This is a genomic window from Mycobacterium sp. 050134, assembly GCF_036409085.1.
Taxonomy (GTDB): Bacteria; Actinomycetota; Actinomycetes; order Mycobacteriales; family Mycobacteriaceae; genus Mycobacterium.
This window is the reverse complement of the sequence record NZ_JAZGLV010000006.1, coordinates 173,014-263,624: the sequence shown is the minus strand read 5'-3', so window position 1 is coordinate 263,624 and position 90,611 is coordinate 173,014. Positions and strand designations below refer to the sequence as shown.

Here is a 90,611-nt window from a genome sequence, read left to right as displayed (position 1 = left end):
GCAGCCTCCGCCAACGACGAACGAATCCCCGACAAACTCTGCGCCGCACTCTCCACCAAATCCGGCGTAGCGATCAGAAACGACATATCCAACCCTTCCTCGCACCACAAACAGGCGATGACCGGCGGTCACCCCGCACTGCACACGAGCACCACAAGGGCCCCGCGCACACCACGCGCGAGGCCCCCCTCACACTGCCCAAAAGCTGGTTACCCGACGGGAACTTACCCCGGAGTAACAAAGATCGACACGAGCCTAATAAGAACTAACGTGTCAGCAAAATGTCACACGATGTTTTCACAGGAAACTTTACGATTTCGCATGAAGGGGCGGTGGCTGAGCCAGAAACCGCACGTCAAGAGCCGTGCGGCGCCCCGAAGGCGGGCCGCAACACGACTTGACAACCGACTAATCCCCGAAACGCTCAGACGATTTTCGCGGCGAGGCGGGCGAGCCGCCCGGACGGAACTAGGCGCGCAGCTCGGCGCCGACGGCTTCGGCCGCGCGTCGCACCGCGGCGTCCCGGGCGGCGCTCGCGTCGTCCTCAGTGAGCGTGCGGTCCGGCGCACGGAAGCGGAGCGCGAACGTCAGCGATTTGCGCTCCGCGCCGATCTGCGGGCCCGCGAAGACGTCGAACAACTGGATGTCCTCGAGCAATTCGCCGGCGCCCTCGCGAACGGCGTCCGCCACCGCCTGGGCCGGCACGTCCGCGGACACCACCAGGCTGACGTCCTGGAAGACGGCGGGGTACGGCGAGACCCGTGGCGCCGGGAGCAGATCGGTGAGTGGAATGGCATCGAGGTTGAGTTCCATCGCGCACGTGCCTCTGGGCAGGCCCGAGCGTTCGATCACCGCGGGATGCAATTGCCCGGCGTGACCGACGGTGGCCTCGCCGACCAGCACTTCGGCACACCGGCCGGGATGCCAGGGCAGGTACTGCGCCGCGCGGAGGCGGACCTCGACCCCGCTGGCACGGGCAACGATCCGCACCGCCTCGAACGCGTCGGCGGCTTCAAAACGGCGACCCGGTCCCCACGGACCACGTCGTTCGCACAACCCCGCCATCACCGCGCCGACGTGCTGGGGTTGCCGGGGCAAGGAGGCGTCCAGCAGGGCGACCTCGTCCTCGGTCGGCCGGCGGTGCACCGGGATGAGCTCGACCGCCCCGGTTTCCTCGGTCGGCTGCACCACCTGCGCCAGCGAATACAACGCGACGTCGACGAGGCCGCGGGATGCGTTGCGCGTCAGCGCCTCCAGCAGTGCCGGCAGCAGCGTGGTGGCCAGGTGCGGGCGGTCGGCTTCCAGCGGGTTGAGCACGTGCGTCGTGCTGCGTCGCGGGTCCTCGGCAGGCAGGCCCCACAGATCGAATATCCCGGCGGGGAGGAACGGGGTGGGCAGGACCTCAACGTACCCGGACTGGGCCAGCGACTTGCCGACGGCACGGCGGCGCTTCTGCACCGCGGTGAGCCCCCGGCCCGCGGGAGCCGACGGCAGCACCGACGGGATCGCCTCGAGCCCCTCCAACCGCAGCACCTCCTCGACGAGATCAGCGGGCTGCAACAAATCCGGTCGCCAGCTCGGCGGCGTCACGGTCAACGTGTCACCCTCGCCGGCCACCAGGGCCCCGACCTGCGCCAGCCGCTTGGCGGTGGTGCCCGGGGGGTACGCCACGCCCGCGAACCGGTCCGGCAGGTCGACGGCGATCCGGACCGGGGACCCAGCCCAGTCGTCACGCGGCGGATCACCCCGCCAGTCGGTGAGTTTGGCCGACACCTCTCCCCCGGCGATGTCGACGAGCAGTGTGGCGCAACGGTTCAGCGCGGCCACCGAGATAGCCGGGTCCACGCCACGCTCATACCGCCGGGCCGCCTCGCTGGGCAGGTGCAGCCTGCGCTGGGTGCGCGATACCGCCGCCGGGTCCCACACCGCGGCCTCCAGCAGCACGTCGGTCGAATCGGAGCGCACCTCGGTGCTCGCCGCGCCCATCACGCCGCCGATCGCGGCGGTCGCCGCGTCGTCGACGATGAGGACGTCGGCCGGATCGAGCTTGCGCTCGATGTCGTCGAGGGTGACGACGGTCTCGCCGGGCCGGGCGAACCGCACCGCCAGAGAGCCGGTGATTCGGCTGCAGTCGTGGGCGTGCATCGGGTGGCCCAGTTCCAGCATCACGTAGTTCGTGACGTCCACCGCGGGTGACGTGGCCCGAATCCCGCAGAGCAGCAACCGCCGTTGCAGCCACCACGGTGACACGGCGCCGGTGTCGATCCCGGTGACCGGCCGCAGGGAGAAACGGCGCACACCGGTGTCGGCGTGCACCGTCAGCGGCCAGGCTTCGCCGTCAGCCGGCAGGGGCTTCACGTCGGCCGGATCAACGAAATTCAGGTCGTAGGCGCAGGCGATCTCGCGCGCCAGGCCGCGCACCGACATGCAGTACCCGCGATCGGGGGTGATCGCCAGGTGGAAGACCACGTCGTCGAGTCCCAGCACCGCAGCCGCGTCCGCCCCGGGTTCGGCGGTCCCGGGCGGCAGCACCAGGATCCCCGAATGGTCCGCGCCCAACCCGAGTTCGGCCGCCGAGCAGATCATCCCGTCGGATTGACGGCCATAGGTCTTGCGTGCGGCGATGGCGAATCCGCCGGGCAGCGTGGTCCCGGGCAGCGCCGCCACGATCAGATCCCCAACAGCAAAATTCGTTGCACCACAGATGATTTCGCGCTGCTCATCCGTGCCGACATCGACGAGGCAGGCGCGGATCGGCTTCTTGAAGCCGGTGAGCTCTTCGATGTCGGTGACGCGTCCCACCGTCAGCGGGCCGTCCACCGGACCGAGGGTCTGGACCTCCTCGACTTCGTGGCCGATCCGCACGAGGGCTTGCTCGAGATCCTTCGGCGCGACATCCCAGCCCGGGGCCCCCGCCGCGAGGATCTCCCGCAGCCAGCTGTACGGGACGCGCATCAGGCACCCACCCCGAAAGGCAGCGAAAACCGGACGTCACCCTCGACCATGTCGCGCATGTCCGGGATCCCGTTGCGGAATTGCAGGGTTCGCTCGAGGCCCATGCCGAACGCGAAGCCCGAATACTCGTCCGGGTCGATTCCGGCCGCCCGCAACACGTTCGGGTGCACCATGCCGCAGCCGCCCCACTCCACCCAGTCGGCGCCGCCCTTCTTGTTGGCGAACCAGACGTCCACCTCGGCCGACGGCTCGGTGAACGGGAAGAAGTGCGGCCGGATCCGCGTGCGCGCGGAGGGCCCGAACTCGGCACGCGCGAACGCGTCGAGCGTTCCCCGTAGGTGCGCCATCGACAGGCCCCGGTCCACCGCCAAGCCCTCGACCTGGTGGAAGACCGGGGTGTGGGTGGCGTCGAGCTCGTCGGTACGGAACGTGCGGCCGATCGAGATGATGTAAACGGGCAACTCGTGGGCCAGCAGCGTGCGCACCTGCACCGGTGAAGTGTGCGTGCGCAGCAGTTGGCGCGAATTCTCCGGCGCGATGTAGAACGTGTCCTGTTCGCTGCGCGCGGGGTGGTCGGCGGGAAAGTTGAGGGCGTCGAAGTTGAACTGTTCGGTTTCGACTTCCGGGCCCTCCGCGAGCTCCCAACCCATCGCGACAAAAGTGTCGGCGATGTGCTCGGCCAGGATCGTGATGGGGTGCCGGGCCCCCGTCGGCTGCCGCGTCGACGGCAAGGTGACGTCTATGCCCTCGGCGACCAGGACCGCCGCGTCCCGCTCGGCGCGTAGTGCCGCCAACCGGTCGTCGTAGCTGCGTTGGGCCTCCGAACGGGCGACGTTGACCCGCTTGCCGGCATCGGCGCGCTCGTCTTTCGGCAGGACGCCCAGCGCCTGGCGCGCCAGGGCGAGCGGCGAGCGGTCGCCCAACTGCTCGGTCTTGACGCGCGCCAGGGCGTCAAGGTCCGCGGCTTGCGCGATGGCCTGCTGGGCGGCGCGGACGGCCCGGGCCAAGGCGTCCGGCGACAGGTCGACGGGTTGATCCCCCACGCGGCGGCATTCTCCTTGCTGATGAATCTGGACGGCTCGACCTGCCGATCATAGTGACCCCCGGCGCACCGCTGAGCGCGCACTTCGCGTGGGTGGGGCGACCCCGTCGAGCGGGATGGATCAGCCGACGGCGACGGCTTGCGGATCGGTCAGTGAGCCGTCTACCGCCGGCAACTCCGGCCGCGCTCTGCGAGCCGCGAGAAACTGGACGGTCGCATAGGCGACCAATGCGCCCAGCAGGCCGAACAGCGGCGCCGCGGCCATCGTGATCCAGTGGTGCGCCAGCACCAGGAACCCGAACCCGGAGGACGCCACGAGCATCAGGCGGCGCACCCACGTCCAGTGGATCGGTTGCTGGAATCGGGCGGACACCAGCACGCCCAGCACCACGGCGACCGTGTGACCGGCGTCGGTGAAGTCCCCACCAATGACGGCTGCCGCCAGCCCCGCCGACACCCACCAGCCGACCCAGGCCGGCCGCCAGCGCGGGGGAATCACCGCCGTCATGGCCCCGAGCACCGCAAGGGCGCCGTAGCTCATCCCGACGTCGCTGGCCCGGGTGATGGACAGCGGCATCCAACCGAATTCGACGGCCGCGGCGAGCGCCGCCGCGACCAGCAGCGTGGCACCGACGTGGCCGACGACAAAAGCGATCATCAGCCGGATCGTGCGCAGGTGCAGCTCCGCGAGCGCGAGCAGGCACGTCAGGAAGGGCAGCCAGAAGTAGAGCGGGCCGGCGTCGACGACCAGGGCGCTGCCCACCAGGGTGCCCAGGTGCCCGTGCGCCAGGTTGTGCAGGTTGGTGCTGGCATGCTCGACAATGGCGTCATGGGCGTGGGGGCCCAGCGCCAGGATGACGCAACTGATGGCCAGCAGAACCGCCGCGTATCCCAGCGTGAATTGAACCCGGGCAAGCCGGGAGAAGATGCCCCCGATCATTGCCGTCCATTATCGCTAGGACTGTGTTTCGTCTGTGTCATCGGAGGCTGTCAACTCCCTAAGAGTCTTGAGGCGGTAAATCGCCAGGTCCGCAGGGATGCCGGCACTCTTGTGCGCAAATACCGGCTTGCGTGCACGCTTGGCGACAATGCCCATCGCGTCCAGATCGCTCTGCGCTATTAGATCTAACGTCGAGCCCGACACCATGATTCCACCCTTGGTGGCCCGTTCCATAACTCGCGCGGCGACGTTGACGTCGACGCCGAGCCAGTCGGCGGCCAGTCGCTGCGGGCGCCCGGTGTGGATTCCGACCCGCATGCGCGGGGTGTAGCCGTCCACCTCGACCGATTTCAGCGCCGAGTTGGCGGCCAGCACCGCGCGCACGGCGACCGTCGGATCGCGGAACACCGCCATGATCCCGTCGCCCATCCGCTTGACGATGTGTCCACCGGCGTCGAGCAACGGCGGCTCGACCGCGCGCGCCACCTGCCGCAGCAGCGAGAGGGCCGCATCGTCACCCGCCTTCAGGGACCAGGTGGAGAACCCCACCAAGTCGGTGAAAACGATGGTGACCTCGGGATTCGCCGGCCTGCGGGACACGGATTCGGTGAGCGCCTGCCACACTTGCAGCACGCCCAAGCTGAATTCTCGTGACACCGCGTCGCGGTCGCCCAGCAGCCGGTCGGCGGCACGCGCCGCGGCCCGCGGCCCACCGTCACCCGCGGTGGACAGCGGGTCCCCGAACTCCGGATCTCCGGGCAGGAGCCGTCGCGCGCGGCGCAGGAAGGCCACCGCGCCGGGGTTGTGGTTCCCGCCCTTGAACCACTGCGTCGCGGTGTGGACCGACGCGGCCGGCAGGCGGCGCGGGGTGGGTTGGGCCTGCATTTGCACCGATTCGACGGGCTCGCCGGAATCCGGATCGCGACGCGCCACCTCCACGTTCGCCAGGTTAGGTGTTCTTCGCAGAGCCAGGCAATTACGTTCGCGCGCGATGTGTCACATCTCGCAGCAAAGGCGCTGATCACGGCGCCGGCACGCAAGGGTCGACGCGCGGTAACACCCTTGAGCGATGGCGGTCGAAATCATAGACAACATACGTTGTCAAAGTTATCGTGAGCTCAGTCACAGTAGGAGGCCGCCATGACTGCCACGGGGACTTTAGGGACGCCTTCTGAGGATCCGCTCGGGCCCGACTCGCTCACGTGGAAGTACTTCGGGGACCTGCGGACCGGAATGATGGGGATCTGGATCGGCGCCATCCAGAACATGTATCCCGGGCTGGGGGCCGGCGTCGAGGAGCACTCGATCCTGCTTCGCGAGCCGCTGCAGCGGGTGGCGCGGTCGGTGTACCCGATCATGGGCGTGGTCTACGACGGCGACCGGGCTGCCGAGACCGGCAAGCAGATCACGAGCTATCACCACACCATCAAGGGAACGGACGCGACCGGGCGCCGCTACCACGCGCTCAACCCGGACACCTTCTATTGGGCGCATGCCACGTTCTTCATGCTAATCATCAAGGTGGCCGAATACTTTTGCGGCGGGCTGACCGAGGCCGAGAAGCGGCAACTGTTCGACGAACACGTGCGGTGGTACCGCATGTACGGCATGAGCATGCGGCCGGTGCCCGACTCCTGGGAGGACTTCCAGGACTACTGGGACCGGGTCTGCCGCGAGGAATTGGAGATCAATCAAGCGACGCTCGACATCTTCCGGATCCGCATTCCCAAGCCCAGCTTCGTCGTGATGCCGACCCCGCTCTGGGATCAGTTGTTCAGGCCGCTGGTCGCCGGCCAACGCTGGATCGCCGCGGGCCTGTTCGAGCCAGTCGTGCGCGAAAAGGCGGGGATGCGGTGGACCCCGGGTGACGAGGTCCTGCTGCGGCTGTTCGGCAAGCTGGTCGAGTTCGCCTTCCTGGCCGTTCCCGACGAGATCCGGCTGCACCCGCGCGCCCTGGCCGCCTACCGCCGGGCCGAGGGGCGGGTTCCGGTCAACGCGCCGCTGGTCGAGGCGCCCGCGTTCGTGGCGCCGCCGCGCGATCGCCGCGGGTTGCCGATGCACTACTTTCCGCCGCGCCCTCGTTCCGCGCTGGACCCGGCCCTCCAACCCGCGCGGGCCATCATGGAGCGTGCCGGCTCGATCGTGCACACCACCCTCTCGCTGGCCGGACTGCGGCCGGCGAGGGGCCGCGCCAGAAGCGCCGCTTGACGCCTGCCCCGACGCATCCGGCACACGCCGGCAACCGAGGCTGAGCTCAGCGCGGGATTCGCCGCCGTTCGTGACCGCACACGCAGGGTCGGTCAGCGCAGACTCGAAGGCGCGGCGGGCCGCCCGGGCCCGCTCAACTCAAGACGCCCAGAGCATGCGCGCTCTGGTACAGGCAGATCGCCGCCGCGGCGGCCACGTTCAGGCTCTCGGCACCGCCGGACATCGGGATGCGCACCCGATGGTCGGCCTCCTCCGCGAGATCCGCGGCCAGGCCGTGCGCCTCGGGCCCGAACAACCAGGCCGTCGGCGCGGCCAGGTTGGCCGTGTCGAGGCGCGCCTCGCCGTCCACAGTGGTGGCCAGCACCTGCAGTCCCGCGGCGTGCAGCGCGGCGAGGACGGCCGGCGCGTCCGGCGCCGTCACCACCGGAATCGAGAAGATGCTTCCCGTCGAGGCGCGCAGACACTTGCCGTTGTACGGGTCGACGCTGTGACCGCCGAGGATGACGGCATCCGCACCCATGGCGTCGGCGATCCGGATCAGCGTGCCGGCGTTGCCCGGCTCGCCGATCTCGACGGCCACCACGATCAATCGGGGCGACCCCGCCAGGGCGTCCGCCAGGCGGGCGTCCGGCATGTCGCAGACCGCGACCAGCCCCGTCGGGGTGACGGTATCGGAGAGCGCTTTGGCGGCCCTGTCGGTGACCGGTTGGATCGGGCACCGCAGCGCTGCCAACAACGCCGCGTGCCGCTGGGCGGCAGCCTCGGAGACGAACACCTCCCGAACGAGCCCGCGCCCCGCGGCGGCCTCGACCAGGTTGGGCCCTTCGGCAAGGAATTGCCGCGCCCGCCGACGGCCGACGTGACGATGCAGCTTGACCGCCGCCGCCACCCGGGCCGAGCGCTCGGTGAGCACTGACCCGGCGGGCTAGGCGGCCTCTCCGGAATCCGAGGGGGCGTTGACGTCCTCGGGCAGCGCAGTGCGCGCGACCTCGACGAGCGCGGTGAACGCGGCCGGATCGGTGATCGCGATGTCGGCCAGGTTCTTCCGGTCGACGTCGACGCCCGCGGCCTTCAGGCCCTGGATCAGGCGGTTGTACGTGATGTCATTGGCGCGGGCGGCGGCGTTGATCCGCGAGATCCACAACTTCCGGAACTCCCCCTTGCGCGCACGCCGGTCACGGAAGGCGTAGTTGAGCGAATGCAGCTGCTGTTCTTTGGCTTTCCGGTAGAGCCGGGACCGCTGGCCGCGATAGCCCTTCGAGGCCTTGAGGACGGTGCGCCTCTTCTTCTGGGCGTTGACTGCCCGCTTCACGCGTGCCATGGATTGTTCCTACTCTCGTTCAGGCAGTGAATGGTTCTGCAAGTCTGGTGCCGGGACCGGCGGTCGTCCGGCGCGTTGGTCAGCCGTTGAGCAACGACTTGACGCGCTTGGTGTCGTTGGCCGCCACGAGCGTGCGGCCAGCAAGCCGTCGGGTCCGCTTGGTCGCCTTGTGTTCCAACAGGTGCCGGCGGTTGGCTTTCTCGCGCGCGATCTTCCCGGTCCCGGTGCGGCGGAACCGCTTCGACGCGCCACTGTGGGTCTTTGCCTTGGGCATGTTTCCTCTAGTCCTCAGGTCCTGCTGTCGTTAGTTCGATGAAGGTGTGCTGTCGTCGGCCGCATCGGCATCGGTTGTCGGTTCGGCTCCCAGTCCTTCGGGATGCCGCGCCCTGGCGCGAGTCTTCGCGCCCCGATGCGGTGCCAGAACCATCGTCATGTTGCGGCCGTCCTGCTTGGCCGACGTCTCGACGAAGCCGTATTCGGCGACGTCCGCGCCGAGCCGCTGCAGCAGTCGGTAGCCCAGCTCGGGCCGCGACTGCTCACGTCCGCGAAACATGATGGTGACCTTGACCTTCGACCCCGCCTCGAGGAAGCGGATGACGTGACCCTTCTTGGTCTCGTAATCGTGATCGTCAATCTTGGGGCGCAGCTTCTGTTCTTTGACGACGGTCTGCTGCTGGTTCCGGCGGGATTCGCGCGCCTTTTGCGCCGCCTCGTATTTAAACTTGCCGTAGTCCATGATCTTGCAGACCGGAGGTCTGGCGTTCGGGGCTACTTCGACAAGATCGAGATCGGCGTCCGCGGCAACGCGCAGCGCGTCTTCGATGCGCACGATGCCTACCTGCTCCCCTCCTGGACCGATCAGTCGGACTTCGGGTACGCGGATGCGCTCATTGACGCGGGTCTCAGTGCTGATGGGGCCTCCCTTGTTGGGCTTCTGGGTCGTACTGCGATCGCCACCAGTGCCCGGCCCGTCCTAGAGTCGGTGGAGATGCCGCCCCACCAGCAAGAAAGCCCTGCATCCGCAGGGCCCAATGCCGACCGATCGCGGCATGGAGGAAAACCTCAAGCCGCCCGCGTTAGCCGCGGAACGGGCGCGCAAGACGCCCGTGACCGGACCGTTTCGCCATCAGTCGATCGTGGCTCACGGTGGGAGTGGGACTCCACTTAACTACTCCTGGCCTTAGCCGGGATGGTCGCGGCCAACAGTTTAGCAGGCGCGCGAGGTCTTTCCGCACTTCGGCGACCCGCCCGGCACAGGCTGGCTCGGCGAACGGTTCGACCGCCCATCGCGACTCTCCCCCTATCGCCAGGAATTTCACGGCATGAAGGCATATCCTCGCGGTCTGTGACTCTCGCTTCAGCTCGCCCGGGCATCCGGTCCCGGTCCCGGTTCCGCTGGGTGCCGGCGGCGGCCGGCTGGACCGTCGGTGTCATCGCCACCCTGTCGCTCGTCGCCAGCGTGTCGCCCCTGGTCCGCTGGCTGATCAAGGTGCCGCGGGAGTTCATCAACGACTACCTCTTCAACTTCCCCGACACCAGCATCGCGTGGTCGTTCGTGCTGGCGTTGCTGGCCGCCGCCCTGACGGCCCGCAAGCGCATCGCCTGGCTGCTCTTGCTGGGCAACATGATCCTGGCCGCCGTCCTCAACGCCGCCGACATCGCCGCCGGCGACAACACCGCGGCGGAGACCTTCGGCGAAAACCTCGGATTCGCCGTCCACGTCGCCGCGATCGTGCTGCTGGTCCTGTCCTACCGCGAATTCTGGGCCAAGGTCCGCAGGGGCGCTCTGTTCAAAGCGGCGGCGGTGCTGGTCGTCGGCGACGTCATCGGGATCCTGGTGTCCTGGGCTCTCGTCGAGATGTCCCCCGGTACCCTGGCGCCGGACTCCCGCTTCTGGTACGTGGTCAACCGGGTCGTCGGCTTCTCGATCGTCGATCCTGACGCCTTCACCGGCAAACCGCACCTCATCCTCAACGCGTTCTTCGGCCTGTTCGGCGCCCTCGCGCTGATCGCGACGACGATCGTGCTGTTCCAGTCGCAACGCGCCGACAACGCCCTGACGGGTGAGGACGAGTCCGCCATCCGCGGACTGCTCGAGCTGTGGGGCAAGAACGACTCCCTCGGATACTTCGCCACCCGCCGCGACAAGTCGGTGGTGTTCGCCCACAGCGGGCGCGCAGCCATCACGTATCGGGTCGAAGTCGGCGTCTGCCTCGCCAGCGGGGACCCGGTGGGCGACCCGAGGGCGTGGCCGCAGGCCATCGACGCGTGGTTGGCGCTCTGCCAGACCTACGGTTGGGCGCCCGGCGTGATGGGCGCCAGTTCGCAAGGCGCCCAGGCCTATCGCGAGGGTGGCCTCAACGCCCTGGAGCTGGGCGACGAGGCCATCCTGCGGACCGCCGATTTCAAACTGTCCGGCCCCGACATGCGCGGGGTCCGCCAGGCCGTCACGCGGGCCCGCAGGGCCGGTCTCACGGTGCGCATTCGTCGGCACCGCGACATCTCCGAGAAGGAGATGACCGCCACCATCACGCGCGCCGACGCCTGGCGCGACACCCAGACCGAACGCGGTTTTTCCATGGCGCTCGGCCGGCTCGGCGATCCCGCCGACGGCGACTGCCTGCTCGTCGAGGCGCTGGATCGCGGCGGTGAAGTCGTCGCGATGCTGTCCCTGGTTCCGTGGGGGACCACCGGCGTGTCCCTGGACCTGATGCGTCGCTCGCCGCAGTCCCCCAACGGCACCATCGAGCTGATGGTCAGCGACCTCGCGCTCAACGCTGAAACCCTTGGCATCACCAGGATTTCGCTGAACTTCGCCATGTTCCGCTCGGCGTTCGAGCAGGGCGCCCAGCTCGGCGCCGGTCCGGTAGCCCGATTGTGGCGGGGATTCCTGCTGTTCTTCTCGCGGTGGTGGCAGCTCGAGACGCTGTACCGGTCCAACATGAAATACCAGCCCGACTGGGTGCCCCGGTACGCCTGCTACGAGGACGCCCGCCTGATCCCCCGGGTGGGCGTCGCCTCGGCCCTTGCCGAGGGATTCCTCGTGTTCCCGTTCAGCCGGCGCAAGACGCACACCGGGCACCACCCCGCTGTGCCGGCCAGGCTGGCCGAGTCGGGGTTGTTGCACCCCGACGGGTCGGCGCCCGACGTCAGCGAGTTGGAGCAACGGCGCGACACGGCCGAACGGGAAGAGGCGCGATCGCGCCTCCCCGAACAGGTGCGGGTGCGCCTGACCAAGCTGAAGGGACTGCAACGCAGGGGCATCGACGCGTATCCGGTCGGCTCGCCGCCCAGTCACACCGTCGCCGGGGCGCTCGACGCCGACGACCGGGAGACCGTTTCGGTGGCCGGCCGCGTCTTGCGGATCCGCGACTACGGCGGGGTGTTGTTCGCGCAGTTGCGGGACTGGTCCGGCGACATGCAGGTGCTGCTGGACAATTCTCGGCTGGAGAAGGGCTGCACCGCCGATTTCACGGCGGCGATCGATCTCGGCGACCTGGTCGAGCTGACCGGGCAAATGGGCTTCTCCAGGAACGGGACACGCTCGTTGATCGTGGCCGAGTGGCGAATGATCGGTAAATGCCTGCGGCCGTTGCCGAATAAGTGGAAAGGTCTGACCGACCCCGAAGCCCGGGTGCGGGCCCGCTACGTCGACCTCGCGGTGAACCCGGAATCGCGCGACCTGATCAGGGCCCGCAGCGGGGTGTTGCGGTCGGTCCGGGAGACGTTGTTCGCCAAGGGGTTCATCGAGGTCGAGACCCCGATGCTGCAGCAGATCCACGGCGGCGCCACGGCCCGGCCGTTCGTCACGCACATCAACGCCTACGACATGGACCTGTTCCTGCGGATCGCGCCCGAGTTGTACCTCAAGCGGTTGTGCGTGGGCGGCGTGGAGCGGGTGTTCGAGCTGGGCCGGGCGTTCCGCAACGAGGGCGTGGACTTCAGCCACAACCCGGAATTCACGCTGTTGGAGGCGTATCAGGCGCACGCCGACTACAAGGTGTGGATCGACGGCTGCCGTGAACTCATCCAGAACGCCGCGCAGGCCGCGCACGGCCAGCAGACCGTCCTGCGACCCCGCTCCGACGACGACTCGCGCCTCGAACCGGTCGACATCTCCGGTGACTGGCCGGTGAAGACCGTGCACGACGCCGTCTCGGAGGCGCTCGGGGAACGCATCGACCCCGACACTCCGCTGTCGGTGCTGCGCAAGCTGTCCGACGCGATCCACGTTCCCTACCGGGCGCACTGGGACGCCGGTGCGGTGGTCCTCGAACTGTACGAGCACCTCGTCGAGGACCGCACCGAGAAACCGACGTTCTACATCGACTTCCCGACGTCCGTGTCGCCGCTGACTCGCCCCCACCGCAGCGTGGTCGGGGTCGCCGAGCGGTGGGACCTGGTGGCCTGGGGAGTCGAGCTGGGCACCGCATACAGCGAGCTCACCGATCCGGTGGAGCAGCGGCGGCGGCTGCAGCAACAGTCGTTGCTGGCCGCCGGCGGTGATCCGGAGGCGATGGAACTGGACGAAGACTTCCTCCAGGCGATGGAATACGCGATGCCACCGACGGGCGGGCTGGGAATGGGCATAGATCGGCTCGTCATGCTCATAACCGGACGCAGCATCCGCGAGACGCTGCCATTCCCGCTGGCCAAGCCCCACTAGCCGGAGCACCGGCAGTCCGCGCGTCCCGGCAAACATTCGGTGAATATGTTCCGGGGCGGTTACCGATAGATCACAATTGATCGCGTGACCGACGTGCTGGCCGGTAGCCACACCTCGCTGATGCACGGCTGGGTGCCCACCGCCGTCCAAATCGTTGCCGCCGTCACGTTGCTCCTAGCGGTCGGCTGGCGGTCGCGGCGCTGGCGGACGGTGTGGCTGCCCGCGGCCGGGTTGATCGGCGGCTCCGCCGCCTATGCGACGCATTGGTACATCGTCGATCGGGGCCTCTCCGACGAACCGGCGCCGCCCACGCTGTGGTTGTGGATCGCGCTGACCGGTGCGGCGTCGGCGGTGCTCGTCCTGGGCTGGCGCAGCGCGCGCGCCTGGCGGCGCGGCGCCGCCGTGCTCGCCGTGCCGCTATGCCTGCTGAGTGCCGCGCTGGTGCTCAACCTCTGGGTCGGCTACTTCCCCACCGTGCAGGCCGCGTGGAACCAGCTCACCTCCGGTCCGCTGCCGGATCAGACCGACCGGGCGACCGTCACCGCGATGGCCGCCAAGGGCGCCCGGCCGCCGCACGGCAGCGTGGTGCCGGTAGTGATCCCGTCCGATGCCTCGCATTTCAAGCATCGCGGTGAGCTGGTGTACCTGCCGCCCGAGTGGTTCACGAGCAACCCGCCGCCACGGTTGCCGACCGTGATGATGATCGGCGGCCAATTCAACACGCCGGCGGACTGGACGCGCGCGGGCAATGCGGTCAAGACGATCGACGACTTCGCGGCCACCCACGACGGGAAGGCGCCGGTCTTGGTGTTCGTCGACTCCGGTGGCGCGTTCAACAACGACACCGAATGCGTCAACGGCGTGCGGGGCAATGCCGCCGATCACCTCACCAAAGACGTGGTCCCCTTCATGGTTTCGGCCTTCGGCGTCAGCCCGAACCGGGCCAACTGGGGCGTTGCGGGGTGGTCCATGGGCGGAACCTGCGCCGTCGACCTGTCGGTCATGCATCCGGAGGTGTTCAGCGCGTTCGTCGACGTGGCCGGGGACTTCTACCCCAATGCGGGGACCAAGGCCCAGACCATCGCCAGGCTGTTCGGCGGCAACGCCGCCGCGTGGGCCGCGTTCGACCCGTCAACGGTCATCGACCGACACGGCGCTTACCACGACGTGGCCGGCTGGTTCGCCATCTCGTCCGACGGCCCCCCGCCACCGCGCAGCGACTTCGCGATGGGCGACGCCGGCGCGGTGCGTCTGGCCGGGCGCGAGGCCGCGGCCAACCCCAGCAACCAGACCGCGGCTGCGTACTCGCTGTGCGCACTGGGCCGGGCCAACGGGATCGACTGCGCGGTCGTCGCCCAGCCCGGCAAGCACGACTGGCCGTTCGCCGACCGGGCCTTCGCCGCCTCGCTGCCGTGGCTGGCAGGCCGGCTCGGCACCCCCGGGGTGACGCGGATCCCGTTGCCGCCGCCGTCGACCACCGCCCCGGCCGGGGGGCCGGTCGTGGTGGCGGCCGAACATTCGAACCCCACCGGGAAGTAGTTCCCGGCAAGGCTTTCCCCTCACGGCGCGGTCGGCTCGATCCTCACGGGAACGGAACCCTCAGCCAGCAGCCGCCTCGTCGACTCGGCGTCGACCGGTTCGCAGAACAGGAACCCCTGCGCGCGGTGGCAGCCCTCATCGACGAGGACCTGTGCCGCACTTTCCGTCTCGACTCCCTCGGCGACCACGACGAGTCCCCGCGATGTCGCCGCGGCCGTCAGCGCGGTGAGGTGGCCGCCGCGGTGGCCGCGGTGGTGGCCGCGCGCCGGCACCAGCTTGCGGCGGCGCTGGTCGCAGTCGCGGTGCAGATGGCGCTGACGCTGGTTATTGGGAACAAATGGTGCGGTACTTCGAGCGCGGCGAGCAGTAGCGTGGCGGCTATGCCCGACGATCCCACCCAACCCGATCCCGGGTACGACAGCGCCGGCGTGCCGACCTTCGACTCGGTCCGCGACAAGATCGAGAACCGTTATGCGACGGCGCGGGGCGCGGCAGAACTCGACGCCGAGTCGCCGGAGGGCCGGTCCGTCGAGCAAGAATACGAAGACCGGCAACGGGCCGCCGCCGAACGGCTGGCCCAGATCCGCGAGGCCATGCGATCCGACGGGGGCTGACGGGTGGCCACCGGTGGGCACTGGCGGGAGGTGCCCTCATCGAGCCTGCGGCCACAGCGTCGGAATAGCGACATCATTGACGCGGCGCGCAGGCTCGACGCGCTGCGCGCAGGCCCGACGCGGTCAGGCGGTCACTTTGCGGCGACGGCTGGGCCGCGACGGCGCGCCCGACGAGGACGCGGAACGGGCGACCACCTCGGCGAGGAATTTCCCGGTATAGCTTTCGGGCACCGCCGCGATCTCTTCCGGGCTGCCCTGCGCGACAACGGTTCCGCCGCCGGCGCCGCCCTCCGGGCCCATGTCGACGATCCAGTCCGAGGTCTTGATCACATCCAGGTTGTGTTCGATGACGATCACCGTGTTGCCCTTGTCGACAAGCCCATTGATGACGTTCAACAGCTTGCGGATGTCGTCGAAGTGCAGGCCGGTGGTGGGCTCGTCGAGGATGTAGATGGTGCGCCCGGTCGACCGCTTCTGCAGCTCGGCGGCCAGCTTCACCCGCTGCGCCTCACCACCGGACAGCGTCGGCGCGGGCTGCCCGAGCCGGACGTAGCCCAGGCCGACGTCGACGAGGGTGCGCAGGTAGCGATGTATCCCGGAGATCGGCTCGAAGAACTCGGCCGCCTCCTCGATCGACAGGTCCAGCACTTCGGCGATGGTCTTGCCCTTGTAGTGCACCTCGAGGGTTTCCCGGTTGTACCGCGCCCCGTGGCACACCTCGCAGGGCACATACACGTCGGGCAGGAAGTTCATCTCGATCTTGATCGTGCCGTCGCCCGTGCAGGCCTCGCAGCGGCCGCCCTTGACGTTGAACGAGAACCGACCGGGTTGGTAGCCACGGACTTTCGCCTCGGTGGTGGCCGCGAACAGGGTCCGAATCTTGTCGAACACCCCGGTGTAGGTGGCCGGGTTCGAACGCGGTGTGCGGCCGATCGGCGACTGGTCGACCCGCACCAGCTTGTCGAGGTGGTCGAGCCCCGTGACCCGCGTGTGGCGCCCCGGGACCTGCCGGGCGCCATTGAGCCGGTTGGCTAGCACTGCCGCCAGGATGTCGTTGACCAGCGTGGATTTCCCGGAACCGGATACGCCCGTCACCGCGGTCAGGACCCCCAGCGGGAACGACACGTCGATGCCCCGCAGGTTGTGCTCGCGCGCGCCGACGACGGTTAGTTGACGCTTACGGTCGACGGGGCGCCGGTTCGCCGGGACGTCGATGCGCTCGCGGCCCGACAGGTAGGCGCCCGTGAGCGACTCCTTGTTCTGCAGCAGCTCCCGATACGTGCCGCTGTGCACGATGTGACCGCCGTGCTCGCCCGCTCGGGGGCCGATGTCGACGACCCAGTCGGCGTGCACGATGGTGTCCTCATCGTGTTCGACGACGATCAGCGTGTTGCCCAAATCCCTTAGCCGAGTGAGGGTTTCGATGAGGCGACGGTTGTCGCGCTGATGCAGGCCGATGGACGGCTCGTCCAGCACGTACAGCACGCCCACCAGGCCGGACCCGATCTGGGTGGCCAGCCGGATGCGTTGCGCCTCGCCACCGGACAGCGTGGCCGCGGCCCGCGACAGCGACAGGTATTCGAGACCGACGTCGAGGAGGAAACCCAGCCGCGACTGAATCTCCTTGAGCACCTGCCCGGCGATCACCTGCTCGCGCGGACCGAGGGTGAGCGCGTTCAGGAAGTCCGCGCAGTCGTTGATCGACAGCTCGCAGACCTCGGCGATCGACTTTTTGCCGTGCGTCCCTGCCGATAGGGACACCGCCAGGATCTCGGGCTTGAGCCGGGTGCCCTCACAGACGGGGCAGGGCACGTCCCGCATGAAGCCCTCGTAGCGCTCCTTCATCTGCTCGGACTCGGTCTGGGACATCTTGCGCTGCAGGAATGCCAGCACGCCCTCGAAATCGGCGTAATACGACCGGGTCCGGCCGTAGCGGTTGCGGTAGCGCACGTGCACCTGATGGTCCGAGCCCTCGAGGATCGCCTTGCGGGCCTTGGCCGGCAACTTGCGCCACGGCGTGTTGACGTCGAAGCCCAGCTCGTCGCCGAGCCCCGCCATCATCCGGGTGAAGTACTCCGCGGTGTGTCCCGTCGACCACGGCGCCACCGCGCCGTCGGCGAGCGTCCGGTCCGGGTCGGGCACGACGAGGTCGGGGTCGACCTCCTTGCGGATCCCCAGGCCGCTGCACTCGGGGCAGGCGCCGTAGGGCGAGTTGAAGGAGAACGACCGCGGCTCCAGGTCGTCGACGGCCAGCGCGTGTCCGTTGGGGCAGGCGAGCTTCTCGGAGAACCGCTGCTCACGGTTGTGCGCGTCGTGTTCGTGGTCGACGAACTCGAGCACCACGATGCCGTCGGCCAGTGCCAGCGCGGTCTCCACCGAGTCGGTGAGCCGCTGCTTCGCGGAGGCCTTGACCGTGAGGCGGTCCACCACGACCTCGATGTCGTGCTTCTCCTGCTTCTTCAGCTTCGGCGGCTCGGTCAGGGAATGCACCACGCCGTCGACCCGGACCCGGCTGTAGCCCTGCGCGTTGAGCTTTTCGAAGAGGTCGGCGAACTCCCCCTTGCGGGTGCGCACCACGGGGGCGAGCACCTGGAACCGGGTGCCCTCCGGCATGGCCAGCACCTGGTCGACGATTTGCTGGGGGGTCTGGCGCGCGATCCGCTCGCCGCAGACCGGGCAGTGCGGCGAGCCCGCGCGCGCGTACAGCAGCCTCAGGTAGTCGTAGACCTCGGTGATCGTCCCGACCGTCGACCGCGGGTTGCGGTTGGTCGACTTCTGGTCGATCGACACCGCCGGAGACAGGCCCTCGATGAAGTCGACGTCCGGCTTGTCCATCTGCCCGAGGAACTGGCGGGCGTAGGCCGACAAGGACTCCACATAGCGGCGCTGCCCCTCGGCAAAGATGGTGTCGAAGGCCAGTGACGACTTTCCCGACCCGGAGAGCCCGGTGAAGACGATCAGGGAGTCGCGCGGCAGGTCTAGGTTGACGCCCCGCAGATTGTGCTCACGGGCGCCCTTGACGATCAGGCGGTCGGCCACGCTGTCCCTCTCGAGTGAATGCTTCGCCGGTGCATAAAGCGGATACTGCGCTCGGCGCATTCCATGCTATGTGCCCATACCGACAAGTTTTTTCGGACCAGTAACGTGGCGCGCATGACTGCCCCGGACCCGTCCCCCGTCGAGCCAAGCGACGACTACACCGGACACGTCGACCCTGGTACCGCGGCCCGCCGGACCCTACCCGGCGCAACGATCCTAAAGGTTTCGGTGGGGCCGATGGACAATAACGCCTACCTGGTGACGTGCTCGGCCACCGGCGAAACCCTGCTGATCGACGCCGCGAACGACGCCGACCTCCTGATCGACCTGGTGCGCCGCTTCGCCCCGAAGCTGTCGCTCATCGTGACCACCCACCAGCACTTCGACCACTGGCAGGCGCTCGAGGCCGTCGCCGCTGCCACCGGGGCGCCGACCGCCGTCAGCGAGATCGACGCCCAGCCGCTACCCGTCAAACCCGACCGTTTGCTGGCCGGCGGCGACACCGTGCGGATCGGCGAGCTGAGCTTCAACGCCATCCACCTGCGCGGGCACACGCCGGGATCGATCGCGCTGGCGCTCGACGGCCCCGCAACCGGCGGGGTCACGCAGCTGTTCACCGGCGACTGCCTCTTTCCCGGGGGCGTCGGCAAGACCTGGCAGCCGGGAGATTTCGCCCAGCTCCTCGACGACGTCACCGCGCGCGTCTTCGACGTCTACAAGGACGACACCGTCATCTACCCCGGGCACGGCGACGACACGTTGCTGGGCCGGGAACGCCCGCATCTGGCCGAGTGGCGCGAACGAGGCTGGTGAACGCGCTAATTCGTGGTGTGCACGATCAGCACGTCGACTTTCGCGCGGCGTGAGACGTTGGCCGGGACCGAGCCCAGCAGCCTGCCGGCGATCGTGCTCAGCCCCACGTTGCCGACCACCAGGAGGTCGGCCTTCACCTCTTCGGCCAGGGTGACGAGCGCGTCGACCGGAGCGCCGACGATGGGCCGCTCTTCGACGTTCTTGGCGCCGGCCGCGTGGGCGCGGTCCTTGGCGTCCTGCAGGATCGCGTAGATGGGCGCGGTGCCCGAGACTTTGTAGCTTTCCGAACCCAGCGCGTCGGCGGCCCGGGTGTCCTCGTGCTGCGGCAGATACGCCGACGCGACGATCAGCTTGGCGTCCGCTCCGGCGATCTGAGCTGCCTTGTCCACCGCGCGCATCGACGAGTCCGAGCCATCGGTCCCTACCACCACCGTCCGATAGGCGCCCATTTACCCTCCCAGTTTCGGTTGGTCAGCCAACCCAAGACAGTATCGCGTTTGCCGGACACTGAGGAGTAGCTGGCTGATACAGCGTGGCGCGGGGCGTTCAGCGTTTGCGGGCCCGCCGTGTGGCGGCGGACAATTGTCGCGATGACGACATACCCGAATGGCCGCCCCGAACGCGGAAACTGTTGTTCAACGACTGATTTCGCGAATTGGGGCTGCACGGCCCAAAAGAATCGGACGGATATTGCCGGGGCACCACGGTAATGCCAGCGTGACCGTATTCGTTGGCGCGGCCCTACAGTGACAGGCATCATGTCCACCACCGTTGAGCCGCGCGCCGCCGACGAGGTCGGCGAGCCCGCGCGCGCTCGCCCGCCCGGCAGGCTGCTCGACCCGTGGGCGATCGGGATCTTCGCCGCCGCGGTGAGCGCGGCCTGGGCCTGCCGACCGTCGCTCTGGTTCGACGAGGGCGCGACGATCTCCGCCTCGGCCAGCCGCACCCTGCCCGAGCTGTGGCTCCTGCTCAGCCACATCGACGCCGTCCACGGCCTGTATTACCTGCTGATGCACGGCTGGTTCGCGGTCTTCCCGCCGACCGAATTCTGGTCCCGGCTGCCCAGCGCCGTGGCTGTCGGCGCCGCCGCGGCCGGCGTCACCGTCTTCACCAGGCGGTTCGCGACCCGCGCAACCGCCGTCTGCGCGGGCGTCGTGTTCGCCATCCTGCCGCGGACGACCTGGGCGGGTATGGAAGCGCGGTCGTACGCGTTCGCGGCCGCCGCGACCATCTGGCTGACGGTGTTGCTGCTCGCCGCCATCCGGGGCAACCGGGCTTGGCTGTGGGTGTGTTACGCGCTGGCGTTCGCGCTCACCATTCTGCTGAACATCAATTCGATCCTGCTGGTGCCGGTCTACGCGGTGATGGTTCCGCTTCTGGCGCGCAAGGGCATTCGCGGGTCTGCGGTCATCCGCTGGGTTGTCTCTTCGGCCGTCGCCCTCGGCATCATGACGCCGTTCATCGTGTTCGCGCATGGCCAGGTATGGCAGGTGAACTGGATCTACCCGGTCAGCTGGCATTACGCCTTCGACATCATCCAGCGCCAGTACTTCGACCACAGCATCCCGTTCGCCGTGCTCGCGGGCGTCATCGTCGCCGCCGCGGTCGCGGCGCGGGTGGCCGGCGCACGCCCGCCCGAGGGCGACATGCGCCGCCTGCTGATCGTGTGCGTCGCGTGGATCGTCGTCCCGACCGCCCTCGTCGTCGTCTACTCCGCGATCAGCGAACCGATCTACTACCCGCGCTATCTGATCTTCACCGCACCGGCCGCGGCCATCGTCCTGGCCGTGTCGATCGTGACGATCGCCCGCAAACCGTGGCCAATCGCCGGCGTCGTCCTGGTGTGCGCGTTGGCCGCGCTGCCGAACTACTTGTTCACCCAGCGCTGGCCGTACGCGAAGGAGGGCTGGGACTACAGCCAGGTCGCCGACCTGATCAGCTCGCACGCCGCCCCGGGCGACTGCCTGATGGTGGACAACACCGTGCCGTGGCGGCCGGGCCCGATCCGCGCCCTGCTGGCCACCCGGCCGGCCGCGTTCCACTCGTTGGTCGACGTGGAGCGCGGCGCCTACGGCCCCAAGGTCGGCACGCTGTGGGACGGCCACGTCGCCGTCTGGCTGACGACGGCCAAGATCAACAAGTGCCCGACCATCTGGACGATCACCGACAAGGACAAGTCATTGCCCGATCATCAGACCGGGCAATCGCTGAACCCCGGGACGTTCGGGCGATCACCCGCGTACCGATTTCCGGCCTATCTCGGATTCCACATCGTCGAACGGTGGCAATTCCACTACTCCCAAGTGGTCAAATCGACGCGGTAATGGCCGCGTGAAATGGCGCCGGCGGGGTAATTGACGGGCATGCACACCTGGCTGGCCGGTCCACTATTCGGCGGCGACGCGCAGGGCCTCCGCCACGTCGTCGAGCTGTTCACCGCGTTCGGGTTGACGACACTGATCGGCTTGGAGCGGACCATCCAGGGCAAGAGCGCGGGCCTGCGCACCCAGACCATCGTCGGCACTGCGGCGGCACTGATCATGCTGATCAGCAAGTATGGCTTCGACGACGTCCTGGCACCCGGCCGGATTATGCTCGACCCCTCCCGTGTCGCGGCCCAGATCGTCTCCGGCATCGGCTTCCTGGGCGCGGGCATCATCATCACCCGGCGCGGCGCGGTGCATGGCCTGACGACCGCAGCGGCGGTCTGGGAATCCGCCGCGATCGGCATGGCGGCCGGCGCCGGCCTGCTGCTCTTGGGCGTAGCCGTCGTGGCGCTGCACTTCGTCAGCGCACTCGCCTTCAACGGGCTCGAACGCCACCTGACGGCGCGGCTGCGCGGCACCATCGGGCTCCAAATCATCTACACCAACGGACGCGGGGTGCTGCGCGAACTGCTGCGGCTCTGCGGGCAACGCGACTGGCAGCTGACCGAGCTCGACGCCGACCCACACGATATCGACAACGGCGAGGTCGCGGTGACGATGACGCTCTCCGGCCCCAAGATCGCCAACGCCAAGAACATCTTCGCCGAGGTCGACGGGGTGGTGGCCGTGATTCGCGCCGAGGACGAGGCCGATTGATTCAGCGCGGCGCGCTGACGCGCCGCGCGCCGCGGGCCGCGCGGTGGCTGCCGACAGCGCCGGCCAGGGTCACGGCCGTGAACACCGTGAACAGCCACCGGGCCGCCGCCGCATCGCCGCCGTGGGATGCGTTGACCACCACGCCGGCCAGCCCGGCGCCGAACGCCGCCGAGATGAGCTGCACGGTGTTGATGGCCGCGGCCGCCGCGCCGCCCTCGCCCGGGTCGTCGACGGAGCCCATCGCCCGCGCTGAGAGGTGCGGCCACGCCATCCCGATGCCGATCCCATCGATCAGCAGGGCGAGGGCCCATAGGCCGACCGTCCCCGCCGAGGCGTTGTCGCGTTGCGTGAGCGCGGCCAGCGCGAGACCCGATGCCACCACCACCGGCGCCGCCGCGATGACCCGACCGACCGTCCGCGGGTTCTCCAGCGAGGCGCTGAGGATCTCGCTGACCGTCCAGCCGATCGCGACGGCCGCGCCGAGAAAACCGGCCGCCACGGGCGTCAGATGGGCCAGCTGCTGGCCGAACAGCGGCACGTAGATGTCGACCATCGCCCCGGCCATCAGCACCCCGAGAGTGAGGTAGATCCACTTCAACGGTCCCGGGCCGAACGCGCTCGGGGGCAACACCGCCGCGCGCGTCCGCCAGTCCACCACCACGAACAGCGCGACCAGCGTCACACCGACGGCCAGCAGCCCGACCGTCGCGGCGACGGCGTGCGGAACCTGGGCAGCGCTGACGGCCAGCGCGCCGGCGCCGACCAGCACCAACGACAGCACCGGCACCTTGCGCGCCGAGGCTGCGCCGGTCGCGTCGCCCCGGCCGGCGGGGAGTGCGACCGGAACCAGCACGGCCATCGGCGCCGCCAGCAGGGCCATCGACACGAAGGCCCAGCGCCACAGGCCGAACTCGGCGAACAGGCCACCCGTCGCGGGACCGACGACGGTGGCGACCCCCCACATCGCCGATACCACCGCCGAACCGCGGGTCCACAGCGAGCGCGGCAGCGCGGCGTTGATCACCGCGTACCCGAGGCCGGCCAGCAGCCCGCCCGCCAGGCCCTGCAGGGTGCGCCCCGCGATGAGGAGCTCCATGGTGGGCGCCGCTCCGCACGTCAGGCTCGACAGGCCGAACAGGCCCAGCCCAACCAGGTACGAGGACCGCGCCCCGACGCGCAGCAGGAGCGGATTGACCAGCGTCGCCGCCACCACGGAGCCGACGAGGTAGAGCGTGGTCACCCAGGCGTAGAGGCGGCTGCCGCCTATCTCGGCGACCGTGTTGGGCAGCAGGCTACTGGTTAGGAATTCGTTGGTGGCGTAGAGCGCCACACCACCGGCCAGCACGACCAGCGTGCCCAGATACCTGCCGTCGAGGAGCTCACGCCAACTGCCGGACGGATGCGTCACTTGAGGCCGGCCGCGTCCATCCCGCGCAGTTCTTTCTTCAGGTCGGCGATCTCGTCGCGGAACCGGGCGGCGAGCTCGAACTGCAGATCCCGCGCGGCGGCCATCATCTGCTCGGTGAGGTCCTTGATCAGGTCGGCGAGCTCCGCGCGCGGCATGCTCGACGTGTCACGGCCCTCGAACACCCCGGCGCTGACGGCCCGGCCGGGCTCGCCGGGGGCGCGGCGGCCTCGGGACGCGTTGCGGCCCGACCCGCCGATTCCCACGGTCTCGGTGTCGTCGGCCTCGCGGTAGACCTGGTCGAGGATGTCGGCGATCTTCTTGCGGAGCGGTTGCGGGTCGATACCGTGCGCCTCGTTGTAGGCGACCTGCTTGGCCCGGCGCCGCTCGGTCTCGTCGATGGCCTCCTTCATCGAGTCGGTCATCTTGTCGGCGTACATGTGCACCTCGCCGGAGACATTGCGCGCGGCGCGGCCGATGGTCTGGATGAGGCTGCGGGTCGACCGCAGGAAGCCCTCCTTGTCGGCGTCGAGGATCGCCACCAGCGACACCTCGGGCAGGTCGAGGCCCTCGCGCAGCAGGTTGATGCCGACGAGCACGTCGTACTCCCCCAGCCGCAGCTGGCGCAGCAGCTCCACCCGGCGCAGGGTGTCTACCTCGGAGTGCAGGTAGCGCACCCGAATGCCCATCTCCAGCAGATAGTCGGTGAGGTCCTCGGCCATCTTCTTGGTGAGGGTCGTCACCAGCACCCGCTCGTCGGCCTCGGTGCGCTTGCGAATCTCTCCGATCAGGTCGTCGATCTGCCCCTTCGTCGGCTTGACCACCACCTTGGGGTCGACCAGCCCGGTCGGGCGGATCACCTGCTCGACGAACTCGCCGGCGGACTGGCTGAGCTCGTAGGGGCCCGGGGTGGCCGACAGATACACCGTCTGACCGATCCGCTCGGCGAACTCCTCCCAGGTCAGCGGGCGGTTGTCGCACGCCGAGGGCAGCCTGAACCCGTACTCCACCAGGTTGCGCTTGCGGGACATGTCGCCCTCGTACATGCCCCCGATCTGAGGCACAGTGACGTGCGACTCGTCGATGACCAGCAGGAAGTCCTCCGGAAAGTAGTCCAGCAGCGTCGCCGGCGGCGAGCCCGGTCCGCGACCGTCGATGTGGCGGGAGTAGTTCTCGATGCCGGAGCAGAAGCCGACCTGGCGCATCATCTCGATGTCGTAGTTGGTCCGCATTCGCAACCGCTGGGCCTCCAGCAGCTTGCCCTGGCTCTCGAACTCGGCGAGCCGCTCCTCGAGCTCCCGCTCGATCGTCGAGATCGCGTGGGCCATCCGCTCCGGGCCGGCTACGTAGTGGGTGGCCGGGAAGATGCGCAGCGAGTCGACCTGGCGGATCACCTCGCCGGTCAGCGGGTGCAGGTAGTACAGCGCCTCGATCTCGTCGCCGAAGAACTCGATGCGGACCGCCAGCTCCTCGTACGACGGGATGATCTCCACGGTGTCGCCGCGCACCCGAAACGAGCCGCGGGTGAAGGACAGGTCGTTGCGGGTGTACTGGACGTCGACCAGCAGTCGCAGCAGCCCGTCGCGGGGAACTTCGGCGCCCACCTGCAATTCGACGGAGCGGTCGAGGTACGACTGCGGCGTGCCCAAGCCGTAGATGCACGACACCGACGCCACCACCACCACGTCGCGCCGAGACAGCAGGGCCGACGTCGCCGAGTGCCGCAGCCGCTCCACGTCGTCGTTGATCGAGCTGTCCTTCTCGATGTAGGTGTCGGTCTGCGCGATGTACGCCTCGGGCTGGTAGTAGTCGTAGTACGAGACGAAGTATTCGACGGCGTTGTGCGGCAACATCTCCCGCAGCTCGTTCGCCAGCTGGGCGGCCAGCGTCTTGTTTGGCGCCATCACCAGCGTGGGCCGCTGCACCCGTTCGATGAGCCACGCGGTGGTGGCCGATTTGCCGGTGCCCGTGGCGCCGAGCAGCACGACGTCTCGCTCCCCCGCCCTGATCCGGCGCTCGAGTTCGTCGATGGCGGCGGGCTGATCACCGGCGGGCGGATACGGGCTGACGACCTCGAAGCGGCCGCCCACGCGGACGACCTCGTCGACCGCGCGATATTCCGAGTGCGCGAGTACTGGATGTTCAGTGGCGAAAGCCATGCCACCAGGGTAGAGCGCCTCACCGACAAGTGCTCCGGTGCTGGTCGTTGGGGGTCTCCCCGCCTACCGCGAGCGTGCGCAGATGCACGCGTGCTACGGCGTGTCGGCGTACGTTTGCGCACGCTCGGCTACTGCCCCGCAACACTATCTACTCGTTGCAGACCATTGCACTCGAGCACTCGCAGCACTAAGCGCTTCTGAGCAACCTGCTCATGGTGGGTCGGCGTATAGACGCGGTTCATTGATGACCGGTCGGGCTCGCTCCGGGCGAGCCTCCAACGCGATGTCTGGCGGTGGCGTATACCGGTACTCGTCGGGAATCTCCGAGGCGCGCACAGGCAGACTTTTGTCGAGGGGAAAGCCGCACCAAAGGATGGCGCCCGGTTCGGGGGGTGCTCGGACGTCCCGCAACCTTCCTCCAAGTCGAGGACATAGTAAAAGGTCACCGCTTCACCCGCGTCCAACCAAGGGCCCTCGCCGATAAGCGACCGCCGAGTGTCACGTACGAGCCCCCAAGGTGATATCCGACGGCGAGGACTCGTAGACCAGGTACATCATTGGCCCGTGTGTCCACGCGTGGGACACCATAAAAGCTGGCCGCTGCCCCCCAGGTTTTCAGCTTCGATGCGGTGCAACAACTTTCGCAGCACCCCGACAGCGAATTCGCTTGCAGCCCGCGACGATTCAGATGATGGGCACATAGTTATCCACCCACGGTGGGGTCCACGTCCATTTCGGTCCTAATGTGATCACTCCACTGCCGCCCTCGAGAGGAAAAATTGTGATCACCCCTGGGCCAACCGCATTAGCGCCGCGTCGGCACGACAAGCTCGGCCCCGGCGAGGCGCTCCAGCGAGTTCCCACAAGCTGCCCAGCGGCGGGGGCGGCGCACAGGGGCTGCATGGGCCGCAGCTTATGCACCCGGTAACTCCCCTACCAGTCACCCCGCCAACCGCGAGCGTGCGCGAATGTACGCGTACGACGGCGTGTCGGCGTGCAAACGCGCACGCTCACCGGTGGGGACGCTCGCCGAAAGAGGCGGGGCCTAGCCCGCAGGGCGGGTCCAGGTCCGCGTGACGGGGTCACATTCGAGCAGGTGCCCGTCGTTCGAGGTGGACATGGCGAACACCGCAAGCCCGGGCCGGTCGCACGAGCTGCCGGAGGCGTGCACGCCGGTCGTGATGGGCGCGCGAGCCCAGCTGTCGCCCTCGCAGACGATCTGCTCGTTGTTGGTGGGGTCGTAGGACAGCTTGTCGATGTCGCTGCACGGCCCGCCCAGGACGGGTGGCGAACCCGGCGTCGTCGGCGGGTTCGTCGTGGCGGCCGCCTGGGCGGGGTCGGCTATCTTCAGGCCCGCGGGCACGTCGCCCGCCCGGGTGGCGACCACCGGAACCCGGACCACCGCGCCCTGGGCGCCGCACTCGTTGCTCAGCACGGTCTCGGTGACGGTGCCGCGCAGGGTGCCGTCGGCCTGCGGGGCCAGCGACCAGGCGATGGTCTCCTGCTGGGTCGCCTGCGCCTGCCCGTTCGGCTGGGTGCACCCCACCCGCTGCTGCTGCGGCGTGCCCTGCCAGTAGCCACCCACGAATCGCAGCGTGTCGGTGTGGCCACCGTCGGCGGTGCTGGCCGCCTGGTGGTTGCCGTCGTCGAGCTGAACAGCCGTCGCGGCGCAGCCGTTGGTGGTGGTGCACACCGAGCGGAAGGCCCACCAATCGCTCGTGATCCCGTCGTGCCGGATCGGGATGCCGTTGGCGGTCTGCTTGCTGCGGTTGTACGTCAACTGGTAGATGCCGTTGAGCGCGGGGCCGCCGGATCGCACGGCGGCGGCGCTGGGCGCCGGGACGGAAGGCTTCGACGCGAGCGCGGGGGTGCTCGGCGAGCCGTCGGGCTGGAACGAATACAGCAGCGACCACGTCGTGGCCACCGCGACGAGCACCGCGCACACCAGCGCCGTGGCCCACCGTGCCCGCGACGAGAAACGGCGGCTCAAGGCGGAGACGGCACCGCGCGGCCGCAGAGCCTCGACGACGTCGGAGTCGGCTTCCACGTCGACTTCCACGTCAACCATTGCCTCGACGCGCGCGCTGACCGCAGCGGCGAAGGCGCGGCACCGTTCGAACCTATCCTCGGGCTGCTTGGCGAGCGCTATACGGAACACCTCGTCCAGGTCCGACAGCTCCGGGCGGTATTGGCTGAGCGGCGGCGGATCCTCGTGCAAGTGCTGGCTGATCACCGCGATCGGGTTGGAGTGCCGGAACGGCGGAGCCCCGGTGAGCAGGTGGAAAGCCGTTGCCGCCAAGGCGTATTGGTCGGCACGGCCGTCGATCTTGCCGCCCGTCAACTGTTCCGGCGCGGCGTAGGCCACCGTCCCCACCGCGACGTTGGTCTCGGTGATGCCGCTGATATCCCCGAGGTGGCGCGCCACCCCGAAGTCGGCCAGGACGATGCGACGCTCGCCGTCTTCGGGGTGGGTGAGCAGAATGTTTGCGGGTTTGACGTCGCGGTGCAGCAGTCCGCGATCGTGGGCATAGTCGAGCGCGCCGGCGACGGCCTGCACGATGTCGCACACGTCCTCGATGGGCATCCCGTCCTGGTAACCCTCTTTCACCAGCCGAGCGGCGTCGGTGCCCTCGACGTAGTCCATGGATATCCAGAGCTGACCGTTGAACTCGCCGCGATCGTGGACGCCGACGATGTGCGGGTGCCACAGCGTCGCGGCGAGATCGGCCTCCCGGTTGAACCTTTCGCGGAATTCGGGGTCCGCCGTGACGGCCTCGGCGAGCACCTTGATGACGTCGCGGCGGGGCAGCCGGGGATGCAACGCCAGGTACACCTCGGCCATCCCGCCGGCGCCCAGCTGCCGCAGGATCGTGTAACCCGCGAACGGCGCGCCGTTGGACACCGCGAGCCGGGAACCGCTGACCTCACCCCGCCGTGGCGGCGCCTCCGGCTCCACCGCGGGGATCGAGCTCACAGGGGGAACGCGGCGGAACAGATGCGCGACCGTCGCCGAGGGCAACGACTGAAAACCCGCGCGCAACGCCTCGCGGGCCTGCCTAGGGTTGCTCAGCAGCCGCCGCCCGGCATCCAGGCGCCGCGTCGCCTTGTCATCCATCTCTCGTCGTCCCCTCCTTTCCGTGCTCTACCGGTCCGCGTACCCCGCGCACCCAACCCACGCCGGCAGCCCCCACGTTCGAATGATGCCGGATGGCCGTGGGCAATTGGTCTCCCCAAGCTATGAGGTGGCTATGAGTCACGAAATCGAAATAAAGCCAAAGCACGGGCGGGTCCCATGGGGGCACTCGACGCACGGACCGATACTTGAAGGGTGAATCGACCCGCCCCGCCTGTCCTGACAGTTCGGTACGACGGGTCCCAACGTTCTTTCGCGGCCGGACATGAGGTCGTCATCGGGCGCGACATCGACGCCGACGTGCGCGTCGCGGATCCGCGCATCTCGCGGGCGCACCTGCTCGTGCGCTTCGACCAGGGCCGGTGGCTGGCAATCGACAACGGCTCACTGAACGGGACCTACCTGAACGGGTACCGGATGCCCGTCATCGACATCCATGACGGCCAGAGCATCCACGTCGGAAACCCGCAGGGACCGCGCCTCACCTTCGCGATCGGACCGCAGCACGGCCCGACCAGCCGCCCGCGTCAGACCCGGCTGGCGCACGACTCCGGGCCGCCCACCCAGTCTTGGTCCGTGCCCCCCGAGCAAACGAATCCCACCCAGCCCCCGGTGCCGCCGCGGGCCCGGCCCGGCGGCCGGCCCCCCGGCCCCGGCCGCAGCGGTCCGCCGGCGCCGCGGACAGCTCCGCGCGGCCGGCCGGCCAACCCGCCGGGGCGGCCACCCAATTCGCCGCCGAGGCAGCCGGTTCCGCCGCCGCGTCAGGCACCCCAGCCGCGCCGGACCCCGACGTCGTCGACGCCGCGGCCGTCTGGGACACCCGAAACCCCGCCCGACCAGCTGACCGTGGTCAACGCGGACCAGGCGGCGAGGTCTTATCCGGCCCCGCCCGAGGCCGGCGACACCCCGGACCCGACTCCGGCCGCCGAGTTCACCGTCATCGACGCCAAGACCGCCGACGTGTCCAACCTCGCCACCAGAATGGTGAAATTCCTTACACCGCGGTCGACACCGGGCCATCAGGCCGGTGAGGTCACGATCGGTCGTGCCGCCGAGAACGACATCGTGGTCTCGGACGTGTTGGCCTCGCGCGAACACGCCACGTTGGTGCCGACGCGGCTCGGCACGGAGATCCGGGACAAGAGCGTCAACGGGACGTTCGTCAACGGCACCCGGGTGGGGTCGGCGATCCTGTCCGAGGACGACGTCGTCACCATCGGCAACGTCGACCTGGTGTTCCGCAACGGCTCCCTGATCCAGCGCAGCGAGGCCGCAACGCGCACAGGCGGTCTGGAGGTGCGCAACGTCAAATACGCCGTCGACAACGGCAAGCAGTTGCTCGACAACATCTCGCTGACCGCCAGGCCCGGCACACTGACCGCGGTGATAGGCGGCTCGGGCGCCGGGAAGAGCACCCTGGCCCGGTTGATCGCCGGCTACGCGCGCCCGACGTCTGGATCGGTCAGCTTCGAGGGCCACGACGTCCACGCCGAGTACGCGTCGCTGCGCAGCAGGATCGGCATGGTGCCCCAGGACGACGTGGTGCACCGCCAGCTGACCGTGAACCAGGCCCTGGGCTACGCCGCCGAACTGCGGTTGCCGCCGGACACCGGCAAGGCCGACCGCGCCAAGGTGGTCGCCCGGGTCCTCGAAGAACTCGACCTGACCAAGCACGCCGAGACCCGGGTGGACAAGTTGTCCGGCGGACAACGCAAACGCGCGTCCGTGGCGCTCGAATTGCTCACCGGGCCTTCGTTGTTGATCCTCGACGAACCCACGTCCGGCCTGGATCCCGCGCTCGACCTGCAAGTCATGACGATGCTGCGCCAGCTGGCCGACGCCGGCCGCGTCGTGCTGGTCGTCACCCACTCGCTGTCCTACCTCGATGTCTGCGACCAGGTCCTGCTGATGGCGCCCGGCGGCAAGATCGCCTACTGCGGATCGCCCGACCAGATCGGCGACGCGATGGGCACCACCAACTGGGCGAAGATCTTCACCAACGTCGGCGCCGATCCCGAAGAAGCGAACCGGCGGTTCCTGGCCCAGACCGAGGCGCAGGAGCGGTCGCAGAAACGGGTGCCGGCGAAGGCCGACGCCGCGGAGGACCTGGGCGAACCGGTGCACACGAGTGTGCGGCGGCAGATCTCGACCATTGCGCGCCGACAGGTCCGGCTGGTTATCGCCGACCGCGCCTACTTCATCTTTCTGGCGCTATTGCCGTTCATCCTCGGTTCGCTGTCGCTGACCGTTCCGGGCGGCAACGGATTCCACGCTGCCGGCCCGAACGCCGGCACCCCGGACGAAGCCGCCCAGATACTCGCGCTGTTGATGCCGGCGGCCGCCTTCATGGGGACGGCGCTGACCATCCGCGACCTGGTCGGCGAACGCGCCATCTTCCAGCGCGAGCAGGCGGTTGGGCTGTCCACGACGGCCTACCTGCTGGCGAAGACGGCGGTGTTCTGCGGCTTCGCCGTCGTGCAGTCGGCGATCGTCACGGCGATCGTGGTGGTCGGCAAGAGCGCACCGACGCGGGGCGCCGTCCTGCTGGGCCATTCGACTGCGGGCGCGACCGCCGAGCTGTTCGCCACGGTCGCGGCGACCTGCGTCGCATCGGCGATCCTCGGGCTGGCGATTTCGTCGCTGGTGCGCTCCAGCGAGCAGATCATGCCGCTGTTCGTGGTGACCGTCATGGCGCAACTCGTGCTGTGCGGCGGGATGGTGCCGGTGACCGGCCGCCTCGGGCTTGACCAGCTGTCCTTCGCGATGCCGGCGCGGTGGGGTTACGCGGCGGCGGCCTCGACCGTCGACGTGCGGAACCTGGTGCCGGGTTCGCTGGTGCCCCAGGACCGATTCTGGGTGCACACGACGAAGGTCTGGCTGCTGGACATGGGTATGCTCGCCGCCCTGTCGCTGTTCTACGCCGGATTCGTGCGATGGAAGATCCGGTTGCGCAGGTAAGAGGAGGCACCATACATCCGCCCAAGCGCGAGACGTTCGACCTCGCGGCCCGCACGAACACCGACCCGAAGGGCATCGTGCGGACCGTCGACGAGTACGTGCGACGACCGTGGGGTCTCTACCTGGCCCGGCCGACCCCGGGCCGGGTGCAGTTCCACTACCTCGAGTCGTGGCTGCTGCCCTCACTCGGCCTTCGCGCCACGGTGTTCCACTTCAACCCCGGGCACGAACGCGACCACGACTACTACCTGGATGTCGGCGAATTCACCCCTGGAACCGACGTGTGGCATTCCGAGGACCACTACCTCGACGTCGAGGTTCGCACCGGCCAGCGGGCGGTGCTGACCGACGTCGACGAGCTGCTCGAGGCCGTGCGTCACGGGCTGCTGACGCCGGACGTGGCGGAGCGGGCGGTGCGGCGCGCAGTCGACGCCGTCGACGGCCTGGCCCGCAACGGCTACGACCTGTCGCGGTGGCTGGCGGGCAACGGCATCGACGTCACGTGGCGGGCCTGACCACCAGCAATCGTGCCCACCGTTCGGGGCGGTCTGTTGTTCGAACCGGGGCCTAATGGCCCTAGGGCGGGCTGGACGCGGAGCCCTAGGTTCGACAGGGTCGGCCGACACCGCGGTCGTTAAGTCGACGACGCCGCGAACGCTGACGGACGCCAGCTTTGCGGAGTTTTGATGATTGGCGACAACAGGCTCGAGGTGGGCGGTGGCGTTTTTTCAGGTGGTCGCCATCGACCTCGACGGCACGCTGACATCGCGGGGCCGACTCTCGGCGCAGGCGCTCGACGCGATCTACGACGCCCGGCACCAAGGACTCGTGGTCGTGTTGGTCACCGGCCGCATCGAAGCCGAATTGCTGGCTGAGTTTCCGAACATCGCCGACTACTTCGACGCCCTGGTGCTCGAAAACGGCGCCGTGATGGTGATCAAGGGCCATGCCCAAACGCTGGCGGAGCCGGTGGACCGCGCGCTCGACGACGCACTCCTCAAGCGCCGCTTGCCATTTCGCCGCGGCCAGGCGCTGGTGGCGGTGGCCGGTGAACACGCCGCGACCGTCGTCGACCTGATCGGTGAACTCGGGCTAGACTGCCAGATCGTCCGGAACCGGGACGCGCTCATGGTGCTGCCGGCCGGCGTCACCAAAGGCACCGGCCTCAGCGCCACCCTGTCCGAACTCCACCTCTCCCCGCACAACGCCATCGCCGTCGGGGATGCGGAGAACGACCTGTCGATGTTCGCCGTCGCCGAGATCGGCATCGCCGTCGCCGACGCCGTTTCTTCGGTGCTGCGCCACGCCGACCTCGTCCTCGACGACGCGAACGGCGCCGGCCTCGCCGGCCTGCTGGCCGGGCCGCATCTGACCGGAGCCCGGCGATTCTGCCCGGCCCGGCGGTGGGTCGAGGTCGGGACCTTCGACAATCGATCGCCGGCCCGCGTCCCGGGGAGCCAGGGCCGCATCCTCGTCACCGGGCCGGCCGGGTCGGGGAAGAGCTATCTCGTCGGCCTGATGGCCGAGCGCTGGATCCAGGCCCACTACTGCGTGCTCGTGATCGATCCCGAAGGCGACCACGTGCAACTGCAGCAGCTCACCGGGGTGCGGGTGGTCGACGGGCGAGACCACCTTCCCGAACCGATCGAGCTGGTGACCGGCCTGGACCCGCGCACCAGCCTGGTGGTGGACATGTCCGGCGTGCCCGACCCGGTGAAGATGGAGTACCTGCATCGCCTCCGGTCGACCGCCGAGGCGCACCGCGAGCAGCACGGGCTGCCGCACTGGGTTGTCTACGACGAGGCGCACCTGCTGGGCACCGACGAGGAGGCGCACTGGGCGCGGCGCGGCGGCTACGTGTTGTGCTCGTTCGCCCCGGCCGCACTGCCCGCCGGCGAGATCGACAGCAGCGACGTGTCGTTGACGCTGCCGGACGACGGCGCCGGGAACGAAATGGCCGGCCTGCGGCGCGCCGTGCTGCGATTGGGCTCGGGACCACCGCGCGCGTTCACCATCGCCGACCGCCAAACCGAACACGTGCGGCACCGCCGGAAGTACGCCGACGTCCGGCTCCCCAACGAGCGCCGGTTCTACTTCCACGGCGCGGACGGGCAGTCCGTGCGTCCGGCCTCGACGATGGACGAGTTTCGCACCGCCGTAAGCCATCTCGATCAGCGAGCGCTGCAATACCATCTCGATCGCGGGGACTTCTCCCGCTGGCTGGAGGGCACCATCGCCGACCGGGACTTCGCCCAGCAGGTCGCGGCCTGGGAGGACGAGGTCGCGGCCCGGCACGCCGCCGATGTAGAACGCGTGCGCGACCAGCTCGTCCGCGCCGTGCACGACAGGTACCTTCTCCCCCAGAGCCCCGGCGAGACCCCGGCGGCGCCGCCGCACCCGTGAGTCCGCCGCCCCGTCGGGTACCGTGTCTCAATGGGCGGGACCGAGCCTGATCCGGACGGTTTGTCATGACCGACTTCGCGGGCCTGCCCGCCCCGGTGCGCGCGGCACTGCGGGACGAGCCCGTCCCGGACTGGTGCGCACCCACGCTGGCCACCCTCACCGACAAGCGATTCTCCGATCCGGACTGGATCTTCGAGCGCAAGTTCGACGGCATGCGCTGCCTGGCCTTCCGGGACGGCGAACGGGTGCGCCTCCTGTCCCGAAATCGCCTGTCCCTCAACGACACCTACCCCGAGCTGGTCGACGCGCTCGGCGCCCAGCGCACCACCCGATTCGTGGTCGACGGGGAGGTGGTGGCGTTCGACGGGCGCCGCACCAGCTTCGAGCGGCTGCAGGGCCGGCTGGGCATCACCGACCCGCAAGTGGCCCGGGCGTCGCCGGTGCGCGTCTACTACTACCTGTTCGACCTGCTGCACGTCGACGGAAAATGCACGCGGGACGTGCCGCTGCGATGGCGGAAACGATTGCTGCGCAACGTTATCGAATTCTGCGGGCCGCTGCGCTACACGCCGCACCGGATCGCGGATGGCATCGAGGCCTACCGGACCGCGTGCGAGCGCGGCGACGAGGGCGTCATCGCCAAGCGCGCCGACTCCGCCTACGACGGCCGCCGCTCCCCGAATTGGCTGAAGTTCAAGTGCGTCCGCGACCAGGAGCTGGTGGTGGGCGGCTATACCAGCCCGAAAGGGAGCCGCGTCGAGCTGGGGGCGCTGCTCCTCGGCTACTACGACGGTCCCGACCTGGTGTATGCGGGCAAGGTCGGCACCGGCTTCGACGAGGCGACGTTGCACAGCCTGCACGACCGGCTGTCGTCGATCCCCCGGGACACGCCGCCGTTCACCCGCGGCCTCGGGCGCGCAGCGGGCGCCAGCTGGGTGCGCCCCGAGCTGGTGGTCCAGATCGGGTTCACCGAGTGGACCCGCGACGGGAAGCTGCGCCACCCCCGGTATCTAGGCCTGCGGACCGACAAAGACGCCGCCGAGGTCGCGCGGGAGTCCCCCTGATGGGCGGCAGCTCGGTCGAGGTCACCCACCCGGACCGGGTGCTGTTCCCGGCCGACGGCATCACCAAGCGTGACCTCGTCGACTACTACGCCGCCGTGGCCGGCGCAATGCTGCCGCACCTGAAGGGGCGGCCGCTCAATGCGCAGCGGTTCCCGCGGGGCATCGGTGACCCCGGCTTCGTGCAGCAGGATTTCGCCGATTCGCTGCCCGAGTGGATGGGGCGCGTCGAGGTCGCCAAGGAAGACGGCACCGTCGTGCATCCGGTCGCCGAGAGCCCGGACGCGCTGCGCTGGCTGGCCAACCAGAACTGCGTCACCCTCCACGCCTGGCAGTCGCGGCTGAGCCGGCTGAACGAGCCCGATCGACTCGTGTTCGACCTGGACCCGTCCGAAGGCGACTTCGCGGTGGTGAGGGCGACGGCGCGCGCGGTGGCCGGGCTGCTGCGGGACCTCGGGCTCGTCACCTACGTCCAGGTGACCGGGTCGCGCGGGTTGCACGTCGTGGCGCCGGTACGCCCGGAGACCGATTTCGACACCGCCCGCCAGTTCGCCCGCGACGTCGCCGAACTGGTGGCGGCGGACGACCCCGCGCACCGCACCGTCGAAGCCCGCAAGCAGAAGCGGGGCGGCCGGGTGTACCTCGACGTCATGCGAAACGCCTACGCGCAGACCGCCGTTGCGCCCTATTCCGTGCGGCCCCGGGCCGGTGCCCCGGTGGCAACACCGGTCGAGTGGGAGGAATTGGACGCCGCGGGCCTGCGGGCGGACTGCTTTACCATCCGCGATGTCCCCAAACGGCTGACGCGCCAACCCGATCCGTGGGCCGGGATGCCCCGGCACGCCCGCTCGCTGGCCGGCCCCATGCGGCGGCTGGCCAAGCTGCGCGCCTAGGGCCGCCACCCGGTTGAGTCGGCCCACTCCCAGGCCCGCCGGTAGGCGTCGAGGAGCCATGGCTCCTTGGCGTCGGCGTAGGAGGAGATGTCACCGTCGGCACCCCGTTCAGCCATGCGCTTGACGGCCAGGTAGTCGGCACGCTCCTGAGGGTTCGCCGCCAACCAGTCGACGAACAGCAGAGCGAACTGCTGATTGGGCCAGCCGTCCACCCGGACATGCACGTTGGTCGGCCGGCCCGGATCCGCCGAGGCATGAAACCTCTTGTGCCATAACGCCGAATCGTCACTGTGATCATAGCGGCCCACGGTGCTGCGGGCATCGGTCTTAGCGACATCACCGGTGATGTGCTGCATGCGTGGGTACCCGGCGGCCAGCAAGGGCTCGGCAAGTTCATCGGCCACCGCGAGCGACTCGACGGTGATCTGAATGTCGATGACGTCCTTGGCCTCGAAGTCGGGCACGGCGGTCGAGCCGATGTGGTCGACGCGCAACGCCCGGTGGCCGCACGCGGTCTTCAGGCGGGCCAGGATTCGCCGCGCCTGATCGCGCCAATTCGGGTCGGGGGGCACCAGACGCGCGGGCGCCCTGGCGATCTGGCGCTCACTCAGATTATGCGCGAACGGCAGGATGCGGTTGTCCCACACCTCCCGGCCGCGCTTGACCAAATCCTCTTGACTGCCCGAATTGTCGACCCAGATGTCGGCGACGGCGCGGCGCTGCTCGTCGCTGGCCTGCGCGGCGATCCTCGCGCGGGCGTCCTCCTCCGGCATGCCGCGCTGGTCGACGAGCCGCCGCAGCCGGACCTCGACGTCGGCGTAGACGATCACCACCAGCGGGAAGAACGGGGCCATCCCCGACTCCACCAGCAGCGGAATGTCTTCCACCACAACCGAATCGTCGGGCACCGACGCGATGATCTCGGCTCGGCGCTTGCCGACCAACGGGTGCACGATGCCGTTGAGCTTCGCGCGGGCCTCGTCGTTCGGGAATGCCTTGGCGGCCAGCGCCGGCCGGTTCAGCGAGCCGTCGGGGAGCAGGATGTCCGCGCCGAACGCCTCGACGAGCGCCGCCAGGCCCTCGGTTCCCGGCTCGACCACCTCGCGCGCGATGACGTCCCCGTCGACGACGACGGCACCGCATTGCGCGAAGGTGGCCGAGAGTGCCGATTTACCGGCGCCGATGCCACCGGTCAACCCGATGCGCAGCATGGGAGAACGCTGCTACGCGTTGCCGGCGAGCTTCTCCCGCAGGGCCGCCAGTTGGGCGTCGCTGGCCAGGGATCCACCGGCCGCCTTCTCCTCGCGCGCACCACCGCTGCTCGACGACTGGTCGCCGGCGCCGTGCCCGGCGGCCTCGGCCGCGGCGAACTTCTCCATCTGCGCGGTGTGCATCTTGTGCCGGCGCTCGGCCTCCGCGTAGCGGGCCTCCCACTCGTTGCGCTGGGCGTCGAAGCCTTCCATCCACTCGTTGGTCTCGGCGTCGAAGCCCTCGGGGAAGATGTAGTTGCCCTGGTCGTCGTAGCTGTCGGCCATGCCGTACTTCGCCGGGTCGAACTCCTCGGTGTAGTCCTCGTTGGCCTGCTTGAGCGACAACGAGATCCGGCGGCGCTCCAGGTCGATGTCGATGACCTTGACCATGGCGTCGTCGCCGACGGCGACCACCTGGTCGGGAACCTCGACGTGCCGCTCGGCCAGCTCGGAGATGTGCACCAGGCCCTCGATGCCCTCTTCGACGCGGACGAACGCGCCGAACGGCACCAGCTTGGTGACCTTGCCGGGGACGATTTGGCCGATCGCGTGGGTGCGGGCGAAGTGCCGCCACGGGTCTTCCTGAGTCGCCTTGAGCGACAAGGACACCCGCTCGCGATCCATGTCGACGTCGAGCACCTCGACGGTGACCTCGTCGCCCACCTGGACGACCTCGGACGGGTGGTCGATGTGCTTCCAGGACAGCTCGGAGACGTGCACCAGGCCGTCGACGCCGCCGAGGTCGACGAACGCACCGAAGTTGACGATCGAGGAGACGACCCCCTTGCGGATGGCGCCCTTCTGCAGCTGGTTGAGGAACTCGCTGCGCACCTCGGACTGGGTCTGCTCCAGCCAGGCGCGGCGCGAGAGCACCACGTTGTTGCGGTTCTTGTCCAGCTCGATGATCTTGGCCTCGATCTCCTTGCCGATGTACGGCTGCAGATCGCGGACGCGGCGCATCTCGACCAACGAGGCGGGCAGGAAGCCGCGCAACCCGATGTCGAGGATCAGGCCACCCTTGACGACCTCGATGACCGTGCCCTTGACGGCCTCGTCCTTCTCCTTGAGCGCCTCGATGGTGCCCCAGGCGCGCTCGTACTGCGCGCGCTTCTTGGAGAGGATCAGGCGGCCTTCTTTGTCCTCCTTGGTGAGAACCAGGGCCTCGACCTCATCGCCGACGGAAACGACCTCACTGGGGTCGACATCGTGCTTGATGGAGAGCTCGCGGGCGGGGATGACGCCCTCGGTCTTGTAGCCGATGTCGAGGAGCACCTCGTCCCGGTCCACTTTGACGATCGTCCCCTCGACGATGTCGCCATCGTTGAAGTACTTGATCGTTTTGTCTATTGCGGCAAGAAAATCCTCGCTGGAGCCAATGTCGTTGACGGCTACTTGGGGCGAGGTGACGGTGGGACTCGGCATGTGGTGGGTTGCTCCGGACAGGTTGGGTCGTAGGGACAAATCTGGGATTTACCCATTGAGGCTACTCGACTGGGTACACGCAGGCCAAACCGGTCGCCAGCGCGAGCCGCGCCGCGTTAAGCCCGCGCAAATTCCGGGCCAAATTTTGGCGATCGCCTCAGAACTTCGCGATGAGCGCGACCCCGCCGACCATCAGCAACCCGCCGAGGCATCGCCCCAGGCTGATCGGGTGTGGATCGACGCGGAGCCAGCCGAAATGGTCGATGAGGAGGGACATGATGAGGGCCGCCGTCACGGTGAAGCCCATGAAGGTCGCCGCCCCCACCCTGTTGACCAGCGTCAGGCCGGCGTAGACCTGGACCGCTCCCACCAGGCCGCCGATCACAGCCCACCAGGGCATCGACGCGACGTCTTTCGCGGTGGGCAGGGGCCGCGGCACGAGGAGGAAAGCCGCGATGAAGAACACCGTGATGACGGCGAACGAGACCGCCGACGCCAGCCACGGATTGATCAGGTGTTTGTAGAGCTGCCCGTTCATTGCCGCACCGCATGTCTGCAACGCGCCGCCAAGAATGATGAAAGGGATCATCCACGCTGCGTTCACGGCGCTCCTCATGGTTTCGGGACGGTCACCGCCCCCGGTTGCCGCGCTAGTGTGCGGCCGCGTCCCAAGAGCGACCGTAGCCCACCGAAACCTCGAGCGGGACGTCGAGCGGATAAGCGCCGCCCATCTTTTCGCGCGCCAGCGCCTCGAGGAGTTCCCGCTCGCCGGGCGCGACCTCGAACAGCAACTCGTCGTGCACCTGCAGCAGCATCCGCGACGCCAGCCCGGCCCCTTTGATCGCCCTGTCCACCTCGATCATGGCGACCTTGATGATGTCGGCGGCGCTGCCCTGGATGGGTGCGTTGAGCGCCGCCCGCTCGGCGGCCTCCCGGACCTGGCGGTTGCTGCTGTCCAGCTCGGGGAGGTAGCGGCGGCGGCCCAGCACCGTGGACGTGTAGCCGTCCTTGCGGGCCTGGTCGACGACGGCCATGAGGTAGTCGCGCACCCCGCCGAATCGGGCGAAGTACTGGTCCATCTGGACCTTCGCCTCCTCGGTGGAGATCTTCAGCTGCGTGGACAGCCCGTAGGCGCTGAGCCCGTAGGCCAGCCCGTACGACATGGCCTTCACCCGGCGCCGCAACTCGGGGGTCACCTCGGCGATCGGCACGCCGAACGCACGGGAGGCCACGAAAGAGTGCAGGTCCTCCCCCGTGTTGAAGGCCTCGATCAGCCCCTCGTCCTTGGACAGGTGCGCCATGATCCGCATCTCGATCTGGCTGTAGTCGGCGGTCATCAGTTCGGAGTAGCCGTCACCGACCACGAACGCGTCGCGGATCTGGCGGCCCGCGTCGGTGCGGATCGGGATGTTCTGCAGGTTCGGTTCGGTGGACGACAGCCGGCCGGTCGCGGCGATCGTCTGGTTGAACGTGGTGTGGATGCGGCCGTCGTCGGCCACCGAGTTCAGCAGCCCGTCGACGGTGACCTTCAGCCGGGTCACGTCGCGGTGGACGAGCAGGTGCTGCAGGAACGGGTGCCCCGTCTTGTCGAACAGCGACTGCAGGGCGTCGGCGTCGGTGGTGTAGCCCGTCTTCGTCCGCTTCGTCTTCGGCATGCCGAGTTCGTCGAACAGCACCGCCTGCAACTGCTTGGGCGAGCCGAGGTTGATCTGCTTGCCGATCACGGCGTACGCCGCCTCGGCGGCGTCGCGGATCTCGTCGGCGAACTGGCTCTGCAGCTCGGTCAGCAGCGGCCGATCGACGGCGATGCCGGCGCTCTCCATGCTCGCCAGCACCCGCTGCACCGGCAGTTCCATCTCGCCGAGCAGCGCGGTGGAGGCGATGCGATCCAGCTCGGTATCCAGCGCGTCGGCGAGGTCCGCCACCGCGCGGGCCCGCAGCACGAGCGTCTGGACGGCCTGCTCGTCGACGCCCTCCATGTCGTCGAGAAGCGAGAGTTGTTGCTGCTCGGCCTTTTCCGCGCGCAGCTCGCGCCGCAGATACCGCAACGACAGGTCGTCGAGGGCGAAGCTGCGCTGGCCCGGCCGCACCAGGTAGGCGGCCAGCGCCGTGTCGGAGGTGACGCCGTCCAGCGTCCAGCCGCGCCCCGCGAGGTCGTGGATGGCCAGCTTCGCCTCGTGCAGCGCTTTGGGTTTCGCCGGATCGGCCAGCCAGGCCTGCAGTGCGGCGTCGTCCTCGGGTGTGAGCGTCGCGGTGTCGACGTAGGCGCCCTCCCCGTCGGCCGCGGCGACAGCCAGCGCCGTCGCGTCGCCGCCGTGGGGCAGGTGCGTGCCGACGACGGCCAGCCCGCAGCGGCGCCCGTCGCCGGCATGCTCGGCGAGCCAGCGCCCGACCGTTCCGGGTTCGAGCGCCCCGCCGCGCACGTCAAACCCCTCGTCGACCTCCGGCTCGACGGCGGCCAGCGTGTCGAACAGCCGGTCCCGCAACACCCGGAACTCCAGGTCGTCGAAAAGGCGGTGGATCTGATCGCGGTCCCAGGGCTGCATCCGCAGCGTATCCGGGGTTTGGGGCAGGGGAACGTCGCGGATCAGCTCGGTGAGGTCGCGGTTGCGGATCACGTTGGCCAGGTGCGCGCGCAGCGCGTCGCCGACCTTGCCGCGCACCGACTCGACGTTGTCGACCAGGGACTGCAGCGAGCCATACTCGATGATCCACTTGGACGCGGTCTTCTCCCCAACACCGGGGATGCCGGGCAGGTTGTCGCTGGGGTCGCCGCGCAGCGCGGCGAAATCGGGGTACTGCGTGGGCGTCAGCCCGTACTTCTCGACGACGGCTTCCGGGGTGAACCGGGTCAGTTCGCTGACGCCCTTGCGCGGGTACAGCACGGTTACGTCGTCGCTGACCAGCTGCAGGGAGTCGCGGTCGCCGGTGACCACCAGCACCCGGTAGCCCTCGTTCTCCGCCTGGGTGGCCAGCGTCGCGATCAGGTCGTCGGCCTCGAAGCCCGGCTCGGACAGCACCGTGATGCCCAGCGCGGCCAGCACTTCCTTGGTGATGTCGATCTGGCCGTGGAACTCGTCGGGCGTCGTCGACCGGTTGGCCTTGTACTCCGGGTAGCGCTCCGAGCGGAACGTCTGCCGCGACACGTCGAACGCCGCGGCGATGTGCGTCGGCGCCTCGTCGCGCAGCAGGTTGATCAGCATGGCGGTGAATCCGTAGACGGCGTTGGTGGTCAGGCCGCCACGGGTCTTGAAGTTCTCGGTGGGCAGCGCGTAGAACGCCCGGAACGCCAGCGAATTGCCGTCCAGCAACATCAGCGTGGGCTTGGCGGTGTCCGCTTCGGTCGACCCGGAAGCCTTACTGGCGGTTTTCGCGGCAGTCACGACTCTCACTCTAGGCATCGGGTACGACGCCTCACGCGCCGCCGCGAAACTGCAACACGTTTCAGTTTTGCCCCGCGGCTGGGTACGCTGGCCCGGTGCCAGAGGTCACCAGCCACGAACCCGCGATCGACGGGTGGTTCGCCACCGATGGGGGCGGCCGCCCCCATCTGATCGGCAGCAAATGCCCCGAGTGCGGCACGTACGTGTTCCCGCCGCGCGAGAACAACTGCCCCAACCCGGCCTGCGCCAGCGACACGCTCGACGCCGTCGCGCTGTCGACCCGGGGCACGCTGTGGAGCTACACCGAAAACCGGTATCCCCCGCCCGCGCCCTACCCGGCGGCGGATCCGTTCGAGCCGTTCGCCATCGCCGCGGTCGAGCTGGCCGACGAAGGCATCATCGTGCTGGGCAAGGTGGTCGAGGGCACCCTAGCCACCGACCTGAAGGTCGGGATGGAGATGGAACTGACCACGATGCCACTGTTCACCGACGACGACGGCGTGGAGCGCATCGTCCATGCCTGGAGGATCGCGTCATGAGCACTCCCGAACCGCTCTACATTCTCGGCGCGGGCATGCACCCGTGGGGCAAGTGGGGCCGCGACTTCACCGAATACGGCGTCGTCGCCGCGCGCGCCGCGCTGGCCGAGGCCGGGCTCGACTGGCGGCAGATCCAGCTGGTCGCCGGGGCGGACACCATCCGCAACGGCTACCCGGGCTTCATCGCCGGGTCGACGTTCGCCCAGAAGCTCGGCTGGAACGGCGTGCCGGTCAGCTCCAGCTACGCCGCCTGCGCCAGCGGGTCCCAGGCGCTGCAGAGCGCGCGGGCGCAGATTCTGGCCGGCTTCTGCGACGTCGCGCTGGTGATCGGCGCCGACACCACGCCGAAGGGGGCGTTCGCCCCGGTCGGCGGCGAGCGCAAGAACGACCCGGACTGGCAACGGTTCCACCTGATCGGCGCGATGAACCCGGTGTACTTCGCGCTGCTGGCGCGGCGCCGGATGGACCTCTACGGTGCGACGTCCGAGGACTTCGCCGCGGTCAAGGTCAAGAACTCGCGGCACGGCCTGCAGAACCCGAACGCCCGCTACCGCAAGGAGACCTCGGTCGAGGACGTGCTGGCTAGCCCGGTGGTCTCGGATCCGCTGCGGCAGCTCGACATCTGCGCGACCTCGGACGGTGCCGCGGCCCTGATCGTCGCCAGCGCCGACTTCGCCCGCAAGCACCTGGGCTCGCTCGACGGCGTGCCGTCCGTGCGGGCGGTCAGCACGGTCACCCCGCGCTACCCGCAGCACCTGCCCGAATTGCCGGACATCGCAACGGATTCCACCGCGGCCGTGCCCGCCCCCGACCGGGTTTTCAAGGACCAGATCCTGGATGCGGCCTACGCCGAAGCGGGCATCGGGCCCGAGGACGTCAGTATGGCCGAGGTGTACGACCTGTCCACCGCGCTGGAGCTCGACTGGTACGAGCACCTGGGGCTGTGCGCCAAGGGGGAAGCCGAGGGTCTGCTGCGCAGCGGCGCGACCGCCTTGGGCGGCAGGGTGCCCGTCAACCCGTCAGGCGGGCTGGCCTGCTTCGGCGAGGCCATCCCGGCCCAGGCCATCGCGCAGGTCTGCGAGCTGACGTGGCAGCTGCGGGGCCAGGCCACCGGTCGGCAGGTGGAGAACGCCACCGTCGGCGTCACCGCCAACCAGGGACTGTTCGGGCACGGCTCGTCGGTGATCGTGGCGCGCTGACGGGCTGTCGGCTGTCGGCTGTCGCTCGAAACTAAAGCCGGTGCGCCTAGACTGAACCCGGCGCGCCTCAACGCGCCGATTCGCGATGTGGGTGCAGGCTCGGCGCAACAGGCGCAGGCTCGGCGCGGCCGGCTACTCGTCCTGGGCGGTGTCGAGGGTTTCCAGGACGACTTCGGCGACCCGCTTCATCGTCGTGCGCCGGTCCATGGCCGCGCGCTGGATCCACTTGAACGCCTCGGGCTCCGTCATGCCCTGCTGGGTCTGCAGGAGGCCCTTGGCGCGCTCGACGAGCTTGCGGGTCTCCAGCCGGTCGGACAGGGTGGCCACCTCGCGCTCGAGCGCGCTGAGCTCGCCGAACCGGCTGACGGCCAGTTCGATCGCCGGGACCAGGTCGCTGACCGTGAACGGCTTCACCAGATAAGCCATCGCCCCGGCGTCCCGGGCCCGCTCGACCAGGTCGCGCTGGCTGAAGGCGGTCAGCACGACGATCGGCGCAATCCGCTTGCTGGCGATCTCCGAGGCCGCGTCAATCCCGTCTCGGCGGGGCATCTTCACGTCCATGATGACGAGATCGGGCTTGTGGAGCTCGGCGAGCTCGACGGCCTCCTGGCCATCGCTCGCCTCGCCGACGATGTCGTACCCCTCCTCCCGCAGCATCTCGGCTAGGTCCATTCGGATGAGCGCTTCGTCTTCGGCGATCAGGACCCGGCGCGGCACAGCGGCGTCGGTGTCGGTTGTGGGACCTGTCATGACGCACATTCTGTCCTGAATGGCTTCGACCAGCGACCTCGGGGGCGGTCAGCCGGGGTGGACCACCCCATCCTCTATGGTGGGATGCTGCCTCTAACCTAGGAGGCCGAGCGAAGGCCCTCGTATCCCAACTGGCAGAGGAAACGGATTCAAAACCCGTCCAGTGTGAGTTCGAATCTCACCGAGGGCACTCGAAACGGCCATGATCGAGACCATGGGGATGGTTCTCACCTCCCACGCCACCCATGGGTTGGCCGTCCAGCCGCAAACAGTCCGCGGCGTACGCGTATAACGCTTATTACGAATTTCAACGTTGGGGTTTATCGATTTAATTGATCATCGGGTTGCCTTTGCGGCCTTCCCCGACCAGATATCCCGGCGTACTATTCGGTGCACAATGGAGTCGCCTCGGCACGGGGGTGAAGTTATGGCGAGTTTTAGCAAGAAAGTCGGGCTCGTGTTAATTCTCGCCCTCACGGCGACAATGACGGAAGCGTGTGCCTCCGGCTGCGGCCCAGCCTCGTCGTTACTGCTTGTGAGCGGTGATTCCATCCAGGGCAGTGACCAGGCACGTTTCAATGCGATACCCGGGGACCAAGTGTGCGCGGAGCGCTCGGTCGGACTGGGGGCGCACCACGTAATAGTCCCGTGATCGGCAATTCGGCAATTCGTTAAAGCGATACTTCCGGCGCAGCAATTCAGCGGACCTATTCCATGCACCGGGGGTCGGAGAAACACTGCGCGACTCCGCAAGAACGTCACCATAAATTCTCGTCGCCATAACGCGGCCCGGGTGAGACCCGGATGCCCAAATCCCGCGAGCGGGCCGACAAACGCCAGGTCAGCGGTTACGCTGTGATGGTGGTGGCGAAGAAGTGTGGTGCCCCACCGAGAAGGCCAGACGACACGCGCCCGGACTGCGTAGCCGCGGCGCGGGCTCAAGGCCGCGACCGTAATCAGCACTACGCCGACGCCGCCGCCCGTCGGGTCCGGATCCTCACCATCACCGCCTGGCTGTCCGTGACGGTCAGCGTGAGCTTCGTGTTGGTGCAGATCTTCGGTGGATCGTGGCTCTGGCAGGTCGGCTCGATCAACGCCGTGGGCGCCGTCGTGTTCGCCATCGTCCCGTGGCTGCAGCGATTCGGGGAACTCGTCGCCCCGCTCACCTTCGTGGCGGCCGCCTACGCCTCGATCTTCGCCAGCTGTATCGACGTCGGCACGGGATCCGGGTCGCAATTCTTCTTCCTGGTGGGCGCCTGCATCGTCGTGCTGTTGTTGGGCATCGAACACATCGTTCTGGCGTCCGCGCTGGCGGCGGTGGCCGCGGGCCTGATCATCGCGGTCGAATTCCTGGTTCCCCGTGACACCGGGGTGCAGCCGGCCTGGGCCCAGTCGGCCGGCTTCGTCGTGACGACGATCTCCAGCGTGGTGATGGTGGTGGTGACGGTCTGGTTCGCCCTGCGCGACACCGCCCGCGCCGAGGCCGTCATGGAAGCTCAGTACGATCGGTCCGAAGCGCTGCTGGCCAACATGTTGCCCGCCAGCATCGCCGACCGGCTCAAGGCGCCCGATCGCAGCGTGATCGCCGACAAGTACGACGAGGCGTCCGTGCTGTTCGCCGACATCGTCGGCTTCACCGAACGCGCCAGCGCGACCGCTCCGGCCGAGCTCGTCCGGTTCCTCGACCGGCTCTACGGGGCGTTCGACGAGCTGGTGGACAAGCACGGACTCGAGAAGATCAAGGTCAGCGGCGACTCCTACATGGTGGTCAGCGGTGTGCCGCGGCCGCGGCCCGACCATGCCCATGCCCTTGCCGACTTCGCCCTCGACATGACGAGTGCCGTTCGCGGGCTTCAAGATCCCCACGGCAGCCCGGTGAAGCTGCGGGTCGGCATGGCCACCGGGCCGGTGGTCGCGGGCGTCGTGGGTTCGCGGCGCTTCTTCTATGACGTGTGGGGCGACGCCGTCAACGTCGCGTCCCGGATGGAATCCACCGATTCGGTCGGACGAATCCAGGTGCCCGAAACGATGTGCGAACCCCTGCGGGGCGACTTCGTGCTGCAGGAGCGCGGCCTCGTCGAGGTCAAGGGAAAAGGCTCGATGCGCACGTGGTACCTCCTCGGCCGCAAGCCGGCCGAGGAGCCACGATCCGAACTCGCCGACGAATCGCGCACCGCCCGGGTCTGAGCCGAAAGTCCCTACCCCGCGACCTCGGTTTTGTGTCAGACTTCGGCCATGACAACCACTCCTGGGACCACCCCCGTTCCAAGCTTGTTGCCGCATCTCTGGAAATCCACTCTGGTATCGGGACTTCTGTCGCTGGTGCTCGGCGTCCTGGTGCTGGCATGGCCGGGAATTTCGGTCGTGGTCGCCGCGATCGCCTTCGGCGTCTACCTGCTGATCACCGGGATCGCGCAGGTGGCGTTCGCCTTAGCCCTGCACGTCTCGGCGGGCAGCCGGATCCTGTTGTTCATCAGCGGTGCCGCGTCCCTGATCCTGGCATTGCTCGCCTTCCGGCATTTCGGTCAGGGATACGCAATTCTGTTGCTGGCCATCTGGATTGGGGTCGGCTTCATCTTCCGCGGCGTTGCCACAACGGTTTCGGCCATCAGCGACCCGATCCTGCCGGGCCGGGGCTGGTCGATCTTCGTCGGGCTCATCAGCCTGCTCGCCGGCATCGTCGTGCTCGCCTCGCCGTTCGAATCCATCGTCACACTGGCCCTCGTGGTGGGTGTGTGGTTCGTGGTCATCGGCGTCTTCGAAATCGTGTCGTCGTTCGGCATCCGCAAGGCGTCGAAGACCCTCGGCGCATAAGCCCCGGCCGCCAAGTGGCTACGACACAGCTGTCTACTACACTGTGTCGTAGCCACTTTGCAGCCTCCGCACCCTCGGGAGATGACAGATGAATGTCGTCGATATTTCGCGGTGGCAGTTCGGTATCACCACCGTCTACCACTTCATCTTCGTGCCACTCACAATCGGTTTGGCCCCCCTGCTGGCCATCATGCAGACCGTGTGGGTGGCCACCGGCAACACCGCGTGGTATCGCCTCACTAAGTTTTTCGGGAAGCTGTTCCTGATCAACTTCGCCATCGGCGTGGCCACCGGGATCGTGCAGGAATTCCAGTTCGGCATGAACTGGAGCGAGTACTCGCGGTTCGTCGGGGACATTTTCGGCGCCCCGCTGGCCATGGAGGGCCTGTTCGCCTTCTTCTTCGAGTCCACATTCATCGGGCTGTGGATCTTCGGCTGGGGACGGCTGCCCAAGCTCGTGCACCTGGCCTGCATCTGGATCGTCGCATTCGGCGTGAACGCGTCCGCCTTCTTCATCATCGTGGCGAACTCGTTCATGCAGCACCCCGTCGGCGCTCACTACAACCCGACCACGCACCGCGCGGAGCTCGACAGCATCGGCGCGTTGCTCTCCAATAACACTGCGCGGGCTGCGTTTACGCACACGGTGACGGGGGCTCTGCTGACGGCGGGAGCCTTCGTCGCCGCCGTCAGCGCATGGTGGCTGGTGCGTTCCCGGACGCCGGCCTCCGCCACGCCGTCGGCCGAGTCGGACGCCCGCACCATGTTCCGTCCGGCGACCATCCTCGGCTGCTGGGTGGTGCTGATCGCCGCGGTCGGCCTGTTCTTCACCGGCGACCACCAGGGCAAGCTGATGTTCGTCCAGCAACCCATGAAGATGGCATCGGCCGAAACGCTCTGCGACACCGAGAAGGATCCGGATTTCTCGATCCTCACCGTCGGCCGGCACAACAACTGTGACGGGGTCAAGGGCGTCATCGAGGTGCCCTATGTGCTGCCTTTCCTCGCCCAGGGACGCACCAGCGACGTCACCTTGCAGGGCGTGCGCAACCTCCAGCACGACTACGAACAACGTTTCGGCCCAAACGATTACCGGCCCAACATGTTCGTCACCTACTGGTCGTTCCGGGCGATGATCGGGCTCCTCGCGATTCCGGTCTTGTTCGCGCTGGCGGCGCTGTGGCTCACCCGCGGCGGACGAGTTCCCAATCAGCGGTGGTTCTCCTGGTTCGCGCTGGTGACGATTCCCGCCCCCTTCCTCGCCAACATCGCCGGGTGGGTGTTCACCGAGATGGGCCGTCAGCCATGGATCGTCGCGCCGAACCCGACGGGTGACCAGCAGGTCCGGTTCACGGTGCACGAAGCGGTCTCCGATCACGCGCCGGGGATGGTGATCACGTCGCTGGTGACGTTCACGGTCGTCTACGCGGTGCTCGCGGTCATCTGGTTCTGGCTGCAACGGCGCTACATCGTCGAGGGGCCGCAGGAACACGATGCCGAACCCGCCCCGCCCAAGGCACCCAGCGAGGACGAGGTCGCCCCACTCTCGTTCGCGTACTAGGCCCCACAAACCCGGAAAGGAGCTGACCGATGCAACTGCAGGAGTTGTGGTTTGGCATCATCGGGATGCTGTTCCTTGGCTTCTTCGTCTTGGAGGGCTTCGACTTCGGCGTGGGCATGTTGATGGAGCCGCTCGCCCGCATCGGCAGCGGTGACCCGGAGCCCGACCGTCGCACCGCCCTGAACACCATCGGGCCGGTCTGGGACGGCAACGAGGTCTGGCTCATCGTGGGCGGGGCCGCGATGTTCGCCGCCTATCCGGGTTGGTACGCCACGGTGTTCTCGACGCTGTACCTGCCGCTGCTGGCGATCCTGTTTGGGATGATCGTGCGCGCGGTCGCCATCGAGTGGCGCGGCAAGGTCGACGACACGAAATGGCGCGGCTGGGCCGATGTGGGCATCGCGACGGGATCGTGGCTGCCCGCGGTGCTCTGGGGTGTCGCGTTCGCCATCCTGGTGCGGGGCCTGCCCGTCGACGCCGCCGGCCACGTGCACCTGTCGATCACCGACGTGCTCAACGCCTACACGCTGCTGGGCGGCCTGGCCACCGCGGGGCTCTTCGGGTTCTACGGCGCCGTGTTCATCTCGCTGAAGACTTTCGGCGCGATCCGTGACGACGCCCACCGGGTCGCGGTGCGGCTGTCCCTCCCGGTGACGGGGGTGGTCGCGGCCTTCGGGCTGTGGACGCAGCTGGCCTACGGCAAGCCCTGGACCTGGCTGGTGCTGGCCGTGGCCGTGATCGCGCAGCTCGCGGCGGTGCTGTTGGTCTGGCGGCGGGGGTCCGACGGCTGGGCGTTCGCCTGCACGGCGGTGGTGGTGGCCGCCGTTGTGATCCTGCTGTTCGGTTGCCTCTACCCGAACTTGGTGCCCTCCACGCTGGACAAGCAGTGGAGCCTCACGATCTACAACGCGTCGTCGACCCCCTACACCCTCAAGGTCATGACATGGGTGACCGTGTTCATGGCACCGTTTACCGTGGTCTACCAGGCGTGGACGTATTACGTTTTCCGCCAGCGCATTTCGGCCGATCGGATACCGCCGTCCATCGGTCTGGCGAGGCGTCCGTCCTGACCGCGGCCGACTCCACCCGGCGGCCGCCCCTGGACCCGCGACTGTGGCGGGCATCGACCGCGTTGCGGCGTTATCTGCTCGCCGCGGTGGGCTGCGGGGTGCTGATCTCCGGTTGCGCGATCGGCTCGGCGATCCTGCTGGCGCACATCGTCGCGCGGGTGGTGGGTGACCCAGGGGCGCGCAGCCTGCGCGTCTTATCGGCGCCCCTGGCAATCCTGTTGGCGCTCTGGACGGTCCGGACGGCCGCGCACTTGCTTCAGGCGCGGCTGGGCCAGCGCGGCGCCGGCGCCGTCATCGCCGAGCTGTCCGGTCAGGTGCTGGCGTCGGTGACCGCCCGGCAACCCCGCGAGCTCGCGGCGCAGCGCGACGCCGCCGGCGTGGTGGTCACCCGCGGGCTCGACGGGCTGCGACCCTACTTCGCCGGGTATCTGCCGACGTTGCTGCTCGCGGCGATCCTGACCCCGGCAACGGTCGCGGTGATCGCGCTCTACGACCTGAAATCGACCGTCATCGTGCTAATCACCCTGCCACTCATTCCCGTCTTCATGGTGCTCATCGGACTGGCGACGGCCGAGCGCTCGGCCGCGGCGCTGGCCGCCATGACCACCCTGCAGGCACGACTATTGGACCTCATCGCCGGCATCCCCACGCTGCGGGCGCTGGGACGCGGGCGCGGCCCGGAGAAGCGGATCGCCGAACTTTCGGCCGCCCACCGCCGTTCGGCGATGGCGACGCTGCGGATCGCCTTCCTGTCGGCGCTGGTGCTCGAATTGCTCGCCACCCTGGGCGTGGCGCTGATCGCGGTCAGCATCGGCCTGCGCCTGGTGTTCGGCGAGATGACGCTCGCGACCGGTTTGACCGTCCTGCTGCTGGCGCCCGACGTCTACTGGCCGCTGCGCCGGATCGGCGTGGAATTCCACGCCGCGCAGGACGGTCGCACCGCTGCCGACCAAGCGTTCGCCCTCATCGGCGACCCGCCCTCCGCGACGGCCCGGCACCGGACCGTCGCGGCGCGCGGCGCGGAGATCCGCCTGGAAGGCCTCAGCGTCGCCGGGCGGGACGGCCGCGCGCCACACGCGCTGAGCGCGGTGGTCTCCCCCGGGTCCGTGACGGTGCTGACCGGGCCGAACGGCGCAGGAAAGAGCACGGCGCTGCAGGCGATCGCCGGGCTCACCGCGCCCTCGTCGGGCCGGGTCACCGTGGCCGGCGTGGACATCGCCGAGCTGGAGCCGACCGCCTGGTGGCGACAGTTGTCGTGGCTGTCGCAGCGACCCGCGCTGGTCCCCGGCAGCGTGGGCGACAACCTCGCGCTGTTCGGTGACCTAGGCGACCAGGACTCCGCCTGCCGCGCGTCGGGCTTCGACTCGGTGCTGGCCGAGCTGCCCGACGGGCCGGACACCGTGCTGGGCCGAGGCGGCGTCGGGCTCTCCCTGGGGCAGCGCCAACGCCTCGGCCTGGCCCGGGCGCTCGGATCCGCGGCACCGGTCCTGCTGCTCGACGAGCCCACCGCGCACCTGGACGCCCAGACCGAGCAACGGGTGTTGCGGGCCGTCGTCGAGCGCGCGCGGGCCGGCGCGACGGTGATCGTTATCGGACACCGCGAGCCCGTCGTCGCCATCGGCGACCGGGTGGTCGAGGTGTCCGCCGGCCATGCGGTGCGGTATGCGGCCACCTGAGCCTGCGCTCATGCGCGCGGCCGCCGGCCTGCTGCGCCCGCGGCTGTCCCGCATCCTGGCGGCCATCGCCCTGGGTGTGCTGTCACTGGGCAGTGCGCTGGCCCTGGCCGGCGTGTCCGCGTGGCTGATCACACGGGCCTGGCAGATGCCGCCCGTGCTGGACCTGTCGGTCGCGGCCGTCGCGGTGCGCGCCTTCGCGATTTCGCGCGGCGTGCTGCACTACTGCGAGCGGCTGGCCACCCACGACGCCGCGCTGCGCGCCGCGGGCACCGCCCGGGCGCAGATCTATGGCCGGCTCGCGCGGGGACCGGCGGCGGCCGCGATCCGGTTACCCAGCGGCGAGTTGGTGGCGCGGGTGGGCTCCGACGTCGACGAGCTGGCCAACGTGCTAGTGCGCGCCCTGGTCCCCATCGGGGTCGCCATGGTCCTGGGGGTGGCGGCGGTTGCCGTCGTGGCGCTGATCTCGATGCCGGCCGCGGCGGTGCTGGCGATCTGCCTGCTGCTCGCCGGCTTCGTCGCCCCCCGGCTGGCCGGAAATGCGGCCGCGGCGCAGGAAGAGGTTGCCAGGCAACATCATTCGCAGCGCGACGCCGCGGCGATGACAGCCCTGGAATACGCGCCCGAGCTTCGCGTCGCCGGCGTCCTACCCGAGGTCATCGCCGAATCCCAACGCCGCCAGCGCGCGTGGGCCGGCGCCCTTGACGCCGCCGTCCGGCCTGCCGCGATCGCCGAGGCGATCCCGACCGCCGCGATCGGCGCGAGCGTGATCGGCGCCGTGGTGGCCGCCTTCGCGCTGGCGCCGACGGTGGCGCCGACCACGCTGGCCGTGCTGATGTTGTTGCCCCTCTCGGCCTTCGAGGCGACGACCCCGCTGCCGGGCGCCGCCGTGCAGTTGACGCGCTCGCGGATCGCCGCACGTCGCCTGCTCGACCTGGCGCCGCCGCAACGCCCCGACCGGGCCCCGAAGCCGGCGGTTCGGCCGCCCGACGGCACCGGCCGGCTGGTGGCCGACGTCCGCTCCGGTCACGACGTTTCGGCGCGGTCCACCCGGGCGGCGCTCGACCTGCCCCCCGGCGCGCGGTTGGCCGTCACCGGCGCGAGCGGCTCCGGGAAGACGACACTGCTGATGACCCTTGCCGGGCTCATCGCGCCGCTGAACGGCCGGGTGACGCTGGACGGGACCGAACTGGGCGACTTCGACGAAGACGAATTGCGGCGCGCCGTCGCCTTTTTCGCCGAGGACGCACACGTCTTCGCGACCACCGTCCGCGACAACCTGCTGGTGGCCCGCGGCGACGGCCGCGACGACGAGCTGGCCGCGGCGCTGGACTCCGTCGGCCTGGGCGGCTGGGCCGCCTCGTTGCCCGACGGCTTGTCGACGGTGCTGACCGGCGGCGCGCAGGCCCTGTCGGCGGGGCAGCGCCGGCGGTTACTCCTGGCCCGGGCCGTCCTCTCACCGGCGCGGATCGTGCTCCTGGACGAACCCACGGAGCATCTCGACGCGGCCGACTCCGATCGCCTGCTGGCCGACCTGCTGGGCACCGGCGGCGGCCTCCTGGGGGCAGACCGGACCGTGGTGGTGGCGACGCATCACCTCCCCGCGCGCCTCGGCTGTGAGCGCTTGCACGTCGGCTCGGCGTCGGCTACCTGAGCCGTGCCGAGGTCTCAGACCGACGCGGCAAGCCGCCAAAGCGCCTCTCGGTCAACGGATTCCGAGCGGTCCACCGGGTTGATCACCACGTCGGTCGCGCCCGCATCGAGGTAGCTGCGCAGCTGTTTGCGCACGGCGTCCTCGGACCCGATCGCAGCCAGGTCGGTGATGCTGGTGACGGCCTCGCGGGCGATCACGTTCCGGTAGGACGGGATGGTTTCGTAGAAGCCCAGGTGCTCGGCGGCGAAAGCCCGCCCGGCGTCGACGTCGTCGGTCACCAACACGGGCACCGCCGCGATGATGCGCGGCGACGGGCGGCCCGCCGCGGCCGCCGCCGCGGTGATGGTCGGGACGATGAATTCACCGATCGTGCGCGGCCCCGCCAGATACGGCAGCGTGCCGTCGGCGAGTTCGCCGGTGACTTGCAACGCCTTCGGACCCATCGCGGCCACGTAGACCGGCACCGGGGACCCCCCGGCGACGCGCGCCGGCCAGAAGGGGCTGGCGGTCAGCTCGGCGCCATGGACGTCGACGTCTCCGGTGTCGAAGACGGAGTTCAGGATCGTCAGATGTTCGCGCAGCCGCTGAATCGTGTTGGTCCAGTCGACGCCGAACATCTGCCGTTCCAGCGCCCGCGCGCCCAATCCCAGCCCGAGGCTGAAGTTGCCGTGTGCGGCGGCCTGGGCCGTCTGGGCCAGAGCGGCGACGATCAACGGGTGGCGGGGGTTGATCGGCACGACCGAGGTGCCGACCCCGAGGCCCGGCACCGCCGCCCCGATCAGCCCGGACAGCGCGATCGCGTCGTAGGTGGCCTGCTGGGCGAGCCAGACCTGGCGCACCCCGAGTTCGTGGGCGCGCCTGGCCTGTTCGATCACGTCGTCGACAAGGTTGCGGGCGTCAGGGCGGGGCATCAGGAAGGTTCCGGTGGGCATGCCGCAACCAACGCACCCCGACCGGCGGCCATTCCTGTCGAATCGCCGTGATCGCAAGTCAACCGGCCGCCTAGAGGTGTCGCCGGCGCGGCATGAACTCGACCGACAACAACACGAACAGCAGCGGAATCAGCTGGGTCATCGAGATCAGGGCGTAGCGCCGGGAATCCAGAGCGTGGAACTTGCGAACGTACCGGTACAACGACTCCAGCGCGATCAATGGGTCCAGTGCGTGGATCAAGACATAGAAGACGTGCTGGATGCGGCTGCGGTTCCGCTCGTCGAAGATTTCCGGAAAGGCCGCGAAGGAAAGCGAGACACGCTGCGCGCCGGCTTCTTTCGCGGCCAGCGCCATGTCGACGCTGAGCCGTTCGTCGATGCCGTTGGGCGCCCCGCGGCGGCGCCACGGCACGTCGAGGCTGACGTCGCCGCCGCCGCCGGCGGTGGCGTAACGGTGGAAGCCCTGCGCCAGGCCCGAGGCATCCCTGGCGATGATGAGCTGAATCCCGGGGAACCGGCCCTCCAGCACACCGTCGAGGTTCATGAAGAAGCCCCGCTGCGTGCCCGACCCGCGGGACGCCGCCCGCACGACGTCGGCCAGTTCGGCGACCAGCCCCTCGTCGAGCGCCTGCTCGGAGACGATCTCGGTCGTGATGCCGCAGTTGTGCGTGCGCTTGACCGCCTGGCGCAGGTTGCGGAACTTTCGCCCCGCCATGTCGAAGCCCGACACGTCGATGACGACGTCGCGGCCGATCGGCACCGGCCGCAGCGATTGCCCGATCACCGCCGGGTCGGTCCACAGCCCGAGCCGGCGCTCACCGCAGCCCACCACCGCGATCCGCCAGCCGTGCGCGTGGCAGGTGGCCGCGAAGTCGGCGACCAGCTCGGGGAATTTCGCCTCGTCTCCGATCGGGTCGCCGCCGACCACGGCGAATCCCAGCCGGGTCCGGTAGGCCAGCGCCGCGGCGCCGTCGGCGGTGAAGTGGTAGCACTTGCCCGTCTGCATGGCGAACGGCGCCAGCGGATCGTTCCGGGTGGCGTCGATCAGCGCCCAGGCCCGGGGCAGGTCGCCGGGCCGCGGGCGCGCCGCCGTCGACCACATCAGCGCCGGCCCGGACCCGACGATCAGGACGGCGCCGAGCAGGTCGAACGACAGCACGTGGGCGCCGAGTCCGCCCAGCACGAAGATGGCGGCCGAAGCCGCGTGCGCGGCGGTCACCGGGCGCCCCAGGAAGATGCCCCGGGCGATGAACGCCACCGCCCCCAGGACCGTCAGCGACCACCCCAGCCGATCGGCGTAGTGCCAACCGGGGTTGTGATGGTGGCGGACGAGGATGACGACGAGCCAGCCCGCGGCGCAGAGCAGGGCCAGGGCGCCGATCCAGCGGGCGGCGAGCGTGTCGGCGTGAACGACCACCCGTTCGCGGGCGCGAGGCCTCGCCGCGCCGTCGACCGGTGATGGTTTCATCTCTCACCTCCCGATGCGCTGAAATCAGCTGGGCGGCCAGTTGCCACCTCTGCACCGCGTACCCGGCTAGCTGCAACTTACCCCCGGTGAGAGCCCCGACGAACGGGATTCTCGAGGCTCTCAGGGGCTCCAGGGGCGCCCTCTCACCCGAGTTATCGGCGCGGGGGCGGGAAGTATTTCAGCACGCCCTCCTGCACGACGGTGGCGAGGAGTTGCCCGGACGGATCGAAGAAATGGCCGGTGCCCAGGCCGCGGGAATCGGCGGCCACCGGGGACGACGTCGAGTACAGCACCCAGTCGTTGAAGTCGACCTGCCGGTGGAACCAGACCGAATGGTTGGCGGATGCGGCGAAGATGCGATCGAACCCCCACGACAACCCGTGCGTGGTGATCACCGAGTCCAGGACGGTGGTGTCGGAGGTGTACACCATGACCGCGGTGTGCAGCACCGGATCGTCGGGCAGGACCCCCAGCGCCTTGACCCAGACCCGGTTGTGCGGGAGCCGCTCACCCTTGTCCCGCATCACCCACGCCGGGTCATTGGTGTAGCGCCACTCGATGGGCTGCAGGGCGTTGACGAAGTGCGGGACGGTCTCCTCGTACCCCCGCAACAGCTCGGCGATCCGGGGCTGCGTGTGCGGCTCGGGCACCGCGGGCGGCTCGACGGCGTGCTCGAGTCCGGGACCACCGGACATGTGGGAGATCAGCGCCGACGACAGCAGCAGGCCGTCCTGCACGGCGTCCACCCGCCGGTTGGCGAAGCGCCGCTCGTCGCGCAGCCGCATCACGTGGAACTCGACGTCCTTGCCGGTGTCACCGCCGTTGACGAAGTGCACCGACAGCGCGCTTGGCGGCAGGTCGTCGCGCGTCAGCGTGCGGGAACTCGCGACGAACGACTGGGCCATGAGCTGACCGCCGAACGTCCGCATCGGGTTCTTGCTCGGGTGACTGCCGACGAACCGGTCGTCGCCGACGCGGTCAAGGTCGAGGATGGCCAGCAGTTCCTCGAAATCCGAGTAGGTGTCTTCGCGGACGTTCGGCTCGTCGCCAGCCGGCACGGGCTCTCCTCAAGGGCTCGATTGCGCGCCTCTGCCCCCGCCGCGCGGGGGCCGCAGACCAGGCCGGACGACCGGGCGCTAGACGTCGTCCTCCCCGATCCGGTGCACATGGATCAGGTTGGTCGACCCTACTGTGCCAGGCGGCGCGCCGGCGACGATCACCACCAGGTCACCACGCTTGTAGCGGCCGAGCTCCAGCAGCGACTTGTCGACCTGGCGGATCATGCCGTCGGTGGACGTCATCATCGGGACGATGAAGGTCTCGGTGCCCCACGTCATGGCGAGTTGGCTGCGCACCTCGGGCCAGGCGGTGAACGCGAGCAGCGGCAGCGGGGTGTGCAGGCGCGCCAGCCGCTTGACGGTGTCGCCGGACTGGGTGAACGCGACCAGCGCCTTGGCGTCGAGCCGCTCGCCGATGTCCCGGGCCGCGTAAGAGATCACCCCGCGCTTGGTGCGCGGCACATGGGTCAGCGGCGGCGCGGCCGTGGAGTTCTCCTCGACGGCGCAGATGATGCGCGACATCGTGCGCACGGCGGCCAGCGGATACTTCCCCACCGAGGTCTCGCCGGACAGCATCACGGCGTCGGCTCCGTCGAGCACGGCGTTGGCGACGTCGGAAGCCTCCGCCCGCGTTGGCCGCGAGTTCTCGATCATCGAGTCGAGCATCTGCGTCGCCACGATGACGGGCTTGGCGTTTTCCCGGGCGATCTGAATGGCCCTCTTCTGCACCAGCGGGACCTCTTCGAGCGGCAGCTCGACACCCAGGTCGCCGCGCGCCACCATGATGGCGTCGAACGCGAGCACGATGGCTTCCAGGTTGTCGACCGCCTCGGGCTTCTCCAGCTTGGCGATCACCGGCACCCGCCGCCCGATCCGGTCCATGATCTCGTGGACCAGCTCGACGTCGGACGGCGAGCGGACGAAGGACAGCGCGATCAGGTCCACGCCGAGGTCCAGCGCGAAGGTGAGATCCTCGATGTCCTTCTCCGACAGGGCGGGCGCGGAGACGTTCATGCCGGGCAGCGACATGCCCTTGTTGTTGCTGACGGGCCCGCCTTCGGTGACGGTGCAGACGACGTCGTCGCCCTCGATGGCATCGACCACCAAGCCCACCTTGCCGTCGTCGATCAGGACCCGGTCACCGACCACGGCGTCCTTGGCCAGCGTCTTGTACGTGGTGGATACGCGGTCGTGGGTGCCCTCGCATTCCGCGACGGTGATCCGCACGACCTCGCCGTCGGCCCAGTACGTGGACCCGGTGGCGAAGCGGCCCAACCTGATCTTGGGGCCCTGCAGGTCGGCGAGCACACCGACGGCGCGGCCGCTGGCGTCGGAGGCGGCCCGCACGCGTTCGTAGGCGACCTTGTGGTCGGCGTAGTCACCGTGACTGAAGTTCAGTCGGGCGACGTCCATTCCGGCATCGACAAGCGCTGCGATCAGCTCATCCGAGGCGGTGGCAGGGCCAAGGGTGCAGACGATCTTCCCGCGTCTACTCACGGCGCCCCAGCATAGTCGCGCGCGCGGCCCGGGGCGCTCGTTGACCGCCGGGCTTAATGCCCGGGCTACCCACTGTTGGTCGGAATCAACGGGAATCCGGGCAGATTGCGCAGCACCGTCCATAGGGTCGCCGCGACGACGGTCGCCAGCACCGCCGGCGTCGGCGGCGCGGACCTGCCCGCGCGGCGGCCGAGGAGCACCCCACCGGCCAGCAGCGGGAGGCCAACCACGAGGAAGAGGTTGTCGTTGATGGCGGCCACCAGGTCGCCGTGCAGCAGGTCGTGGGTCATCCGCAGCCCGCCGCAGAACGGGCAGTTCCAGCCGGTGAGCCATTTGAACGGACACAGCGGATAGAGCGAACTGGTGTTGTGGGGGTCGACGAGTCCGACGTAGCCCAACGCGCCCCCGAGGAGCGCCGCGGTCCCGACGGCCGGGTAGCGGCGCCGGGGCGCGGCGCGCGGCCGGTGCTCAGGTTCCATCGCGCAAGGGGCGACCCTGCGAGTCGGGCACCTTGTCGGTGAGGATGAGGATCGCGTCAACGACGCTCCAGATGAGTCCGATCCCGCAGGTGAGCCAGCCGACCAGCAGCTGCGCCACGCCGATGCCGATGTCACCGATGTAGAAGCGGCCGATCCCACCGACGCCGACCAGGCTGAGCAGCTGGAGCAGGCCCGCGATCGTCTTCGACTTGTCCGAATACGGCTGCCCCGTCACCGGGTGGCGGCCGAACGGGGCGGACGGGTCGTAGTAACCGCCCGGCGCCGGATACTGCGGGTATGGGGGCGGATAGCCCGGCCGATACCCGGGCGGCTGCGGGGGCGGCCCACCGAAACTAGCGGGGTCCGGCGGCGACGGTTCGGTCACCGTGCCAGCATGACAGATCGGCCATCGCGACGCCCTAAGAGATTTTCGACGACCCGCTCGCGCTAGCGCTGCCTGCGCAGGCTCCAGCGCCCGCGGCGCACCTCGCCGTCGCCGGCGGGTGCGCCCGGCGCGGCCTCCTCGGACTCTGCGGCCTCCTCGGACCCTTCGGGCTGCTCCGACTCGTCCGTGTCGGGCCCCTCGGTTTCGTCCTCGGGCTCGGGAACTTCCGGCTCGTCGGGCTGTTCGGGTTCGGGCTCCGCCGCTTCGGACGCATCCGCGGCGGCCACCGGCTCCGGTTCCGGCGACACCTCGACGACGCCTTCGTTGCCACGCAGGCTCTCGGGGTCCTCGCGCCCCTTCGGCGCCACGATGAGATACACGACCGCACCGATGAACACGAACGTCGAGGTGAACGAGTTGATCCGGATGCCGGCGATGTGGGTCGCCGTGTCGTCGCGCAGCAGCTCGACGCCGAAGCGCCCGATGCAGTAGCCGGCCACGTAGAGGGCGAACAGCCGCCCATGTCCCAGCGTGAACCGCCGGTCCAGGTAGATCAGCGCGGCGAAAACGATGACGTTCCAGATCAGTTCGTAGAGGAACGTGGGCTGCACGACCAGCGCCACCTGCCCCGTCGAGACGCCGTCGAGCGAATGCGGGTCGACGTATCCCGACGGGTCACGGCGGTAGAAGATCTCCAGCCCCCACGGCAGCGTGGTCTCGCGGCCGTAGAGTTCCTGGTTGAAGTAGTTGCCCAACCGTCCGATCGCCTGAGCCAGAACGATCCCAGGGGCGATCGCGTCGCCGAAGGCGGGCAACGGGATTCCCCGGCGCCGACAGGCGATCCACGCGCCGACGCCGCCGAGCGCCACCGCGCCCCAGATGCCAAGGCCGCCGTCCCAGATGCGCAGCGCCGCGCCGAACCCCGCACCGCCGGGTCCCCAGTAGGTCCGCCAGTCGGTAGCCAGGTGGTAGAGCCGGCCGCCGATCAGGCCGAACGGCACGGCCCACAGCGCGACGTCGTAGATCACGCCCCGCTGGCCGCCGCGGGCCTCCCAGCGGCGGTCGCCGATGACGAGGGCGACCACGATGCCGGTGATGATGAACAGCGCGTAGGCGCGGATCGGCAATGGCCCGAGGTGCCACACCCCCTGCGGCGGGCTGGGGAAGTACGTGGGCGCCATCGTCATGAGGCCGCGACCCTGTCGCGCACGCCGTGAGCGAGTTCCTCGGTCAACGCGCGCAAGGCCGGCACGCCACCGTCGCCCAGCACCGACACCAAGGCGGAGCCGACGATGACCCCGTCGGCGTAACCGGCGATCTGCGCTGCCTGCTCGCGGGATCGCACCCCCAAGCCCACGCCGACGGGTATGCCAGACAGCTGCCGCACCCGAGCCACCAGTTCCGGCGCCGCCTGCGAAACGGCATCCCGCGCCCCGGTCACCCCCATCGTGGAGGCCGCGTAGAGGAACCCGCGGGAAGCCTCGATGGTCATCGCCAACCGTTGCGGCGTCGACGAGGGCGCCACCAGGAAGATCCGATCCAACCGATGCTCGTCCGACGCCGCCAGCCACCGGTCGGCCTCGTCGGGGATCAGGTCGGGAGTGATCAAGCCGCGCCCGCCCGCCGCCGCGAGGTCGCGCGCGAACGCGTCCACGCCGTACCGCAGCACCGGGTTCCAGTACGTCATCACCACGGCGTCCCCGCCCGCCGAGCTGATCGCCTCGACGGCGGCGAGGGTGTCCCGGACCCGCACTCCCCCGTGCAGCGCCACCTCGGTCGCCCGCGCGATGGTCGGGCCGTCCATGCCGGGGTCCGAATACGGCACACCGACCTCGATGATGTCGCAGCCGGATTCGACGAGAGCGGTCATCGCGTCGACCGACTTAGCAACGTCGGGGTAGCCCGTCGGCAGGTAGCCGATCAGCGCCGCGCGGCCTTCCCCGCGGCACGCCTCGAAGACCGGGGCGAGCCTGCTCGCCGGGCTTGGCTCCACCGTCATTGCCGGCCCGCATCGTCGGACGGCGGCATCAGCCCGAACCACCTGGCGGCGGTCTCGACGTCCTTATCGCCGCGACCCGACAGGTTCACCACAATGATTGCGCCCCGGCCCAATTCGGCTCCCAACTGGAGGGCGCCCGCCACCGCGTGCGCGGATTCGATCGCCGGGATGATGCCTTCGGTGCGGCACAGCAGCCGGAACGCGTCCATCGCCTGGGTGTCGGTGATCGGCCGGTAGTCGGCGCGGCCGGTCTCCTTGAGGTACGCGTGTTCGGGACCCACCCCCGGATAGTCCAAACCGGCCGAGATCGAATGGGATTCGATGGTCTGGCCGTCTTCGTCCTGCAGCAGGTAGGAGAACGATCCCTGGAACGCCCCCGGGGAACCACCCGCGAACGTCGCCGCGTGCCGGCCCGTCTCGACGCCGTCCCCGGCGGCCTCGAACCCCACCAGCCGCACGTCGGGGTCGTCGATGAACGCGTGGAAGATGCCGATGGCATTGGATCCGCCGCCCACGCAGGCGGTTACGGCGTCGGGCAACCGGCCCGCCTGCCGCTGGATCTGCACGCGGGCCTCCAGGCCGATGATGCGCTGGAAGTCGCGGACCATGGTCGGGAAGGGGTGCGGACCGGCCGCCGTGCCGAAGCAGTAATACGTGTTGTGCGCGTTGGTCACCCAGTCGCGGAACGCCTCGTTGATGGCGTCCTTCAGCGTCCGCGAGCCGGATTCGACGGAAACCACCTCCGCCCCCAGCAGCCGCATCCGCGCCACGTTCAGGGCCTGCCGCGCGGTGTCCACGGCGCCCATGTAGATCACGCAGTCGAGGCCGAGCAGCGCGCACGCCGTGGCGGTTGCCACGCCGTGCTGGCCGGCCCCGGTCTCGGCGATCACCCGGGTCTTGCCCATCCTGCGGGCCAGCAACGCCTGACCGAGGACGTTGTTGATCTTGTGAGAACCGGTGTGGTTCAGGTCTTCTCGCTTAAGGAAGAGGCGCGCACCGCCGGCGTGTTCGCTGAGGCGCGTCGCCTCGTACAGCGGCGACGGCCGGCCGGTGTAGTGGGTCTGCAGATCATCCAGGATGTCGAGGAAGTCTTGATTGACGCGTTCCTTCTCGTAGGCGGTCGTGACCTCTTCGATCACCGCCATCAACGCCTCGGCGACGTAGCGGCCACCCCAGCCGCCGGGGCCGAAATGGCCGCCCGCGTCGGGGTCGTGGCTGGTGGGTTCGGCGATGGCCGCACTGAAACGCGGAAGATCCGAACCGGACAGGTCTTCCATCACCAAGGCTCAACGCGGGGGCGGCTCATCGGGTTCAACGTTTCAGCGCACAACAACGTTCAGCGAGCCGGTTTCGGACAGGACGGGTGGGTGCCGGCGGCGACCAAATCGGCCACCGCGGCGCGCGGGTCACCGCTCTTGACCAGACCCTCACCGACCAGGACGGCGTCGGCGCCCGCACCGGCGTATGCCAACAGGTCCGCGGTGCCGCGCACGCCGGACTCGGCGATGCGGATCACGTTGCTGGGCAAGCCGGGAGCGATGCGCGCGAAGCAATCCCGGTCCACCGCCAGCGTCGCCAGGTCGCGGGCATTGACGCCGATGACGTTGGCACCGGCCTTGAGCGCGCGGTCGGCCTCCTCTTCGGTGTGCACCTCGACCAGCGCCGTCATGCCCAGCGATTCCGTGCGGTCGAGCATCGACACCAGCGCCGACTGCTCGAGCGCGGCGACGATGAGCAACAGCATGTCCGCGCCGTGCGCGCGGGCCTCGTGGATCTGATACGGCTGGACCACAAAATCCTTGCGCAACACAGGGGTCGACACCGCCGCCCGCACCGCGTCGAGGTCGTCGAGCGACCCGTGAAAGCGCCGCTCCTCGGTCAGCACGCTGATGATCCGCGCACCGCCATCCTCGTAGGCGCGGGCAAGCTTCGCCGGGTCGGCGATGGTCGCCAGCGGACCGGCCGACGGGCTCGCGCGCTTGACTTCCGCGATGACGCCGATGCCAGGCTCGCGCAAGGCGGCCATCACATCGAGCGGCGGCGGTGCCGCCGCGGCCAACGCCTTGATCTCCGACAGACTGATCAGGGTTTCGCGCGCGGCAACGTCGGCCCTGACTCCTTCGAGGATGGAGTCAAGCACGGATGCCGGACTCATGCCTTTCGGTTTCCTTCCGCCGTGCCCACGGTCCCCCCGTCGTCGCCACCTTCTTGGACGATGTCAAGAAGGGTAGCGGCCTTTGGCTCACCGCCCGTCACCGACCCTCGCTGTCCGCCTCGCCGGGTCGCTCCGTGAGGTCCCGACCCTCATCGAGCGCATCCCAGATCATCCGTTCGGACATCTTCGGCGTCTCGGGCTCCTCCAGCATCGCCCCATTTTCGCTTTCGCGTAGGGCTTTCGACCGACGCGTCGCCGGAGCCGCATATTTGGCGACGTCCGGGCCGTCCGAGCCGAGGATCGACGCCGAGCGCATCAACAACACGGCGGCGATCACGCTGCACCCGGCGGCGGCCACCGCGATCCCCGCTCCCCACCGGTGCCGCTCGCTGCCCACCAGCGTCATCAACGGGATGCGCGCCAGTTCGGCGCCGCGCACGGCCACGTCCGGGAGCACCCAGAGGCTGATGCCCAGATAGCCGGCCGCCAGGCCGGCGACCGCCACCAGCACCGCCAGCACGCGCAGCGGCCAACCGCGCACCGCCAGGGCCGCCGCGGCCGCCGCCACCAGCAGCAGAGCCAACGGAAGCAGCGCCGTCGACCACGCGGCGCCCGACAGGGTCACCGCCTTCGGCGGCCCCAACCCGTCGAAGGAGCGCACCACGACCCACGGCAACCGGGACGCCGCCCACAGCGCCCCGGCGGCCACCACCAGCAGCAGCTGGGCCAGCACGATTGTGCGCCGGCCCGGGCGGCGGTCAGCCATCCCGGCCCGGCAGCGGGGCGGTCAGCGTCTCGGCCGCGGCGATCGCGTTGAGCACCGCACGCGCCTTGTTGGACGCCTCGGTGTATTCGTACGGACCGTTGGAGTCGGCGACCACCCCGCCGCCGGCCTGCACGTAGGCGGTGCCGGCGCGCATGAGCGCGGTGCGGATGGCGATCGCGAAGTCGGCGTTGCCGGCGAAGTCCAGGTAGCCGACCACGCCGCCGTAGAGGCCGCGGCGCGTCTGTTCGACCTCTTCGATGAGCTCCATGGCCCGCACTTTGGGGGCGCCCGACAGCGTTCCCGCCGGGAAGCACGCGGTCACCGCGTCCAGGGCCGTGCGGCCCTCGCCGAGCATCCCGGTCACCGTCGACACCAGGTGCATCACGTGGCTGTAGCGCTCGATGTGGCTGTAGTCCTCGACGCGCACGCTGCCCGGCGTGCAGACCCGGCCCAGGTCGTTGCGACCCAGGTCGACCAGCATCAGGTGCTCGGCGCGCTCCTTGTCGTCGGCCAGCAGGTCTTTTTCCAGCTGCTGATCCTCTTCCTCCGTCTTGCCGCGCCACCGCGTCCCGGCGATCGGGTGCGTCGTCGCCCAGCCGTCGGCCACCGTGACCAGCGCCTCCGGGCTGGACCCGACGATCGAGAAGTCGGTCGCGCCTTGCTCGTTCGGCACGTGTAGCAGGTACATGTAGGGGCTCGGGTTGGTCGCGCGCAGCATCCGGTACACGTCGATCGGGTCGACCGTGGTGTCCATCTCGAAGCGCTGCGAGGGCACCACTTGGAAGGCCTCGCCGGCCGCGATCTGCTCGACGAGGTAGTCGACGATCTTGGTGTACTCCTCGACGGTGCGCTGCGCGCGCTGCCGGGGCTCGGGCCGGCTGAACGTGGCGACCGTCGAGGGCAGCGCCTGGCCCAGCGCCGTCGTCATCACGTCGAGCCGGGCGACGGCGTCGTCGTAGGCCTCGTCGACGCGCTCGTCGGTGCCGTTCCAGTTCACGGCGTTGGCGATCAGGGTGATGGTGCCCTCGTGGTGGTCGACCGCCGCCAGGTCCGTCGCCAGCAGTAGCAACATGTCCGGGAGATGCAGGTCGTCGACGGCCAGCTCCGGCAGGCGTTCGAGGCGCCGCACCAGGTCGTAGGCGAAGAAGCCGACCATGCCGCCGGACAGCGGCGGCAGGCCGGGCAGCGCGGCCGTGGCCAGCAGTTCGAGGGTGGCCCGCAGTGCCCGCAGGGGATCGCCCCCGGTCGGGGCGTCCCGCGGCACCGCGCCCAGCCACACCGCTTCGCCGTCGCGCACCGTCAGCGCGGACGGCGCGCCCGCGCCGATGAACGACCACCGCGACCAGGACCGGCCGTTCTCCGCGGACTCGAGCAGAAACGTACCCGGGCGATTGGCGGCCAGCTTGCGGTACGCCGAGAGCGGCGTCTCGCTGTCGGCCAGCACCTTGCGGGTCACCGGCACCACGCGGTGCTCCGCCGCCAGCCGGCGGAAGTGCTCCCGTGAGGTGGTTGCGGCGAGGTGGTCGTGCACCGGACCATCCTCGCAGATCCACGCCAGGCGGCTCGCCGCCCCGGGCGTAGCGTGACCGCCATGAAACCTGGTGACACCGTCGCGGACTTCGAACTCCCCGATCAGGCGGGCACGCCCCGCACGCTCAGCGGCCTGCTCGCCGACGGGCCCGTCGTCCTGTTCTTCTACCCCGCCGCGATGACGCCGGGCTGCACCAAAGAGGCCTGCCACTTCCGCGACCTGGCGGCCGAATTCGCCGCGGTGGGCGCCAGCCGGATCGGCATCAGCACCGACCCCGTGCAGAAGCAGGCCAAGTTCGCCGAGACGCAGCACTTCGACTACCCGTTGCTGTCGGACGCCGACGGCACGGTGGCCAAGCAGTTCGGGGTCAAGCGCGGCCTGCTGGGCAAGCTGATGCCGGTCAAGCGCACCACCTTTGTCATCGGCACCGACCGCAAGGTGCTCGACGTGATCGCGAGCGAGTTCAGCATGGACACCCACGCCGACAAGGCACTCGAGACGCTGCGCGCCCTGCCTACGGGTTGATCGCAAGGAAGACGTACGCGGCGAGCAGCACCAGGTGCAGTTCGCCCTGCAGCCGGGTGGCCCGCCCCGGCACCACCGTCAGCATGCTGATCACGACGGTCAGCGCCAGCAGCACCAGTTGCAGCGGGCCGAGGCCGAGGACGAGCGGCCCCCTGAGCCAGATGCTGGCCAGCGCGATCGCCGGAATGGTCAGCCCAATGCTGGCCAGCGCCGAACCGTAGGCCAGGTTCAGGCTGATCTGGATGCGGCCCCGCCGGCTCGCGCGCAGCGCCGCCAGGGTCTCCGGCAGCAGGACCAGCGTCGCGATCACCACGCCGACGAACGTCTGCGGGAATCCCGCCGCCGTCACCGCCCGCTCGACCGCCGGCGACTCCTGCTCGGCCAGGCCCACCACCGAGACCAGCGCGACGATCAGCAGCGCCAGGCTGAGAAGCGTCGCCCGGGCGCTCGGCGGCTCGGCGTGGCTCTCGTCCTCGAAGAGCCGCTTCTGCCCCCGCTGTGCGACCGGCAGGAAGAAGTCGCGGTGCCGGACGGTTTGCGTGAACACGAACAGCAGGTACAGCCCCAGCGAGGCGACGGCGGCGAAGGCCAGCTGCCCGGGCGAGAACTCCCTGCCCACGTGGCTGGTGGTGAACGCTGGCAACACCAGGCTCAGGGTCGCCAGCGTGGTCAGCGTCGCCAGCGCCGCCCCGCTGCCCTCCGCGTTGAACAGCGTCACGCCGTACCGCCGCGACCCGGTCAGCAGCGACAGCCCCGCGATCCCGTTCGTGGTGATGATGACCGCGGCGAACACGGTGTCCCGGGCCAGCGTCGCGGTTTCACTGCCGCCGGACGCCATCAGCTCGACGATCAGCGACACCTCGATCACGGTGACGGCGGCCGCCAGCACCAGCGACCCGAACGGCTCGCCGACTCGGGCCGCGACCACCTCGGCGTGATGTACGGCGGCCAAGACGGCGCCGACCAGCAGCGCGGCCGCCAGCGCGATGAGCACCGGCCCGAGGTGCCGCCCCCAGATCAGCGCCAGCACGACGACGGCAAGCAGGGGCATGACCGCGGTCCACGTCACCGGTTTGAACATCGCCCGCCATTCTCACGGATGTCAGCGACCGGCGCGCATCCGACGGGCGCCATCCAGGCGAATCACGGTCGCTGGGGCGCACGGCCTCAGTAGCATGCTCACATGCCGCAAGCGGAAGGCCTCACCGAAGGGGAGGTGTTCGCCGGGTACACCATCGTGCGGCGCCTGGGCGCCGGCGGGATGGGCGAGGTGTACCTGGCACAGCACCCGCGGCTACCGCGCCGGGACGCGTTGAAGATCCTCCCCCGCGACCTGACCGCCGACGACGAGTTCCGCCGGCGCTTCATGCGGGAGGCCGACCTGGCGGCGAGCCTCTACCACGAGCACATCGTCGGCATCCACGACCGCGGCGAATTCGAAGGCGCGCTGTGGATCTCGATGGACTACGTGGAGGGCACCGACGCGGCCCAGCTGCTGCGCAGCCAGTACCCGTCGGGCATGCCGAAAGCCGCGGTCGCCGAGATCATCTCGGCGGTCGCCGACGCCCTCGACTACGCGCACTCCCGCGGCCTCTTGCACCGCGACGTCAAACCGGCCAACATCCTGCTCAGCGAGGCCAGCCCGCGACGGCGGATCCTGCTGGCGGACTTCGGGATCGCCCGCGAGCTGGGCGAGATCAGCGGCCTGACCGCGACGAACATGCTCGTCGGGACGACCGCGTACTGCGCGCCCGAGCAGCTGCAGGGTGCCGACCTCGGCGCCCGGGCCGACCAGTACGCGCTGGGCTGCACCGCCTTCAACCTGCTGACCGGGGTCGCCCCGTATCACCACTCCAACCCGGCCGTGGTCATCAGCCAGCATCTCTCCGCTCCGCCGCCGCGCGTGAGCGAACGCCGACCGGAGTTGGCCGAGCTCGACCCGGTGATCGCCAAGGTGCTCGCGAAGAATCCCGACGAGCGGTACCCGACGTGCGCGGACTTCGCGGCCGCGCTGTCGGGACAGCCGGCCGCGACCGAGGCGATCCTGCCGCCCACCGAGGGGATCCCGGCGCCCACCGAAGTGATCGCTACTCCCACCCCTTCGACATCCCCCGAACCGGGCGGGAGGCGGCGCGGGCGGGCCACCGTGATCGCCGCCCTGGTCGCCGTCGCGCTGCTCGGCGTCGCCACGGTCGTCGGCGTCCAGGTGTTCGGCGGCCACGCCCGGCACTCGGGCGGCACGGCGCCATCGACCGCGCCATCCACCGGCGGCGCCGGGTCGCCCACGACGACTGCGACGATCACGTTGTCCAGCCAGGTCACCGATCAATCGAACGTCCTCGGCCCGCTCGAGTCCGACGCGGTCAACCGCGCCCTCACCCGGCTCTACAACCAGCGCGGCACCCGGCTGTGGGTGGTGTATGTCAAAAGCTTCGGCGGCCAGAAACCCTTCCGCTGGGCGGAAAATATCATGCGCGCCAACGGGTTTGCCGACACCGACGCCATCCTGGCCGTGGCCACCGACGAACCGGCGTTCTCCTTCCGCGTGCCGGGGGCGATCACGAACGGAAAGGCGATCGACGTGGAGATGATCCGTCGCGACCGGATCTCGCCCGCTGTTTTCCGTCACGAGTGGGCCCGCGCGGCGATAGCCGCGGCCAACGGGCTCGACGTGGCGCCCGGCTAGGGCTAGGGCTGCTCATGCGGGCTTCGGCGGGGCGCCGGGCTAGCGCTCGGGCCCCAGCAACACGTCGGCGTCGAAACAGCTGTGATCGCCGGTGTGGCAGGCGCCGCCGACCTGGTCGACAACCAGCAGCACCGCGTCGCCGTCGCAGTCCAGCCGCACCGAGTGGACCCGCTGCGTGTGGCCGGACGTCGCGCCCTTCACCCACTGCTCGCCGCGCGACCGCGAATAGTAGGTCCCCTCACGGGTTTCCAGCGTCCGGGCCAGCGCATCGTCGTCCATCCACGCGACCATCAGCACGTCACCGCTGCCCCGCTCCTGCACAACGGCGGTGAATAGCCCGTCCGCATTGCGCTTGAGCCGTGCCGCGATTCGTGGGTCGAGCGTCATCGCACGGCGATCCCCTCGGCCGCCATCGCTGCCTTCACCTGGCCGATGGTCAGCTCACGGAAGTGAAAGACGCTGGCCGCCAACACCGCATCGGCGCCGGCGGCGACGGCGGGCGCGAAGTGCGCCGCCGCACCCGCGCCCCCGCTGGCGATTACCGGCACCGTGACCGCGGCACGCACCGCCCGCAACATCGCCAGGTCGAAGCCGGCCTTCGTTCCGTCGGCGTCCATCGAATTGAGCAGGATCTCCCCCACCCCGAGCTCGGCGCCCCGCACCGCCCACTCGACGGCATCGATTCCCGTGCCGCGCCGGCCGCCGTGGGTGGTGACCTCCCAGCCCGACGGGGTCGGGGCCGAGCCGGCGGGCACCGTGCGGGCGTCGACGGACAACACGATGCACTGCGACCCGAACTGCCGCGCCATCTCGGCCAGCAAGTCGGGGCGCGCGATCGCGGCGGTGTTGACCGACACCTTGTCGGCCCCCGCGCGCAGCAGGGTGTCGACGTCGCCCACCGTGCGCACGCCCCCGCCCACGGTCAGCGGGATGAAAACCTGCTCGGCGGTGCGGCGCACCACGTCCAGCATGGTGCCGCGTTCCGACGACGAGGCGGTGACGTCGAGGAACGTCAGCTCGTCGGCCCCCTCGGCGTCGTAGGCGGCGGCCAGCTCGACGGGATCTCCCGCGTCGCGGAGGTTTTCGAAGTTGACGCCCTTGACCACCCGGCCGGCGTCGACGTCCAGGCAGGGAATCACCCGCACCGCGAGGCCGTTACTCGCGTACATCGTCAGTAGTCTCCCGGTTCGCCCGTGCCGCGCAGGATTTCGAGAATCGCAGCGTGCGCGTGTGGCTCCGCCGCCAGCGCGGAATCCGACGCGGGGGTCCACGGTTCACCGCGGACGTCGGTGACGACCCCGCCCGCCGCCCGCACCAGCGCCACGCCGGCCGCGTGGTCCCACACGTGGCCGCCGAAACTGATCGAGCCACCGAGGACCCCATCGGCGACGTAGGCGAGATCCAGCCCGGTGGAACCGTGCATCCTCAGCCGCGACGAGACCCGGCTGAGGTTCTCCAGCACCGCGATCCGGTAGCGCCCGGGGAACCGGCCCCGGGCGTCCGCGCTGAACGAGCCGGCGCCGATGAGGGCGTCGGCCAGTTCGACCCGGCCCAGCGGTTGTTGGGGCCTGCCATTCTTCACCAAGGGCCCGCCGGCGATCGCGGTGTAGCGCTGACCGGTGAAGGGCAGCCAGGTCAGGCCCGCCACTGGCTCTCCGTCGTGGAGCAGCCCCAGCAGGATTCCGGCCATCGGCGATCCCGCCGCGTAGTTGAACGTGCCGTCGACCGGGTCGAGCACCCACACCCACTCGGCGTCGACGTCTTCGCCGCCGTATTCCTCGCCGTGCACGCCGATCCCAGTGGTGTCGGTGAGGGCGGCGACGACCTGCCGCTCGATCGCCAGGTCGACGTCGGTCGCGAAGTCGTTGCCCTTCTTCTGCACCGCCGACTCGGCCCGGTGGCCGGCGAGGAAGGGCTCGGTCGCCTCGTCGAGGATCGCCGACGCCTTCTCGACAAGCGCGTCCAGGTCCATCGCGCCGCTCACTCCTGCACCGCGGCCAGGGCCTGCGGCAGGGTGAACCGCCCGGCGTAGAGGGCCTTGCCCACGATGGCCCCCTCGACCCCGCGGTCGGTGAGCGTGGCGATCGCACGCAGGTCGTCCAGGCTGGACACGCCGCCGGACGCGATAACCGGCGCCTCGGTGCGCTCGGCGACTCCGGCGAGCAAGTCGAGATTGGGACCGCCCAGCGTGCCGTCCTTGGTAACGTCGGTGACCACGAATCGCGAACACCCTTCGCGGTCAAGGCGTTCCAGCACCTCCCAGAGGTCACCGCCATCGGTCTCCCAGCCGCGGCCGCGCAGCCGGTGCTGGCCTTCGGGGTGGGTCGGGTCGATCTGGACGTCCAGGCCGACAGCGACCCTGTCGCCATGTTCGCTGATCACCCGCGCGCACCACAGCGGGTTCTCCAGGGCGGCCGTCCCGAGGTTGACCCGGGCGCAGCCCGTCGCCAGCGCCGCCGTCAGCGACTCGTCGTCGCGGACGCCGCCGGAGAGCTCGATCCGCACGTCGAGCTTGCCGACCACCTCGGCAAGCAGTTCGCGGTTGGAGCCGCGACCGAAGGCGGCGTCGAGGTCGACGAGGTGAATCCATTCGGCCCCGTCGCGCTGCCAGCCCAGGGCGGCGTCCAGCGCCGTCCCGTACTCCGTCTCGCTGCCGGCCTTGCCCTGCACCAGGCGCACGGCCCGCCCGTCGACCACGTCGACGGCCGGCAAGAGAATCAATGGCATTACAGTCCCTCCACCCAGTTGCTCAGCACGACCGCCCCGGCGTCCCCGCTCTTTTCGGGGTGGAACTGGGTGGCAGACAACGGTCCCTCCTCGACGGCGGCCAGGAACGGCACGTGATGGGTGGCCCAGGTGAGCACCGCCGCCGGTGATCCCTCCCAGCGCTGCGCGGCATAGGAATGCACGAAGTAGAACCGGGTGTCCTCGTCCAGTCCCTTGAACAAAACCGTGCCCGACCCCGCCTTGACCACGTTCCAACCCATGTGCGGGATCACGGGTGCGTCCAACCGGGTGACGGCCCCGGGCCACTGCCCGCAGCCGGTCGTCTCCACGCCGAATTCGACGCCGCGCGCGAACAAGATCTGCATCCCGACGCACACCCCCAGGACCGGACGGCCCGCGGCGACGCGGTCGGCGATGATGCGGTCGCCCCCGATCTTCCGCAGCCCGGTCATGCAGGCCTCGTATGCGCCGACACCCGGAACCACCAGCCCGTCGGCGGCGGCCGCCGCTCCCGCGTCAGCGGTCACTTCGACCGACGCACCCACCCGTTCCAGGGCGCGTTGCGCCGACCGTAGGTTGCCCGAACCGTAGTCGAGCACCACAATTGATTTCGTCACAGAACACCTTTGGTGGACGGCACGCCCGACACCCGGGGATCTGGCTCGACGGCCTGGCGCAAAGCCCGGGCGACGGCCTTGTATTGGGCTTCGGTGACGTGGTGCGGATCGCGCCCATAGAGCACGCGAACGTGCAGCGCGATCCGGGCATTGGCGGCCAGCGACTCGAACACGTGCCGGTTGATCACGGTGTGATAGGGCACGGAGCTGCCGGCAATCGTGGTGTGCTGCAGGTGATCCGGCTCCCCCGTGTGCACGCAGTAGGGCCGACCGGAGACGTCGACCGCGGCGTGGGCCAGGGTCTCGTCCATGGGGATGAACGCATCGCCGAAGCGGCGGATGCCCTTCTTGTCGCCCAGGGCCTGCCCCAGCGCCTGGCCGAGCGCGATGGCGGTGTCCTCGATGGTGTGGTGTCCCTCGATCTCGACGTCGCCCTTGGTACGCACGGTGAGGTCGAAACTGGCGTGGCTGCCCAGCGCCGTGAGCATGTGGTCGTAGAACGGCACGCCGGTGTCCACATCCACCCGCCCCGTGCCGTCCAGGTCGAGATCGATGACGATGTCGGACTCGCGCGTCGTCCTCTCGATCCGCGCGCGGCGGGCCGCTTTCTGGGTCTCGATGGCTGTCACGATGCTCCTACGGCGGTGGCGGGGGCCAGTTCGGTGGCCGCGATCCGGGCGCTGGCCTTGAGGAACGCGTCGTTCTCGTCGCTTAATCCCGTGGTGGCGCGCAGGTAGCCGGGGATATCGACGTCGCGGATCAGAATGCCGGCGTCCAGGTAACGCTGCCAGGCGGCCGGCGCGTCGGCGAACTCCCCGAACAGCACGAAGTTGGCGTCGCTTGGGATCACCCGAAAACCCATCCCGCTCAACGCTTTCGTGACGCGCTCCCGCTCGTCGATCAGTTTTGCGACGCTGCCCAGCGTGTCGTCGGCGTGCCGCAGCGCGGCGCGGGCCGCGGCCTGGGTGACCGACGACAGGTGATACGGCAGCCGCACCAGTAGCATCGCATCGATCACCGCCGGCGTGGCGACCAGGTAGCCGAGCCGGCCGCCAGCGAAGGCGAAAGCCTTGCTCATCGTGCGGGTGACGATCAGCTTGGCCGGGTATTGCTCCACCAGCGCCACCGCGCTGGGCTGCGAGGAGAACTCGCCGTAGGCCTCGTCGACGATCACGATGCCCGGGACCACGTCGAGCAACCGCCGCAGGTCCGGCAGCGGGATGCTTTGCCCCGACGGATTGTTGGGGCTGGCGAGGAAGACGACGTCGGGGCGGCGGTCGGTGATGGCGGCGATGGCGGCGTCGACATCGAGGCTGAAGTCGTCGGCGCGGCCGGCCTGCAGCCACTCGGTGCGCGTGGCGTCGGAGATGATCGGGTGCATCGAGTAGGACGGGACGAAACCGATCGCGGTGCGGCCCGGCCCGCCGAAGGCCTGCAGCAGTTGCTGCAATATTTCGTTTGAACCGTTTGCGGCCCAGACGTTTTCGACGTTCAGGGGGGTTCCGGTCTGGGCGGTGAGGTAGGCGGCCAGGTCGGCGCGCAGCGCGACCGCATCGCGGTCGGGGTAGCGGTGCAGCTCGACCGCCGCCTCGCCCACCGCGCGGACCACATCCTCGACCAGCGCCGCGCTCGGGGGATGCGGGTTCTCGTTGGTGTTCAGCCGCACCGGCACCGCCAATTGCGGTGCGCCGTAAGGGGTCTTGCCCCGCAGGTCATCGCGCAGCGGCAGGTCGTCGAGGGTGGGCTGTCCGGCGCCGCTCATCGTTCGAACCTCCGCCGGATCGCCTCGCCGTGCGCCGGCAGGTCTTCGGCCTTCGACAGCGAAATGACATGGCCGGAAACGTCCTTCAGCGCGGCCTCGGTGTAGTCGACGACGTGGATGCCACGCAGGAACGTCTGCACCGATAGGCCGCTGGAGTGCCGGGCGGAACCGCCGGTTGGCAGCACGTGGTTGGAACCGGCGCAGTAGTCGCCGAGGCTCACCGGCGAGTACGGTCCGACGAAAATGGCTCCGGCCGAGCGGATTCGGCCGGCGACCTCGGGCGCGTCCGCGGTCTGGATCTCCAAGTGCTCGGCGGCGTAGGCGTTGACCACCTTGATCCCGGCGTCCAGGTCGTCGACCAGGATGATCGCCGACTGGCGTCCGCCGAGGGCCGCGGTGACGCGCTCGCGGTGTTTGGTCGTCTCCAGCTGCGCTGCCACTTCGGCGTCCGTGGCGGCGGCCAGGTGCTCGCTCGGGGTGACCAGCACACTGCCGGCCATCTCGTCGTGCTCGGCCTGGCTGATCAGGTCGGCGGCGACATGGGCCGGGTCGGCGGTGTGGTCGGCCAGGATGGCGATCTCCGTCGGCCCGGCCTCCGCGTCGATGCCGACCCGCGAGCGGCACAGCCTCTTGGCGGCGGTGACATAGATGTTGCCGGGGCCGGTGATCATGTCGACCGGCTCGAGGTTCGCGCCGTCGAGGTCGGTGCCGCCGTAGACCAGGAGGGCCACCGCCTGGGCGCCGCCGACGGCCCACACCTCGTCGACGCCCAGGAGGCGGGCGGCGGCCAGGATCGTCGGGTGCGGCCACCCGTCGTAGCGCGCCTGCGGCGGGCTTGCGACCACCAGCGAGCCGACACCGGCTACCTGGGCCGGCACCACGTTCATGACCACGCTCGACGGGTACACGGCGTTGCCCCCGGGCACGTACAACCCCACCCGCTCGACCGGCACCCACCGTTCGGTCACCGTGGCGCCGGGGCCCAGCGTGGTCGTCACGTCGGCGCGTCGCTGGTCGGCGTGCACCGCGCGGGCCCGTTCGATCATCACCTGCAGCGCCTCGGAGACGTCGGCGTCGAGGTCGTCCAGCGCCGCTTCGAGGGCCGCTTCGGGCACGCGGACGGTCGGCGGTCGCACGCCGTCGAAGGACGCCCCGAATTCCAGCGCGGCGTCGGCCCCGCGTTCCGCGACGGCCTCGACGATGGGCCGCACCTTGGGCAGGACGCTCTCCACGTCGGCACCGCCACGCGGCAGCGCCGCCCGCAATCGGGCGGCCGTCAAGTCCGCGCCCCGCAGGTCGATGCGGGCGATCGGTGACGGTTGGCTGGTGTTCACGTTCCCCATTCTCCCAGAGCAGCTCAAGTACTTATCCGACCGGTACAGTGCCGGTGAGCAGGCCCACACCCCGCTTTGGAGAGGGAGCCGTCATGTCCGCGAAGGATCACCCCAACAACGCACCCGGCGTCCCGATGGTGTTCCCACCTTGGTTCGAGCGCATTCAGATTAAGTACATCAACCCGGCGATCAAGCCGATCGCCCGGTTCATGCCGGGGACTGCGACCATCAAGCACCGTGGTCGAACCTCCGGCACGCCCTACGAGACCGTCATCACCCCGTATCGCAAGGGCAACGTCCTGGCGATCGCGCTGGGCCACGGCAAGACCAACTGGGTCAAGAACGTGCTGGCCGCCGGCGAGGCCGACGTGCAGTACAGCCGCAATCGCGTGGTGCACATCACCAACCCGCGGGTGCTGCCGGCGGGCAGTGACGGCGCCGAGGCGGAGAAGCTGCCACGGCTGGCTCGCATGCAGCTGCGCCGGATCGGGATCTTCGTCGGCGATATCGCCTGAGGGGCTGCCGTTGAGTGTGCACTGAGGGCGTTGAGTGTGCACTGGGGGCGGGCATTCGGCGATTTCGACCGCCCAGGACGCACACCCAACGCCCACAATGCACACTCGACAATTTTCGACGGCCCGAGCTCAGCGGGTCGGCGTCGAACGTGCACTCAGAGCGTCGAGTGTGCACTCAGAGCGTCGAGTGTGCACTCAGGGCGTCGAGTGTGCACTCAGGGCGTTGAGTGTGCACTGAGGACGGGCATTCGGCGATTTCGGCCGCCCAGGACGCACACCCAACGCCCACAATGCACACTCGACAATTTTCGACGGCCCGAGCTCAGCGGGCCGCCGTCGAGCGTGCACTCAGGGCGAAGATTCGGCGAAATCGACGCCCACGATTCACACCCGACGCCCGATGCCAGCGGGGCCGACGAGCTACATGTCCAGGCCGATGTCGAGCGCGCGCACGGAATGCGTCAGCGCGCCGACGGCCAGGTAGTCGACCCCGGTCGCGGCGTAGGCCGCCGCCGTCTCGAGACTGAGCCCGCCGGACGACTCGAGCAGCACGGCGGGGGCCCGGGTGTCGCGGCGCTGCACCGCGATCTGCGTCTGCCACACGGGGAAGTTGTCCAGCAGCACCAGTTCGGGCTTTTCGGCCAGCACCTCGTCAAGCTGCTCGAGGGAGTCGACCTCCACCTCACACGGCAGATCCGGCGCCGCGTCGCGCACGGCGCGCAGCGCGTCGACCACCGAACCCGCGGCGGCGACGTGGTTGTCCTTGATCAGCGCCGCGTCGCCGAGGCCCAGCCGGTGGTTGACGCCGCCGCCCACCCGCACCGCGTATTTCTGCAACACGCGCAGGCCGGGCAGGGTCTTGCGGGTGTCGCGAATCTTGGCCTTGGTGCCCCGCACGGCGTCGACCCACGCCGCGGTCGAGGTGGCGATCCCCGACAGGTGGCACACCAAATTGAGCATGGTCCGCTCGGCCGTCAGCAGGCCGCGGGTCTGGGCGGCCACCGTCAACAGCGGCGCGCCCGGCTGCAGCCGGGCGCCGTCCTCGACCCGATGCAGCACCTGATACCCGTCGACGGTGAGGACCTCGTCCAGCACCAGCAGAGCGATGTCCACCCCGGCGATCGCGCCGGGTTCCCGGGGCACCATCGATGCAGTCGCCACCGCGCCGTCGGGCACCGTCGCGAGCGTCGTGACGTCCGGCCCGTAGCGCAGGTCTTCGGCGAGGCCGCGACGGATGGTGTCCAACGCGGCGTCGCGTTCAGCTTCGGAGAACACGCGTCAGCCCACCGCCGCCAAGGCCTCCACGAGCACGCAACCCCGGTCGTCGGCGAGCCGCAGCACGCTGCTGCGGGCCTGGTCGGGAGCGGGCTGGTCGAACTCGCCGCGGTGGTGGCAGCCCCGGCTCTCGGTCCGGCCCAGGGCCGCCGCGGCCACCGCGCGCGCGGCCAACGCCAGCGCGACGTCCTCGAAATCGCGCCGGCTCGCGATCGTGCGGTCCGGCGCCCGGGACAGCATCTCGCACAGGCGGCTGAGCCCGGCGGCCTCGCGCACCACCGAGGCGTCGCGGCTCATCGCGCGCTGCAGGTCGGCGCGCGGGGGTGCCGCATAGGTAACGGGCTCGCAAGGCACCGCGCGGACGCGCCCGGCGGCCTCGGCGTGGGCGGCCGCCGCCTTTCCGGCCCGCCCGCCGACGACCAGGCCCTCCAGCAGGCTGTTGGAGGCCAGCCGGTTGGCGCCGTGCATGCCGGTGCGGGCCACCTCACCCGCCGCGAACAGCCCGGGCAACTCGGTCTGGCCGGACACGTCGGTAACCACGCCGCCGCAGCTGTAGTGCGCTCCGGGAACGACCGGGATGGGCTGGCGGACCGGGTCGACGCCCGCCGCGCGGCACGCGGCGGTGACGGTCGGGAAGCGGTTCTCGAAGCCGGCGATGCCACGCGCGTCGAGGAAGACGCACGGGTCGCCGGTGGCCCGCAGGCGCGCGTCGATGGCCGCCGCGACCACGTCGCGCGGCGCCAGGTCACCCATCGGGTGAACACCGGCGGTGACGGAATTGCCCTGCCGGTCCAGCAGGGTCGCGCCCTCACCGCGGATGGCCTCGGTGACCAACGGCCGGCGTCCCCCGGCGCGGCCCGCGAACAGCATCGTCGGGTGAAACTGGATGAACTCCAGGTCGCTCACCGCGACGCCGGCCCACAGGGCCAACGCGATGCCGTCGCCGGTGGAGCCCTCGGGATTCGTGGTCGCGCCGTAGAGGTGCCCGAGGCCGCCGGAGGCCAGGATGACCGTGGGTGCGCTGATGACGCCGATGCCGTCCGGGTTAGCGACGGCCACGCCGGTCACGGCCGCGCCGTCGTGCAGTACCCGCAGCGCCACGTGGTTCGTGCGGATGTCGAGCGTGGCGGCGGCGTGATCGAGCGCCCGCTGCACCTCCGCACCGGTGGCGTCGCCCCCGGCGTGCACGATCCGCCGCCGGGAATGACCGCCCTCCCGCGAAAGCGACCACTGGCCCGCACCGGTCTCATCGAATCGCGCGCCGACCCCGACCAGCTCGGACACGGCGCGGTGGCCGTCGGCGACGATCGAGTAGACGGCGTCGGGGTCGCACAGGCCCGCTCCCGCGGTCAGGGTGTCGGAGACGTGCGCGTCGACCGAGTCGTCGTTGCCGGGCAGGACGACCGCGATGCCGCCCTGCGCGTAGTGGGTCGCCGTCACCCCGTACCGGCGGTCGGCCTTGGACAGGACGACGACGCTGCTGCCGGCGCGATGCGCGGCCAGCGCGGCGGCCAGCCCGGCCACGCCGGTGCCGATGACGACGACGTCGGCGCTGTCAGTCCAGTCGGTGCGGGCCATCATTCGCCGCCGCCCGGCTGCCCGATCGCGATCATGCGCTGCACGCTGCGCCGGCCCGCCGCGGCGACGTCGGGGTCGACGTGCACCTCGTCGGCGCCCTCGACCAGGCAACGCAGCAGCGCCGCGGGCGTGATCATCTTCATGAACTTGCACGACGCCCGGTCGTTGACCGCCTGGAAGTCGACTTGCGGTGCGGCCCGGCGCAACTGGTGCAGCATGCCGACCTCGGTGGCGACCAGCACCTTGCGGGCGTGGGTGGAGTGCGCCGCGTCGAGCATGCCGCCGGTGGACAGGATCTTGACCCGGTCCGGCGGAAAGGCGCCCTCGCCGGCGAGGTATAAAGCCGAAGTGGCACAACCGCATTCGGGGTGGACGAACAGTTCGGCATCGGGGTTTGCCCGGGCCTGGTCGGCGAGCTCATCGCCGTTGATCCCCGCGTGCACGTGGCACTCGCCGGCCCACACGTGCAGATTGGTGCGGCCGGTCACGCGGCGGACGTGGGCGCCCAGGAACTGGTCCGGGCAGAACAGCACCTCGCGGTCGGGGTCGATGGAATTGACCACATCGACGGCGTTGGACGACGTGCAGCAGACGTCGGTGAGCGCCTTCACCGCCGCCGTGGTGTTGACGTAGGAGACGACGACCGCGCCGGGGTGTTCGTTCTTCCAGGCGCGCAGCTCGTCGGCGTCGATCGAATCGGCCAGCGAGCAGCCGGCGCGCTGGTCCGGGATGAGCACGGTCTTGTCCGGGCTGAGAATCTTGGCGGTCTCGGCCATGAAGTGCACGCCGCAGAACACGATCGTGTCCTCGGGCGCCTCCGCCGCGATCCGCGACAGGGCCAGCGAGTCCCCGACGTGGTCGGCGACGTCCTGGATGGCGGGCAGCTGGTAGTTGTGGGCGAGCACGGTGGCGCCGCGCAGTTCCGCCAGGCGGCGGATCTCGGCGGCCCACTGCTCGTCCGCCTCGACGCCGGCGTAGCCGGTGGGCGAATTGGTGACGTCGGCCATCATGTCTTCGGCGAGCAGGTCCATGCGATTGATAACCGTCACGGCGGCTCCTTTCAGCCCGAGAGGTTTTCGACTTATAATCGAAAACATGCGCCATACTAGCACTGAACACGAGGTGCTTGCGGTGGTGTTTCAGGTCCGCCAGGTGACGCCCGGCCCCAGAGCACAGAAACCGCAGCTGAACGTCCTGCTATGGCAACGTGCCCAGGAACCGCAGGAGGGTTCCTGGGCGCTGCCGGGCGGGCGGCTGCGCACTGACGAGGACATGACCACGTCGGTGCTGCGCCAATTGGCCGAAAAGGTGGATCTCAAAGAGTTGGCCCACCTCGAGCAACTGGCGGTCTTCTCCGACCCGCACCGGGTGCCGGGCTCGCGGACGATCGCCTCGACCTTCCTCGGGCTCGTGCCCTCCCCCGCCACGCCCGAGCTGCCCCCGGACACCCGCTGGCATCCGGTCAATTCGCTGCCGCCCATGGCGTTCGACCACGGCACCATGGTGGCCCATGCGCGCGCCCGGCTGGTCGCCAAACTGTCCTACACCAACCTCGGGTTCGCCTTGGCGCCAAGGGAATTCGCACTCTCGACGCTGCGTGACATCTACGGCGCCGCGTTGGGCTATCAAGTCGACGCGACAAACCTGCAACGGGTGCTGGCGCGCCGCGGGGTGATCTCGCCGACGGGCACCGTCGCCCAGTCCGGGCGCAGCGGCGGCCGGCCCGCCGCGCTGTACCACTTCACCGACTCGCTGCTGCGGGTCACCGACGAATTCGCCGCGCTCCGGCCGCCCGGCCAGCCCTGAGAGGACCGGAAAAACGCCCTCCGATGACGGGTCCGGCCTGCGCGCCGCCCCCAGGAAGTAGCTCACAGCACGGCGATTACGTTTTGGCTACCACCCGTTCATGCGCGAGAATGCCGGTTGGCCCTGAAGGGAGCCTCAATGGTCGAGCTCGGCAATCTGGCGGACAACCGCGGCGCGCAGTGGATCGGTCAGCCGCCGCATGAGGAGCTGCAACGCAAGGTGCGCCCGCTGCTGCCCTCCGACGACCCGTTCTACCAGCCACCGCTCGGCTACCAGCACGCCGAGCCGGGCACGGTCCTGCGGTCGCGCGACGTCGAGCTGGCGTTCTTGGGCCTGATCCCGCAGCCCGTCAAGGCGGTGCAGCTGCTCTACCGGACGATGGACATGAACGGCGAACCCGAGGCGACCGTCACCACGGTCATCGTGCCGGCGGAGCTGGCCCCGGAACGCCCCTGCCCGCTGCTGTCGTACCAATGCGCGATCGACGCCATGTCGTCGCGCTGTTTCCCGTCGTACGCGCTGCGGAGGCGGGCGAAGGCGCTCGGGTCCGTGGGCCAATTGGAGCTGCTGCTGATCGCCGCCGCGGTCGCCGAGGGGTGGGCCGTGTCGGTGCCCGACCACGAGGGCCTGCGGGGCATGTGGGGTGCTCCCTACGAACCGGGCTACCGCACGCTCGACGGGATCCGCGCGGCGCTGGGCTCCGAACGGCTCGGCCTGTCCCCGTCGGCGCCCATCGGGCTGTGGGGCTACTCCGGCGGCGGCCTGGCCAGCGCCTGGGCGGCGGAGATGTGCGGCGCGTACGCGCCCGAGCTGGACATCGTCGGCGCGGTGCTGGGTTCGCCCGTGGGCGACCTCGGCCACACGTTCCGCCGCCTCAACGGCAGCTTCCTGGCGGGCCTGCCCGCCCTGGTGGTGGCGGCGCTCGCGCACGCCTACCCCGACCTGGACCGGGTCATCAGGGAGCACACCAACGAGGAGGGCCGCGCCCTGCTCGAGTCGCTGGAGGACATGACGACCGTGGAGGCGGTCGTGCGGATGGCCGGCAAGGACATGGGCGACTACCTCGACGAGCCGCTCGACGACATCCTGTCAACGCCCGAGGTGACCTACGTCTTCGACCACATCAAGCTCGGCGCCGCGGTGCCGACGCCGCCGGTGCTGATCGTGCAGGCTGTGCATGACTACCTGATCAGCGTCGACGACATCGACGAGCTCGCCGACGCCTATTCCGCCGGGGGCGCCAGGGTGACCTACCACCGGGACGCCTTCAACGAGCACATGCTCCTGCACCCGCTGTCCGCCCCGATGACCCTGCGCTGGCTGACCGACCGGTTCGACCGCCGCCCGCTGACCGAGCACCTGATCAGGACGACCTGGCCAACGATGTTCAACCCGATGACCTACGTCGGCATGGCGCGGCTGGCCAAGATTGCGGCCAAGGTCATCACCGGCCGGAGCATCCACCGCCGACCGCTATGAGACGGCCGCTTCGGGCTCAATGGGCCCGGGCGTGACGTGCGCCGGAAGGGCACCCAGGTCGTCGCGCACGTCCGAGGCCGCCAGCACGGCGTAGACCAGGGCTGCGATGGCGACCGGCCAGCCCAGGGTCGCCGCCGCCTGCAGCGGCTGGTCGGAGAAGAACACCGGCGGCGCCTCGATGACGTAGGCCACCGCGGGTTTGCCCACCAGCGGAACCGCATCGACGTCCAGGGCCCCGTAGCCCAGCCGGACCAGCACGGCCCCGACCGCCGAGGCGGCCGCCGCCGCGACCAGCATCCCGACCGACAGGCCGACAACCATGCCCGGCCCGCGGTGATCGCGCCACTGCCACACCAGGACCGCCCCCACCACCGCCAGCACAGTCAGCAAGCCGAGCATCAGGCAGGGCGCGTCGAAGAAGTGCTCGGACTCGTTGCCCAGGTAGTCGTGAACGCGCTCGCCGGCGCGGGTGATGGCCACCACCGCGTGGATGGGCGGTGCGATCCACGCCCACACCCCGCCGAGCAGTGCGCCGACCACCGACAGGCCGAGGCCGGCGAGCAGGATCGCGCGGGCCCGCGGCGCGCCGGTCACCCGGGCCGGCGGAGTCGGCTGTGCGGTCATCGCCGCGCCTCGAGATCGGCCGAATCGACCTGGCCGTGCCGCGAGCATTGCGCGTGCCACCCGTCGGGCCGGACCTGCACCACCATCCGGCGCCCGCACTGCGCGCAGAACCGGGGCGGCTCCAGGCCCAGCTGGGCGGCCGTGGGCATCGCCGTTCCCCCCAGTTCCCCGGTGTAGACGTTGTACACACCGGCGCTGACCGCAGCGCCCAAGTCGTGACCCACGGTTCCCAGTCTCTTAGAGGGTGGCGTTGAGGGCCTTGATCGGCATCTGTAGGTCGTCGAGCAACCCCAGGTCGGCCTCGGCGGGCCGGCCGAGCGTGGTCAGGTAGTTGCCGACGATCACGGCGTTGATGCCGCCGAGCATGCCCTGCTTCGCGCCGAGGTCACCCAGCGTGATCTCGCGGCCCCCGGCAAAGCGCAGGATGGTCCGCGGCAACGCGAGCCGGAAGGCGGCCACCGACTTCAGCGCCTCGGTGGCCGGCATGACCTCGAGGTCGCCGAACGGCGTCCCGGGCCGCGGATTGAGGAAGTTGAGCGGCACCTCGTCCGGGCCGAGCTCGGCCAGCTCCGCCGCGAATTCGGCGCGCTGCTCCAGCGTCTCCCCCATGCCGAGGATGCCGCCACAGCAGACCTCCATGCCGGCGTCACGCACCATCGACAGCGTGTCCCAGCGCTCTTCCCAGGTGTGGGTCGTGACGACGTTGGTGAAGAACGAGCGCGCGGTCTCCAGGTTGTGGTTGTAGCGGTGCACGCCCATCGCGGCGAGCCGCTCCACCTGTTCGGCAGTGAGCATCCCCAGCGAGCAGGCCACGTTGATCTCGACCTCGTTGCGGATGGCCTCGATGCCGGCGGCCACCTGGGCCATCAGCCGCTCGTCGGGGCCGCGCACGGCGGCGACGATGCAGAACTCCGTGGCGCCCGACTTGGCGGTCTGCTTGGCGGCCTCCACCAGGCTCGGGATGTCCAGCCGGGCGCTGCGCACCGGCGAGGCGAACAGCCCGGACTGGGAGCAGAAGTGGCAGTCCTCGGGGCAACCGCCGGTCTTGAGGCTGATGATGCCCTCGACCTCCACCTCGGGCCCGCACCAGCGCATCCGCACCTCGTGGGCCAGCGCCAGCAGCTCGTCGAGGCGGTCGTCGGGCAAGTGCAGTACCTGCAGTATCTGCTCCCGGCTCAGCCCCTCACCGCGCTCGAGGACCTGCTGCCGGGCTTCGGCCAGGATGTCCGTGTCGTCGGCGCCGGTCGTGGGTCGAGTTGCCGCTTGAGTCACCAGGTATTCCCCTGCCTCTTTGTCCGTCGGCACGCAGCCGCACCCGCCACCTGAGTCGTGGCGCCTGAATAAAACGGTTCAAAGTAGGGTAACGGCCGCTCAACAAGGGGTCATTGGGGGTATGCCAGCACAGTGCGTGATCCGTTGATCGACCCACACGTCACGATCGTGGCGCATCACATGATCCTGCTGGCGATCCCCGCGTTCCTGCCGGCGATCATCGTCGTCGCCGTGATCCTCTACGTCGCGTTGCGTGATCGCCGGGGCGGCCGGCGTCCGCCGGTTTTGCGGACCGTCGACCAGCCCGAGGACGGGGCACCGCCCGATTCCGGTGGCAAACCGGGCGAGTCGGACCAGCGAACCGGCGCGCCCGAAAACTAACTTGATTGATCGGACCTCAATCCGGGCATTCCGGTTCCTGCAAGCTGGATCACATCTCCCCGGATCGAACGGGCACGGTTGGGAGGGGTACGACAAATGGGACCGACTCAGCTCACGTATGTTGCGGAGCCATCGGCGCGCGGCGCCGGACTCAACCAGGTGATCGGTCTATCGATCGCCGCGCTGGTCGTCACGTTGCTCATGCTGTGGGTGGGACACGCGCACCGCACCCGTGGCATCCAGTGGCTGGCCCGCCTCGCCGACAAGCTGGGTGAGAAGTTCAACCGGCCGTCCTGGGTCGCCCTTCCCGTGATGGTGTTCACCACATTCATCATCTGTGCCCTGTTCGGGTTCATCTGGGATGTCAGCTGGCACATCGGCAACGGCCGCGACCCCGGCCCCCTGGCCAATCCGGCCCACTACTTCATCATCATCGGCCTGTTCGGCGTCTTCCTCGCGGGAGCGCTGGCGATCGTGCTGCCCTACGACAATCCCGGCCCGGCATCCGTCCGCATCACCGAGAACTGGCACGCGCCCGTGGGCGGCGTCCTGATGGCCGGCTGCGGGCTCTACGCGCTTATCGGCTTCCCCCTCGACGACATCTGGCACCGCATCTTCGGCCAGGACGTCACCCTGTGGGGGCCCACGCACCTGATGATGATCGGCGGGGCCGGGCTGTCGCTGTTCTCCGTGCTGATGCTCGAGTACGAGGGCGGCCGCGCGCTGCCCGAACCCCCCGCCGAACGCCCCTTCGTGCGATTCCTGCGCTACCTGTCCCTGGGTGGCCTGCTGATCGGCCTGTCCGTCTATCAGATCGAGTACGACTTCGGCGTCGAGCAGTTCCGCCTCGTGCTGCAGCCGATGATGATCGCCGTGGTCGCCTCGCTCGGGCTGGTGGTGGCCCGCATCACGATGGGACGAGGCGCGGCCATCATCGCAGCCCTGTTCGCGATCGCGCTGCGCGGCGCCGTCGCCCTGATGGTCGGGCCCGTCCTGGGGGCCCCGACCAACTGGTTCCCCCTCTACCTCGGCCCGGCACTGGTCGTGGAGGCCCTGGCGTTCACCCCGTTGTTCAAGCGCCCCATGGTCTTCGGCGCGGTCGCCGGCCTGGGTATCGGCACCGTCGGGCTGTGGCTGGAATCGCTCTGGATCGACAGCGTCTACCACTACCCGTGGCCCACGAACATGTGGGGTGAGGCGCTGGCGATGGCGGTGCCGGCCGCGGTGCTGGCCGGTGCCTGCGGCGCCATGATGGGCATGGTCCTCACCGGACAGCGCCTGCCCGACCGCAAGATCGGCATCTCCCTCGTCGCGCTGACCGTGCTGGCGATCGGCGGCGCGGTGGCCAACGGGCTGCACATCGTGGTGCCCAAGCAGGACACCGCGACGATCTCCCTGACGGAACTGCCCACCGCCCCCGGGCAGCGGATGGTCTCGGCCGACGTCCAACTCACGCCGCCCACCATGGTGCGCGACCACCCGGAGTGGCTGACCATCCTGTCGTGGCAGGGCCGCATGGAGAACCACCGCGGGCTGATCATCGACCACCTCGAGAAGGTCGGGCCGGGCCACTACCGGTCCACCCAGCCGGTGCCCGTCTGGGGAGATTGGAAGACGCTTTTGCGGGTCCAGGACGGCTACACGATGACGGCCGTGCCGATCTTCGAGCCGGCCGATGACGCCATTCCAGCGGCCGAGGTGCCCGCCCTGGCGTCCAGCACCCGGCCGTTCGTGCAGGAGATCACGATCCTGCAGCGCGAGCGCGACCTCGGCGCCCCGACTTGGTTGTTCACCGCCGGCTCGATCCTGGTGCTGATCTTCACGCTCGTGGTGATCGCCGGCCTGACGTGGGGCGCCGGCCGCCTCAACCGGGCTGTGCTCGAGCCCGAGCCGGTCGAGCCGAAGCAGCCACTGCCCCGGGCGGCGTGAGCCATGGCGATCCGTGACACCCTGGTCGCGACGTGGGTGGCGGCCCTGGCCTGCGGCCTGGTCGCCTGCGGCGGCTCCCAGAACCGATCGCAGACCCCCTCGCCGGGGGCTGGACCAGACGTCACCGTCACCATCGCCAAGGGGCAGGTAACGCCGACCAACGCCACGCTGCAGGCCAAGGTGCACCAGCCCATCACGCTGACCGTCACCAGCGACGCCCCCGACGAGCTGCACGTGCATTCGGTGCCCGACCACAAGTTCGAGGTCGCCGCGGCGCCCGACCAGAAATTCCAGTTCAGCGTCGACGTGCCCGGCAACGTCGAGGTCGAGCTGCATCACCTGGACCGTACGATCGCGACCATTCAAGTCCAGCCGTGAGCGCCGTCGGCGCGACGGCAATTCTCGCGCACGGCCTGGGCGGCTCCGGTGATCTCCCGGTGCCGTACATGTACGCGATGGTCGGCGCGGCGTGGGCGCTGACGTTCACGTTCGCGCTGGTGGCGTTCGCGTGGCGGCGGCCGCGCTTCGACCCGCGCAAGCCCGGCCGGGCGCTGCCTGCCGCGATCACCCGGTTCGTCGACGCCCGCGCGACCCGCCGGACGGCGGCCGGTGTGACGCTCGTGTTCGCGGTCTGGGTGGTGCTGGCCGGCGTGTGGGGGCCGCAGTCGCAGACCAACGCCCTGCTGGGGGTCTTCTACGTGCTGCTCTGGGTGGGGCTGGTGGCGCTGTCGCTGGTGGTTGGGCCGGTCTGGCGGGTGCTCTCCCCGATGCGCACGGGATACCTGCTGGCCCGGCGCGCCCTGCCCGGGCGGCCCCGCCTCACCTACCCCGAGGCCTGGGGCTATCGGCCCGCGGCGCTGGGCCTGTTCACGTTCGTGTGGATGGAGCTGGCCAGCCCGAATTCGGCGTCGCTGCCGCTGGTCGACGGGTGGCTGCTGGCCTATGCCGTGGCGATGCTGGGCGGCGCGTGGCTGTGCGGGCAGCGGTGGCTGGCCCGCGCCGACCCCTTCGGCGTGTACAGCATGGCGGTGTCCCGCCTCTCCCCGTTTCGCCGGAGCCCGGAGACCGGGGAAATCGTCATCGGAAGCCCGCTCGACCACCTGCCGTCGCTGCCCGTGCGACCCGGCGTCGTCGTGGTGCTGGCGGTGTTGCTCGGGTCGACGGCGTTCGACAGCTTCTCGTCGTCGCCCACCTGGCGTGGGTTCGCCGACAGCGCGTCGCGCGTCGTCGGCCTCGGTCCTGCGGTCTCATCGTCGCTGCTGCGGACCGCCGGCCTGATCGTCTTCATTTCGGTTGTGGCGCTGACGTTTTCGCTCGCGGCGCGCGCGACCGGCGGCGTGGACCGGGAGCAACGGCGCGCGCTGCCCGGCCGGCTGGCGCACTCGCTGATCCCGATCGTGGTCGGCTACATCTTCGCGCACTACCTGTCCTACCTCGTCGAGCGCGGGCAGCAGGCCGTGATCAGCCTGGCCGACCCGTTGGGCCGGGGGTGGAACCCGCTGGGGCTGGCGCATCAACAGGTGGCCTACGTGCTGTCGACGCACCCGCCGGTGCTGGCGGCGATCAAGGTCAGCTGCGTCGTCGTCGGGCACATCGTCGCCGTGGTCGCAGCGCACGACAAGGCGCTGCGCCTGCTGCCGGCCGGCCATCAACTGACCGGCCAGCTGACGATGATGCTGGTCATGGTCTGCTACACCTTCACCGGCCTGTACCTGCTCTTCGGTGGCTAGCTGCCGGCGGGCGCCCGGCTGGCCGGGCGCTCGGGCTCTACTGCCCGGCAGGACGGGCGCTCGGGCTAGATGAGCGCTCGGGCTAGATGAGGTAGTCCACCTTCGCGTCGCCGTCCCAGCGCCGCAGCGCGGCGAGGCTGCCCACGATCTCCGGCGGGCGTCCGCCGACGCGCAGCGCGCGCTCCAGCGCCGGCCCCTCCACGCGACGGGCCAGGGTGACGTGCGGGGTCCAGCGGCCGGGCAGGCTGTTGGGCGCCGGCTCGGGCAGCAACCACGCGCGGCAGGCGTCGTGCACCCGCGCGTGCAGGTCGAGCAGCGCCGCCGTGGGGACGAGCAGCCTCGCCAGGATCGCGCCGGACCGCCCGAGCAGCAGCGGGGCGCCGACGATGCAGGGCAGCGGGAGGCGCGCGGCCAGCGGCCGCAGCAGCGCGTCGGCGTCGTCGGCGATGCGGTCGGCGACGGCGAGGGTCACGTGCGGGCGCCCAGGCGGTGTGCGGATGGAATCGCCCGGCTCACCGGGGGCGGCCAGGCCATCCCAGATCCGGCGGATCGCCGCCTCGGTGCCGGGGTCGAAGAGCAACTCGATTGAGTGCACCATCAGCCCGCCAGCGCGGTCACCCAGTCGCGGTCGAACGCCGCCGCGCTCATCGCCGCGAACCGCTCCGCCCCCAGCGCCGCCGCCCCGGCGGGCAGCGCCGCGCGCACCGTCCCCAGGCGCTCGAGCACCGACCGATTCGAGGCCTCCACCACCCCGGGGCGCGCCGGCCAACTCCCGATGACCAATCCGGCGCACGAAACCTCCCGCGCGGCAAGGGCCTCCAGCGTCAACGCGGTGTGGTTGAGGGTGCCCAGACCCGCGCCCGCGACCACCAACGCCGCGGCACCCAGGTCGACCGCGAGGTCACGCACGGTGACGCCGCGGGCGCCCAATTCGACCAGCAGCCCGCCGGCGCCCTCGACCAAGGTCAGCCGCCCCGGGCGGTCCAGCCCCTCGATGAGCCGCAGCAGCTCGTCGCGGGTGGGCAGGGGCAGCCCCGCCCGCTCGGCCGCGGCGGCCGGCGCCATCGGCTCGGGGTACCTGGCGAGACCGGCCAGGTCGGCCACGCCGGACAGGCGGCCCACCTCGGCCAGGTCGTCATCGCCGGAGTCCGTGCCAGTCTGGACAGGTTTGCACACGGCCACGTCGACGCCGGCCCGACGGGCGCACGAGGCCAGCGCCGCGGTGACGATGGTCTTGCCGACCCCGGTTCCGGTGCCCGTAATGACCAGAACGGTCAACGCCGCGCCGCCAGCACGCCCGTCAGCACCCGGCGCGCAAAGTCCACGTCGGCGTCGTCCAGCGACGCCCGCGCGGTCAGGCGCAGCCGCGAGGTTCCGGCGGGCACGGTCGGCGGCCGGAAGCAGCCGACCTTCACGCCGGCGTCCAGGCACGCGGCGGCGGCGGCCACGGCCACCTCCGGGTCGCCCAGGATCACCGACACCACCGCCGACTGCGGCACCTCGGCCACGCCGCAGATCCCGGCCAGCTCGCCGGCCCGGCGCAACACCGCGTCCGGGCGCCACGGCTGCGCCCGCAGCACGCCGAGCGCGGCCCGCGCGGCGCCGACCGCCGCCGGGGCCAGGCCGGTGTCGAAGATGAACGTCCGGGCCGCGTCGATGAGGTGCGCGCGCACCGCCGCGGGCCCCAGCACCGCGCCGCCCTGGCTGCCCAGCGCCTTGGACAGCGTCGTCGTCATCACCACGTCGGGCGCACCGGCCAGGCCGGCCTCGTGCAGCAGCCCGCGGCCGCCGCCGCGGACGCCCAGGCCGTGCGCCTCGTCGACCAGCAGCACCGCGCGGTGGCGGCGGCAGACCTCGTGCAACTCCCGCAGGGGCGCGAGCGCGCCGTCGGCGCTGAACACCGATTCGGTGATGACGAGGGCGCGGTCCTCCGTGCGGGCAGCCAGGGCGGCTTCGACCGCCGCGACGTTGCGGTGCGGGGTGACGGCCACGCGGGCCCGCGACAGCCGGCAGGCGTCGATGAGCGACGCGTGCGCGTACTGGTCGGACACCAGCAGCGAGCCGGGGCCGGACAGGCCGACCACGGCCCCCATGTTGGCGGTGTATCCCGAGGAGAACAGCAGTCCGGAGGCGGCCCCCACGAACCCGGCGAGCTCGTCCTCGAACTCCTCGTGCAGTTCGGTGTCGCCGGTGACCAGCCGGGAGCCGGTGGCGCCGGCGCCCCAGACCCGCAACGCGGCGACACCGGCCTCGATCACATCGGGGTGCTGGGACAGGCCGAGGTAGTCGTTCGACGCCAGGTCCAGCTCGGTGGCGACGGCGGGACGCGGCCGAAGCGACCGGCGCAGCCCGGCCTCGCGGCGCTGCCTTTCCACCGCCTCCAGCCAGGCCAGCGGAGACGCCTCTACCGGTACCTGGCGGGGGATGTTCATGGACCTAGAGCCTACGAGAACGCGCCACGGCCTCGACGGAGGCCTTTCGCTACACCGTGACGTCGCTGCCGTTGGCTCCCGCCTGGCCGTTGGACGCCGTGCCGTGCCCGGCCGTCCCACCG

At 69.7% G+C, this 90,611-nt stretch carries 79 protein-coding genes and 1 tRNA gene (1 of these 80 running past the window's edge); 30 read left to right on the top strand and 50 right to left on the bottom strand.

Translation table 11 applies throughout. The features are described 5' to 3' along the window. Positions 1 to 468: 468 nt before the first annotated feature. The 4 genes from pheT to SKC42_RS09650 form a co-directional block, all read right to left on the bottom strand. A complete protein-coding gene (gene pheT, locus SKC42_RS09665) occupies positions 469 to 2,955 on the bottom strand; it encodes a phenylalanine--tRNA ligase subunit beta (RefSeq protein WP_330964073.1) in 2,487 nt (828 codons plus the stop codon). Continuing rightward, positions 2,955 to 3,998, bottom strand: coding sequence for a phenylalanine--tRNA ligase subunit alpha (pheS, locus tag SKC42_RS09660; RefSeq protein WP_330964072.1), 1,044 nt, complete (start codon positions 3,996 to 3,998; stop codon positions 2,955 to 2,957). Before pheS ends, pheT begins: the two co-directional genes overlap by 1 nt. 120 nt (positions 3,999 to 4,118) lie before the next feature. After that, entirely contained in the window at positions 4,119 to 4,937 is an 819-nt protein-coding gene (locus SKC42_RS09655; protein WP_330964071.1) for a rhomboid-like protein, read from the bottom strand. 15 nt (positions 4,938 to 4,952) lie between these two features. Further along, positions 4,953 to 5,876: an adenylate/guanylate cyclase domain-containing protein gene (locus SKC42_RS09650; protein WP_330964070.1), complete on the bottom strand. Its 924-nt coding sequence runs from the start codon at positions 5,874 to 5,876 to the stop codon at positions 4,953 to 4,955. Positions 5,877 to 6,077: 201 nt separating this feature from the next. Between SKC42_RS09650 and SKC42_RS09645 the strand changes: the two genes are divergently transcribed. Continuing rightward, positions 6,078 to 7,145, top strand: a complete 1,068-nt coding sequence (locus SKC42_RS09645; protein ID WP_330964069.1) for an oxygenase MpaB family protein — start codon at positions 6,078 to 6,080, stop codon at positions 7,143 to 7,145. 133 nt (positions 7,146 to 7,278) lie between these two features. On the opposite strand, the gene SKC42_RS09640 is transcribed toward SKC42_RS09645, so the two are convergent. The 4 genes from SKC42_RS09640 to infC all read right to left on the bottom strand — a co-directional run bounded on the left by SKC42_RS09640 (position 7,279) and on the right by infC (position 9,379). Then, positions 7,279 to 8,058, bottom strand: a complete 780-nt coding sequence (locus tag SKC42_RS09640) for a TrmH family RNA methyltransferase (RefSeq protein ID WP_330964068.1) — start codon at positions 8,056 to 8,058, stop codon at positions 7,279 to 7,281. A gap of 12 nt (positions 8,059 to 8,070) precedes the next feature. Beyond that, the gene (gene rplT, locus SKC42_RS09635) at positions 8,071 to 8,466 is read right to left on the bottom strand and encodes a 50S ribosomal protein L20 (protein ID WP_330964067.1); all 396 of its coding nucleotides are present in this window, start codon (positions 8,464 to 8,466) and stop codon (positions 8,071 to 8,073) included. A 79-nt stretch (positions 8,467 to 8,545) separates the two neighbouring features. Further along, the gene (gene rpmI / locus SKC42_RS09630; RefSeq protein ID WP_330964066.1) at positions 8,546 to 8,740 is read right to left on the bottom strand and encodes a 50S ribosomal protein L35; all 195 of its coding nucleotides are present in this window, start codon (positions 8,738 to 8,740) and stop codon (positions 8,546 to 8,548) included. Between the two features lie 30 nt (positions 8,741 to 8,770). Beyond that, positions 8,771 to 9,379 (bottom strand): translation initiation factor IF-3, encoded by a 609-nt coding sequence (infC, locus tag SKC42_RS09625; protein WP_330964095.1) that lies wholly within the window; start codon positions 9,377 to 9,379, stop codon positions 8,771 to 8,773. 432 nt (positions 9,380 to 9,811) lie between these two features. Between infC and lysX the strand changes: the two genes are divergently transcribed. Continuing rightward, positions 9,812 to 13,132 (top strand): bifunctional lysylphosphatidylglycerol synthetase/lysine--tRNA ligase LysX, encoded by a 3,321-nt coding sequence (gene lysX / locus SKC42_RS09620; protein WP_330964065.1) that lies wholly within the window; start codon positions 9,812 to 9,814, stop codon positions 13,130 to 13,132. Between the two features lie 120 nt (positions 13,133 to 13,252). Beyond that, a complete protein-coding gene (locus SKC42_RS09615) occupies positions 13,253 to 14,671 on the top strand; it encodes an alpha/beta hydrolase (RefSeq protein WP_330964094.1) in 1,419 nt (472 codons plus the stop codon). A gap of 20 nt (positions 14,672 to 14,691) precedes the next feature. On the opposite strand, the gene SKC42_RS09610 is transcribed toward SKC42_RS09615, so the two are convergent. Beyond that, the gene (locus SKC42_RS09610; RefSeq protein ID WP_330964064.1) at positions 14,692 to 14,943 is read right to left on the bottom strand and encodes an EAL domain-containing protein; all 252 of its coding nucleotides are present in this window, start codon (positions 14,941 to 14,943) and stop codon (positions 14,692 to 14,694) included. A gap of 108 nt (positions 14,944 to 15,051) precedes the next feature. Here SKC42_RS09610 and SKC42_RS09605 point away from each other — a divergent pair, with 108 nt between their 5' ends. Next, a complete protein-coding gene (locus SKC42_RS09605; RefSeq protein ID WP_330964063.1) occupies positions 15,052 to 15,285 on the top strand; it encodes a hypothetical protein in 234 nt (77 codons plus the stop codon). Positions 15,286 to 15,408: 123 nt separating this feature from the next. On the opposite strand, the gene uvrA is transcribed toward SKC42_RS09605, so the two are convergent. Then, the gene (uvrA, locus tag SKC42_RS09600; protein WP_330964062.1) at positions 15,409 to 18,324 is read right to left on the bottom strand and encodes an excinuclease ABC subunit UvrA; all 2,916 of its coding nucleotides are present in this window, start codon (positions 18,322 to 18,324) and stop codon (positions 15,409 to 15,411) included. Between the two features lie 114 nt (positions 18,325 to 18,438). Between uvrA and SKC42_RS09595 the strand changes: the two genes are divergently transcribed. Beyond that, on the top strand, positions 18,439 to 19,137 hold the full coding sequence (locus tag SKC42_RS09595) for an MBL fold metallo-hydrolase (RefSeq protein WP_330964061.1): 699 nt from the start codon (positions 18,439 to 18,441) through the stop codon (positions 19,135 to 19,137). A 5-nt stretch (positions 19,138 to 19,142) separates the two neighbouring features. Here SKC42_RS09595 and SKC42_RS09590 read toward each other — a convergent pair whose 3' ends face one another. Continuing rightward, positions 19,143 to 19,586, bottom strand: coding sequence for a universal stress protein (locus tag SKC42_RS09590; RefSeq protein ID WP_330964060.1), 444 nt, complete (start codon positions 19,584 to 19,586; stop codon positions 19,143 to 19,145). A 309-nt stretch (positions 19,587 to 19,895) separates the two neighbouring features. Here SKC42_RS09590 and SKC42_RS09585 point away from each other — a divergent pair, with 309 nt between their 5' ends. Both SKC42_RS09585 and SKC42_RS09580 read left to right on the top strand, forming a co-directional pair. After that, the gene (locus SKC42_RS09585; RefSeq protein ID WP_330964059.1) at positions 19,896 to 21,461 is read left to right on the top strand and encodes a glycosyltransferase family 39 protein; all 1,566 of its coding nucleotides are present in this window, start codon (positions 19,896 to 19,898) and stop codon (positions 21,459 to 21,461) included. Between the two features lie 39 nt (positions 21,462 to 21,500). Next, positions 21,501 to 22,220 carry an MgtC/SapB family protein gene (locus SKC42_RS09580; protein ID WP_330964093.1) on the top strand — a complete coding sequence of 240 codons (720 nt, stop codon included), beginning with the start codon at positions 21,501 to 21,503 and terminating at the stop codon, positions 22,218 to 22,220. A gap of 1 nt (position 22,221) precedes the next feature. On the opposite strand, the gene SKC42_RS09575 is transcribed toward SKC42_RS09580, so the two are convergent. From SKC42_RS09575 to SKC42_RS09565, 3 genes are all read right to left on the bottom strand, one after another. Beyond that, positions 22,222 to 23,628, bottom strand: coding sequence for an MFS transporter (locus SKC42_RS09575; protein WP_330964058.1), 1,407 nt, complete (start codon positions 23,626 to 23,628; stop codon positions 22,222 to 22,224). Beyond that, entirely contained in the window at positions 23,625 to 25,784 is a 2,160-nt protein-coding gene (gene uvrB / locus SKC42_RS09570; RefSeq protein WP_330964057.1) for an excinuclease ABC subunit UvrB, read from the bottom strand. The genes SKC42_RS09575 and uvrB overlap by 4 nt, the downstream gene beginning before the upstream one ends. 1,045 nt (positions 25,785 to 26,829) lie before the next feature. Next, positions 26,830 to 28,899, bottom strand: a complete 2,070-nt coding sequence (locus tag SKC42_RS09565) for a serine/threonine-protein kinase (RefSeq protein WP_330964056.1) — start codon at positions 28,897 to 28,899, stop codon at positions 26,830 to 26,832. A 213-nt stretch (positions 28,900 to 29,112) separates the two neighbouring features. On the opposite strand from SKC42_RS09565, the gene SKC42_RS09560 reads away from it, so the two are divergent. The 5 genes from SKC42_RS09560 to ligD (SKC42_RS09540) all read left to right on the top strand — a co-directional run bounded on the left by SKC42_RS09560 (position 29,113) and on the right by ligD (SKC42_RS09540) (position 36,232). Continuing rightward, positions 29,113 to 31,875, top strand: a complete 2,763-nt coding sequence (locus SKC42_RS09560; protein WP_330964055.1) for an ATP-binding cassette domain-containing protein — start codon at positions 29,113 to 29,115, stop codon at positions 31,873 to 31,875. Between the two features lie 77 nt (positions 31,876 to 31,952). Continuing rightward, positions 31,953 to 32,390 carry a DUF402 domain-containing protein gene (locus SKC42_RS09555; protein ID WP_330964092.1) on the top strand — a complete coding sequence of 146 codons (438 nt, stop codon included), beginning with the start codon at positions 31,953 to 31,955 and terminating at the stop codon, positions 32,388 to 32,390. 202 nt (positions 32,391 to 32,592) lie between these two features. Beyond that, positions 32,593 to 34,278 (top strand): HAD hydrolase family protein, encoded by a 1,686-nt coding sequence (locus SKC42_RS09550; RefSeq protein WP_330964054.1) that lies wholly within the window; start codon positions 32,593 to 32,595, stop codon positions 34,276 to 34,278. A gap of 65 nt (positions 34,279 to 34,343) precedes the next feature. Further along, on the top strand, positions 34,344 to 35,342 hold the full coding sequence (gene ligD / locus SKC42_RS09545) for a non-homologous end-joining DNA ligase (protein WP_330964053.1): 999 nt from the start codon (positions 34,344 to 34,346) through the stop codon (positions 35,340 to 35,342). Beyond that, positions 35,342 to 36,232, top strand: a complete 891-nt coding sequence (gene ligD, locus SKC42_RS09540) for a non-homologous end-joining DNA ligase (RefSeq protein ID WP_330964052.1) — start codon at positions 35,342 to 35,344, stop codon at positions 36,230 to 36,232. Before ligD (SKC42_RS09545) ends, ligD (SKC42_RS09540) begins: the two co-directional genes overlap by 1 nt. Here the strand turns inward: ligD (SKC42_RS09540) and coaE are convergent. The 4 genes from coaE to polA all read right to left on the bottom strand — a co-directional run bounded on the left by coaE (position 36,229) and on the right by polA (position 42,218). After that, complete coding sequence (gene coaE / locus SKC42_RS09535; protein ID WP_330964051.1) at positions 36,229 to 37,443, bottom strand: dephospho-CoA kinase; 1,215 nt, start codon at positions 37,441 to 37,443, stop codon at positions 36,229 to 36,231. The two genes, ligD (SKC42_RS09540) and coaE, sit on opposite strands and share 4 nt — an antisense overlap. A 12-nt stretch (positions 37,444 to 37,455) precedes the next feature. Continuing rightward, positions 37,456 to 38,904 (bottom strand): 30S ribosomal protein S1, encoded by a 1,449-nt coding sequence (gene rpsA / locus SKC42_RS09530; protein ID WP_330964050.1) that lies wholly within the window; start codon positions 38,902 to 38,904, stop codon positions 37,456 to 37,458. Between the two features lie 157 nt (positions 38,905 to 39,061). Continuing rightward, positions 39,062 to 39,508 (bottom strand): DMT family transporter, encoded by a 447-nt coding sequence (locus SKC42_RS09525; protein ID WP_330964049.1) that lies wholly within the window; start codon positions 39,506 to 39,508, stop codon positions 39,062 to 39,064. Between the two features lie 46 nt (positions 39,509 to 39,554). Further along, positions 39,555 to 42,218 carry a DNA polymerase I gene (gene polA, locus SKC42_RS09520; RefSeq protein ID WP_442932068.1) on the bottom strand — a complete coding sequence of 888 codons (2,664 nt, stop codon included), beginning with the start codon at positions 42,216 to 42,218 and terminating at the stop codon, positions 39,555 to 39,557. 164 nt (positions 42,219 to 42,382) lie between these two features. Between polA and SKC42_RS09515 the strand changes: the two genes are divergently transcribed. Further along, on the top strand, positions 42,383 to 42,826 hold the full coding sequence (locus SKC42_RS09515; protein WP_330964047.1) for a Zn-ribbon domain-containing OB-fold protein: 444 nt from the start codon (positions 42,383 to 42,385) through the stop codon (positions 42,824 to 42,826). Continuing rightward, on the top strand, positions 42,823 to 44,025 hold the full coding sequence (locus SKC42_RS09510) for a lipid-transfer protein (RefSeq protein ID WP_330964046.1): 1,203 nt from the start codon (positions 42,823 to 42,825) through the stop codon (positions 44,023 to 44,025). The genes SKC42_RS09515 and SKC42_RS09510 overlap by 4 nt, the downstream gene beginning before the upstream one ends. A gap of 132 nt (positions 44,026 to 44,157) precedes the next feature. Here SKC42_RS09510 and SKC42_RS09505 read toward each other — a convergent pair whose 3' ends face one another. After that, the gene (locus SKC42_RS09505; RefSeq protein ID WP_330964045.1) at positions 44,158 to 44,775 is read right to left on the bottom strand and encodes an ANTAR domain-containing response regulator; all 618 of its coding nucleotides are present in this window, start codon (positions 44,773 to 44,775) and stop codon (positions 44,158 to 44,160) included. A gap of 116 nt (positions 44,776 to 44,891) precedes the next feature. On the opposite strand from SKC42_RS09505, the gene SKC42_RS09500 reads away from it, so the two are divergent. The 7 genes from SKC42_RS09500 to cydC all read left to right on the top strand — a co-directional run bounded on the left by SKC42_RS09500 (position 44,892) and on the right by cydC (position 53,547). Continuing rightward, positions 44,892 to 44,965: transfer RNA gene (locus SKC42_RS09500), tRNA-Leu, on the top strand. Between the two features lie 671 nt (positions 44,966 to 45,636). Continuing rightward, positions 45,637 to 46,962: an adenylate/guanylate cyclase domain-containing protein gene (locus SKC42_RS09495; RefSeq protein ID WP_330964091.1), complete on the top strand. Its 1,326-nt coding sequence runs from the start codon at positions 45,637 to 45,639 to the stop codon at positions 46,960 to 46,962. Positions 46,963 to 47,010: 48 nt separating this feature from the next. Further along, positions 47,011 to 47,589: an HdeD family acid-resistance protein gene (locus SKC42_RS09490; RefSeq protein WP_330964044.1), complete on the top strand. Its 579-nt coding sequence runs from the start codon at positions 47,011 to 47,013 to the stop codon at positions 47,587 to 47,589. Between the two features lie 88 nt (positions 47,590 to 47,677). Continuing rightward, positions 47,678 to 49,150 (top strand): cytochrome ubiquinol oxidase subunit I, encoded by a 1,473-nt coding sequence (locus SKC42_RS09485; RefSeq protein WP_330964043.1) that lies wholly within the window; start codon positions 47,678 to 47,680, stop codon positions 49,148 to 49,150. Positions 49,151 to 49,179: 29 nt separating this feature from the next. After that, a complete protein-coding gene (cydB, locus tag SKC42_RS09480; RefSeq protein WP_330964042.1) occupies positions 49,180 to 50,220 on the top strand; it encodes a cytochrome d ubiquinol oxidase subunit II in 1,041 nt (346 codons plus the stop codon). A 62-nt stretch (positions 50,221 to 50,282) separates the two neighbouring features. Further along, complete coding sequence (cydD, locus tag SKC42_RS09475) at positions 50,283 to 51,896, top strand: thiol reductant ABC exporter subunit CydD (RefSeq protein ID WP_330964090.1); 1,614 nt, start codon at positions 50,283 to 50,285, stop codon at positions 51,894 to 51,896. Continuing rightward, positions 51,871 to 53,547, top strand: a complete 1,677-nt coding sequence (cydC, locus tag SKC42_RS09470; protein WP_330964041.1) for a thiol reductant ABC exporter subunit CydC — start codon at positions 51,871 to 51,873, stop codon at positions 53,545 to 53,547. Before cydD ends, cydC begins: the two co-directional genes overlap by 26 nt. A gap of 14 nt (positions 53,548 to 53,561) precedes the next feature. Here the strand turns inward: cydC and SKC42_RS09465 are convergent, their stop codons facing one another. The 12 genes from SKC42_RS09465 to SKC42_RS09410 form a co-directional block, all read right to left on the bottom strand. Next, positions 53,562 to 54,479, bottom strand: a complete 918-nt coding sequence (locus tag SKC42_RS09465) for an LLM class F420-dependent oxidoreductase (RefSeq protein WP_330964040.1) — start codon at positions 54,477 to 54,479, stop codon at positions 53,562 to 53,564. Positions 54,480 to 54,549: 70 nt separating this feature from the next. Beyond that, complete coding sequence (locus SKC42_RS09460) at positions 54,550 to 55,947, bottom strand: bifunctional lysylphosphatidylglycerol flippase/synthetase MprF (RefSeq protein WP_330964039.1); 1,398 nt, start codon at positions 55,945 to 55,947, stop codon at positions 54,550 to 54,552. A 152-nt stretch (positions 55,948 to 56,099) separates the two neighbouring features. Then, the gene (locus tag SKC42_RS09455; RefSeq protein WP_330964038.1) at positions 56,100 to 57,005 is read right to left on the bottom strand and encodes an acyl-CoA thioesterase II; all 906 of its coding nucleotides are present in this window, start codon (positions 57,003 to 57,005) and stop codon (positions 56,100 to 56,102) included. Between the two features lie 78 nt (positions 57,006 to 57,083). Beyond that, complete coding sequence (gene pyk, locus SKC42_RS09450) at positions 57,084 to 58,502, bottom strand: pyruvate kinase (protein ID WP_330964037.1); 1,419 nt, start codon at positions 58,500 to 58,502, stop codon at positions 57,084 to 57,086. A 65-nt stretch (positions 58,503 to 58,567) separates the two neighbouring features. Further along, entirely contained in the window at positions 58,568 to 58,981 is a 414-nt protein-coding gene (locus tag SKC42_RS09445) for a DUF2752 domain-containing protein (protein WP_330964036.1), read from the bottom strand. Then, entirely contained in the window at positions 58,971 to 59,366 is a 396-nt protein-coding gene (locus SKC42_RS09440; protein WP_330964035.1) for a TM2 domain-containing protein, read from the bottom strand. The genes SKC42_RS09445 and SKC42_RS09440 overlap by 11 nt, the downstream gene beginning before the upstream one ends. Positions 59,367 to 59,428: 62 nt before the next feature. Beyond that, positions 59,429 to 60,553, bottom strand: a complete 1,125-nt coding sequence (locus SKC42_RS09435) for a prolipoprotein diacylglyceryl transferase (protein ID WP_330964034.1) — start codon at positions 60,551 to 60,553, stop codon at positions 59,429 to 59,431. After that, positions 60,550 to 61,365 carry a tryptophan synthase subunit alpha gene (gene trpA, locus SKC42_RS09430; RefSeq protein WP_330964033.1) on the bottom strand — a complete coding sequence of 272 codons (816 nt, stop codon included), beginning with the start codon at positions 61,363 to 61,365 and terminating at the stop codon, positions 60,550 to 60,552. Before trpA ends, SKC42_RS09435 begins: the two co-directional genes overlap by 4 nt. Beyond that, positions 61,362 to 62,642 carry a tryptophan synthase subunit beta gene (trpB, locus tag SKC42_RS09425; RefSeq protein WP_330964032.1) on the bottom strand — a complete coding sequence of 427 codons (1,281 nt, stop codon included), beginning with the start codon at positions 62,640 to 62,642 and terminating at the stop codon, positions 61,362 to 61,364. Before trpB ends, trpA begins: the two co-directional genes overlap by 4 nt. A 59-nt stretch (positions 62,643 to 62,701) precedes the next feature. Beyond that, positions 62,702 to 63,520 (bottom strand): indole-3-glycerol phosphate synthase TrpC, encoded by an 819-nt coding sequence (trpC, locus tag SKC42_RS09420; RefSeq protein WP_330964031.1) that lies wholly within the window; start codon positions 63,518 to 63,520, stop codon positions 62,702 to 62,704. Between the two features lie 97 nt (positions 63,521 to 63,617). After that, positions 63,618 to 64,286: a TIGR02234 family membrane protein gene (locus SKC42_RS09415; protein ID WP_330964030.1), complete on the bottom strand. Its 669-nt coding sequence runs from the start codon at positions 64,284 to 64,286 to the stop codon at positions 63,618 to 63,620. Next, a complete protein-coding gene (locus SKC42_RS09410) occupies positions 64,279 to 65,817 on the bottom strand; it encodes an anthranilate synthase component I (RefSeq protein WP_330964029.1) in 1,539 nt (512 codons plus the stop codon). Before SKC42_RS09410 ends, SKC42_RS09415 begins: the two co-directional genes overlap by 8 nt. A gap of 60 nt (positions 65,818 to 65,877) precedes the next feature. On the opposite strand from SKC42_RS09410, the gene SKC42_RS09405 reads away from it, so the two are divergent. Then, on the top strand, positions 65,878 to 66,342 hold the full coding sequence (locus SKC42_RS09405; RefSeq protein WP_330964028.1) for a peroxiredoxin: 465 nt from the start codon (positions 65,878 to 65,880) through the stop codon (positions 66,340 to 66,342). Here the strand turns inward: SKC42_RS09405 and SKC42_RS09400 are convergent. After that, positions 66,332 to 67,423 (bottom strand): calcium:proton antiporter, encoded by a 1,092-nt coding sequence (locus SKC42_RS09400; RefSeq protein ID WP_330964027.1) that lies wholly within the window; start codon positions 67,421 to 67,423, stop codon positions 66,332 to 66,334. The genes SKC42_RS09405 and SKC42_RS09400 overlap by 11 nt on opposite strands. A 102-nt stretch (positions 67,424 to 67,525) precedes the next feature. Here SKC42_RS09400 and SKC42_RS09395 point away from each other — a divergent pair, with 102 nt between their 5' ends. Next, positions 67,526 to 69,028: a serine/threonine-protein kinase gene (locus SKC42_RS09395; protein ID WP_330964026.1), complete on the top strand. Its 1,503-nt coding sequence runs from the start codon at positions 67,526 to 67,528 to the stop codon at positions 69,026 to 69,028. A 39-nt stretch (positions 69,029 to 69,067) separates the two neighbouring features. On the opposite strand, the gene hisI is transcribed toward SKC42_RS09395, so the two are convergent. The 8 genes from hisI to hisD are packed head-to-tail and all read right to left on the bottom strand — an operon-like array spanning position 69,068 to position 75,477. Then, positions 69,068 to 69,415, bottom strand: coding sequence for a phosphoribosyl-AMP cyclohydrolase (gene hisI / locus SKC42_RS09390; RefSeq protein ID WP_330964025.1), 348 nt, complete (start codon positions 69,413 to 69,415; stop codon positions 69,068 to 69,070). Further along, positions 69,412 to 70,197 carry an imidazole glycerol phosphate synthase subunit HisF gene (gene hisF / locus SKC42_RS09385; RefSeq protein WP_330964024.1) on the bottom strand — a complete coding sequence of 262 codons (786 nt, stop codon included), beginning with the start codon at positions 70,195 to 70,197 and terminating at the stop codon, positions 69,412 to 69,414. The genes hisI and hisF overlap by 4 nt, the downstream gene beginning before the upstream one ends. Before the next feature lie 2 nt (positions 70,198 to 70,199). After that, entirely contained in the window at positions 70,200 to 71,000 is an 801-nt protein-coding gene (locus SKC42_RS09380; protein WP_330964089.1) for an inositol monophosphatase family protein, read from the bottom strand. An 8-nt stretch (positions 71,001 to 71,008) separates the two neighbouring features. Continuing rightward, entirely contained in the window at positions 71,009 to 71,755 is a 747-nt protein-coding gene (priA, locus tag SKC42_RS09375; protein WP_330964023.1) for a bifunctional 1-(5-phosphoribosyl)-5-((5-phosphoribosylamino)methylideneamino)imidazole-4-carboxamide isomerase/phosphoribosylanthranilate isomerase PriA, read from the bottom strand. Further along, entirely contained in the window at positions 71,755 to 72,372 is a 618-nt protein-coding gene (gene hisH, locus SKC42_RS09370) for an imidazole glycerol phosphate synthase subunit HisH (RefSeq protein ID WP_330964022.1), read from the bottom strand. The genes priA and hisH overlap by 1 nt, the downstream gene beginning before the upstream one ends. Then, the gene (gene hisB / locus SKC42_RS09365) at positions 72,369 to 73,001 is read right to left on the bottom strand and encodes an imidazoleglycerol-phosphate dehydratase HisB (protein WP_330964021.1); all 633 of its coding nucleotides are present in this window, start codon (positions 72,999 to 73,001) and stop codon (positions 72,369 to 72,371) included. The genes hisH and hisB overlap by 4 nt, the downstream gene beginning before the upstream one ends. Beyond that, positions 72,998 to 74,134, bottom strand: coding sequence for a histidinol-phosphate transaminase (locus SKC42_RS09360; RefSeq protein ID WP_330964020.1), 1,137 nt, complete (start codon positions 74,132 to 74,134; stop codon positions 72,998 to 73,000). Before SKC42_RS09360 ends, hisB begins: the two co-directional genes overlap by 4 nt. Next, positions 74,131 to 75,477: a histidinol dehydrogenase gene (gene hisD / locus SKC42_RS09355; RefSeq protein WP_330964019.1), complete on the bottom strand. Its 1,347-nt coding sequence runs from the start codon at positions 75,475 to 75,477 to the stop codon at positions 74,131 to 74,133. Before hisD ends, SKC42_RS09360 begins: the two co-directional genes overlap by 4 nt. A gap of 83 nt (positions 75,478 to 75,560) precedes the next feature. Between hisD and SKC42_RS09350 the strand changes: the two genes are divergently transcribed. Next, a complete protein-coding gene (locus SKC42_RS09350) occupies positions 75,561 to 75,983 on the top strand; it encodes a nitroreductase family deazaflavin-dependent oxidoreductase (RefSeq protein ID WP_330964018.1) in 423 nt (140 codons plus the stop codon). Positions 75,984 to 76,403: 420 nt separating this feature from the next. On the opposite strand, the gene nadC is transcribed toward SKC42_RS09350, so the two are convergent. From nadC to nadA, 3 genes are read right to left on the bottom strand one after another with little or no spacing between them, the layout of a single operon-like run. Then, positions 76,404 to 77,258 carry a carboxylating nicotinate-nucleotide diphosphorylase gene (nadC, locus tag SKC42_RS09345; RefSeq protein WP_330964017.1) on the bottom strand — a complete coding sequence of 285 codons (855 nt, stop codon included), beginning with the start codon at positions 77,256 to 77,258 and terminating at the stop codon, positions 76,404 to 76,406. 3 nt (positions 77,259 to 77,261) lie between these two features. Next, positions 77,262 to 78,839: an L-aspartate oxidase gene (locus SKC42_RS09340; RefSeq protein ID WP_330964016.1), complete on the bottom strand. Its 1,578-nt coding sequence runs from the start codon at positions 78,837 to 78,839 to the stop codon at positions 77,262 to 77,264. Further along, complete coding sequence (gene nadA, locus SKC42_RS09335; protein WP_442932066.1) at positions 78,836 to 79,885, bottom strand: quinolinate synthase NadA; 1,050 nt, start codon at positions 79,883 to 79,885, stop codon at positions 78,836 to 78,838. The genes SKC42_RS09340 and nadA overlap by 4 nt, the downstream gene beginning before the upstream one ends. Before the next feature lie 46 nt (positions 79,886 to 79,931). Between nadA and SKC42_RS09330 the strand changes: the two genes are divergently transcribed. Both SKC42_RS09330 and SKC42_RS09325 read left to right on the top strand, forming a co-directional pair. Next, on the top strand, positions 79,932 to 80,642 hold the full coding sequence (locus SKC42_RS09330; protein ID WP_330964015.1) for an NUDIX hydrolase: 711 nt from the start codon (positions 79,932 to 79,934) through the stop codon (positions 80,640 to 80,642). 138 nt (positions 80,643 to 80,780) lie between these two features. Further along, positions 80,781 to 82,121, top strand: a complete 1,341-nt coding sequence (locus SKC42_RS09325; RefSeq protein ID WP_330964014.1) for a lipase family protein — start codon at positions 80,781 to 80,783, stop codon at positions 82,119 to 82,121. Here the strand turns inward: SKC42_RS09325 and SKC42_RS09320 are convergent. From SKC42_RS09320 to bioB, 3 genes are read right to left on the bottom strand one after another with little or no spacing between them, the layout of a single operon-like run. Beyond that, entirely contained in the window at positions 82,116 to 82,745 is a 630-nt protein-coding gene (locus SKC42_RS09320) for a DUF2567 domain-containing protein (protein WP_330964013.1), read from the bottom strand. The genes SKC42_RS09325 and SKC42_RS09320 overlap by 6 nt on opposite strands. Then, positions 82,742 to 82,978: a biotin synthase auxiliary protein BsaP gene (gene bsaP / locus SKC42_RS09315; RefSeq protein ID WP_330964087.1), complete on the bottom strand. Its 237-nt coding sequence runs from the start codon at positions 82,976 to 82,978 to the stop codon at positions 82,742 to 82,744. The genes SKC42_RS09320 and bsaP overlap by 4 nt, the downstream gene beginning before the upstream one ends. 4 nt (positions 82,979 to 82,982) lie before the next feature. Next, positions 82,983 to 84,017 carry a biotin synthase BioB gene (gene bioB, locus SKC42_RS09310; protein ID WP_330964012.1) on the bottom strand — a complete coding sequence of 345 codons (1,035 nt, stop codon included), beginning with the start codon at positions 84,015 to 84,017 and terminating at the stop codon, positions 82,983 to 82,985. 180 nt (positions 84,018 to 84,197) lie between these two features. Here bioB and SKC42_RS09305 point away from each other — a divergent pair, with 180 nt between their 5' ends. The 4 genes from SKC42_RS09305 to SKC42_RS09290 all read left to right on the top strand — a co-directional run bounded on the left by SKC42_RS09305 (position 84,198) and on the right by SKC42_RS09290 (position 88,057). Further along, complete coding sequence (locus SKC42_RS09305) at positions 84,198 to 84,398, top strand: hypothetical protein (protein WP_330964086.1); 201 nt, start codon at positions 84,198 to 84,200, stop codon at positions 84,396 to 84,398. A gap of 96 nt (positions 84,399 to 84,494) precedes the next feature. After that, positions 84,495 to 86,327 carry a hypothetical protein gene (locus SKC42_RS09300; protein WP_330964011.1) on the top strand — a complete coding sequence of 611 codons (1,833 nt, stop codon included), beginning with the start codon at positions 84,495 to 84,497 and terminating at the stop codon, positions 86,325 to 86,327. Between the two features lie 3 nt (positions 86,328 to 86,330). Next, on the top strand, positions 86,331 to 86,705 hold the full coding sequence (locus tag SKC42_RS09295) for a hypothetical protein (protein WP_330964010.1): 375 nt from the start codon (positions 86,331 to 86,333) through the stop codon (positions 86,703 to 86,705). After that, entirely contained in the window at positions 86,702 to 88,057 is a 1,356-nt protein-coding gene (locus SKC42_RS09290) for a hypothetical protein (RefSeq protein WP_442932063.1), read from the top strand. The genes SKC42_RS09295 and SKC42_RS09290 overlap by 4 nt, the downstream gene beginning before the upstream one ends. 82 nt (positions 88,058 to 88,139) lie before the next feature. Here the strand turns inward: SKC42_RS09290 and SKC42_RS09285 are convergent, their stop codons facing one another. The 4 genes in view from SKC42_RS09285 to SKC42_RS09270 are tightly spaced (at most 49 nt apart) and all read right to left on the bottom strand, a layout consistent with a single transcriptional unit that may run on beyond the window. Beyond that, complete coding sequence (locus SKC42_RS09285) at positions 88,140 to 88,655, bottom strand: 2'-5' RNA ligase family protein (RefSeq protein WP_330964009.1); 516 nt, start codon at positions 88,653 to 88,655, stop codon at positions 88,140 to 88,142. Continuing rightward, on the bottom strand, positions 88,655 to 89,335 hold the full coding sequence (bioD, locus tag SKC42_RS09280; protein WP_330964008.1) for a dethiobiotin synthase: 681 nt from the start codon (positions 89,333 to 89,335) through the stop codon (positions 88,655 to 88,657). Before bioD ends, SKC42_RS09285 begins: the two co-directional genes overlap by 1 nt. Beyond that, positions 89,332 to 90,489 (bottom strand): 8-amino-7-oxononanoate synthase, encoded by a 1,158-nt coding sequence (locus SKC42_RS09275; protein WP_330964007.1) that lies wholly within the window; start codon positions 90,487 to 90,489, stop codon positions 89,332 to 89,334. Before SKC42_RS09275 ends, bioD begins: the two co-directional genes overlap by 4 nt. 49 nt (positions 90,490 to 90,538) lie before the next feature. Further along, on the bottom strand, positions 90,539 to 90,611 hold the 3' end of the coding sequence (locus tag SKC42_RS09270) for a PE family protein (protein WP_330964006.1). Its footprint extends 1,316 nt past the window's final position; only the last 73 of its 1,389 coding nucleotides appear in the window; its start codon lies beyond the right edge, outside the window — the gene reads right to left on this strand; the stop codon is at positions 90,539 to 90,541.

What these genes read in the sequence shown, in the direction of transcription:
- SKC42_RS09580 (WP_330964093.1), top strand. Translation starts at nt 21,501, where the DNA reads ATGCACACCTGGCTGGCCGGTCCACTATTCGGCGGCGACGCGCAGGGC.
- SKC42_RS09605 (WP_330964063.1), top strand. Translation starts at nt 15,052, where the DNA reads ATGCCCGACGATCCCACCCAACCCGATCCCGGGTACGACAGCGCCGGC.
- SKC42_RS09505 (WP_330964045.1), bottom strand. Translation starts at nt 44,775, where the DNA reads ATGACAGGTCCCACAACCGACACCGACGCCGCTGTGCCGCGCCGGGTC.
- pheT (WP_330964073.1), bottom strand. Translation starts at nt 2,955, where the DNA reads ATGCGCGTCCCGTACAGCTGGCTGCGGGAGATCCTCGCGGCGGGGGCC.
- hisI (WP_330964025.1), bottom strand. Translation starts at nt 69,415, where the DNA reads ATGACGCTCGACCCACGAATCGCGGCACGGCTCAAGCGCAATGCGGAC.
- SKC42_RS09350 (WP_330964018.1), top strand. Translation starts at nt 75,561, where the DNA reads ATGTCCGCGAAGGATCACCCCAACAACGCACCCGGCGTCCCGATGGTG.
- trpC (WP_330964031.1), bottom strand. Translation starts at nt 63,520, where the DNA reads ATGAGTCCGGCATCCGTGCTTGACTCCATCCTCGAAGGAGTCAGGGCC.
- SKC42_RS09510 (WP_330964046.1), top strand. Translation starts at nt 42,823, where the DNA reads ATGAGCACTCCCGAACCGCTCTACATTCTCGGCGCGGGCATGCACCCG.
- SKC42_RS09360 (WP_330964020.1), bottom strand. Translation starts at nt 74,134, where the DNA reads ATGAGCGGCGCCGGACAGCCCACCCTCGACGACCTGCCGCTGCGCGAT.
- SKC42_RS09585 (WP_330964059.1), top strand. Translation starts at nt 19,896, where the DNA reads ATGTCCACCACCGTTGAGCCGCGCGCCGCCGACGAGGTCGGCGAGCCC.
- SKC42_RS09645 (WP_330964069.1), top strand. Translation starts at nt 6,078, where the DNA reads ATGACTGCCACGGGGACTTTAGGGACGCCTTCTGAGGATCCGCTCGGG.
- SKC42_RS09300 (WP_330964011.1), top strand. Translation starts at nt 84,495, where the DNA reads ATGGGACCGACTCAGCTCACGTATGTTGCGGAGCCATCGGCGCGCGGC.
- polA (WP_442932068.1), bottom strand. Translation starts at nt 42,218, where the DNA reads ATGTTGCTGGACGGCAATTCGCTGGCGTTCCGGGCGTTCTACGCGCTG.
- coaE (WP_330964051.1), bottom strand. Translation starts at nt 37,443, where the DNA reads ATGCTGCGCATCGGGTTGACCGGTGGCATCGGCGCCGGTAAATCGGCA.
- SKC42_RS09405 (WP_330964028.1), top strand. Translation starts at nt 65,878, where the DNA reads ATGAAACCTGGTGACACCGTCGCGGACTTCGAACTCCCCGATCAGGCG.
- ligD (WP_330964052.1), top strand. Translation starts at nt 35,342, where the DNA reads ATGGGCGGCAGCTCGGTCGAGGTCACCCACCCGGACCGGGTGCTGTTC.
- ligD (WP_330964053.1), top strand. Translation starts at nt 34,344, where the DNA reads ATGACCGACTTCGCGGGCCTGCCCGCCCCGGTGCGCGCGGCACTGCGG.
- trpB (WP_330964032.1), bottom strand. Translation starts at nt 62,642, where the DNA reads ATGGAAGACCTGTCCGGTTCGGATCTTCCGCGTTTCAGTGCGGCCATC.
- uvrB (WP_330964057.1), bottom strand. Translation starts at nt 25,784, where the DNA reads ATGGCTTTCGCCACTGAACATCCAGTACTCGCGCACTCGGAATATCGC.
- SKC42_RS09380 (WP_330964089.1), bottom strand. Translation starts at nt 71,000, where the DNA reads ATGGACCTGGACGCGCTTGTCGAGAAGGCGTCGGCGATCCTCGACGAG.
- rplT (WP_330964067.1), bottom strand. Translation starts at nt 8,466, where the DNA reads ATGGCACGCGTGAAGCGGGCAGTCAACGCCCAGAAGAAGAGGCGCACC.
- SKC42_RS09295 (WP_330964010.1), top strand. Translation starts at nt 86,331, where the DNA reads ATGGCGATCCGTGACACCCTGGTCGCGACGTGGGTGGCGGCCCTGGCC.
- SKC42_RS09340 (WP_330964016.1), bottom strand. Translation starts at nt 78,839, where the DNA reads ATGATGGCCCGCACCGACTGGACTGACAGCGCCGACGTCGTCGTCATC.
- SKC42_RS09655 (WP_330964071.1), bottom strand. Translation starts at nt 4,937, where the DNA reads ATGATCGGGGGCATCTTCTCCCGGCTTGCCCGGGTTCAATTCACGCTG.
- SKC42_RS09465 (WP_330964040.1), bottom strand. Translation starts at nt 54,479, where the DNA reads ATGCCCACCGGAACCTTCCTGATGCCCCGCCCTGACGCCCGCAACCTT.
- SKC42_RS09445 (WP_330964036.1), bottom strand. Translation starts at nt 58,981, where the DNA reads ATGGAACCTGAGCACCGGCCGCGCGCCGCGCCCCGGCGCCGCTACCCG.
- SKC42_RS09595 (WP_330964061.1), top strand. Translation starts at nt 18,439, where the DNA reads ATGACTGCCCCGGACCCGTCCCCCGTCGAGCCAAGCGACGACTACACC.
- hisD (WP_330964019.1), bottom strand. Translation starts at nt 75,477, where the DNA reads ATGGGGAACGTGAACACCAGCCAACCGTCACCGATCGCCCGCATCGAC.
- rpmI (WP_330964066.1), bottom strand. Translation starts at nt 8,740, where the DNA reads ATGCCCAAGGCAAAGACCCACAGTGGCGCGTCGAAGCGGTTCCGCCGC.
- SKC42_RS09435 (WP_330964034.1), bottom strand. Translation starts at nt 60,553, where the DNA reads ATGACGATGGCGCCCACGTACTTCCCCAGCCCGCCGCAGGGGGTGTGG.
- SKC42_RS09395 (WP_330964026.1), top strand. Translation starts at nt 67,526, where the DNA reads ATGCCGCAAGCGGAAGGCCTCACCGAAGGGGAGGTGTTCGCCGGGTAC.
- SKC42_RS09485 (WP_330964043.1), top strand. Translation starts at nt 47,678, where the DNA reads ATGAATGTCGTCGATATTTCGCGGTGGCAGTTCGGTATCACCACCGTC.
- SKC42_RS09565 (WP_330964056.1), bottom strand. Translation starts at nt 28,899, where the DNA reads ATGGATGACAAGGCGACGCGGCGCCTGGATGCCGGGCGGCGGCTGCTG.
- rpsA (WP_330964050.1), bottom strand. Translation starts at nt 38,904, where the DNA reads ATGCCGAGTCCCACCGTCACCTCGCCCCAAGTAGCCGTCAACGACATT.
- SKC42_RS09615 (WP_330964094.1), top strand. Translation starts at nt 13,253, where the DNA reads ATGCACGGCTGGGTGCCCACCGCCGTCCAAATCGTTGCCGCCGTCACG.
- SKC42_RS09590 (WP_330964060.1), bottom strand. Translation starts at nt 19,586, where the DNA reads ATGGGCGCCTATCGGACGGTGGTGGTAGGGACCGATGGCTCGGACTCG.
- trpA (WP_330964033.1), bottom strand. Translation starts at nt 61,365, where the DNA reads ATGACGGTGGAGCCAAGCCCGGCGAGCAGGCTCGCCCCGGTCTTCGAG.
- cydC (WP_330964041.1), top strand. Translation starts at nt 51,871, where the DNA reads ATGCGGTGCGGTATGCGGCCACCTGAGCCTGCGCTCATGCGCGCGGCC.
- SKC42_RS09325 (WP_330964014.1), top strand. Translation starts at nt 80,781, where the DNA reads ATGGTCGAGCTCGGCAATCTGGCGGACAACCGCGGCGCGCAGTGGATC.
- SKC42_RS09330 (WP_330964015.1), top strand. Translation starts at nt 79,932, where the DNA reads ATGCGCCATACTAGCACTGAACACGAGGTGCTTGCGGTGGTGTTTCAG.
- cydB (WP_330964042.1), top strand. Translation starts at nt 49,180, where the DNA reads ATGCAACTGCAGGAGTTGTGGTTTGGCATCATCGGGATGCTGTTCCTT.
- SKC42_RS09285 (WP_330964009.1), bottom strand. Translation starts at nt 88,655, where the DNA reads ATGGTGCACTCAATCGAGTTGCTCTTCGACCCCGGCACCGAGGCGGCG.
- SKC42_RS09275 (WP_330964007.1), bottom strand. Translation starts at nt 90,489, where the DNA reads ATGAACATCCCCCGCCAGGTACCGGTAGAGGCGTCTCCGCTGGCCTGG.
- SKC42_RS09415 (WP_330964030.1), bottom strand. Translation starts at nt 64,286, where the DNA reads ATGGCTGACCGCCGCCCGGGCCGGCGCACAATCGTGCTGGCCCAGCTG.
- priA (WP_330964023.1), bottom strand. Translation starts at nt 71,755, where the DNA reads ATGCCATTGATTCTCTTGCCGGCCGTCGACGTGGTCGACGGGCGGGCC.
- SKC42_RS09490 (WP_330964044.1), top strand. Translation starts at nt 47,011, where the DNA reads ATGACAACCACTCCTGGGACCACCCCCGTTCCAAGCTTGTTGCCGCAT.
- SKC42_RS09305 (WP_330964086.1), top strand. Translation starts at nt 84,198, where the DNA reads ATGATCCTGCTGGCGATCCCCGCGTTCCTGCCGGCGATCATCGTCGTC.
- SKC42_RS09400 (WP_330964027.1), bottom strand. Translation starts at nt 67,423, where the DNA reads ATGTTCAAACCGGTGACGTGGACCGCGGTCATGCCCCTGCTTGCCGTC.
- SKC42_RS09460 (WP_330964039.1), bottom strand. Translation starts at nt 55,947, where the DNA reads ATGAAACCATCACCGGTCGACGGCGCGGCGAGGCCTCGCGCCCGCGAA.
- SKC42_RS09320 (WP_330964013.1), bottom strand. Translation starts at nt 82,745, where the DNA reads ATGACCGCACAGCCGACTCCGCCGGCCCGGGTGACCGGCGCGCCGCGG.
- hisF (WP_330964024.1), bottom strand. Translation starts at nt 70,197, where the DNA reads ATGTACGCGAGTAACGGCCTCGCGGTGCGGGTGATTCCCTGCCTGGAC.